The sequence below is a fragment of the Ruegeria sp. L12 genome (assembly GCF_056531745.1).
The window spans coordinates 334,099-449,441 of record NZ_JBQFMH010000003.1; the positions used below are offsets into that span (position 1 = coordinate 334,099).

A 115,343-nucleotide genomic window follows, 5' to 3' on the forward strand; every position below is an offset into this window, starting at 1 on the left:
CTGCGTCAGGATCACTTTACCGCCGCCATCAACCGTTTCCGCGTCGTGGTCGAAGATTTCCAGACCACCTCGCATACCGCAGAAGCGCTCTATCGTCTGATCGAAGCGTATCTGGCGCTGGGTCTGGTGGATGAGGCACAGTCCGCGGGTGCGATTCTGGGTTACAACTACCAATCCTCGGAATGGTACGAGGCGGGCTATGCGCTGCTGACTTCGCGCGGGCTTGATCTGAAGAGCCGTGGCAACAACTGGCTCAGCACGATCTATCGCCAGACCGTCAAGGGTGAGTGGTTGTAACGGCCATGGCTGAAGGCTTGGGACGCTAAAGACCCGATGCTGCGCGCCCTCGATATCCGCGACATGCTGATCATCGACCGGCTGGACCTGACCTTCCAGCCGGGCCTGAACGCGTTGACCGGCGAAACCGGGGCGGGCAAATCCATCCTGCTGGATTCGCTGGGCTTTGTGCTGGGCTGGCGCGGTCGGGCCGAACTGGTCCGTCAGGGTGCCGCGCAGGGCGAGGTTGTCGCCGAATTCGAACTGCCCGACGGCCACCCCGCCCATGACATATTGGCCGAGGCCGGTCTGCCCGGCGGCGAGGAGTTGATCCTGCGCCGCGTCAACACGGCTGAGGGGCGCAAGACCGCCTGGGTCAACGACCGGCGGTGTTCCGGCGAGGTGCTGCGGGCCTTGTCGGAAACCCTGATCGAGCTGCATGGCCAACATGATGACCGGGGTCTGCTGAACCCGCGCGGACATCGGGCGATGCTGGACGCCTATGCCGGGGCAGGCGATCATCTGGCTGCCGTGCGTGCTGCATGGGGGCAGATGTCCCGTGTCCGCAAGGCGCTGGCCGAAACCGAAGCCACGCTTGAGGCGATGCGCGCGGAAGAGGAGTTCCTGCGCCATGCCGTCGCCGAACTGGATCAGCTTGATCCGCAACCGGGCGAGGATGCCGATCTCGACGCCCGCCGCCGCATGATGCAGGGGGCCGAGCGCATCCGCGATGACGTGGCCCGCGCCTTTGCCCTGCTGGGCGGTGACGGGGCCGAGGGCGCGATGGCCGATGCGGTCCGCTGGCTCGAAGGCGTGTCGGACCATGCGGGCGGCCAATTGGAAGATCCCATCGCCGCGCTTGGCCGTGCTCTGATCGAACTGGGTGAGGCGCAGGACGGCGTGAATACCTGCCTGCAAGCGCTCGATTTCAACCCGACAGAGCTGGAACAGACCGAAGAGCGCCTGTTTGCCATCCGCGCGCTGGCCCGCAAACATGATGTGGCCCCGGACGATCTGGGCACCTTTGCCGACACGCTGCGCGACCGGCTGAATCGGCTGGATGCAGGTGACGCCGACCTCAGCGACAAGCGCGCCGCTGTCGCCGAGGCGCAGGCCGACTATGACGCCGCTGCCGCCACGCTCAGCGATGCGCGCCACAAGGCGGCCAAGGCGCTGGATAGCGCAGTAATGGCTGAACTCGCGCCGCTGAAAATGGAACGCGCCGTGTTCCGAACCGAGATCACCACGTCCGATCCCGGCCCCGAAGGCACCGATGCCGTCGCCTTCACCGTTGCCACCAACCCCGGCGCGCCGTCTGGCCCGCTGAACAAGATCGCCTCGGGCGGCGAGCTCAGCCGCTTTCTGCTGGCCCTCAAGGTCTGCCTGACCGGCGACGACAGCGCCCGCACCATGATCTTTGACGAGATCGACCGTGGCGTCGGCGGTGCCACGGCGGATGCGGTGGGCCGCCGTCTGGCGGCGCTGGCGCAGGGCGGGCAGGTGCTGGTTGTCACCCACTCGCCGCAGGTGGCTGCCCGCGCGGCGCATCACTGGCGGGTGCAGAAACAGGTCACGGGCGATCAGACCCTGTCCACAGTGATCCCGCTGGCCGCCCCCGACCGCGTTGATGAAATCGCCCGAATGGTGGCGGGCGACACCATCACGGACGAGGCCCGCGCCGCTGCCCGTGCCCTGTTGGATGCATAACGCGCATTCTGTCAGCATCTTGTCGTGAACCGACTTTTCTCAGGCGCAAGCGTGGCTTACTAAGGGTCAGCGACCACCTCAACGAGGGCCAATGACCCAGTCCACCCGCACCGTGCTGCGCAATCAGCTCAATCAGGCCCTCTCGGCACTTCGGGACGCCTGGCGGGTGATGCTTCATCGTGGCCCCAGCCAGATCCAGTTCTGGTTCATCGCTCTGATCATCGGTATCGCTGCGGGATTCATGGCGCTGGGGTTCCGCATGGCCATCGCGGCCTTGCAGGCCTATCTCTACAGCACCGATGACATCCTCTATCTTCACAGCCACGCCGAGAAACTGCACTGGCTGTGGATTTTCCTGACGCCCGTGTTTGGCGGGCTGGTCGTCGGGGTTATCCTGACCAGATTCACCGATGATGGTCGCGTGCGTTCGGTCGCGGACGTGATCGAAGGCTCTGCCCTCACCGATGGCCGGGTCGAGAAAAAGGCCGGGGTCGCCTCGTTCCTGGCCTCGCTGATCACGCTTAGTTCCGGCGGCTCGACGGGGCGCGAGGGGCCGGTCGTGCATATGGCCGGGGTCATCGCGACATGGGTCAGCGACCGCATCCATGCCGACGGCATCACCGGGCGCGACCTGCTGGGTTGCGCCGTGGCCGCTGCCGTCTCGGCCAGTTTCAACGCCCCCATCGCCGGGGCCCTGTTCGCGCTCGAGGTGGTGCTGCGCCACTTCGCCGTACACGCCTTTGCGCCCATCGTCATCGCCTCGGTCGCGGGGACCGTGATCAACCGGCTGGCCTATGGCGACGTGACCGAGTTCACGCTGGACACCCCCGGCTCGCTGCAATTCTACGTGGAACTGCCCGCCTTCCTGATCCTCGGTCTGGTCTGCGGGCTGGTGTCGCTGCTGCTGATGCGCTCGATCTTCTTTGCCGAGGATATCGGCACCCATATCCAGAACCGCCTGTCGCTGCCGGGCTGGCTGCGTCCCGGCGTATCCGGCGCCATGCTCGGCCTGCTCGCAGTCTGGTTCCCGCATATCATCGGCGTTGGGTATGAGACCACGATCCGCGCCCTGACCGGAGACCTTGTGCTGACGACAGCGATCCTGTTTGCGGTGATGAAAACCATCGCGCTTGCGATCACCATGGGCGGGCGCATGGGCGGCGGTGTGTTCTCGCCCTCGCTGATGATCGGGGCGCTGACCGGGCTGGCCTTTGGTCTCATTGCCACCGGGTTGCTGCCGGATGTGTCGGGGACCCATACGCTCTATGCCTTTGCCGGGATGGGCGCGGTGGCGGCGGCGGTGCTGGGCGCGCCGATCTCGACCACGCTGATCGTGTTCGAACTGACCGGAGACTGGCAGATCGGCCTCGCCGTGATGGTCTCGGTCTCGATGTCCACCGCACTGGCCTCGCGCCTTGTGGACCGGTCCTTTTTCCTGACCCAACTGGAACGCCGCAACGTGCATCTGGCCGCTGGGCCGCAGGCCTACCTGCTGGCGATGCTGCGCGCCGGGACGGTGATGCGCCCGCTGGGTGACGCGCGTTCGATCACCAAGGACGAGGCGCAGGCGCTGATCGAACAGGGCCTCTGCGTCAAGGCCAGCGCCACGCTTGAGGCCGCGATGCCCTATTTCGACCGCGACGACATCCCCTGTATTCCGGTGGTGATCATCGACAAGGATGGCTGCGAAAATCCGGTTGGCGCCCTCTATCACATTGACGCGCTGAAAGCGTACAACCGAGCGCTGGCCGCCACAGCGGCCGAGGAACATTCCTGATCAGCGCCCGTAAACGCTGGCCGCGTCGCCCAGATAATTATCCCAGGCGAACCAGTACGAGATATGTCCGGCCACCCGAGGCAATTCTGCGCCATCCGGGGCGACCAGCGCCTCTTCGGTGACGCGCCACCTGTTGCCTGCCTCATCCAGCAATCCGCCATCTGTGGTCGCGCGGAACTGGTGCGATCCGCGCTCATAGGCGCGCACGCTGCGCTTGTTCGGGTCGCCCATCAGCATCAGCGCCCGCCCGCCAATGGCATCGTTGATCACCGGCTTGCCCTTGAATGCCTCCAGCGGCCACGCCCGCGCCGCCCCGAACTGGCGCACGGCGAACACGTAATCCTTCTGCCGGTGTTGCCTTTGATCCACCAGCGCCGGGAACATCAGATCGGGTGAGGCGAAATATTCGCGATACACAACGCCCGAGCCATAATTCCGCCGATGCCCGGTGCTGAGCGACAGCACCTGAGTATCCGGATGTGACGCCTTCCAACTGTCCCAACGGGTGATCACCACCGGACGCTGCTTCAACTCGATCCCGCTGTTCACCAGCGGCCCGACCACCGGCTTGCCCGTGTACTGGTTCCACAGCGAATGCGTCTCACGGTCGAACATCAGCTTGTTCGAGCGATACAGGAACCCGGATGACCCAAAGACAAACGGCTTCCGCCGCCCTTCGACCTGTGTTTCGAACAAAATCCCCGACCCGCAGAGCGTGCAATAGGCCAAAGCGACCGGGACCCCTCCGATCACCTCGTTGAACATCTCGTGCCAGCCCATGATCCGCAACGGATAGGCGCGCACATCGCCATTGATCGAGACGCCAAAGACCAGATCGTCGTCTTTCAGATAATCCGCTCGCGCTGCCGGGATCAGCTTGGGATTGTCCAGCGACGGGATGCCATCCTTGAACACACCGCCCCAGGTGATTTCCTCCAACCGGATCTTCATCCTGTCGCGCCGCAGATATTCAGGTCGCAGGAACAGATCGAAATTCTGATCGATCCCCAGCAGCACCTCGCGCTTGAACGGCGCAAGCGAGGGGTGCGGCACGATCTGAGCGTTATTTTCCTGCCACAACATCCACCCGAACCAATCGGTGCCCAGCGTCTCGCCGGTCAGCGCCTCCATCACCTCGGCGATGTCAGGCTCGCGCCGCTGCCCATAGCGCATCGCGGTCAGCAGGGCAGGCACCACATCCGGGTTGCCGCGCTGTTTCAGAAACGCCATTCCGGCCTCGAACTCGGTCCGCCCACCATAGAGCGTGGATCGAAGCGCCTCATACACCGGGTCGTCCTGCGCCCAAAGTACACCGGGCGCGGCAACTCCGGCTCCCAGCAAAGCGGTGAAACTGCGGCGCGTGATCGACATGGCAACCTCCGGGTTGGGTCCATCCCCAATCTGCCCGAAATCGCGCTCACACACACGAAACACCCGCGTGAACGGGGTGAAACATCAAAATGGGGGATTGCCCGGCGTCAGGCCTTGTCTTTGACCTCATCCGCAGCAGGTTCGGCCTCTTCCGCTTCTTTCAGCGTCAATGGCGGGTCCTGTGGCGCTTCCGAGATCGGGGCAGGGGCGGCAGGCGGGGTGGTCAGCACCTCATCGGGGCCGGGCACCGGGCGCGGCGTGGCGGTGCCGTCCTCTTCTGCCACCTCCGGCGCTTCATCTGCAGCAATCGCCCTGCGAAACACCAGCACATTGCGCCAGTTGGTGGTCGATCCGGTCAGCCCCGAACGCTCTTCGCTGGGCAGCAGTTCGGCACGCTGGTATTCCCAGCCATCCTGCCCCATCTGGTTCAGCAATTGCTCAATCGACGTGGCAAACCGGCCCTCGGGCGTCTTCACGCCCTTCGCCTTGGTGCCTTTTTGCGGAGCGGGGACAACTTTGTATTCGTAGCGCTGCATCAACTGGTCCTGTTTGCCTGACTTGGGCAAATTAACATTTTGACCGGCGGGCGAAAGCCAAGATCACACCCGGTTGAAATTTATGGGCGAATTTCGGCTCGCACCGTGGTTTTAACCCCGCACCGCCTTGCCGACCAGTGACAGGCACAGCTCGGTCGCTACGGCCATGTCCTGCACCGAGATCCACTCCAGCGGGCCATGAATACATTGCATGCCAGTAAAAATGTTCGGAGTGGGCGTGCCAAATTCGGTCAGGCGCGAGCCATCGGTGCCGCCCCGGATCGGCACCGAGACCGGCTCGATCCCCTGTTCGCGGCAGGCCTCGCGCGCCAGATCGACCGGGGTCATGTCTTTTTCCAGCCAATAGCGCATGTTGCGATACTGGTGAGAGATATCGCAGGTGATGGTCGCACGCGGTTCGGTCGCCTGCACGGCGGCACAGACCTGCCGCACGATCTCGCGCTGCGCCTCCAGCGCGTCCATCTCGAAATCGCGCAGGATCAGCTTGATCTCCATCTCGGACGAGCCGCCATTCATATCGGTGACATGGATGAACCCCTGACGCCCGTCTGTCACCTCAGGTGTCATCGTCGCCTGCGGCAGGGTCTGCACGATCTTCGCCGCCAGATGTGCCGCATTCACCATCTTGTCCTTGGCCAGACCGGGATGGATCGAAACGCCGGTGATTTTGATCACCGCGCGGTCAGCTGAAAAGCTTTCGTATTCGATTTCCCCCAGCTCCTGCCCGTCCAGCGTATAGGCAAAATCCGCATCCAGATCCTTGGGCAGTTGTTCGGTAACACCGCGCCCGATCTCTTCATCCGGCGTAAAGGCGATGCGAATCGGCCCGTGGGGGACATCCTTGTTCTCCAGCAGGTGGCGGGCCAGCGTCATCAGGATCGACACACCCGCCTTGTCATCCGCGCCTAGAAGGGTGGTGCCCGAGGCGGTGATCAGATCATGCCCGATTTTCTCGGCCAGATAGGGGTGTTCTTCCGGCGACAGCACCAGATCGGGATCATCGGGAAACGTAATCTCGCCGCCATTATACCCTTTGATCACCCGCGGCTTGACCCCGGTCGCGTTGAACTGAGGTGCGGTGTCCACATGTGCCAGAAACCCGATGGTCGGCCCCTCGGCGGTGCCGGGGATCGTCGCCATCACCACACTGTCGCCGGTCATCTTCACATCCTGCGCGCCGATCTCGGTCAGCTCCTGCTGCAGCAGGTTCAGCATGTCGAACTGAATGTCGGTGCTGGGGGTCGAGGGCGAGGTCTCATCGCTCTGACTGTCGATGGCGGCATAGCGCACCAGCCGGGTTTCCAGTTCCTGATCGAAACGATTTTTCATGACTGCGCACCTCTCTGACTTAGCGAGATGAGAATGCGCAATCGGACAGGGAGTCAAGCCGATGGTCAGCCCCTTTTCAGGGGCCTGAAATTAACTTTTCGTTATGTACAAGTCGGACAAACCCCTGTCAGGGGTCTGTACAACTCGAAAGATTTACGAACCCAGCTTCTTGCTGACCAATTCGTTAACGGCCTTCGGATTGGCCTTGCCGCCGGTCGCCTTCATCACCTGACCGACGAACCATCCGGCCAGTTTCGGGTTCACCTTGGCCTTCTCAACCTGTGCCGGATTGGCGGCGATGATCTCATCCAAGGCGGCCTCGATCGCGCTGGTATCGGTCACCTGTTTCATGCCGCGATCTTCGACGATCTGCGCCGGATCACCGCCTTCGGTATAGACGATTTCGAACAGGTCCTTGGCGATCTTGCCCGAGATCGCGTCCGATGAAATCAGGTCGATGATGCCACCCAATTGCGCCGGAGAAACCGGAGACTCGGTGATGTCGTGATCTTCCTTTTTCAGGCGGCCAAACAGCTCGTTGATCACCCAGTTCGCGGCCAGCTTGCCGCTGCGGCCTTTGGCGACCTCTTCGAAATAAGCCGCCGATTCCACCTCGGCAGTCAGCACCGAAGCGTCATAGTCGGTCAGGCCGAACTCACTGATAAAACGTGCCTTTTTGCCGTCCGGCAGTTCCGGCAGCTTAGCCGCGATGTCATCCACCCACGCTTGCTCGATCTCCAAAGGCAGCAGGTCGGGGTCGGGGAAATAGCGATAGTCATGCGCTTCTTCCTTCGACCGCATCGAACGTGTCTCGCCCTTGTCCGGGTCATACAGGCGCGTTTCCTGCTCGACCTCGCCGCCACCTTCGACGATGGCGATCTGACGGCGGGCCTCGACCTCAATCGCCTGCTGGATGAAGCGCATCGAGTTCATGTTCTTGATCTCGCAGCGCGTGCCCAGATGCGAAAAGTCCTGTGTTTCCTGATACTTATCATACGCACCCGGCAAACAGATCGAAACGTTCACGTCTGCCCGCAGGTTACCGTTTTGCATGTTGCCGTCGCAGGTGCCCAGATAACGCATGATCTGGCGCAGCTTGGCGATATAGGCCGCAGCCTCTTCCGGCCCGCGAATATCGGGGCGGCTGACGATCTCCATCAGGCAGACACCGGTCCGGTTCAGGTCGACAAAGGACATATGCGGGTCCATGTCATGGATCGATTTGCCGGCGTCCTGCTCCATGTGGATACGCTCGATCCGAACCATGCGCGCGGTGCCGTCGCCCATCTCGACCAGAACCTCGCCTTCACCCACAATGGGCTGATAAAGCTGGGAAATCTGGTAGCCTTGCGGCAGGTCAGGGTAGAAATAATTCTTGCGGTCAAAGGCCGATTTCAGGTTGATATCCGCCTTCAGGCCCAGCCCGGTGCGCACCGCCTGCTCAACGCAATACTCGTTGATCACCGGCAGCATCCCCGGCATCGCCGCGTCCACAAAGGCCACGTTCGAGTTCGGTTCAGCCCCGAATTGGGTCGACGCACCCGAGAACAGTTTTGCATTGGATGAGACCTGAGCGTGCACCTCCATCCCGATCACCAGTTCCCAATCGTGCTTGGCCCCGGCAATGGTTTTGGGTTTGGGCATTTCGTATGTCAGGTCGAGCATGGCGCGCCTCATTTCCGCAGAAGTCTAAGCCTGCGTATTAGGCCCGGCGCGCCAAAGGAGCAAGGGGTTAGTTCCCCGAGACTTGCAGCCCGGATGGGGTGAACGTCACACGCTGGCCGCTGCGCAACTCGTCCCGCAGCAGATTGGCGATGGCCTTCAGCGCATCGCGGCGGCCACGGGCGGCAAACCGCTCGGCCGAGTTGATGCGCAGGCTGTTGTTGAACCCGTTCGCAGCATGCGCCCAGATTAGCGGGTGCAGCTCGGTCAGATGATCGCGGATCAGCCAGTTCGCAGCGGCGCAAATCTGATTGCGCGCAACATCCGCGCGTGGGTTCTGACCCATTCGGTTCTGCAGCGTGACCGAGCAATAGGCCGCCAACAGGTTAATCGTCTGCTGATCCGGACGACGTGCAACGATATCGCGCAGGCCTTCCAGAAAATACTCGACATCCACCCGCGCGCACGCTTCGTCATCCAATGCAATGGCGTCGAACTGCACCCAGGTATAGCCCCCTGCTCCCCAGATGCTTTGCGTGCGCGCGGCGTTGCGCAGTGCCTGAACTTCAAGCTGCTGATAGCTGCCGAACCAACGTGGCAGCAGGTGACTGCCCATGGCGCGCATATGGCGATGGTTCTGTGGGTCCAGAGTGATGAGCGCCTCGTATTTGTCCGTCACGCGGGTGCGCGGATCGATATGACCCGCCAGCAAGGCGCAATCCGCAGCCGCAATGGCCGGGCTGTCCGGCAGCGCGGTGCGGCATCCCGGCAGCAGAGCAGCGGCGCGGTCGAAATGCGCGGCGCAGCGAGACTGATGCAGTTGCGGCAAGGCCTCGGGATGTGCGTTTCCGCGCCAGGCCCAGGCCAGATCTATATGAGCAAGTGCCACGATCAGCGCGATCATCGGATCGTCAGGGTGGTTCTGAATTTCGCCTTCCAGCTCGGATACCCCACCCAGCAGATCATAGTCCGACAGTGCCTTGCCGTCCGACAGTGCATGTTCCGCCGCCAACACGACGTCTGAACGGGCACCAAAGGCCAACAGTTCGGTGATTGGCTGTCCACAGGGCGTAGTTTTGCGCGCGGCATCCGCAGCGCACATTTCCTGCGACAGCTCGGCCCACATATCCTGCCGCGCAAAATAGCGACCGCGCTCGATCACCTGATGTTCAAGCGCGTCGTTTGCGTCTGGTTCCGCGATGGGAATGTTCAGCTGCCCCGACGCGACAAGCCATGCGGTGGCATCGGCGACCGACGCAGGCAGAGGCGTAGGAGTGGGATTGGAAGAGCCAAAAATACGGGCGGAAACTGCCCTTGCAAACCAAAACATGGCGAAACTCGAACTTGAACAAACGTTTAACTTCCTCAGTTTTGCGAATAATTAAGTGCAAATCAAGGAAACATAACCTTGGGATAGGAATTCAGGGATCAATGTGGCCCAGAACCCCCGGATCGTTTCAAAATACTCTAAAATGATGTCGTTCGACGATATATCCTGCCTGCTGCAGGACCTCTTCGAGCTCTTTGTGCGAGGGCAGTGATTCATCCGGCAGTCGCAGGCGTTTGTCGGATTTCAGCACCGCCGATACGCGCACCGAGAAATCCCAGCGAGTGTCAAAGCGGAATCGGGTGACCTCGGCCAGCTTCAGTTTGCCTTTTCGCTGGCCGGTGTACCAGCGCAGTGTGTCGTCGCTCAGCTCCATGCCAGCGCTGGTGTCTTTGACGACATCCCACAGCGCGGGCAGGGTGGTCAGGGCCAGAAGGGCCATCAGCCACCAGACCGCGTCAAACAGGATCATCAGCGCGATCAGCGCCGCGTAGATGCCGATCAGGATCAGCACCGTGCGCGGGTTGCGGTTTTGCCGGGTGAACGTGAACGCGGTCATGCGCCGAGGATGCGTGAGACCATTTCGGTCGTGTCCCGCGACAGGCCCGGCGTCTCGGCAATGCGGCTCAGCTGCGCGCGCATCAGGGCCTGACGGTCGGAGTCATAACGCTTCCATGTCTGGAAGGCACTGCACATCCGGGCGGTGGTCTGTGGGTTCACCGGGTCAAGCCGGATCAGCCAGTCGGCCAGCAGCGCATAGCCCGCGCCGTCCGCCTGATGGAAACCCGCATGATTGCCCGCCAAAGACCCCATCAGCGCGCGGAAACGGTTGGGGTTTTTCCAATTGAAATCAGCGTGCTCGGTCAGTCGACGCGCGGTCTCCACTGTCTTTTCGGGACCGGTCATCGAGACCTGCAGCGCGAACCATTTATCCATCACCAACCGGTCATGCTGCCACTGATCATAGAAACCCGCCAACTCCGCTTCGCCCTTGCCCGCGCGCAGCAGGCAGGACAGGGCGGTCAGTTGCAAGGTCATGTTGTCAGCACGCGCATAGTCTTCGGCGGCCTTGACGCCCCCATCCAGACGCGAGGTCAGGGCCAGCGCCGCACCACCCAGAGCCCGTTTGCCGGATTGCTCGGCGTCCGGTTGGTAGGGCGCATCGACCAGCGTTTCACTGTGCAGGCGGGGCAAGAGGTCCTGAACATGCTGCGCCGTGGCTTGACGCAGGGTTTCAACCGCGCTCCAGATCGCCATCGGGTCGGGGGTGATGCCCTTGTCATGCAGCGCGGCGGCCAGTTCCGATTGCGTCGGCAGGCCCAGCATCAGCGCCCGATAGGCCGGGTCCAGCGCATGATCCCGCAGCACCGCCAGCAAACCGTCAAGGTAATCGGCATCCGGTGTCGCTTCGTCGGTGATCATGCGCAGCAGGGTGTCCTCGGCCAGCGACCGCCCGGCCTGCCAACGGTTGAACGGGTCGCTGTCATGAGCCAGCAGGAAGGCCCGTTCGGTATTGCTGATCTCGTGTTCAAGGATCACCGGGGCCGAGAAATCCCGCAGGATCGAAGGCACGGGCTTGGCGGCGAGGCCGGTAAAGGCAAAGCTCTGCTCGGCTTCGGTCAGTTCCAGCACTTCGGTCGCGCGCACTTCATCTCCATTTGGACCAAGCAGCCCGACGGCGACGGGAATGACCTGAGGCTGCTTGTCATCCTGTCCCGGCGTTGGCTCGGTCCGTTGGTTGAGTGTCAGGGTGTAGGTGCCATCAGCCCAATCCTCAGCGACCGAGACGCGCGGGGTGCCCGACTGACTGTACCAGCGTTTGAACTGGCTCAGATCGCGGGCTGTGGTGTCTTCGAACACTTTCAGCCAGTCCTCAATCGTGCAGGCCTGCCCATCATGCCGGTCGAAATAGAGCACCAGCGCCTTGCTGTAAGCCTCATCCCCGACCAGACGTTTCAGCATGCCGATCACCTCGGCCCCTTTCTCGTAGACGGTCGAAGTGTAGAAGTTGTTGATTTCCTGAAAGCTTTCCGGTCGAACTGGGTGCGACAAGGGCCCGTTATCCTCGGGGAATTGCCGCGCGCGCAGGTCGATGGCGTCGTGGATGCGTTTGACCGGGGCCGAGCGCATGTCGGATGTGAACTGCGCATCGCGGAACACGGTCAGACCCTCTTTCAGGCACAGCTGGAACCAGTCGCGGCAGGTGATGCGGTTTCCGGTCCAGTTGTGGAAATACTCATGCGCGATGATCGCCTCGATCCGTTCGAAATTCATATCGGTCGAGGTCTCGGGACTGGCCAGAACGGCGGAGGAGTTGAAGATGTTCAGCCCCTTATTCTCCATCGCGCCCATGTTGAAGTCATCGACGGCGACGATGTTGAACACGTCCAGATCGTATTCGCGGCCATAGACATCCTCGTCCCATTTCATCGACTTCTTCAGCGCCTCCATGCCAAAGGCGCATTTGCCTTCGTCGCCGGGGCGGACCCAAAGGTTCAGTTCGACGTCACGGCCCGACTTGGTGGTGAATTGACCGGGATGCGCGATCAGATCGCCCGCGACCAGCGCGAACAGATAGGCGGGCTTGGGCCAGGGATCGACCCATTCGGCCCAACCGTCGCCCTTGCCCGACGGATTGCCGTTGGACAGCAGCACCGGAAGGTCGCCGTTGATGCGCACGGTGAAGGTGGACATCACATCGGGGCGGTCGGGGTAGTAGGTGATTTTGCGAAAACCCTCTGCCTCACACTGGGTGCAATACATGCCGTTCGACATATAAAGCCCCTCAAGCGCGGTGTTATTGCCGGGATCGATCTCGACCTCAGCCTCCCATATGAACGGCGCGTCGGGGACTGATGCGGTGAGGCCTTCGGGGGTCACATCGGGTGTGATCTCGGCACCGTCAATCGCGGCGCGGATCAGCTTAAGCTCTTCCCCATGCAAGAAGAACGCCCTGTCCGTGGCTTCAGGGTTGGGACGGAACGCGATGCGAGAGGTGACGCGTGTCGTATGCGGGGCCAGATCGAAAGTCAGATGCACACTGTCCGCCAGATAGCCGAACGGGGTGTAGTCCTTCAGGTAGATCGTGGTGGGGGCGGCATCGCGCATTTTGGGCCTCATCGACTGGGATTCAGGCGCGACGTTAGGGTCTTCATCGCCCGGCTGCAACCGGCTGGCAATCTTCATTCCATGCTTTGGGATCGCAGCGCCAGCACCCGATTACCTTCAAGGTCGAAGCTAGAAGTTGCCTATCGGAAACGAACGCCCTAATTGGGGAGTGCATACAACGGCACACATTGGCAGGGGATTCGGAAAATGAGCAGCAGAGAGATCCGCAGCGGACTGCAGATCGACCCGATATTGGTGGACTTCATCGAACAGAAGGCACTGCCGGGCACGCAGGTGTCGGCGGATCACTTCTGGTCGGGTCTGGAGCGTCTGGTGGAAGAGTTGGGGCCGAAAAACCGCGCGCTGCTGGAAAAACGTGCCGATCTTCAAGGCCGGATCGACGGCTGGCACGCGGCGCGGCGGGGTTTGCCCATCGATTCAGGCGAGTATCAGTCCTTCCTGCGTGAGATCGGGTATCTGGTCGAAGAGGGCGATGATTTCGAGATCGAGACCGCCAATGTCGACCCCGAAATCGCGCTGACCCCCGGCCCGCAATTGGTTGTGCCGATCACTAATGCACGCTTTGCGCTGAACGCGGCGAATGCGCGTTGGGGCAGCTTGTATGATGCGCTTTACGGCACCGATGCGATGGGTGATCTGCCTGATGCCGGTGGCTATGACGCGGCGCGCGGTGCGCGGGTGATCGCCTGGGCCAAAGCGTTTCTGGATGATGCTGCCCCGCTGGCGAATAGCTCCTGGGCGGATGTGTCCGAGCTGCATGTTGAGGGCGGTGCGATGGTGCCTGCCCTGGCAGATGCGGGGCAGTTCGCGGGTTTCAGCGGCGCGGCTGAGCGCCCCGATTTCGTGCTGTTGAAGAATAACGGCTTGCATATCCAGATCATGATCGACCCTGCCAGCACCATCGGTGCAACTGACCCGGCGGGCATCGCCGATGTCCGTCTGGAATCGGCGCTGTCCACGATCATGGATTGTGAGGATTCCGTTGCCTGTGTGGATGCCGCTGACAAGGTCGGAGCTTACAGCAACTGGCTGGGTCTGATGCAGGGTAACCTGACAGAAGAGGTCACCAAGGGCGGCAAAACCTTCACCCGCAAGCTTGCGAGGGATATCGAATACACGTCTGCCGAGGGCGATTCCGCCACGCTGAAGGGCCGTTCGCTGATGCTGATCCGCAATGTGGGTCACCTGATGACCAACCCCGCCGTTCTGGATGCCGAAGGGCGTGAGATCGGCGAGGGGCTGATGGATGCGCTCTTCACCACTCTGATCGCCATGCATGATCTGCAGCGCGATGGCGGCAACTCGGTCGAAGGGTCGGTCTATGTGGTCAAGCCCAAGATGCACGGGCCGGAAGAGGTCGCCTTTGCTGTCGAGATTTTTGATATGGTCGAAGATATCCTCGGCTTGCCGCGCAACACCGTGAAACTGGGCATCATGGATGAAGAGCGCCGCACTTCGGCCAACCTGCGCGAATGTATCCGCGCCGCGAAATCGCGGGTGGCCTTCATCAACACCGGGTTTCTGGATCGCACTGGGGATGAAATCCATACCTCGATGGAGGCCGGTCCGATGCTGCCGAAGGGCGATATCAAGGATACTCCGTGGATCGCGTCTTACGAGGATCGAAACGTCAATATCGGTCTGGCCTGCGGGCTGAAGGGCAAGGCGCAGATCGGCAAGGGCATGTGGGCGATGCCCGACCGCATGGGTGACATGCTGGCCGCGAAGATCGGCCATCCGCAATCCGGCGCGACCTGCGCCTGGGTCCCGTCACCCACCGCCGCCACTCTGCACGCCACGCATTATCACAAGGTCGACGTGTTGGCGCGTCAGGATGAACTAGCCGCTGGTGGTGCGCGCGGAATGTTGGACGACCTGCTGACCGTGCCGCTGCTGGGAGGCCGCAACCTGAGCGCCGAGGAAATCACCCGCGAGATCGAAAACAACGCGCAGGGTATTCTGGGTTATGCGGTGCGCTGGATCGATCAGGGCGTTGGCTGTTCAAAAGTGCCGGACATCAACGATATCGGCCTGATGGAGGACCGCGCAACCTGCCGGATCTCGTCTCAGGCGCTGGCCAACTGGCTGCATCATGATCTGATCAGTCAGCAACAGGTGATGGCGGCGCTGCAAAAGATGGCCGCTGTTGTGGATCGTCAGAACGAAGGTGATCCTGCCTATAAGTCGATGGCACCGGGCTTTGATGGGGTTGCGTTTCAGGCTGCCTGCGATCTGGTGTTCCGGGGACGGGTGCAGCCCTCGGGCTATACCGAACCGGTTCTGCATGCGCGGCGTCTGGAACTGAAGGCCAGCCGCGGTTAAGAGGTTGCGCAGTGACGGGGCCGCTCGGCCCTGTCGCAGCTTCTGAACAAAGGACACACTGATGCTGGTTACGCTGCGCAAAGCCCGGACAATCATTCGACGCACTCTGGAAAAGGGACGCGAGATGGAGCTCAAACCCCTCTCGGTTGTGGTTCTGGATGCGGGCGGCCACGTCATCGCGTTCGAGCGTGAGGATGGCGCAGCACCCGGACGTTTCGCCATCGCGCATGGCAAGGCCTATGGTGCGGTGATGCTGGGTATGGCAGGTACTGCGCAGATGGCGCGGGCCGAGGGGCAGGCCTATTTCATGGCGGCTGTAAACGGGGTTTATGGTGGGCAGGTCATCCCGGTGCCCGGCGGAGTGTTGCTGCGCGACCGCAAAGGCGCGGTGATCGGTGCGGTTGGCGTGACGGGCGATACTTCGGACAATGATGCGCAGGCGGCGCTGGCCGGTATCGAAGCGGCGGGATTGACCGGCGAGATTTGATCGGTTGCCGTTTTGTGCATGGTTGAACACGCGCTTGCGCTGACATGCAGGCCCTGTGCGGTTGCGCGGGGCCGAACCTGCCGATAGGTTTTCCCGAAGACCACTGAAACAAAGGAAAACTCATGGCGCGTCCGGTCGTCGGTATTATCGGCAATTCCTATCTGATGAATGATCAGTATCCGACCCATGCGGGTGGGACGATGAATTCGGATGCCGTGTCCAACGTGTCAAATTGCCTTCCGCTGCTGATCCCCGCCGATCCGCGCTATGTCAGGGTCGAGGAACTGCTTGAGGTCTGCGACGGGTTCCTGTTGACCGGGGGCCGCCCCAACGTCCACCCAGAGGAATATGGCGAGCCCGCGACCGATGCGCATGGCGAATTCGACCGCGCGCGAGATGCGATCACGCTGCCTCTGGTCCGGGCCTGTGCCGAACGCGGCCAGCCGTTCTTTGGGATTTGCAGGGGGTTTCAGGAGGTCAACGTGGCCATGGGTGGCACGCTGTATCCCGAAATCCGCGACCTGCCGGGGCGTCTGAACCACCGGATGCCGCCCGACGGCACGCTTGAGGAAAAGTTCGCCCTGCGTCATGTGGTGACGCTGACCGAAGGCGGTGTGTTCCATCGGCTGCTGGGGGCGGCTGAGGTGATGACCAACACGTTGCACGGGCAGGGGATCAAGTCGCTGGGCGAGAATGTGGTGATCGACGGCCACGCCCCCGATGGCACACCCGAGGCGATCTATGTAAAGGATGCGCCCGGATTTACCTTGTCGGTGCAATGGCACCCGGAATGGGACGCGGCCAACGATCCTGTATCGCGGCCCCTGTTCGAAGAGTTCGGTCGCGCCGTTCACGGCTGGGCCGCAGGCAAAGACGCTGCGCGGTTGCAGCGCACTGCCTGACAGACCCGATCTGATGAGGGCTTAGACCAGCAGATCGAACTGCTTGTTCAACGGCAGGCTGCGCGCCCGTTCCCCCGTCAGATCAAACAATGCGTTGCCCAAGGCGGGCATGGAGGGCGGCGTTCCGGGTTCGCCCACCCCGCCCAGATGCTTGTTGGTTTCCAGCACGCGGACCTCGGTCACCGGGGTCGTGTGCATTCGCAGCGCGTCATAGTCGGGGAAATTGTATTGCTCGACCTCGCCGTCCGAGAAAGTGATCTCGCCATGGGCTGCGGCCGAAAGGCCATAGATCATGCCTCCGATCATCTGTGCCTCGACTGTGGCCGGGTCCAGCGCCAGACCGACATCGCAGGCGATCCAGGCCTTGCTGATACGGATGGTGCCGTCTTCGTCGACCACCTCGATCACCTGCGCGACCGGGGTGCCGAAGCTGTAGGTCAGCGCCACGCCACGCCCAACGCCGTCGGGGGTCTTGCCGGTCCAGCCGGACATCGCTTTGACGGCTTCCAGACACCCGGCAGAGGGTGCGTGTTCTGATTGGGCCAGTTCCAGCCGGAACGCCAGCGGGTCGCGGCCAGCAGCATGGGCCATCTCATCCATGAAGGTTTCATGGAAGAAGCCGTTATGGCTGTTGCCGACTGAACGCCAAAAGCCCACCGGGACAGACAGATCGGCGATGTGTCCGCTCATGCGATAGTTCGGCACGGCATAGGATTGGTTGAAGAAACCTTCGACCAGCACCTTGTCGGGTCCACCGCCGGGAAAGCCGGTGTAGCGTTCGACCGCCTGCTGCGTCGGCGATTGCGAGGCGACCTTGCCGTCGATCAGAACGGCCCTGCCGTCCTTCACCGCGCCGCGCATCCGGGCCATCGCGCCGGGGCGATAATAATCGTGGCGCATGTCCTCTTCGCGGCTCCATGTGGTCTGGATTGGCGTGCCGGGCATGGCCATGGCCACCTTCGTTGCGATCTCACCGAAATCCAGCTCACCCCTGCGACCAAAGCCGCCACCAAGATAGGTCGTGTGAATCTCCACCGCTTCGGTCTCCAGACCCGCGGTATTGGCCGCGCGCATCTGGATCAGGGTCGGGGCCTGATTGCCGCACCACAGGTCCAGCTTACTGCCGGTGTAAAGCGCGGTGGCGTTCATCGGCTCCATGGTGGCATGGGCCAGATAGGGCACGGCGTAGTCAGCCGTGATCTCGGTTGCACCATCGGGCAGGGTATCGACATCGCCGTCATCGCGCATGGTCGAGTTCGGTGCTTCATCGAATGCCTTGGCGATCTGGTCGAACAAGGCGTCGGTCTCGGGCGGGTATGGGGCCTCGCCCCAGTCCACATCGATGGCTTCGACCGCTTGCATGGCGAGCCAAGTGTTGTTGGCGATCACCGCGACGCCGGTGCCCAGATCGACGATCCTTTCGACGCCGGGCATGGTTTCAGCCGCGCTGGCGTCAAATCCGTTCATCGCGCCGCCCAGCTTGGGGTTCATGCGAACCGAGGCGAATTTCAGGCCCTCGGGACGCACATCGATGCCGAAGGTTGCCGTGCCGGTGGACTTGCCCGGAACATCGACGCGGGGCATGGACTTGCCGATCAAACGCCACTCGGACGGGTCGCGCAGCGCGACCTCAGGCGGCTCGATCTGACCTGCGGCCTCGGCCAGTTCGGTATAGGGCAGGCGGGTTCCATCGGGGGCAATCACTGCGCCCTTCTCGGTCTTGAGCTGGTCGCGATCTACGCCCAGCTGATCCGCTGCCGCCTGTTTCAACGTCTCGCGCGCGGTGGCGCCGGCCATCCGCATCCGCTCGAACCCGTCTTTCATCGAGGTCGAGCCGCCGGTGACCTGCAGGCTGAGCGTTCGGCCCAGAACGCCCAAAGCCTCACCCAGATTGTGCTGGAAGTCCGAGATGTCATAGCCCTTGTTCGGCAGGCCCTCACCCACCAGCGCATGGTTGTAATAGGCCGCCGCAGCCGGTCCATGCAGAACGCGGATATCGCCTAGTTCGACGTCCAGTTCCTCGGCGATCAACGCGGCCCATGTGGTCATTACGCCCTGACCCATCTCGGCGCGGGGGGCGAACAAGGTGACGCCCTGCTGATCGATCAGAACAAAGGGGCTGAGCGCAGTTTCACCGTCTCGCGGTTTCAGCGGATTGGCGACGGGGCGGGTGACGTAATAGGCACCAAAGGCCACACCGCCCACAATGGCGGCCGAGCCGATCAGGAAGGTGCGGCGCAGGATTTTTCCGATGCTGGCCATGGATCAGGCCTCCTTCAGCTTGGATGCGGCGTCGTGGATGGCGGCGCGGATGCGGGGATAAGTGCCGCAGCGGCAGAGGTTGCCCTGCATCGCCGCGTCAATGTCGGCATCGGTGGGCGTGGGGTTTTCTGCCAGAAGGGCCGCAGCCTGCATGATCTGACCGGACTGGCAATAGCCGCATTGCGCCACCTGATGATCAACCCACGCCTGCTGGATCGTAGCCATGGCGTCGGGCGTGCCCAGGCCTTCGATCGTGGTCACATCACCCCAGACGTCCGACAGCGCGACTTGGCAGGACCGCACCGCCTCGCCATCGATATGCACGGTGCAGGACCCGCAGGCGGCGACCCCGCAGCCGAATTTGGTGCCGGTCAGGCCGATCTCATCACGCAGAACCCAAAGCAGGGGGACATCATCGGGAAGGTCAACCTGATGGGTGTTGCCGTTGATCTTCAGAGTGGTCGCCATGGCGCACCTCATTTGGCTGTGGCTGGTTTCTGACATAATTATCGAAAAGTGTCAGGGTGTCAATTGACAAAATCGGAAGAAAATGTCAGAGCGGATTTATGAAAGACGAACTGAACGATCCCAAGCAGCAAGCAATCCTGGCTTCGGCGCTGGAAGCCTTTGCAACTTACGGGTTTCGCAAGACATCAATGGATGACATCGCCAAGGGCGCGGGCATGTCACGTCCGGCGGTGTATCTGCATTACAAAAACAAAGAGGCGATCGTTCGCAGCCTGACGCAGGCGCATTACGCCGAGAAGATCGAAAACGTGGCGCAAGCCCTGTCCGATGACGGCAGCGTTTCTGAACGGCTGGCGCGCGCGATTGATTGGCAGACCAAGGGGCTGTCCGAGATTCTCACCTCACCCCATGGCAAGGAAATGCTGGATACCAGCAAGTCGACTGCTTCGGATATTCTGGCCGAAGGCGAGGCCGCGCTGACCGCGCTCTATGCTGACTGGTTGCGGGGCGAGGACCGCGCCGGGCGTGTCCGCCTGCCCAACGGGCCGCAGGAGACGGCCGAGACCATCAACGCAACCCTGATGGGCGTCAAACTGACCGCCAGCAGCGCCGATGAATTCGAGCGGCGCATTTCGCAACTGGCCGAATTGCTGGGCGCTGCGCTTGAGGTCAGGTGACGCGCTGACGGATCTTGTATTCCGGTTTGTCCCAGAGATTGTTGGCGATGATATCAGCCAGAATGTCGACCGCCTGTTCCACATCGGTTTCATCGACATAAAGCGGCGTGAAGCCGAACCGCATCACGTCCGGCGCGCGAAAATCTCCGATCACACCACGCGCGATCAGGGCTTGCATGACGGCATAGCCTTCCGCGAACCGGAACGAGACCTGACTGCCGCGCCGCTGCGGATCGCGGGGGCTGGCGAGCGTCAGGCCGGGGCAGGTGGCCTCGACCCGGGCGATGAACAGCTCGGTCAGTTCGATGGACTTGGCGCGGACATCCGCCATGTCGGCCATGTCCCAGATATCCATCGCCGCTGACAGCGCCGACATTTGAAGCACCGGAGGGGTTCCGACCCGCATCCGCTCGATCCCCGCACCGGGACGGTAATCCAGATCAAAGGCAAACGGGGCCTCATGCCCCAGCCACCCCGACAGCGCCGGGCGCACCTTACCTGACAGGCGCGGGGCGACATAGATGAAGGCGGGTGCACCGGGGCCGCCATTGAGATACTTATACGTGCAACCCACCGCGAAATCGGCGTTGCATCCGGCCAGGTCGACAGGGATGGCACCGGCGGAATGAGCAAGATCCCAAACCGTGACCACTCCGTTCGCATGGGCCAGTTCGGTCAGTGCCTTCATGTCGTGCATGCGGCCTGTGCGATAATCGACCTCGGTCAGCATCAGTACCGCGATCTCTTCGGTGATCTGTGCAGCGACATCTTCGGGGTCGACCACGCGCAGTTCATAGTCGGGCCCAAGCGACCGCAGCAGGCCGTCCGCCATGTATAGATCGGAGGGGAAATTGCCGTTGTCAGACAGAACCACCTTGCGGTTCGGGTTCAGTTCCAGCGCCGAAGCGACCGCCTGATAGACCTTGATCGACAGGGTGTCGCCCACCACGACGCTGCCGGGTTCGGCCCCGATCAGGCGTCCGATCCTGTCGCCCAGGCCCGTGGGCAGGCCCATCCACCCGGCCTTGTTCCAGCCGGTGATCAGCATCTGCCCCCATTCGTCCTGCATAATGCCCGCCACGCGGTCGCTGGCCGATTTCGGCAGCGGACCCAGAGAGTTGCCGTCCAGATATAAAACGCCGTCGGGCAGGTGGAACATGGATTTGGTTTTGGAGAAATCAGTCATGGCAGGGCTATGCCTTTCGGAAACGGTCAGGTTGTAACCGGCCTATCTGATCCGGTCTGGCCTGTCTATTGTTGCAGACTGCGATGCGCCTTGTGGCGATGCGACACCCTGCGCTTTTGCCAATGCTGTCAGAAAACGGTAGGACAGCGATCAGAAGCGACATGTGCCACTGTGTGTCGCCGCGTTAGGGGATGGCCATGCGCCTGATCGACATACCGCCCGTCTGGCTTGTGGGCTTCGCCGTGCTCGCCTGGGTGCAGGCACGCGTATTGCCTTTGGGCCTGTCACTGGATGGTGCGGTGACCGATCTGCTCAGCGGTATTCTGATCGGCGGCGGTATCATTCTGGCCATCATGGCGGTGCTTGAGTTTCGCCGCCACAAGACGACGGTTTTTCCACATGAAATGCCGACGTCCATGGTGCAAACCGGGATCTACAAGCGCAGCCGCAACCCGATTTATCTGGGCGACGTTCTGATCCTGGCCGGGCTGATCCTGCGCTTTGATGCGGTGCTGTCGCTGGTGCTGATTCCGATCTTCGTCTGGCTGTTGGAACGACGCTTTATCATCCCGGAAGAAGATCGCCTGCGCCGCACATTTCGCGCCGATTTCGCCCGATACGAACGCAAAACCCGAAGGTGGATCTGAGGGTGTGTGCCTTAGGACACAACGTTATAATTGCTGCGCTTGCGAAACAATCTTGCGCAAGATAAGTGTCTGCTTGTCAAACAATGCCGGACACCCGCCTGGCTTGAACCAAAAATTAGGGGGAACCGACTGGTGAAGATAGGAACGCCAAAGGAAATATTTAGTGGCGAGAACCGGGTCGCGATGACGCCGGACTCGGCGGCTCAGTTGCAGAAGCTGGGATATGAGTGTCTGATCGAGAAGGGCGCGGGTGCTGCTGCGGGCTTTTCGGACGCCGCGTATGAGGCGGCGGGTGTCGAGGTCGTCAAGACCGCGGCGGCGCTGTGGAAGGCGGCTGATGTCATTGCCAAGGTACGCCAGCCGAACGAGACCGAGCTGAAGCGGCTGACCAAGGACAAGACCTTGATTTCGTTCTTCAATCCCGCCGGGAATGAAGAGGGGATGGAGCTGGCCAAGTCCAAGGGCGCGACCGTTATCGCCATGGAAATGGTGCCCCGTATCAGCCGCGCACAGAAGATGGACGCGCTGTCGTCCATGGCCAATATCGCCGGGTATCGCGCGGTGATCGAGGCGGGCAACAACTTTGGCCGCTTCTTCACCGGTCAGGTGACGGCGGCCGGTAAGGTGCCGCCCGCGAAGGTGCTGATCGTTGGTGCCGGTGTGGCCGGTCTGGCGGCCATCGGCACCTCGACCTCGCTGGGCGCGATCACCTATGCGTTCGACGTGCGCCCCGAAGTGGCGGAGCAAGTCGAATCTATGGGAGCCGAGTTCGTTTATCTGGACTTTGAAGAAGAACAGCAGGACGGCGCGGCCGCCGGCGGGTACGCCTCGGTTCAGTCGGAAGAGTTCCGCGAAGCACAGCTGGCCAAGTTCCGCGAATTGGCGCCGGATATGGACATCGTCATCACCACAGCCCTGATCCCCAACCGCCCGGCGCCCAAGCTGTGGCTGGAGGATATGGTCAAGGCGATGAAGCCGGGCTCGGTCATTGTTGACCTTGCGGCGGAACGCGGCGGCAACGTCGAAGGCACCGTGCCGGATGAGAAGGTGGTGACCGACAATGGCGTGACCATCATCGGCTATACCGACTTCCCCAGCCGCATGGCGGCGCAGTCCTCGTCGCTCTATGCCACCAACATCCGCCACATGATGACTGACCTGACGCCCGAAAAGGACGGCAAGGTCAATCACGACATGGAAGATGACGTGATCCGTGGTTCGACAGTGACCCATGAGGGCGAGATCACCTTCCCGCCGCCGCCGCCCAAGGTGCAGGCGATTGCGGCGCAGAAAAAGCCTGAGGTCAAGGAACTGACCCCGGAAGAGAAGAAGGCGCAGGAGATTGCTGCCTTCAAAGCGCAGACCAAACAGCAGTTTACCCTGCTGGGTGTGGGTGGCGCGCTGATGCTGTTGGTGGGGCTGGTTGCTCCGGCCAGCTTCATGCAGCATTTCATCGTCTTTGTGCTGGCGATCTTCGTGGGCTTCCAGGTGATCTGGAACGTCTCGCACAGCCTGCACACACCGCTGATGGCGATCACTAATGCGATCTCGTCGATCATTATCGTCGGGGCCTTGATGCAGATCGGATCGGGATCGTTCCTGGTCATCCTGCTGGCGGCGCTGTCTGTCTTCATGGCCGGGATCAACATCTTCGGCGGTTTCCTTGTCACCCGGCGCATGCTCGCCATGTTCCAGAAATCTTAAGGGAGGCCGGGTAGATGGATTTTGGCTTCACCACTGCCGCCTACGTCGTTGCGGCTGTCCTTTTCATCCTTTCCCTTGGCGGTTTGTCGAACCAGGAAAGCGCCAAGCGCGCGGTCTGGTATGGCATCGTCGGTATGGCGCTGGCGGTTTTTGCCACGCTGGTTGGTCCGGGGTCCGGCCTGTGGCTGCTGTCACTGCTGCTGATCGCGGGCGGCGGTCTGATCGGTCAATATGTGGCACAGCGCGTGCAGATGACCGAGATGCCGCAGCTTGTGGCCGCAATGCACTCGCTGGTCGGTCTGGCGGCTGTGTTCGTGGGCTTCAACGCGCATTTCGAGATCGGCAACGTGGCGCAGGTCATGGCCATCGCCGACAGCGCGAAAGAGGCGGACCTGTCCGATCTGGGCGCGTTCGCCAAGCTGATTGCCAAGAAAACATCCGCGGAACTGGCGATCCTGCATGTGGAACTGTTCCTGGGCATCTTCATCGGTGCGATCACCTTTACCGGTTCGGTCGTGGCCTATGGCAAGCTGGCTGGTAAGGTGACCTCGGCGGCGACCAAACTGCCCGGCGGCCACGCACTGAACGCAGCTGCTGCGGGCCTCTCGCTGATCTGCCTGATCTGGTACACTTCGACCGGTGGTCTGTTCCCGCTGTTCCTGATGACGCTGGCAGCGCTGTTCATCGGCTATCACCTGATCATGGGCATCGGCGGCGCCGATATGCCGGTGGTGGTGTCGATGCTGAACTCGTACTCGGGTTGGGCCGCGGCGGCCATTGGCTTCTCGCTGGGCAACGACCTGCTGATCGTTGTTGGCGCGTTGGTCGGCTCGTCCGGTGCAATCCTGTCCTACATCATGTGTAAGGCAATGAACCGACATTTTGTGAGCGTGATCCTGGGCGGCTTTGGCGGCCCGCAGGGAGAGCAGATGGCGGTTGAGGGCGAACAGATCGCCATCGAAGCAGATGGTGTGGCTGCGGCTCTGAACGACGCCGATAGCGTGATCATTATCCCGGGCTACGGTATGGCGGTGGCGCAGGCGCAGCAATCGGTGTCCGAACTGGTGCGCAAGCTGCGTGCAAAGGGAAAGAACGTCCGCTTTGCCATCCACCCCGTGGCGGGTCGTCTGCCGGGCCATATGAACGTTCTTCTGGCCGAAGCGAAGGTGCCGTATGACATCGTTCTGGAAATGGACGAGATCAACGAGGACTTCCCCGAGACGGACGTGGCGATCGTGATCGGCTCGAACGACATCGTGAACCCTGCGGCGCAGGAAGACCCCAACAGCCCCATCGCCGGCATGCCGGTTCTGGAATGCTGGAAGGCGAAACAGGTGTTCGTGTCGAAACGCGGTCAGGGCACCGGCTATTCGGGCATCGAAAACCCGCTGTTCTTCAAGGAGAACACCCGCATGTTCTATGGCGACGCCAAGGCCTCGCTGGACAAGCTGCTGCCGATGATCGACTGAGCAGGGTTATTTGATCCAATTGCAAAGGGCGCCTGCGGGCGCCCTTTTCTTTTTCCTTATGCAGGGGGCTCTGCCCCCAAATCCCCAGAGTATTTTCGGCCGATGAAGGCCGCAGGATGTGGTAAGTTGGCGCATAACTCAGGAGGGTGGCGATGCAGAAGGTGAACGGCATAGGCGGCGTGTTCTTTCGGGCCCGCAATCCGCGAGCGCTGAGTGCGTGGTACGAGGAGCATCTTGGGGTCAACTACTACGATCCCGTGCCCTGGAAGCAGCGCGTGGGGTATACGGTGTTCGCGCCATTTGCGCAGGATACGGAGTATTTCGGTCGGCCTGAGCAGCAGTGGATGATCAACTTTCGCGTCGATGATCTGGCGGCCATGATCGCCCAGCTTCAGGCGGCTGGAATACCGGTCGAAACCAATCCGGAATGGGATAGCGAGGTTGGAAAGTTCGCCCGGATTCATGACCCAGAGGGCAATCCCATCGAGCTGTGGGAGCCAAATCAATGAGATAGCGGGATTGCATACCGTGGTATCCATGTAAGTATATGAAATAAAAAGAGAATTGATGTATTTTGCAGGTTCCGTATAGTGCACGGGTCGAAACGGAGCCTCAGATGACCCCCATGGACGACCACCCGCTGCGTTATGCGCTGGCCAACGAACTGCACGCGCGGCCGTTTCCAACGGCGAATACACCTTGTACCGTTGTCTTTCTGGCGATCAAGAAACCCGAGGTGGCGGTTGCGCGGGATCGTGGTGAGGACATTGCGCATCTGATCAATCTTTTGGACCGTCACGGGGCACAGCATCCCCGGCCTGACGCCACGCATTATTCGGGTCAGATCGGGCGTCATTTCCTCAAATGGGAACAGCATACGGAATTCGTGACCTATACGTCGATCACTCCTAACGTGAGCGATCGCCCGTTCAATCCGGCTGACTTCGAGGTTTTCCCCGAAGATTGGCTGATGGCCGGGCCAGGCCTGCGGGTGACTTCGACCATGATCCGTGTTGTTGAACGTCAGGATGATGCGTCAGTCCGTGCGGCTTTGACCGATTGGTTCGAACCCGAGAGTCTCGCTGTTGCGCAGGTGTTGGACAATGCCGCTATTTGCGCCAGTGATTTTCGTATCGATCCGGCCGGGCATATGCGGTTTGCGCTGTTTGTGGAGAAGGGAACCGGCGAACGTCGCACCGGGCGGGTGATTCAGCGTCTATGCGAGATTGAAACCTACAAAGCCATGTCGATGCTGGGTTTTGCCCGCGTCAAGCAACTTGCACCGCGTGTCGGGGAACTGGATGGGCAATTGACGCGATTGATGGGTCAGATGCGGGACGATGCGGCGCATCCCGATGCGTTGTTGCCGGATCTGTTGTCGATCTCGACCGAACTTGAGACCCTGTCGGCCCAGTGCTCATTCCGGTTCGGTGCAACCGGGGCATATGAGGCTCTGGTTAATCAAAGGATCGAAGTGTTGCGGGAAGAGCGGTTCGAGGGTGGCCAGACCTTCGGCGATTTCATGATGCGCCGCTACGATCCTGCCATGCGCACGGTGAAATCGACCGAGCGGCGGCTGCAGACGCTGTCAGATCGTGCGATCCGCGCGGGTGAGTTGCTGCGGACGCGTGTGGATGTCGAGCGCAGTGCGCAGAACCAGGCTTTGCTGGAGAGCATGGATCGCCGCGCTGATCTGGCCCTGCGGCTTCAACATACGGTCGAGGGGCTGTCGGTGGTGGCGATCAGCTATTATGCGGTATCTCTGGCCAGCTATCTGCTGTACCCGTTGACCAAGGCAGGGATCAGCAAGGGAATGCTTACAGCGATGCTGACCTTGCCCGTGGTCGCGTTGGTGTGGTGGTCCATCCGCCGTATCCGCCACCGGCTGGAAACCCATGGTTGACCTGATAGAATCCCCTGTTCATCTGGCTCTAAATATCCCGGAGCGCGAGGCAGCGCCTCGCAAATGAAACAGCCGCCCCGAAGGGCGGCCGCATTTTTTTCAACGCAATCAGCGCCCGCGAATGCGCGGATCCAGCGCATCGCGCAGGCCATCACCCAGGTAGTTCACACTGAGAACCGTCAGCGAGATCGCAAGGCCGGGCCAGAACACGCGTTCGGGGTATTGCTGCAGATAGTCGACGCCATCAAACAGCAGGCGGCCCCAGGTCGGGAAATCCGGCGGGAAGCCAAGGCCGAGGAAGGACAGTGCGCTTTCCGTGATGATCGCCGTTGCAATCCCCAACGTGGCCGACACCATGATCGGCGACAGCACGTTTGGCAGGATATGTCGGGTGATGATCTGCGAATTGCTGGTGCCGATGGATCGCGCGGCCAGAACGAATTCGCGCTCCTTGATGGCCAGCACATCGCCGCGCACGATCCGCGCTGTGGGCATCCACGAGGTGATGCCGATGGCGCAGACGATCAGGATGAAAATCCCGCGCTCCAGCCCGAAGGCTGCGGACAAAGGCTCGCGGAACAACAGCATCATGACCAGCAACAGCGGCAGCAGAGGCAGGGCCAGGAACAGGTCGGTCAGGCGCATCAGCGGCCCGTCAAGCCGCCGGAAGAACCCGGCCAAAACCCCGATGAACGACCCAAGGAACAAGGCCAGCAGCATCGCCGTAATGCCGACCGAGACCGAGGTTTGTCCCCCGGACATCATCCGAGCCAGAATATCCCGCCCCAACTGATCGGTGCCGAACGGATGCGCAAGGCTCGGCCCCTGATTACGGGACCGGATGTCGATCTGGGTTGGATCAATGGTCCAGATGAAAGGCCCGAGATAGACGGCCGCCACGATGAAGATGAACAGGACAGCCCCGATCATAGCACCTTTGTGCGTTTTGAACTGATCCCACACATCGCGCCATTGGCTGCGGGGGGGCGTGGCCAGTTCCTCCATCACGTCCGCCGTTGGCAAGGCGGTCGAGGCCGGCGCCAGCCCTTCGTCAGGGATCAGCGTGTCTGATTTGTCGGTATCAGTCATAGCGAATCCTCGGGTCAAGAATGCCATACAGAACGTCTGCAATCAGGTTGAACAGCACGATCAGCACGGCAAAGATGAAGGTCAGGGTCTGCACCATCGGTAGGTCATTGGCCTGTATGGCCCCGATCAGCAACTGGCCGATGCCGTTCACCTTGAACACCTGCTCGGTGATGATGGCACCGCCGAAGATGGCCGGAATACCCAGCGCAATAACGGTGACAACCGGGATCATCGAGTTGCGCAGGACATGGACCATGACCACGGTGTATTCGCTCAGACCCTTGGCACGGGCGGTGCGGACGTAGTCCTGATTGAGGTTGTCCAGCATCGAGGCGCGCATGAAACGGCTCAACTGCGCGGTGATCTGCAGCGCCAGAACCATGACCGGCATGATCATCTGTTTCAGCTGTACGACAAAGCTGTCCCAGCTGTTGACCACGTGAGTCGTGTCATAGATCGACGGGAACCAGCCCAGTTGCACCGAGAAGATCACGATCACCAGTACGCCCGAAAAGAAGGGCGGGACCGAGAAGCCGACCATCGACACGAAGGTGCCCATCTGGTCGAACCAGGAATACTGGCGGTAGGCCGAATAGATGCCGATGGGCAGGGCGATCAGGATGGCGACCACATAAGCGGTGCCGACAACCCACAGGGTCTGCGGGATACGCTGAACGACGATGTCCATAACGGGTGAGCGGGTCTGCCACGAAATCACACGCAGGTCGCCTTCGGAAAAGGTGGTGCCGAACATGTGGTCGATCAGAACCTGCGGCTCGATCCAGAAGAATTGCACGATCCATTTCCAGAACCGGATATGCATCGGCTGGCCGAGGCCAAGCGCCTCGCGCATCCGTTCGCGCACGTCCGCAGGTACGGTCAGCGGCTGGCTGGCCATCGGATCGCCGGGCGCAAGTTCCAGAAGCAGGAAAATAATGAGGCTGATGAACAGCAGCGTGGGTACGGCCAGCACCAGTCGTCGAATGGTGAAGTTGAGCATTCAAAGGTGCCTTTGCAGATGCGTCATTTTGTTGGAGCGCTCGTGTAATGCCGCGCCCCGATGAGGATCGGGGCGCGGTTTCGCACTTGTGAAGTTTAGGAACCGGTTTTGCGATACCAGTCCGCGACGTTCCACATTTCGCTGTCCCAGACATTCAGGACAACGCCGCCCAAGGTATTGGAATGGGCAGAGATACGGCCGCGATGAACCAGCGGAATCATTGCGCCGCCTTCAACCGCCAAATCGTTCATTTTGCGGCCCAGTTCCGCGCGCTTGTCGAAATTGGCGGTCTCGGCAAGCTGGGCGTGCATCGCATCATACTCTTCGCTGCACCAGCGCGAGATATTCTGTCCCTGCCATTGCGAATCCGGGCGCGGCGCATCCGAGCACAGCAAGTTGGCCAGATACACCTGCGGGTCGGTGCCCGAGAAGGTATTGGCGTACATCTCAACATCGGCATAGAACTTCTGGAAGGTATCGGGCGAGCCCGGATCACCGCCAAAGAAGACCGATGCGTTGATGTTGCGCAGCTCGGATTCGATGCCGATCTGGCTCCACCATTCCTTGATCAGCGCCTGGAAATCCTGACGGACGGCGTTGGTCGAGGTCTGATAGACGATTTTCAGCGGAACGCCGTCTTTTTCGCGGATGCCGTCGCCGTTGGTATCAACGATCCCCGCATCATCCAGCAGCTTTTTCGCGCCTTCGATATCCTGCTTGTCACAGGTCATCGAGGTCGAGTTGAACGCAGCTGGGGCCGGAACCCAGTTACAGGTCACCTTGCCCGCCTGACCATAGCCGACCTCGACCAGCAGCGGACGGTCGATGGCCAGCGACATCGCTTTGTAAACCGCCGGATCGGTCAGGAACGGGTGCGGATGCTGGGCCGTTGACCGCTCGCCTTCCGGCAGGTCGGGCGACGGGTTGGTCTGGTTCAGCATGATACGCTCGACCAGCGGGCCAAAGCCCGCGACCGGGGTGCCTTTGCCGCCTTCCTGCATCTGCGCGATCACTTCGGGCGCAAGTTGCAGGTTCCAGGCATAGTCGAACTCGCCTGTTTCCATCACCGCGCGGCCAGCCGCCGTTGCATCGCCGCCACCTTTGAAGGTCACACTGGCAAATGCGGGCTTGGCAGGATCGCGATAGTTTTCATTCGCCGCCAACGTAATCACGTCGTTTGGCCGGAACTCGGTTACCGTGAACGGGCCGGTGCCGATCGGGTTAAAGTTGGCGTCCGTGCATTCCGGAGCCCGCGCGCCCAGGCATTCTGCAAACTGGGCGGCCTGAAGGATCGGGCTTTCACCGCCGACAAACGGGCCATAGGGGTTGGGGGTTGGGCTTTCGAAGTTTACCACAACCGTCAGATCGTCGGGTGTTTCCACACTGGAGACACCTTCAAATTTCACAAGCTGGGCGCAACCGCCTTCGGGATGCGTGCAGTATTCATGTGTGAACTTGACATCGGCGCTGGTGAACGGGCTGCCGTCTGACCAGACAAGGCCGGATGTAATTTTCCATGTGATCGAGGTCAGATCCTCGGACACGCCGCCGTTTTCAACGGTCGGAACTTCGTCGATCAGCCAGGGCACAAGTTCGCCATCTTCGTTATATCGCGCAAGGGGTTCGATAACCAACGCGGAGGCATCGATATCCTTGGTGCCGCTGGACAGATATGGATTCATGATCGACGGGGCCTGCCAGTAAATGATGCTGACATTGCCGTCCGATCCGCGCTCGGCAAAGGCCATCGGGGCCATCGCCGTGCTTGCGATCGCACCAAGCAAAAGGGTTTTGATTTTCATCATACACTCCATGTTGGACACTTGCGTGTCTCGATTATCTCCGCAATGCCTGCGGATTGGGCGTTGCCGCAATGGGGTGTAAGTCGTTGATAAACAACGATGGTGGATGTCACGCTAACGTGTATTCCGTCTTCTCCCCAAAACGGTTACGCGGCGTATCGAAACAGAGTTTTGAAAAATTGCAAGCCTTGGCTTGTGGTTTTTGACCAATTGGTTTGACTTTTCCCATCTCGCCGCCTTAGCGTTTGGCATCCGTTCAGAATTGCCGCGAAGGGGAGAGCGCGCGTGCTGGATCAGCCAATTGCCCAGATAAAAAAACTGCGTGTCGAGTTTCAGACCAAGGATGGCCCCGTCGTGGGGGTCGAGGATGTTTCGTTCGAGGTCAACCCCGGCGAAACCGTTTGTATCGTTGGCGAATCGGGGTCGGGGAAATCGGTTTCGTCGCTGTCGCTGATGCGGCTGGTCGAATTTGGCGGGGGTGAAATCGCGGGCGGTGAGCTGCTGTTTGATCGCCGCGACGGGGCCGAGATGGACCTGTCCGAGGCCGACCAGGATTTGATGAAACAGATTCGCGGCAATGAGATCGGGATGATCTTTCAGGAGCCGATGACCGCACTGAACCCGGTATTCACGGTTGGCCGTCAATTGACCGAAGGTTTGCGCATCCACAAGGACATGTCCAAGACCCAGGCTGAGGAACGTGCGCTGGAACTGCTGCGACAGGTCCGCATCCCTGAACCAGAGCGTCGTTTGAAACAATATCCGCACGAGCTGTCGGGCGGTATGCGCCAGCGGGTTGTGATCGCCATGGCGATGGCATGCGAGCCTCGCCTGTTGATCGCGGATGAGCCCACGACCGCGCTGGATGTAACCATTCAGGCCGAGATTCTGGCGCTGATGGATCGTCTGAAGCGCGAAACCGGCACGGCGGTGATGTTCATCACTCATGACATGGCGGTGGTTGCGCAGATGGCCGACCGCGTGGTGGTTATGTTCCGCGGCAACAAAGTGGAAGAAGGCACCGTCAAGGAAATTTTCGAAAACCCGCAGCACGATTACACCAAGGCGTTGCTGGCGGCGGTGCCGAAGCTGGGTGAAATGCAGGGTAAGGCTGCGCCTGAACCGATGAAGCTGCTGGGTGCCGAAGGCCAGACCATCGCGCCGATTCCGGGCACCGAAGAGGTGCTGCTGACGGTCAAGAATCTGACCACGCGATTCGCGGTCAAAGGTGGCCTGCTGCGCCGGACGATCTCGAACGTTCATGCGGTCGAGGATGTCTCGTTCACGCTGAACCGAGGACAGACCCTCAGCCTTGTGGGCGAATCGGGGTGTGGCAAATCCTCGGCCGGGCGGTCGATCCTGCGGCTGGTCGAACCGATGCGGGGCGAGGTCAATCTGGATGGCGTCGACATCATGAAGCTGGACCAGAACGGGTTGCGCAAGGCGCGGCTGGACATGCAGATGATTTTTCAGGACCCGTTCGCCTCGCTCAACCCGCAGATGCAGCTGGTCGATCAGGTGGCCGAGCCGATGCGCAACTATGGCGTGGCGACGGGGTCCGAACTGCAGGACCGGGTGGCACAGCTGTTCGACAAGGTGCAACTGCCGCGCAGCTTCATGCGCCGTTTCCCGCATGAGATGTCGGGCGGTCAGCGCCAGCGTATCGCAATTGCCCGCGCTCTAGCGTTGAACCCCAAGCTGATCATCGCGGATGAGGCGGTCTCGGCCCTGGATGTGTCGGTGCAGGCGCAGGTGCTGAACCTGATGATGGAACTGCAATCCGAACTCAGCCTCAGCTATCTGTTCATCAGCCATGACATGGCTGTGGTCGAACGGGTCAGCCACCATGTGGGTGTGATGTATCTGGGCCGTATCGTCGAACTGGGTCCGCGTGCCCGCGTGTTCGAGAACCCGCAGCACCCCTATACTCAAGCGCTGATGAAGGCGGTTCCGATTGCGGACCCGAACAAGCGGAAGTCGGAAAAGGATTTGAATTTCAAACCCATACCGTCGCCAATTCATCCGATTGATTACACGCCTGAACCTTCCGAATACAATGAGGTCGAGCCGGGACATTTTATCCTGACCACCGACAGCGGGTACTGATCCGCATGGCACAGCGCTTGACGCCGCTTGAGATCATGACCAGGCTGATCTCATTCCCGACGGTAAGCCGCGACACCAACCTGCCACTGGTGGATTGGGTCGTAGCGTATCTGCGTGAACATGGGATTGAATCGCACCGCTGGCCCGACCCGGAGCAGCCGCATAAAGCGGCGATTTTCGCGCATGTGGGTCCGTGGGAAGAGGGGGCTGTAGTTCTGTCGGGTCACACGGATGTGGTGCCGGTGGATGGCCAGCCGTGGGATACCGACCCGTTCACGGTGACCGAGAAAGACGGGAAATACTTCGGGCGCGGCACCTGCGACATGAAAGGTTTCGACGCGCTGGCGATCTGGGCGCTGGTCGAGGCGCATCAGGCAGGCGTCAAGCGCCCGCTGCAATTGGCGCTCAGCTTTGATGAAGAGGTCGGTTGCACTGGTGCCCCGCCCATGATCGAGGCTATGAGCAAGATCCTCCCGAAAGGTTCGGCTGTGATTGTGGGTGAACCATCGGTCATGCAGGCCGTCACCGGGCATAAGGGTGGGTTTGGCTATGACACGCATGTGGTGGGGTTCGAAGTCCACAGTTCGATCATGCACACAGGCGTCAGCGCGATCATGGAAGCCGCGCCTCTGATCGACTGGGCCAATAAGCGCAATGCCGAGAGTATGGCGTCGCAACCGTCAGACATCGCAGCCGTTTTTGATCCACCCTGGACCACCTGCCATGTGGGAATGATCGAAGGCGGAACGGCGCATAATATCACTGCCAAAGATTGCCGCTTCATGATGGATTTTCGCACCGTGCCGGATGAAAGCAAGGCCAGCTGGCGCGACGCTTATTTCCATAAGGTCCGCGAAGTTGAAGCGCGCATGCAGTCGATTCACCCTGAGGCGCGGATCGAGATATCCGAGAACTTTTCGATCCCGGGATTGGTGCCCGAAACGGATGGAGAGGCCGAGGCCCTCGTGCGTGCCCTGACCGGCGACAACGCCAGCCATGTGGTAAGCTATGGCACCGAAGCGGGTCAGTTTCAGGAGGCGGGTTATTCTGCGGTGATTTGCGGCCCGGGTGACATCGCGCAGGCTCATCAGCCGAATGAGTTCATCTCGGTCGCGCAGTTCGAAGCGGGCCACGCGTTCATGCAGAGGTTGGTCGAAAAGCTGTCGACCTGACCCGCCAACCATGTGAAGGGAGACCAAAGATGCCGGTGAAGAACAGGCTTGCCGAGACCCATGGCGAGATCACCAAATGGCGCCGCCACCTGCATGCGAACCCAGAGCTGATGTATGATGTTCATCAGACGGCGGCCTTTGTGCAGGACCGGCTGAAGGAATTCGGCGTCGATGAGATCACCCCGGGCATCGGAAAAACAGGCGTGGTTGCGGTGATCAAGGGCCGCACCGATACCAAAGGCCGGGTCATCGGGCTGCGCGCCGACATGGACGCCCTGCCGATTGAGGAGGCGACGGGGCTGGACTATGCCTCGACCGTTTCGGGCAAGATGCATGCCTGCGGGCATGACGGCCATACCTCGATGCTGCTGGGCGCGGCGCAATATCTGGCCGAGACGCGGAATTTCGACGGCACCGTGGTGCTGATTTTTCAACCGGCCGAGGAAGGCGGGGCCGGGGGGCTGGCCATGTGTCAGGACGGGATGATGGACCGCTGGGGCATTCAGGAAGTCTATGGCATGCACAATATGCCCGGCCTTCCGGTAGGAGAGTTCGCGATTCGCCCTGGGGCACTGCTGGCCTCGTCCGATGAATTCGAGATCGTGGTTACCGGCAAGGGCGGCCATGCCGCCGCGCCGCATGAGGCGGTGGACACTACGCTGGTTGCCTCGCATATCGTGGTGGCCTTGCAATCGGTTGTGGCGCGCACGGTCGACCCGATCAAACGTGTGGTGCTGACCGTTGGGACGTTCGTGACCGACAGTGTCGCATCGAATGTGATTGCGCATACGGTTCGATTGCAAGGGACTGTTCGGACGTTGGACCCCGAATACCGAGCGATTGCCGAGGAACGGGTGCGGCGGATCGCCGAAGATACGGCCTCGGCCTTTGATGCGACGGCTGAAATGACGTGGACACCGGGCTATCCGGTGACGGTGAATTCCGAGACCGAAACCACCTATGCCGCCGAAGCGGCAGCGGCGGTGGCGGGCAGGGTCAATGACAGCACCGATCCGATCATGCCGTCGGAAGATTTTGCTTACATGCTTGAAGAACGGCCCGGAGCCTACATCTTTATCGGAAACGGGGACACGGCCATGTGCCATCACCCTGAATACAATTTCGACGATGACGCCATTCCCGCCGGGTGCAGCTGGTTTGCTGAACTGGTCGAACGGCGATTACCCGTCGCATAACAAATAGTGGAGGATCATATGCCAATTCGAAACCGGCTTGCGGAGCTGCATCAGGAAATCACCGATTGGCGTCGGGACATCCATGAGAACCCGGAAATCCTCTATGATACCCACCGCACCAGCGCGCTGGTTGCCGAAAAGCTGAAAGAGTTCGGCTGTGATGAGGTGGTGAGTGGCATCGGGCGCACCGGCGTGGTCGGGGTGATCAAGGGCAAGACCGACACCAAGGGCCGCGCCATCGGCTTGCGCGCGGATATGGACGCGCTGCCGATGCAAGAGCAGACCGGTCTGGACTACGCCTCGAAAACCGAGGGCGCGATGCATGCCTGTGGCCATGACGGGCACACCGCGATGGTTCTGGGTGCCGCAAAGTATCTGGCCGAGACCCGGAATTTCGATGGCACTGCCATCGTGATTTTCCAACCCGCCGAAGAAGGCGGAAATGGTGCCGAAGCCATGTGCAAGGATGGCATGATGGACCGGTTCGGCATTCAGGAAGTCTATGCCATGCACAATGTGCCGGGCGTGCCCACTGGTCAGTTCGCCATCCGCTCGGGGCCGTTGCTGGCAGCTGCGGATGAGTTCGATATCCATCTGGAGGGCCGTGGCGGTCACGCAGCCAAACCGCATGCGACCGTGGACACCACGGTGATGCTGTCTCAGCTGATCGTGGCCCTGCAGACGGTTGTTTCGCGCAATGCCGATCCGATCGAGCAGGGCGTTCTGTCTGTGACCTCGGTCGAGACTTCGTCGAAGGCGTTCAACGTCATTCCGCAATCGGCCCGTGTGCGCGGTACGGTGCGCACCCATTCCAACGCGATGCGCGCAATGATCGAGAAACGTTTGACCGAGATTGCCACGGGTATCGCTGCCACAATGGGGGGCACGGCCACGGTGACTTACAGCAAGGGCGTTCCGGTTACGATAAACGCCGAGGAACAGACGGGTTACGCCGAAGAGGCCGCGATTGCCGTGGGCGGCAGCTGCGGCGAGGCGCCGATGGTGATGGGGGGCGAGGATTTCTCGTTCATGCTGGAAGAACGTCCGGGCGCGTTTATCATTCTGGGCAACGGCGACAGCGCCGGGTTGCACCATCCCGAATACAATTTTAACGACGAGATCATTCCAATCGGATGCTCATGGTTTGCCGAAATGGTCGAGCGCCGGATGCCGGCGGCTTGAATTAGGAGAGAAAAGAGATGCCAGTCAAAAACCGCTTTGCCGAATTGCAGGAAGAAATCACCGCATGGCGACGGGATATTCACGAAAACCCGGAAATCCTGTTCGAAACCCATCGCACCAGCGCTCTGGTCGCGGACAAGCTGAAAGAATTTGGCTGTAACGAGGTTGTCACCGGCATAGGCCGCACCGGTGTTGTGGGCGTGATCAAGGGTAAGTCCGACAGCAAGGGTAAGGTCATCGGCCTGCGCGCGGATATGGACGCGCTGCCGATTCACGAGGCGACGGGGCTGGACTATGCCTCGAAAACCGATGGTGCGATGCATGCCTGTGGGCATGACGGGCATACGGCGATGTTGCTGGGGGCGGCGAAATACCTGTCCGAGACACGGAACTTCGATGGCACCGTTGTCGTGATCTTCCAGCCCGCCGAAGAGGGCGGCGGCGGGGGCCGCGAGATGTGCGAAGACGGCATGATGGACCGCTGGAACATTCAGGAGGTTTACGGAATGCACAACTGGCCCGGCAAGCCGGTTGGCAGTTTCTCGATCCGTCCGGGTTCGTTCTTTGCGGCCACGGATCAGTTCGATATCACTTTCGAAGGGCGCGGCGGGCACGCGGCGAAACCGCATGAGACCGTGGATACAACGGTACTGGCGGCGCAGGCAGTGTTGGCGTTGCAGACCATCGCCTCACGCAATGCGGACCCGATTGATCAGGTAGTTGTGTCCGTGACCTCGTTCGAGACCGCGTCCAAGGCGTTCAACGTGATCCCGCAGACGGTCCAGATCAAGGGCACCGTGCGCACCATGAGCAAGGACATGCGCGATCTGGCCGAAAAGCGGATCAATGAGATTTGCAACGGTATTGCCGCAACCTTTGGGGGCAAAGTGGATGTGACCTATATCCGCGGCTATCCGGTGATGGTGAACACCGACGAGCAGACCGCGTTTGCCGCCGATGTGGCGCGCTCTGTCTCAGGGGATTGTGAAGAGGCGCCTCTGGTCATGGGCGGCGAGGATTTCGCCTTCATGCTGGAAGAGCGTCCGGGGGCCTATATTCTGGTGGGCAATGGCGACACGGCCATGGTGCATCACCCGGAGTATAACTTTAACGACGAAGCCATTCCGGCTGGCTGCAGCTGGTGGGCCGAGATTGTTGAGCAGCGGATGCCTGCGGCTTGATTGTGCAAGTGGGGGCTCTGCCCCCCCCGGGATATTCTTAGCCAGATGAAGAAGGATCCCCTGCGGTCAGGTTGAGCTGGCTGCAGAGCGTTTCGATGACCGTGTTCAGGGCATTGGCCTGCGTGTTGACGCAGGAATTCGCAGCGTTTCTTGCGGTTTGCAGGGCGTCCGGGTCCGAGAGCCATTGGGCGACCGTCATTGACAGCTCGGCTGCGGTGTGGACCTGTGTCGCGCCGCCGGTTTCGATCAGCGGGGCGAAAGTTTCCGCAAAGTTGAAATATCCCGGGCCAGTGATGACAGCGGCACCTGCCTGTGCGGGTTCGAAAGGATTATGGCCTCCGATCTCTTTCAGCGAGCCGCCGAGGAAGACGATCGGGCAGAGCGCATACCAGGTGCCCAACTCGCCGAGCGTATCGGCCATGTAGATCTGTGTCTGAGGCGTGATTGGTTGATCGGCGCTGCGCAGGGCAAGGGTGAGGTCGTTGGCCGTGATTAACTGAGCGATCTCGGTGCGCCTCTCGGGGTGGCGCGGGATCAACAACAGCAGCAGGTCGGGCCAACGGTCGAGCAGGGTCTTATGCGCGGCCAGAACGGTTTCTTCTTCGCCCTGATGGGTGGAGCTGGCGATCCAGACCGGGCGGTTGCCGATCTGATCCCTGATCTGCGACAGGGCTGTGGAATCCACTGGCAGAGGGTCTGACATAGCCTTGAGGTTGGTGCCGGGCTGTACCCGTTCGGGTGGGGCGCCCATGGCGATCAGATTGGTGGCGGTCTTGTCGTTCTGGGTCAGGAACAGATCGAAGTGGCCAAGGATGAACCGGGCGGTCTTGGGCCGTTTTCTCCAACCAGAGACGGATTTCTCAGACAGGCGGGCGTTCAGCAGGGCAATCGGCGCGCCGCGTTTAGCCGTTTCGACGATCAGCCGAGGCCAGATTTCGCTTTCGACGAATATGGCTGCGTCGGGTTGCCAGTGGTCCAGAAACCGGCGCACCGGACCTGCGCTGTCAAGCGGGGGGTATTGGTGGCGCGTTCGCGGAGGCATGCGTTTGGCGATCAGTTCGGCGGATGTGGGTGTGCCCGAGGTGATGAGGAATTCAGTGCCGGGCAGACGTTCGGCCAACCGATTGATCAGGCTGAGGACAGACAGGCTTTCGCCGACGCTGGCTGCGTGAAACCAGATCAGGGGTCCATTCGGGCGGATCAGGCTGGCATGGCCTAAACGTTCTTGCTGGCGGGGCTCGGGGACGTTGGCGGCCTGCAATTTGGCACGCACTTTGCGCCAGATCAGCGGCCCGATAAGCGAGGTGAGACCGCAGTACAGTTTGTACAGCAGTGTTGGCTTTCCGAGGCGTCCGGACAAGTTAGCCGCCTGTATGGCTCATGTGGCGGCTCATCTGGCCGTCGACGGCCTGCCGGGAATAGTCGAAATCATGCCCCTTGGGCTTGAGATTGATCGCCGCGCGGATCGCATCTTCCAGCGGTTTTTCGGTATCGGGATGGTCGCGCAAGGGCGCGCGCAGATCTGCCATATCTTCTTGCCCGAGGCACATATAAAGCTCACCGGTGCAGGTCAGGCGCACGCGGTTGCAGCTTTCGCAGAAATTATGGGACAGGGGGGTGATGAAGCCGATTTTCTGGCCTGTTTCTTCCAGCCGCACATAGCGTGCCGGGCCGCCGGTGCGTTCGGCCAGATCGGTGACCGCATAGTGGTTTTCGTATTCCTTGCGCACGTCCTTCAGCGACCAGTATTGATCCAGACGATCCTCGTTGCCGATATCGCCCATGGGCATGACCTCGATCCAGGTCAGGTCCATGTCGCGTTCGGCGCACCATTCGGTGATGTGGGGTAGTTCCGGTTCGTTGAAACCCTTCAGCGCCACGGCGTTGATTTTGATCCGCAGCCCGGCCCTTTGCGCCGCGTCGATGCCGTTCAGCACCTGTTTCAGGCGGCCCCATCGGGTGACTTTCGCGAATTTGTCGTCGTCCAGCGTGTCCAGCGAGACATTCACCCGGCGCACGCCCGCCGCATACAGATCATCGGCAAAACGGTGCAGCTGCGATCCATTGGTGGTCAGTGTCAGCTCTTTCAGCGCGCCGCTGTCCAGATGACGCGTCATGCTGTTGAAGAATGACATGATGTTTCGGCGCACCAGAGGCTCCCCCCCGGTGATACGCAGCTTTTCGACGCCCATGTTCACGAAGGTTGTGCACATGCGGTCCAGCTCTTCCAGGGTCAGAAGGTCCTTTTTGGGAAGGAACTTCATATCCTCGGACATGCAATAGACGCAGCGGAAATCGCAGCGGTCCGTGACGGATACACGCAGATAAGTGATGGCGCGGGCAAATGGGTCGATAAGCGGAGCTGTCATGCAGGTATAGGTAAAGCGCAGGCCGCCCACCGGCAAGGGCGAACTGTGTTTTTGGCTGGCGCAGATGGGCGCAGCGCTCTAGGTATTTCAGTATGAGATATGTATTGTTTCTGGTTTGCTCTCTGGTCGCTGGTTGCGATGCGGTCCGGTCTACGACGGATCGTGTTTTCGGGGCCGCGCAAGCAGAGCCTGAGGTCGCACCTGCCGTTGCCGAACCCGTTGAAGAGGTCGCAACACCGGTGGTTGGCGCTGTTGGTTGGATCGGGGCCAAAAGAACGATTGCGGGTTTGGGTGATCCCAACACGCCGGGGCGTTGGCTGCAAACACCGCTGGTCGAGACCGAGATCAACGGGCGCATCGTGGTGCCTCGGACCGGGGCGCAGGCCTATGTGGCGCTTGTCCCTGCACCCGGACCAGAGGGTGGCGGCAGCCGTTTGTCGCTTGAGGCGATGCGGGCCCTGCTGATCCCGTTCGATGAGTTGGTCGAACTGGACGTTTATTCAGACTGAAGGTATTTTCCGGCCTCTTTGCGGGCGAAGGGTTTCATCGCCGCACCGTGTTGGGCAAGGAAATCAACCACGCGATCGGGATCGTGTTTGGAAAGCTCGCGCAGCCACCAAGCGACGGCCTTCTGGATGAACCAGTCCCTGTCAGGGACATATCCCGCGGCCCAGCCGAGCACGCGGTCCCGGCACGCCAGTTCTTCGGGCTTCGGATGGTTCTGTTTGGTCCAGGGCAGGGTGGAAACCAGCGCAGCGCGCCGAGACCACATGTGATCGGACCGGGTCCAGAGCTCAACCTGATCCAGTCGTGAGGGATCAGCCATCAGCCGTTTCTGTATCGCCATGCAGGCGTGATCCGCGATGGCCCAGGCATCGAAATCGGGCAGCCAGCTTTGCAGCAGGTCCCAGACGGCATCGTCAGGGCGTATCCGCGCCTGCGTCAGCAGTTTTGCGGCGGCCACGCGGGCTTCGTGTATGTTGGTCTGCCAGAGGGCCGAGGCCAGATCGACCCGTGCAGGCACATCCAGTTCTCGCCGCCAATCTTTGGTCAGATCATTCAGGATCGGGTTTGCGACACCCAGATAAAGGCGATCGACCTTATGATAGGCCGCCACCTGTTCGGCCCGTGCCGGATCGGCGTGGGCCTTGATCTGATCCAGATGGGTATTCAGCAGAGCATCGCTCATTCGACGGTTACGGATTTTGCCAGATTGCGCGGCTGGTCCACATCCGTCCCCTTGGCGACGGCCGTGTGATAGGCCAGCAGTTGCGCAGGGACCGAATAGAGGATCGGCGTGAGGCTGGGGTGAACATGCGGCATACGGATCGTGCTCCAGGCTTCGTCCCCGGCCTCGGCAATGCCGTCATCGTCAGAGACAAGGATGACCTTGCCTTTGCGCGCCATCACTTCTTGCATGTTCGATACGGTCTTATCGAACACCGTGTCGCGCGGGGCCATAACCACCACCGGCATGTGCTTGTCGATCAGGGCGATGGGGCCGTGCTTCAGCTCACCCGAAGCATAACCTTCGGCGTGGATATAGCTGATTTCCTTCAGTTTCAGCGCGCCTTCCATGGCCAGCGGATACATCAGGCCGCGACCCAGAAACAGAACGTCGCGCGCCTCGGATAGGCGCTGGGCCGACTTGCGGATGGCGCGGCCTTGGTCCAGTGCGGTGTTCAGGACCGACGGTAACCCGCGCAGCGCGGCGGCGTGATCCGCCAGTTCTTCGACGCTCAGCGTGCCCCGGTCCGCCGCAGCCTTGAGCGCCAGCATCAGCAGCACGCTGAGCTGACAGGTGAAGGCTTTGGTCGATGCCACTCCGATCTCGACCCCGGCATGGATCGGCAGGGCGATATCGCTTTCCCGCGCGATCGAGCTTTCGGGAACGTTAACGACCGAAGCAATCTTGTCCGCCTTGCCCTCGCAATAGCGCAGTGCCGCGAGCGTATCAGCGGTTTCGCCCGATTGGCTGACAAACAGCGCCAGCGTCCTGTCGGTGATCGGAGGTTCGCGATAGCGGAACTCGCTGGCAATATCGACCTCGACAGGCATTTTGGCCAGTTGCTCGAACCAGTATTTGGCGGTCAGGCAGGCGTAGAAGGCGGTGCCACAGGCGACCATGGTCAGCCGGTCAAGCTTGGTGAAGTCCAGATCTTCGGGCAGAACGATCTGATCGCTGCCGGTGGGCAGGTACGAGCGAATGGCTTCAGCCACCACCACAGGCTGCTCGGCGATTTCCTTGGCCATGTAATGCTTGTGCCCGGCCTTGTCCGTACGGGACTGATCCAGCTTGATCCGGCGCATCTCGCGATTGGCTATCTCACCAGCCTCATTGCGGATCTCAAGCGAGGTGCGGGTCAGAACCGCCCGGTCGCCTTCTTCCAGATAGGTGATCCGATCGGTCAGTGGCGCCAGCGCGATGGCGTCCGAGCCCACATACATCTCACCATCGCCATGACCGATGGCCAGGGGCGACCCCTTTCGTGCGGCGATGATCAGGTCGTCCTGCCCATGGAACAGGAAGGCGAGCGCAAAGGCGCCCTCAAGCCGATCAATGGTCTTATAGGCTGCGTCGACCGGTGCCAGACCTTGCGACATATAAAGCTCGGTCATCAGGGCAACGGTTTCCGTATCGGTTTCGGTCTCGAATCCGATGCCGTGATCGGCCAGTTCAGCGCGCAGTTCGCGATAGTTCTCGACGATGCCATTGTGCACCACGGCGACCGGCCCGGCCTTGTGGGGGTGGGCGTTGCTGACCGACGGCGCGCCATGGGTGGCCCAGCGGGTGTGGCCGATGCCGGACTTGCCGGGCAGCGGATCGTGCACCAACAGGTCGCTGAGGTTGACCAGCTTGCCGACCGCCCTGCGGCGGCCAAGAACACCGGCATTGACCGTCGCGATCCCGGCGCTGTCATAGCCGCGATATTCCAGCCGTTTCAGCGCCTCGACCAGAATGGGCGCGGCCTCGTGGCTGCCCAGAACACCAATAATTCCACACATAACTCAGGCTCCCTTGTCGCGGCGCGCCTTTTTCGCCTTCAACATTTCAAACAATTTTCGCGCATAGCCGGGCTTGTTGTCCTGCTTGGCGCGCGCCACGGCCAGAGCATCCGGTTCAACATCCTTGGTCACCACGGTCCCGGTTGCGGTCATCGCGCCATCGCCCACAGATACCGGAGCGACCAGCATCGTGTTGGACCCGATGAACACGTTCTCGCCAATCGTGGTCTTGTGTTTCATCACGCCGTCATAGTTGCAGGTGATGGTACCGGCGCCGATATTCGTGGCGGCCCCGACAGAGGCATCACCGATATAGCTGAGGTGGTTGACCTTCGCGCCCTCGGCAATCTCGGCATTCTTGATTTCGACGAAATTGCCGATGCGGGTGTTTTCTGCCAGCTCGGTTCCCGGGCGCAGACGCGCATAGGGGCCAACGGTGGCGCCCCGGCTGACATGGCAGCCTTCCAGATGCGAAAAGGCACGGATTGTGGCGCCGCTTTCGACGGTCACACCCGGTCCGAATACCACGTTCGGCTCGATGACCGTATCGCGCCCGATGATGGTATCTGCGGCCAGATAGACCGTCTCGGGCGCCATCAGGGTGACCCCAAGTTCCAGCAGTTCGTTCCGCACCCGTGCCTGAAAAATCGCATCCGCCGCCGCAAGATCGGCCCGCGAGTTCACGCCCAGCGTCTGCGCCTCATCACAAGCGACGGCAGTGACGCGCAGGCCGCGGGTGCGGGCGATCTCGACCACATCGGTCAGATAGTATTCGCCCGAGGCGTTGTCGTTGCCGACCGCATCGATAAGCGAGAACAACGTTTGCGCATTGCACGCCATAAGACCGGAGTTACAGAAGGTTATGGCGCGTTCCTGATCCGACGCATCCTTGAATTCGACGATCCGCTCCAGTGCTTCTCCGTTCATCACCAGACGGCCATAGCGTGCGGGATCGGTAGCCTTGAAGCCGAGGATGACCAGATCGTTCTCAGCCCGTGCTGCGATCATACGTTCCAGCGTGTCGGGCTGCAGGAACGGTGTGTCGCCGAACAGCACGACTGCATCACCCTCGAACCCGGTCAGCGCATCGCGGGCCTGGGCGACGGCGTGTGCAGTTCCGAGCTGCTCTTCCTGTACAACGATCCGGGTTGCTTCGTCTTCGGCCTGCGCAACTTTCGAGACGGCCTCGGCCCCGTGGCCCGCGACGATCACGGTGTGGGCAGGGGACAGGGCAGATCCGGCGCGCATGGCGTGAACCAGCATCGGCACCTGCGCGATAGGGTGCAGCACTTTGGGCAGGTCAGAGTTCATTCTTGTGCCTTTCCCGGCAGCAAGAATGACAAGGGCGGTGGTCATGAAATCGTTTTCTCTTTGTGTTTTGTTGCGCCCCGTTTTATCCGCTGAGGTCAAAGGCGCAAGCGGTTGAGCCATCAAACAAGATTGCCGTTTGCAACATGGGACGGCGGAAAACCGCTGAGGCAGGAGGCGACATGCGTACAGTGATCTTCGATCTGGACGGGACTTTGGCGGATACGTCCGGCGATCTGCTGGCGGCGGCCAACCATTGTTTCCGGCAGATGGGGCATGGAGATGTGTTGGTTCACGATCAGGATGCCGGGGTCGCCTTGCGCGGTGGGCGGATGATGCTGACCCACGGTCTGAAACGCGTGGGCGCCTATGCCGAGGACACGGTTCTGGCCTATTATCCGGTTCTGCTGGAGGCTTACGCCGAAGCGATTGATACGCATACCCGGTTCTATCCCGGTGCGCTGGATGCGGTGGAGCGCCTTGCGCAAGATGGCTATGGGGTAGGCATCTGCACCAATAAGCCCGAGGGGTTGGCAAATTTGTTGCTGACCCGATTGGGCGTGCGTGACAAATTCGCTTCGTTGGTAGGCGCGGACACATTGCCCGTGCGCAAACCTGACCCGGAACCGCTGCGTGAGGCGGCGCGGCGTGCAGGGGGGCATCCGGATCATTGCGTTCTGATCGGTGATTCCGATACCGACCGGAATACCGCGCGGGCTGCCGGTGTACCTTCGGTTCTGGTCACATTCGGGCCCTCGGGTGACGATATGGCCGCGCTGGAGCCCGAGGCGTTGCTGCATCACTTTGACGATTTGCCGAAAATGGTCTCGGATTTGATCGGAGCGGCGGCCTGATCTCTTGACCCTTGCCCGTTCCGGCCCCAGAACGAATCCATGACCGAGACATTCACTGGCAGTTTCACCCAACAGGAACCCATTCCCGAAGAGGCGATCGAGGCCGCATTGGCCGTGATGCGCCACGGGCGCCTGCATCGCTATAACGTCGCACCCGACGAGCTTGGCGAGACCGCTTTGCTGGAGCAGGAATTTGCCGCTCAGATGGGGGCGAAATTCTGCCTGGCGGTGTCGTCGGGGGGGTATGCGCTGGCGACTGCGCTGCGGGCGGTCGGGGTCGGGCCGGGCGATCCGGTTCTGACCAACGCGTTCACGCTGGCTCCGGTCCCCGGGGCGATTGCTTCGGTCGGGGCGAAGCCGGTCTTTGTTGGCGTGACCGAGGCGCTGACCATCGATCTGAATGATCTTCAAGCCAAACTGGGGCAGGCAAAGGTCCTGATGCTCAGCCATATGCGCGGGCATCTGTGTGACATGGATCGACTGATGCAGATGTGCGACGCGGCGGGTGTGATCGTGATCGAGGATTGCGCGCATACGATGGGCGCGGCCTGGCGGGGGCAGCTTTCGGGGCGTCAGGGGGCTGTGGGGTGTTACTCATGTCAGACCTATAAGCATGTGAATTCCGGTGAGGGTGGGCTGCTGGTCACGGATGACCCGGAACTGGCGGCGAAGGCGACTATGCTATCCGGGTCGTATATGCTGTATGAACGCCATCTTGCAGCGCCGGAACCGCAGGTGTTCGAGCAGATCAAATACACTACGCCCAATGTTTCGGGTCGTATGGACAACCTGCGCGCGGCAATCCTGAGACCACAATTGCGGGATCTGGACCGGCAGGTCGCGCGCTGGAACGAACGCTATGACGAGATCGAGCGCGGATTGCGAGAAACGCCGGGTCTGACGGTGGTAGAGCGTCCGGCTGAGGAAACCTATGTCGGGTCTTCGATCCAGTTTCTGTTGTTGGATTGGACGCCGGAGCGTATTGCCGAGGTGATCCGCCGCTGCGCCGCGCGCGGGGTCGAGTTGAAGTGGTTTGGTGGGGCAGAGCCTTCGGGTTTCACCTCGCGCTATGACAGCTGGCGCTATGCGGACAGTGTGCCGATGCCAGAAAGTGACCGGATTCTGGCCGGGATCATGGATATGCGCGTTCCGCTGACGTTTTCGCTGGAGGATTGCCGCCTGATCGCGCGGATCATCCGAGCCGAGGTGAGCGCGGTCCATCAGTCGTAACCCAGCGGAGTGCGCTTTCAGCGTACGCTCGATTCTTTGGAAAACGCCGCCCCATGCAGGGCGGCGTTTTGCGTTGCCCACACGCATCGTTGACCGGAGGCGGAATCGCTGCTATCTGCTTATTGAACACTTGTTCATTAACGCGGTTGGAGGAGCCCTGCATGTTTATGGCCACAATGCAATTTGATCTGGGCGAGGACGTGAACGCCCTGCGTGAAATGGTGCATCGCTGGGCACAGGAGCGCGTGAAGCCGATGGCGGCGGAGGTCGACAAGTCCAACGCCTTCCCAAACGAGCTGTGGAAAGAGATGGGAGAGCTTGGCCTGCTGGGTGTCACCGTGCCTGAAGAGTATGGCGGTGCGGGGATGTCCTATCTGGCGCACACCATCGCCGTGGAAGAGGTGGCGCGGGCCTCGGCCTCGGTATCGCTGTCTTATGGGGCGCATTCGAATCTGTGTGTGAACCAGATCAAGCTGAACGGCACGGATGAGCAGAAGCAGAAGTATTTGCCGCGGCTGATCTCGGGCGATCATGTGGGGGCGCTGGCCATGTCCGAGCCCTCGGCCGGTTCGGATGTGGTGTCGATGAAGCTGCGCGCTGAAAAGCGCAATGATCATTACCGGCTGAACGGGAACAAATACTGGATCACCAACGGGCCAGACGCGGATACTCTGGTCGTTTACGCCAAGACCGACCCGGAGGCGGGGTCGAAGGGCATCACCGCCTTTCTGATCGAGAAAGAGATGAAGGGTTTTTCCACATCGCCCCATTTCGACAAGCTTGGGATGCGGGGATCGAACACGGCCGAACTGATCTTTGAAGATGTCGAAGTGCCGTTTGAAAACGTGCTGGGCGAAGAGGGGCGGGGTGTCGCCGTTCTGATGTCAGGGCTGGATTATGAGCGGGTGGTTCTGGCCGGGATCGGCACCGGCATCATGGCCGCCTGTCTGGACGAGGTCATGCCCTATCTGGCCGAGCGCAAGCAGTTCGGCAAACCCATCGGGTCGTTCCAACTGATGCAGGGCAAGATCGCGGACATGTACACCGCGATGAACTCGGCCCGGGCTTATGTCTATGAGGTTGCCAAGGCGTGTGACCGGGGGGATGTGACGCGGCAGGATGCGGCGGCGTGTTGTCTTTATGCGTCCGAGCAGGCGATGGTGCAGGCGCATCAGGCTGTGCAGGCGCTGGGCGGGGCCGGGTTCCTGTCGGATTCTCCGGTCAGCCGCATCTTCCGCGATGCCAAGTTGATGGAGATCGGTGCGGGCACCAGTGAAATTCGCCGGATGCTGATCGGTCGGGAAATGATGAACGAAATGCTGTGAAGGAAAACGCCCCGCGATTCAACGAACTGCGGGGCATCTTTCAAAGGATCAGAACTGATGCACGTAGGACAGGCCAACCAGGAACGGATCGACTTCGGCGGTGCCGATTTTGGTGCCGTTCACCGAGACATCCGCGTCGATATCGAACCAGCGCACGTTCAGACGCACGGCCCCTTTTTCGGTAATCTGATAGTCAAGCCCCGCTTGCAGCGAAACACCGAAGGAATCGTCGACTTTCAGGCCGTCGATCGGAGAATCTTCGTCGAAGAAGATGGTATAGTTCAGACCCGCGCCAACATAGGGTTTCCAGGCGCTGTTGGTGGGGAAGTGATAGTTCAGCGACAAGGTCGGCGGCAGTTGCTTGACGCTGCCCGCGTCAAAGCTGCCAGCGAGGGTAATATCGTGCTTGAACGGTGTCGAGGCCAGCAATTCGATACCCAGATTGTCGCGCACGAAATACTCGGCGGTGAAGATCGGGCGGGTGCTCGAGCCGATACTGGCGCTCGCGCCATCCAGCGTGCCGTTGTCGGATTTAGGATCGACATAGCCAACACCGATGCCAAGCGTCCAATCGCCCTGCGTTTGAGCAACGGCCGGCGCTGCAAGTGCAACAAGGGCGGTAGACAGGGTCAAAGCGGCGAGTTTTCTGGTCATATTCATGCCTTTGGTTCTGTTAATGCCACAGTTTTGAACCGGGAAGAATTCAAGGACTCTGATCTGTATCAAATCTCGGGCCTGTCAATTGGTTCAGGTGGTGATGCAAAGCCCCGTAAAACAAGGGAAAACCAGCGTGCTTTCCACTGAGTGCATACCGGGTTTGCGCCCAGATGGCGGCTGGGACATCCCTGACAGGCTGAACATGGCGCGGCAGTGTCTGGCGCAGCTCAGCGACCGCGTGGCGCTCATCGATCTGACTGGCCAGCGCGCTGAACCTGTCACCTTTGGTGCGCTTGCGGGGCAGGTGGACAGTATTGCGCGGGCGCTGCTGGGACAGATCCGACCAGGGGATCGGGTAGGGGTATTGCTCAGCCAGTCGCCGTGGTGTGCGGCAGCCCATCTGGCGATCTGGAAGATCGGTGCGATTTCGGTGCCGTTGTTCAAACTGTTCAAACGGGATGCTTTGGCCTCTCGCATCGGCGATGCGGGCGCGCGAATTGTTCTGACGGATGCCGAGGGCGCAGCGTTGGTCGGCGAGCTTGCCCGACCTTTGCTGGCAGATCAGATCGGACAGGAGGGCGACCCGGTGCCCTTCGCGGATACTGGTCCCGAGGATCCTGCGGTACTGATCTATACCTCGGGCACCACCGGCAGCCCCAAGGGCGCGTTGCACGGGCATCGGGTGTTGACTGGCCATCTGCCCGGCGTGTCGATCAGCCACAATCATCTGCGCGACGGTGACTGCCTGTGGACGCCTGCGGATTGGGCCTGGATCGGCGGGCTGTTCGATGTGCTGATGCCGGGGCTGGCGCTGGGCATACCCGTTGTCGCGGCGCGGCTGGACAAGTTTTCGCCCGAGGCCTGCGCTGATGTGATCACGCGCGGCGGTGTGCGCAACGTATTCTTCCCGCCGACGGCATTGCGGATGCTCAAGGCGGCGGATCAGGCGATCCCCGGCCTGCGCTCGGTTGCATCGGGTGGTGAGCCGCTGGGGGCCGAGATGCTGGCTTGGGGGCGGCAGGCGTTTGGCCTGACAATCAACGAGTTCTACGGCCAGACAGAATGCAACATGGTTGTGTCCTCCTGCGCTCAGGACTTTCCCGTGCAACCCGGCTGTATCGGCAAACCGGTGCCGGGGCATGAGATGGCAGTGATCGATGAGGATGGTCAGTTGTCTGACGACGAGGGCGATGTGGCCATCCGGCGCGGCTCGGCCTCGATGCTGCTGGAATACTGGAACAATCCGCAAGCGACCGCTGAGAAGTTCCGGGGCGATTGGCTGATCACCGGAGACCGCGGCGTGTGGGAGGGCAACTATCTGCGCTTCGTTGGCCGCGATGATGATGTGATCACATCGGCTGGCTATCGCATTGGACCCGCCGAGATCGAGGATTGCCTGCTGACCCACCCGGCGGTGGCGACAGTGGGCGTGGTCGGCAAACCTGACCCGCTTAGGACAGAGATCGTGAAGGCCTATGTGGTTTTGAAACCGGAAGTCGAAGCGTCGGAGCAGGAATTGCAGGATTGGGTCAAGGACCGTCTGGCGCAGTACTCCTATCCGCGTGAGGTGGCGTTTTTGGAGGAACTGCCGATGACGGTGACGGGGAAGGTGATCCGGAAGGAATTGAAGGCGCGGGCGGCGGGGGAGTTGAACAAGTGATATTCGAATTGAGAAGCTTCTTAATTTTGGCGACTACGCTGGGTGCAGTTAGCTTGGCAACACAAGCCGAGACAGCTGCCCCCGAAAGGTTTGATACAGTCGCATTTTTGCGAGCCTGCACTGATCTTGTTCCAAATGTCGACTATGCGCTTCCTATGGATGTGGAATGTGTCGGCCAAAGCCACAGGATGTGCACGTTGGCGGACCCAAGTGCTGAGGTCGAAAGATGCGTTTTGGTGGTGTCAAAGTGGATGCGCGACAAAACGATTTCGGAGTGGTCTCAAATCCCAGAAACAAACCGTCTTGGTTACGAAGATCCTCCTGCGGCGCAGGACGTAATAAGAGATGCAAAGATAATATTCGACAATGAAATATTAGCACAATTTGCACCAGCGATAGCTGATTGTGACGATATTCAGATCGAAGGTGTCTCCGAGCAGGATGCTTGTGGCTATGCGGACGCATTGGCTGGCTGGCTCACGCTGAGAATTCTCCAACGCGCGACTGAACGCGAAGAAGAAAAACAGGTGCTTTAGACATGAAACTCACATCCAAAGCCATGCCCACCTCTGAGGGCTTCAAGGCAAACCGCGCGGCTCATCTCGACGCGCTGTCCCAAATCTCTGCCGCCGCTGAAGCCGCCCGCATGGGCGGAGGTGAGAAATCCCGCGCGCGGCATGAATCGCGGGGCAAGATGCTGCCGCGTCGTCGGGTGGCGAACCTGCTCGACCCGGGGTCTCCGTTCCTTGAAATCGGCGCGACGGCGGCGCATGGGATGTATGGCGATGCAGCACCCTGTGCCGGGGTGATCGCGGGCATTGGCCGGGTTCAGGGGCGCGAGGTTATGGTGGTGTGCAACGATGCCACCGTGAAGGGTGGTACTTACTATCCGATGACGGTCAAGAAACACCTGCGCGCGCAGGAAATTGCCGAGGAAAACCATCTGCCCTGCATCTATCTGGTCGACAGCGGCGGCGCCAACCTGCCCAATCAGGATGAGGTCTTCCCTGACCGCGACCACTTTGGCCGCATCTTCTATAACCAAGCGCGGATGAGCGCGAAGGGGATCGCTCAGATTGCCGTGGTGATGGGGTCCTGTACGGCGGGTGGGGCCTATGTGCCCGCGATGTCGGATGTGACCATTATCGTGCGCGATCAGGGGACAATCTTTCTGGCCGGGCCGCCTCTGGTCAAGGCCGCGACCGGAGAGGTGGTGAGTGCCGAGGATCTGGGCGGCGGTGACGTGCACACGCGCCTGTCCGGTGTGGCGGATTATCTGGCCGAGGATGATGCCCACGCGCTGGCGCTGGCGCGACGGGCTGTGGGGTCGTTAGGCGGTGCCTGGCTGAAGCCCGGCCTACGGTTCGAGGCATCGGAAGAACCCGCTTATGATCCCGAGGAAATTCTGGGCGTTGTCCCGGCCGACCTGCGCACGCCGTATGACATCCGTGAGGTGATTGCGCGGCTGGTCGATGGCTCGCGCTTCGATGAATTTAAACCCCGGTTCGGCGAGACGCTGGTGACCGGTTTTGCCCATGTCAAAGGGTGTCCGGTGGGCATCATCGCCAATAATGGGGTGCTGTTTTCCGAGGCGGCGCAGAAGGGCGCGCATTACGTGGAACTGTGTTCGCAGCGCAAAACGCCGCTGGTGTTCCTGCAGAACATCACCGGGTTCATGGTTGGCCGCAAATACGAAAACGAAGGTATCGCGCGGCACGGGGCCAAGATGGTGACGGCGGTCGCGACGACTTCGGTGCCCAAGATTACCATGTTGGTGGGCGGGTCCTTCGGGGCCGGGAACTATGGCATGGCGGGGCGCGCCTATCAGCCTCGGTTCCTGTGGACATGGCCGAATTCGCGCATTTCGGTGATGGGGGGCGAGCAGGCTGCGGGCGTGCTGGCCACCGTCAAGCGCGACGGGATTGAACGGCAGGGCGGTACATGGTCGGCCGAGGAAGAGGCCGAATTCAAACGTCCAACGCTGGAGATGTTCGAGGAGCAGTCGCACCCGCTCTATGCCTCGGCACGGTTGTGGGATGACGGCATCATCGATCCGCGCAAAAGCCGCGATGTGTTGGCCCTGTCGCTGAGTGCTGCGCTGAATGCCCCGATTGAGGAGACACGCTTCGGCGTGTTCAGGATGTAAGATGAGCGGACTGGAACAACTGAAAACCCGCTATCCGGGCGCGCAAACTTTCAAGTTCGGCGACAATGCTGTGCTGAGCGCCGAGCTGTTGGATTTGGTACGCGCAGGGAAGAAAACTGCAACTTGCGGAGCATTGCGCGACTATCCGGAAGGTAGCGCTGATACGCCGGTCGTTGGGCGGCGGGATATTGCACTGGATTGGGATGATCGCCCGGCCTTGGTGATTGAAACTGTCGAGGTCTCTACCCGCCGCTATTGCGATGTGACCGAGGATTTTGCGTTGGCCGAAGGCGAGAATGAGACACTCGAAGGATGGCGCGAGGATCACCGCCGGTATTTCGAGCGAAATGGCGGATTCGATCCCGAGATGGAGTTGCTCTGCGAACGGTTTCACCTTGTCGAAGATCTGGCGGTTGAGGGGTAAGCTATGTTCAACAAAATCCTGATTGCCAACCGGGGCGAGATTGCCTGTCGGGTCATGGAAACCGCTCAGAAAATGGGTGTCTCTTGCGTCGCGGTTTATTCCGATGCGGATAAGTCGGCAAAGCATGTGCAGATGGCGGATGAAGCTGTTCATATCGGTGGTGCGGCCCCGGCTGAGAGCTATCTCAAGGGCGATGTGATCATTCAGGCCGCGCTGAGTATGGGCGCGCAGGCGATCCATCCCGGCTATGGCTTTCTGTCCGAGAATCCGGATTTTGTGGATGCGGTTGAGGCTGCGGGGCTGACCTTTATTGGCCCTTCGGCGGATGCGATCCGCAAGATGGGCCTGAAGGACGCCGCCAAGGTGTTGATGGAGCAGGCGGGGGTTCCCGTAGTGCCCGGCTATCATGGGGACAATCAGGACCCGGAACATCTGTCGGGCGCGGCCGATACCATCGGCTACCCTGTTCTGATCAAGGCCGTTGCGGGCGGTGGCGGTAAGGGGATGCGGCTGGTCGAGAAACCCGAAGACTTCTCGGCCGCATTGGACAGTGCGCGCGGTGAGGCGAAGACTGCCTTTGGCAACGACGCGGTGCTGGTTGAGAAGTTTGTCGCCAAGCCCCGCCATATCGAGGTGCAGGTGTTCGGCGATGGCACCCATGCGGTGCATCTGTTCGAACGCGATTGCTCGCTCCAGCGGCGGCATCAGAAAGTGATCGAAGAGGCTCCGGCCCCCGGCATGACCGCTGAAATGCGCGAAGCGATGGGGCAGGCGGGCGTGCGCGCGGCTGAGGCCATCGGGTATAAAGGCGCGGGGACGGTTGAGTTCATCGTCGATGCCTCGGACGGGCTGCGACCGGATCGGTTCTGGTTCATGGAGATGAACACGCGCCTGCAGGTCGAACACCCGGTGACTGAGGCAATCACCGGTGTCGATCTGGTGGAATGGCAGCTGCGGGTGGCGGCGGGCGAAAGCCTGCCGAAACAGCAGGATGATTTGTCGATCAACGGGCATTCCTTCGAAGCGCGGCTTTATGCCGAGGACGTACCCAAGGGCTTTTTGCCCGCGACGGGTACTCTGACCCATCTGCATTTCCCGCAGGAATGTCGCGCCGATAGTGGTGTGCGGGCCGGGGATACCATCAGCCCGTGGTATGATCCGATGATTGCCAAGGTCGTGGTGCATGGCCCGACACGCGCGGTCGCTTTGGAAAGCCTGCACCGCGTCTTGCGCCGCACCGAGGTTGCCGGGACGGTGACCAACCTTGCATTCCTTGGCGCCTTGACGCGTCACAGCGGGTTTGCGTCGGGCGATGTGGATACCGGGCTGATCGGGCGCGACCTTGAGGATTTGGTACAGTCGGCTGACACTGGTCATGCGTCAGCGGTGGCTGCGGCGATGACCGCGCTGGGTCTGGCAGACGCAAATTCTGAAACAGGCTTTACCCTCTGGGCTCCGTTACATCGCGCGGTGCAGTTGCTGCGGAACGGAGAGACTGTTGATCTGGATGTACAGGTCGAAGGCCCGGATCGGCAGGTTTGGGAGGTTGACGGTACGCAACTCGTCGCACAGCACCTCGGTAGTTGGACCATCGATGAAAAGCCCATGCCCAACGTTGTCATCGCAGGACCTCAGGTCACCGTGTTCGACGATTACGGGCAGGTGTTCGAGGTCGTGGACCCTCTGGACCGCGATGCCAGTGCGGCGGGCGACACCAACGTGATCGAGGCGCCGATGCCCGGTTTGGTCAAGGCCGTCTTTGCCTCGGCTGGGCAGGAGGTGGAGGAAGGCGACCGTCTGGCCATTCTGGAAGCTATGAAGATGGAACACTCGCTGCTGGCCGCGCGCGATGGCGTGGTGGCCGAGGTGTTGGCCGAAGCAGGCGCTCAGGTCGAGGCCGGGGCGGCGCTGGTTCGGCTGGCCGAGGATTGATCTGTTCGGACAGTGAATTGCGTGGCACAGTCATCCGTATTTGAAACAAGAAGAAACCGGGAAGGGATGCGCTGATGAAAGAACGGGTCGAGATATTCGAGGTCGGGCCGCGCGATGGGTTGCAGAACGAACAACGCGAGATTCCGGTGGCCGAGAAAGTGGCGCTGGTCGATTGCCTCAGCCGGGCCGGGTTCAATCGGATCGAGGTTGCCAGCTTTGTCTCTCCCAAATGGGTGCCGCAAATGGCGGGCAGCGGTGATGTTCTGGCCGGGATCACGCGGGCCGACGGCGTGCGTTACGCAGCGCTGACGCCGAATATGCGCGGGTATGAGGACGCCTTGGCGGCAAAGGCGGATGAGATTGCGGTGTTTGCGTCGGCATCCGAGGGGTTCTCGAAGGCGAATATCAATGCGACGATTGCTGAATCCATCGAACGGTTTGTGCCCATTCTCGAAGCGGCGCGGCATATCGATCTGCCGGTCCGGGGCTATGTCTCCTGCGTGACGGATTGCCCTTATGACGGCCCAACCCCGCCCGAAAAAGTGGCCGAGGTGGCGGATGCCCTGTTTGCCCACGGCTGCTATGAGATTTCGCTGGGGGATACGATTGGGCAGGGGACCCCGGACAAGATCGCCCATATGCTGTTGGCGGTGCGTGAACGGGTGCCGGTTACCCGGCTTGCGGGGCATTTCCACGATACCAACGGGCGGGCGATTGACAATATCGATGCCTCGCTGGCGCTGGGTGTGCGGGTATTCGATGCCGCCGTGGGGGGGCTGGGCGGTTGCCCTTATGCGCAGGGCGCTGCGGGTAATGTCGCGACCGAAGCCGTAGCCGCACATCTGGAGCGGTTGGGATATGAGACCGGTCTGGATGCGTCTGTTTTGGAACAGGCGGCAGACATGGCGCGGGCAATGCGGGCGGAATAGGAAATGTTCGAGACCATTACACTGAATACAGACGCGCGTGGCGTCGCAACACTCACGCTGGATCGTCCTGAAAAGCACAACGCGCTGTCGGCGCAGATGATTGCCGAACTGACGCAGGCCGCCGGGCAACTGGCCAATGATGAGGCGGTGCGGGTGGTGGTTCTGGCCGCTTCGGGCAAAAGTTTCTGCGCCGGTGGCGATCTGAGCTGGATGCAGGCGCAGATGGCGGCCGACCCCGAGACGCGCTTTGTCGAAGCGCGCAAGCTGGCCGAGATGCTGAATGCACTGAACACCCTGCCCAAGCCCTTGATCGGAGCATTACAGGGCAATGCGTTTGGCGGCGGTGTCGGTATGGCATCGGTCTGCGATGTGGCGATCGGGGTAGAGAGCCTGAAGATGGGCCTGACCGAAACCCGTCTGGGTCTGATCCCGGCCACCATCGGCCCCTATGTCATCGCCCGCATGGGTGAGGCGCGGGCACGACGGGTCTTTATGTCGGCTCGCCTGTTTGATGCGGCGGAAGCGGTCGAGCTGGGTCTGCTGGCCCGGACAGTGCCCGCCGACGCTCTGGCGGATGCGGTTGAGGCCGAGGTGCTGCCCTATCTCTCCTGCGCGCCCGGAGCTGTCGCCTCGGCCAAGGAACTGATCCGGTCGCTGGGGCCATCTATTGACGATGCCGTGATCGACCAGACCATTCGCGGGCTGGTCGCGCGTTGGGAAACCGATGAGGCGCGCGAGGGAATCGCCGCGTTCTTCGACAAGCGAAAACCTATATGGAATAAACAGGTTTAGCCCGATTGCCGCGACTCTCGGCTGGGATGCAACGTCAGCGCCGCTTGTTGGGAAAGCAAGCGCAATAATAGCTCTCTGCGCGTCTGTGTTCGGTTGACCCTCTGACCCCGCACGGATAGAGAATGTCCAGTCAACACGCCAATTGACCGTGCGTCCCTTTGGGGTTTGCGCAGGAAAGGAGCTATACGTGGAAGACCTGCTGCGGGAGTACCTCCCGATTCTGGTGTTTCTGGCCGTTGCCGTAGGCCTTGGAATCGTCTTGATTCTTGCCGCTGTTGTATTGGCCGTCCGCAATCCCGACCCGGAAAAAGTCAGCGCATATGAATGTGGCTTCAACGCCTTCGATGACGCGCGGATGAAATTCGATGTCCGATTCTATCTGGTCTCGATTCTCTTCATCATCTTCGATCTGGAAATCGCCTTCCTGTTTCCCTGGGCCGTGGGCTTCAAAGACATCAGCGATGTCGGGTTCTGGTCCATGATGGTGTTCCTGGCGGTGCTGACCATCGGCTTTGCCTATGAATGGAAGAAGGGGGCCCTGGAATGGGAGTGATGACGGGTGCAAACACCGCCGGCGTCGACAAGGAAGTCGCCACCCAGGCCCTGAATGCCGAGCTGCAGGACAAGGGATTCTTGCTGACATCGACCGAAGACATCATCAACTGGGCCCGCACCGGTTCACTACACTGGATGACATTCGGTCTCGCCTGCTGCGCGGTTGAGATGATGCACACCTCGATGCCGCGCTATGATGCGGAAAGGTTCGGTATCGCGCCGCGTGCCTCCCCGCGTCAGTCGGATGTGATGATCGTGGCCGGTACGTTGACCAACAAAATGGCCCCCGCACTGCGCAAGGTCTACGACCAGATGCCCGAGCCGCGTTACGTGATCTCGATGGGCTCCTGCGCGAATGGCGGCGGCTACTATCACTATTCCTATTCCGTCGTACGCGGCTGTGACCGCGTTGTGCCGGTGGATATTTACGTGCCCGGCTGCCCTCCGACCGCCGAGGCATTGCTGTACGGTCTGATGCAACTGCAACGCAAAATCCGCCGTACCGGCACGATTGTACGCTGAGGAGAGTGGGGATGAGCGAAGCACTCAAGGAACTCGGCGCGCAGCTGGAACTAAAACGGGCCGATTGCGTTCTGTCTTGGGACGTGACCCATGGCGAGCTGAATGTCGATGTGGCGCCTTCGAATCTGGTAGAATTCGTCGAGTTTCTGCGGAACGATCAGAACTGCAAGTTTTCGACCCTCGTGGACATCACCGGCGTCGACTACCCCGAACGGGCCAAGCGGTTCGACGTGGTCTATCACTTCCTGTCGATGTACCAGAACCAGCGTATCCGCCTGCGGGTTTCGATCCGCGAGGAGGACATGGTGCCCTCGATCGTGGACGTCCACCCCTCGGCCAACTGGTTCGAGCGTGAGGTGTTCGACATGTTCGGCATCCTGTTCTCGGGCCATCCGGACCTGCGGCGCATCCTGACCGACTATGGGTTCCGGGGTTATCCGCTGCGCAAGGATTTCCCGACCACCGGTTACACAGAGGTCCGCTATGACGAGGCGCAAAAGCGCGTGGTCTACGAACCGGTCAGTCTGGTGCAGGAATACCGTCAGTTCGATTTCATGTCCCCGTGGGAAGGTGCCAACTACATTCTTCCGGGGGATGAGAAACAGGAGTCGTAAGTCATGGAGTTCCTGATCTGGATTGCCGTCACGGTCGCCACGATCATTCCGATGCTGAAACTGCTACCGCATTTCGGGATCGAGAAATATTGGGTTGTCGCCTGCGTCATCCCCATTGGAACGCTGGTCCTGATCTGGATCATGGCCATGAAACTGCAAGAGATGGAGCGCCGCTGATGGGGCTGGGGGAACTGATCGCGCTGGGTGCGCTGGGTGTTCTGCTGGCCGGGGCCGCTGCCAAGGCGGCTGAGGCGGAAAAGGTCCGGGTTCGGGCCGAAGCGAAGAAGAAACGAGGGCGTTGATGGACGGCTCAAGATATGATGACGGCAGCACGGACGCGCTGAGCGGAGAACAGAAGATCCGCAACTTCAACATCAACTTCGGCCCGCAACACCCTGCGGCGCACGGGGTACTGCGTCTGGTGCTCGAACTGGACGGCGAGATCGTCGAGCGTTGCGACCCGCATATCGGCCTGCTGCACCGTGGCACCGAAAAGCTGATGGAAAGCCGGACGTATCTGCAGAATCTGCCGTATTTCGACCGTCTTGACTACGTGGCGCCGATGAACCAGGAACATGCCTGGTGTCTGGCCATCGAAAAACTGACCGGTGTTGAAGTACCGCGTCGTGGCTCTTTGATCCGGGTTCTCTATTCTGAGATTGGGCGCATTCTGAACCACCTGCTGAACGTGACCACTCAAGCCATGGATGTGGGTGCTCTGACTCCGCCGCTGTGGGGGTTTGAAGAGCGTGAAAAGCTTATGGTGTTCTATGAGCGTGCCTGTGGTGCCCGCCTGCACGCCGCCTATTTCCGCCCCGGTGGCGTGCATCAGGACCTGCCGCCGGAACTGCTGGACGATATCGAGGCTTGGAGCCACGAGTTTCCCGCCGTTCTCGATGACATTGACGGTCTGCTGACCGAAAACCGCATCTTCAAACAGCGCAACGCCGATATTGGCGTCGTGACCGAGGATGACATTCAAAAATACGGCTTCTCGGGCGTGATGGTGCGCGGCTCGGGTCTGGCCTGGGACCTGCGTCGTGCGCAGCCCTATGAATGCTATGACGAGTTCGAGTTTCAGATCCCCGTCGGCAAGAACGGCGACTGCTATGACCGCTATCTGGTGCGCATGGAAGAGATGCGCCAGTCGCTGCTGATCATCCGTCAGGCCATCGCCAAAATCCGCGAGTGCCCCGGTGACGTTCTGGCCCGTGGCAAGATCACCCCGCCGAAACGCTCGGACATGAAGACCTCGATGGAAAGCCTGATCCATCACTTCAAACTCTATACCGAAGGCTTCCACGTCCCCGCAGGTGAGGTCTATGCCGCCGTCGAGGCCCCCAAGGGCGAGTTCGGCGTCTATCTGGTCGCCGACGGCACCAACAAACCCTATCGCGCCAAACTGCGCGCGCCCGGGTTCCTGCACCTGCAAGCCATGGACCACGTCGCCGGAGGGCATCAACTGGCCGACGTCGCCGCCATCATCGGCACCATGGACGTCGTATTTGGAGAGATTGACCGCTAATGCTCCGCCGTCTGCATCCCGAACAACCCGAAAGCTTTGCCTTCACCGCTGCCAACCAGCAATGGGCCGAAGCGCAAATCACCAAATATCCCGAAGGTCGTCAGGCCAGTGCGGTGATCCCTCTGCTCTGGCGCGCGCAGGAGCAGGAGGGCTGGTTGAGCCGTCCGGCGATCGAGTCTGTCGCCGACATGCTGGGCATGGCCTATATTCGCGTGCTCGAAGTGGCCTCGTTCTACTTCATGTTCCAACTGCAACCGGTTGGGTCTGTAGCACATATTCAGGTGTGCGGCACGACCTCCTGCATGATCTGCGGGGCCGAGGATCTGATTGCGGTCTGCAAGGACAAGATCGCTGCGAAACCGCATGAACTCTCTGCCGATGGCAAGCTGAGCTGGGAAGAGGTCGAATGTCTCGGGTCCTGCACCAATGCTCCGATGGCGCAGATCGGCAAGGATTATTACGAAGACCTGACGGCTGAGAGCTTTGGCCGGATCATCGATGATCTGACGGCGGGCAATGTGCCGGTGCCGGGCCCGCAAAACGGGCGCTATGGGGCGGAACCGCTGAAAGGGCTGACCAGCCTGACCGAACATGACAGCGGTCGGACGCAGTACAATGCCAGCGTGCAACTGGCGACCGATCTGGGCGACACCGTCAAGCGCATTGACGGATCAGAGGTGCCGATCCTGACGCCGTGGCTGGACAAGGATGGCAAACAGGCGGGCGCTGCGGCGGCTGCGAAACCTCCGAAAGCGCCCGAAGCGCCGAAACCGGCGGCGAAACAAGCTGCTGAGGCGAAGGCCAAGGCCAAGGAAACCAAACCGGAAACTGCCGAGGTCAAGGAAGACCAACCTGAGACGCTGACCGGCGCGAGGGATGGCAAGGCAGATGACCTCAAGCTGCTGAAAGGCGTCGGGCCCAAGCTCGAAGAAACACTGAACGAACTGGGCTTCTACCACTACGACCAGATCGCGGCCTGGACGCCCGAACAGGTGGCCTGGGTTGACGCCCGGCTGAAGTTCAAGGGCCGGATCGAACGCGACGGCTGGATCGAACAGGCGGCCAAGCTGGCGGCGGGTGAGGACACCGAGTTTGCTAAACGTGCCAAGGAAGACGGCACTTACGAAGACTAGGACAGATGCCCATCCGGGGCATCGGGATGAGATGGACAAGGACAAGGAACAGGCCATAGCCCGAAAGGGCCGACATATCGGCATCGTCATCGCCGTGACGATGGTGGTTTGGCTTGGCATGACCTTATTTGTCGGCCCCGCGCTGGGGATGCCGGGGCGCTATGCGCTGTTGTTTGATTTTGCCGCTCTGGCAGGATTCATCTATGCGGGCGTGAACATATTTCAACTCTGGCGTATGCGTCAGGACAGCTGAAGGTAACGAATGATGCTGAAGGATCAGGACCGGATCTTTACCAACATCTACGGGATGCACGAGCGTACGTTGCGCGGCGCGCAGGCCCGGGGGCATTGGGACGGCACTGCTGGCCTGATCGAAAAGGGGCGCGACTGGATTATCCAGACGATGAAGGATTCAGGGCTGCGCGGACGTGGCGGTGCGGGTTTCCCGACCGGTCTGAAATGGTCGTTCATGCCCAAGGAAAGCGATGGGCGCCCGTCCTATCTGGTTGTAAACGCAGATGAATCCGAGCCCGGAACTTGCAAAGACCGCGAGATCATGCGTCACGATCCGCATACGCTGATCGAGGGTTGTCTGATCGCCTCTTTCGCGATGAACGCGCATACCTGCTATATCTACCTGCGCGGCGAATATATCCGCGAGCGTGAGGCGTTGCAGGCGGCAATTGACGAAGCCTATGACGCGGGCCTTCTGGGCAAGAACGCCGCCGGATCGGGCTGGGATTTTGATCTGTTCCTGCATCACGGCGCCGGGGCCTATATCTGCGGCGAGGAAACCGCCCTGATTGAAAGCCTTGAGGGCAAAAAGGGTATGCCGCGGATGAAACCTCCGTTCCCGGCAGGGGCGGGGCTGTATGGTTGCCCGACCACGGTGAACAACGTGGAATCCATCGCTGTTGTGCCGACTATCCTGCGCCGGGGTGCAGATTGGTTCGCGGGCTTTGGCCGTCAGAACAACGCCGGCACCAAGCTGTTTGCGATCTCGGGCCATGTGAACAACCCCTGCGTCGTCGAAGAGGCAATGTCGATTTCCTTCGAGGACCTGATCGAAACCCATTGCGGCGGCATTCGCGGCGGTTGGGACAATCTGCTGGCGGTGATCCCCGGTGGCTCGTCCGTGCCATGTGTGCGTGGCGAGAACATGCGCGATGCGATTATGGATTTCGACTATCTGCGCGGCGAATTGGGCTCGGGCCTTGGCACGGCGGCGGTGATCGTGATGGACAAGTCCACCGACATCATCAAGGCGATCTGGCGTCTGTCGAAATTCTACAAGCACGAAAGCTGCGGCCAGTGTACGCCCTGCCGTGAAGGCACCGGCTGGATGATGCGCGTCATGGACCGTCTGGTGCGTGGCGAGGCGGAACTGGAAGAGATCGACATGCTGTTCGACGTGACCAAACAGGTCGAAGGTCACACGATCTGCGCCCTTGGCGATGCGGCCGCCTGGCCGATCCAGGGTCTGATCCGCAACTTCCGTGAAGAGATCGAAGATCGCATCAAGGCCCAGAAAACGGGCCGCATGGGTGCGATGGCGGCGGAGTAAGTCTTATGGAAGCATATGCTGAATATTCTCACGCGATTGCCGCGTTGGTGATCTTTACCCTGATCGTTTTGTTCATGTCGCCGTTCTCGGCCTTGGCCAAGGCGGGCAAGGGGCTGGCACCGGGTGCGACTCCGGATCAGGACTATTCAGACAAGGCTTATCGACTGAACCGTGCTTATCTGAACGGCACCGAAACCCTGCCTGCATTTCTGACCGTGACGGTTGCTGCGATCCTGTTGGGCGCAAGCCCGTTTTGGATCAATCTGCTTGCATCTCTGGCGCTGCTGGCCCGCATTTTGATGTTGGTGATCCACCTGCGCGGACTTGGCAAACCGCATAGCGGACTGCGCTCGGTCGCCTATGTGGCCGGTTGGGTCTGCATGGTTCTGATGGGCCTTTTCGCATTGGTGGCGGCGTTCTGATGATACGCATGACACGATCCCTGACCGGTGCGCTGGCTGCGATGACGCTGCTTGTGGCGTGTGGAGAAGCACCGTCAAGCGCCACGCGCGTTGCCTTTGACGGCCAGTATTTCCGCACCAAGGCCAAAGCCGTCGACAAGAAGCGAATGCCGACTCAATTCACGGTCACCGTGAATGGGGTTTCCGCCTCGTTCGATGGCGCGCGCGAGGCTGGGCGCTTTGAGGGCACCAAATATTGCGTGCAGAATTTCGGATCCTCGCGGATCAAGTGGTCCGTTGGCCCGGACACCGAGCCGCAGAACCTGCGAATCGAGAATGACAAACTGGTCTTTGCAGGAACGTGTCAGCGTCCATGAGCAAGGTTATCGGATATCACGCGCCGGAAGGTCGGGCGATATTGCCTAGCAGGGCGGATGGGGGGCGTCTTGGGGAACCCAAGACGAAAGGAAACCTCATGTCTGTTTTGAAAAAGCTTGCTCTGGCCACTGTGCTGATACTTCCCGTCGCTGCCGAGGCGAAACCGCCCTTGCGCGAAGTCAAAGAGATTGACAACGAACTCTACTACATCGCCATCGCAAATGAGATCTCGGAATACTGCCCCTCGATCAGTGGGCGTCGGTTGAAAGCGATTAGTGTGATGTGGGGACTGCGGTCCAAAGCGAATGAACTGGGATATTCGGACACCGAAATCCGCGCCTATGTGGATTCGGATGCCGAAAAGGACCGGATGCGTGCCAAGGGCGAGGCATACCTGTCCAAAAACGGCGTGTCCTACGAAAATCCCAAATCCTTCTGCACGCTGGGCAAGAAGGAAATCAAAAGAAACAGCGCCATTGGCGTGTATTTGAGGGCGAACTAGACCATGTCTGACCTCCGCAAAGTCAATATCGACGGGCAGGAAATCGAAGTCGATGGTGCGATGACCCTGATCCAGGCCTGTGAAGAGGCCGGGGTCGAGGTGCCGCGCTTCTGCTATCACGAGCGTCTGTCGATTGCCGGGAACTGCCGGATGTGTCTGGTCGAGGTTGTGGGCGGGCCGCCGAAACCCGCCGCCTCGTGCGCGATGCAGGTGCGCGACCTGCGCCCAGGGCCGGAAGGACAGCCGCCCGTGGTCAAGACGAACTCGCCCATGGTCAAGAAGGCCCGCGAAGGGGTGATGGAATTCCTGCTGATCAACCACCCGCTGGATTGCCCGATCTGCGATCAGGGCGGCGAGTGTGACCTTCAGGATCAGGCGATGGCCTATGGTCTGTCCGGCACGCGCTTCAAGGAAGCCAAGCGCGCGGTGGATGATCTGGATCTGGGGCCGTTGGTTGGCACTGCGATGACCCGTTGTATTAGCTGTACGCGCTGTGTGCGGTTTACCACCGAGGTCGCGGGGATCACCCAGATGGGTCAGACCGGGCGGGGGGAAGATGCCGAGATCACCTCGTATTTGAACCAGACACTGGATTCGAACCTGCAAGGCAACATCATCGACCTGTGCCCGGTGGGCGCGCTGACATCGAAGCCTTACGCTTTTACCGCCCGTCCGTGGGAACTGACCAAGACCGAAAGCATCGATGTGATGGATGCTCTGGGCTCAAACATCCGCGTCGATACCAAGGGCCGCGAAGTCATGCGTTTCCTGCCGCGTAACCATGACGGCGTGAACGAGGAATGGATCAGCGACAAGACCCGTTTCGTCTGGGACGGGTTGCGCCGTCAGCGTCTGGACAAGCCCTATGTGCGTGAGAACGGCAAGCTGCGCCCCGCAACGTGGCCCGAGGCGCTGACCAAAGCAGCCGAGGCTCTGAAAGGGGCCGAGAAACCGGCGGGCATCGTCGGCGATCTGGCCCCTGTCGAGGCGGTATTCGCCTTGAAACAGATGATCGAAGGGCAGGGCGGTGTTGTCGAATGCCGCACCGATGGCGCGCGTTTGCCTGCAGGCAACCGCAGTGCCTATGCCGGAACTGCCGCCATCGAGGACATCGACAGTGCCGAGCGTATCTTGCTGATTGGCACCAATCCGCGTGACGAAGCTCCGGTCCTGAACGCCCGCATCCGCAAGGCCTGGGCACATGGGGCCGAAGTGGCTCTGGTCGGGCCTGCGGTGGATCTGACTTATGACTATCACCACATGGGCGGCGACCGCGCGGCGCTGCAACAAGTTGTAGATATGGGCGGCGATGATGAGATCAAGGGCAAACGCTCCTTCGTCATTGTCGGGCAGGGCGCGCTGCAAGATGCCGACGGTGCCGCCGTTCTGGCTGCCGCGCAGGCCATCGCGGCCAATACCGAAAGCGGGCTGCTGATCCTGCACACCGCGGCGTCACGTGTCGGTGCGATGGATGTGGATGCCACCAACGCAGGCGGTATGGAGGCGGTCAGCGCGGCTGACGTGATCTACAACCTCGGCGCGGATGAGGTCGAGATCGGTGAAGGCGCGTTCGTGATTTATCAGGGCAGCCATGGCGACCGGGGCGCACACCGCGCCGACGTGATCCTGCCGGGTGCGGCCTATACCGAGGAGAACGGGTTGTTCGTGAACACCGAAGGCCGCCCACAACTGGCGATGCGCGCCGGGTTCGCGCCGGGTGAGGCCAAGGAAAACTGGGCAATCCTGCGGGCCTTGTCTGCCGAGCTGGGTGCAACGCTGCCCTTCGACTCGCTGGCGCAGCTTCGCACCGCGCTGATCGAGGCGGTTCCGCATCTGGCCCGCATCGACGAGGTGATCCAGAACGAAGTTCAGGCGCTTGATGCAGGCCCGCTGGGCAAAGCAACCTTCCGCAATGCGGTTAAGGATTTCTACCTGACCAACCCGATTGCCCGTGCCTCGCAATTGATGGCCGAGCTGTCGGCGCAGGCGCAGGCCCGCAAATCCGAGAAGATTGCGGCGGAATGAACCGGGCACGTTTCATATCGCAAGCAGGTGCGGGTGCCGGTTGGCACACAGCCGCACCTCAAATGCGTGTGGACCCCACGATTAAGGGTGGCGCTGAAGCGGCAGATGCTGTTTACACCAACGCGCCGACCCAGCCGCAGATTGCGCAGGCATCTGGCCTTTGCATCGCGCGCGGAAAACGGAATACCCACGGTGTGAGGACCAATGGCTGAATTCTTTAACACCCCCGGCGGAATAGCCATCATCATTCTGGCGCAAGTGCTTGCGGTTGTTGCCTTTGTGATGATCTCGCTGTTGTTCCTTGTGTATGGCGACCGCAAAATCTGGGCCGCCGTCCAAATGCGCCGCGGACCCAACGTGGTTGGCGTTTATGGTCTGCTGCAATCGGTGGCGGATGCGCTGAAATATGTGGTGAAAGAAGTGGTGATCCCGGCAGGGGCGGACCGAACCGTTTTCATCCTTGCGCCGCTGACATCCTTCGTGTTGGCGATGATCGCCTGGGCGGTGATCCCGTTCAACGATGGCTGGGTTCTGTCCGATATCAACGTCGCTATCCTTTATGTCTTCGCTGTGTCCTCGCTCGAGGTTTATGGCGTGATTATGGGCGGTTGGGCGTCGAACTCAAAGTACCCGTTCCTTGGCTCGCTGCGCTCGGCGGCGCAGATGATTTCCTATGAGGTCTCGATCGGCCTGATCATCATTGGCGTGATCATCTCGACCGGTTCGATGAACTTTGGCGACATCGTCCGCGCGCAGGATGGTGGGCTGGGCCTGTTCAGCTGGTACTGGCTGCCGCATTTCCCGATGGTCTTCCTGTTCTTCATCTCGGCACTGGCCGAAACCAATCGCCCGCCGTTTGACCTGCCCGAGGCGGAATCGGAACTGGTTGCCGGTTATCAGGTCGAATACTCGGCCACCCCGTTCCTGCTGTTCATGGCAGGTGAGTACATCGCGATCTTCCTGATGTGCGCCCTGACCACGCTGCTGTTCTTCGGCGGCTGGCTGTCACCCATCCCCGGCCTGCCCGATGGCGTGCTGTGGATGGTTGGCAAGATGGCGTTCTTCTTCTTCCTCTTCGCGATGGTCAAGGCGATTACGCCTCGCTACCGCTATGACCAATTGATGCGGCTGGGTTGGAAAGTATTCCTGCCATTCTCGTTGGTCTGGGTGGTCTTTGTGGCCTTCGCGGCGAAATTCGACTGGTTCTGGGGCGCGTTCGCGCGTTGGAGCGTAGGAGGCTGATATGACCCAAATCGACTACACCCGCGCTGCCAAGTATTTCCTGCTGCAGGACTTCTGGGTCGGTATGAAGCTGGGGCTGAAGTATTTCTTCGCCCCCAAGGCTACCGTGAACTATCCGCACGAAAAGGGCCCTCTGTCCCCGCGTTTCCGCGGCGAACACGCCCTGCGTCGTTATCCCAACGGCGAGGAACGCTGCATCGCTTGCAAACTGTGTGAGGCGATCTGTCCTGCGCAAGCCATCACAATCGACGCAGAACCGCGCGAAGACGGCAGCCGCCGCACCACGCGCTATGACATCGACATGACCAAATGCATCTATTGCGGTTTCTGCCAAGAGGCCTGCCCGGTCGATGCCATCGTCGAAGGCCCGAACTTCGAGTTCGCCACCGAAACTCGTGAAGAGCTGTTCTACGACAAGGAAAAACTGCTGGATAACGGCGAACGCTGGGAAGCCGAGATCGCCCGCAATCTGGAAATGGACGCGCCGTACCGATGACCGACAGCCCGACAAACCCGTTCGAGCTGATGATGAAGCAGGCTCAGGACATGGCCAAGGCGATGAACCCGGCGATGGAGAATTTCTCGCCCAAAGGGTTCGAGGCGCTGTGGCCGACCATGCCGAAAGAGGTCATGGAGATGATGTTCGGCAACACCGTCAACAAGGACGGGCTGGATGCCAAGACCCGCCTGCTGCTGACGCTGGCCGGGCTGACCTGTCAGGGCGCTCAGGCGGACTCGGCGGTGCGTCAGACCGTGCGCCACGCGCTTGAGGCGGGTGCCAAGAAACAAGAGATCGTGGAAACGATCGGCCAGATGTCGGTTTTTGCCGGCATCCCGGCCATGACCCGCGCGCTGGATCTGGCGCAAGAGGTCATGGGCGACAACGAGGATGAGGATCAATGACCGTCTTTGCCTTCTACCTGTTTGCCATCAGCGCCATCACCGGTGGGCTGTTCACGGTGATCAGCCGCCAGCCGGTGCACTCGGTGCTGTGGCTGATCCTGTCTTTCCTATCGGCGGCGGGGCTGTTCGTGCTGCTGGGGGCCGAGTTCGTGGCGATGCTGCTGATCATCGTCTACGTAGGCGCGGTCGCGGTGCTGTTCCTGTTCGTGGTGATGATGCTGGACGTGGATTTTGCCGAGCTCAAGGCCGAGATGGCGCGCTATATGCCGCTGGCCCTGTTGATCGGTCTGGTCATCCTGATGCAATTCGTCATGGCCTTTGGGGCTTGGGACAGTGCGCAGGGTGCGGCGGCCAATCTGGCGCAGCCGGTCCCGACAGACCGCCACAACACCGAGGCGCTGGGTGTTATCCTTTATGATCAATACTTCCTTCTGTTCCAACTGGCGGGCCTGATCCTGCTGGTGGCCATGACCGGTGCCATCGTGCTGACGCTGCGCCACCGTCAGGACATCAAGCGTCAGGACATCATCGGCCAGATGATGCGCGACCCGGCCAAAGCGATGGAGCTGAAGGATGTGAAACCGGGGCAGGGGTTGTGACAGACCCGATTTTTTTAAAAAAAATCGGCTCGAAGTCTTTTCAAGACTTCGGTGCCGCGAGAAGGACAGGAACGGCCATATGATCGGACTCGAACATTACCTGACTGTAGCGGCGACGCTGTTCGTCATCGGCATCTTCGGTCTCTTTCTGAACCGCAAGAACGTCATCATCCTGCTGATGAGCATCGAGCTGATGCTGCTGGCGGTGAATATCAACCTCGTGGCGTTTTCCAGCTTTCTCGGCGATCTGGTCGGGCAGGTCTTCACGCTGTTCGTGCTGACCGTTGCGGCGGCTGAGGCGGCGATCGGGCTGGCCATTCTGGTCTGTTTCTTCCGCAACCGTGGCACCATCGCGGTTGAAGACGTCAATATGATGAAGGGGTAAGAGAACATGGAAACCACCATCCTCTTTGCCCCGCTGGTGGGCGCAATCCTCTGCGGCTTCGGCTGGAAGTTCATTGGTGAGAAAGCCGCCATGTGGACCGCCACTGGTCTGCTGTTTCTGGCCTGTCTGCTGTCCTGGATCGTGTTCCTGACATTTGACGGCCACACCCAGCAAATCGAGATCATGCGCTGGATCGAAAGCGGTTCGCTGTCGACAAGCTGGGCCATTCGTCTGGACCGGCTGACCGCGATCATGCTGATCGTGGTGACGACCGTATCGGCGCTGGTTCACCTGTACTCGTTTGGCTACATGGATCACGATCCGCAATGGCGCGAAGGCGAGAGCTATAAGCCGCGTTTCTTTGCCTATCTGTCCTTCTTCACCTTTGCCATGCTGATGCTGGTGACGGCGGACAATCTGGTTCAGATGTTCTTTGGCTGGGAAGGCGTGGGTGTCGCATCCTACCTGCTGATCGGGTTTTATTACCGCAAGCCAAGCGCCAATGCCGCGGCGATGAAAGCGTTCATCGTCAACCGTGTGGGCGATTTCGGCTTTGCGCTGGGAATCTTCGCGCTGTTCTTCCTGACTGACAGCATCAATTTCTCGGATATATTCGCATCGGCTCCGGCACTGGCGGAAGAGAAACTGCACTTCCTGTGGGGCGAGTGGACCGCCATCGAGGTGATCTGTGTCCTGCTGTTCATCGGCGCGATGGGTAAATCGGCGCAGTTGATCCTGCACACCTGGTTGCCGGACGCGATGGAGGGCCCGACGCCGGTGTCCGCGCTGATCCACGCCGCGACCATGGTAACCGCCGGTGTGTTCCTCGTCTGCCGCATGTCGCCGCTGATGGAATTCGCGCCGGGCGCGACCGGGTTCATCACCTTCCTCGGTGCCTCGACCGCGTTCTTCGCGGCCACCGTGGGGCTGGTGCAGACCGATATCAAGCGCGTCATCGCCTATTCGACCTGTTCGCAGCTGGGCTACATGTTCGTGGCGGCTGGCGTCGGCATGTATTCGGCGGCGATGTTCCACCTGCTGACGCACGCGTTCTTCAAGGCGCTGCTGTTCCTTGGGGCCGGTTCGGTCATTCACGCGATGCATCACGAGCAGGAGATGACGGAATACGGCGGGTTGCGGAAGAAGATCCCCTATACCTTCTGGGCGATGATGATCGGGACGCTGGCGATTACCGGTGTGGGTATTCCGCTGACGCAGATCGGGTTCGCCGGGTTCCTGTCGAAAGACGCCATCATCGAAAGCGCCTTTGCCGGAGGCACGGGATACGCGTTCTGGATGCTGGTGATCGCGGCGATGTTCACCTCGTTCTATAGCTGGCGCCTGATCTTCCTGACCTTCTATGGCGAGGAACGTGGCGACAAGCACACTCATGAACATGCGCATGAAAGCCCGATGACCATGCTGGTGCCGCTGGGCGTCTTGTCGCTGGGCGCGGTGTTCGCCGGGATGATCTGGTACGGCAACTTCTTCGGCCACGCAGACAAGGTGGGCAAGTTCTACGGCATTCCGGTGGCCGAGGCCTCGGAAGATGCCGAAGGGCACGATGCCGATACCCATGCCGCGCATGTGGCGGACGGAACCGCCGACGCGCATCACGGTGATGAGGCCAAGGCGGACGAGGCCCACGCGGATGACGGGCATGGCGAGGACGCAGCCCATGGCGGTGACCATCACTATGCCTTTACGGGCAAGCCGGGTGAAGGTGCGCTTTATATCGCACCCGACAACCATGTTCTGGATGATGCGCATGCGGCGCCCAAATGGGTCAAGGTATCGCCCTTCGTCGCGATGCTGCTTGGGTTCCTCGTGGCCTACTGGTTCTATATCGTGAACACCTCGCTGCCCGCACGTCTGGCCGCAAACCAGCGTCCGCTGTACCTGTTCCTGCTGAACAAGTGGTACTTTGACGAGATCTACGATGCGATCTTCGTCAAACCCACCGTGGCGCTTGGCCGGTTCCTGTGGAAACGCGGTGACGGCAACACCATCGACGGCTTCCTGAACGGAGTGGCGATGGGCGTGGTTCCCTTCTTCACCCGCCTCGCAGGCAAGGCGCAGACGGGCTACATCTTTACTTACGCCTTCTGGATGGTTCTGGGTATCGCCGCCCTGATCACCTGGATGTCGATCGGCGGAGGCGCAAACTAATGGACAATATCCTATCTATTGTCACCTTCATCCCCGCCATCGCAGCAGGCATTCTGGCCCTGTTCCTGCATGGCGAGGACGCAGCTGCGCAGCGCAACGCGAAATGGGTCGCGCTGGTTGCAACCACCGTGACCTTTCTGGTCTCGATCGGCATCTATACCGGCTTTGATCCGTCCAACACCGGCTTCCAAATGGTGGAAGAGGGCGAATGGCTGCTAGGTCTGAAATACAAGATGGGCGTGGATGGTATCAGCGTTTTGTTCGTGCTGCTGACCACCTTCATCATGCCGTTGACCATTCTGGCCAGCTGGAACGTGACAGACCGCGTCAAGGAATACATGATCGCCTTCCTGCTGCTGGAAACGCTGATGCTGGGCGTGTTCATGGCGCTGGATCTGGTGCTGTTCTACCTGTTCTTCGAGGCGGGCCTGATCCCGATGTTCCTGATCATCGGCATCTGGGGTGGCAAGGACCGCATCTATGCCAGCTTCAAGTTCTTCCTCTACACCTTCCTCGGCTCAGTGCTGATGCTGGTGGCGATGGTTGCGATGTATGCGGATGCAGGCACCACGGATATCGAGGCGCTGATGAGCCATCAGTTCTCGTCCGAAGGGTTCAGCGTGCTGGGCGTCTATATCGTCGGCGGCATGCAGACGCTGATGTTCATCGCCTTCTTCGCCTCGTTTGCGGTGAAGATGCCGATGTGGCCGGTGCACACCTGGCTGCCGGATGCGCACGTTCAGGCTCCGACTGCAGGCTCGGTCGTTCTGGCGGCGATCCTGCTGAAGATGGGCGGCTATGGCTTCCTGCGGTTCAGCCTGCCGATGTTCCCTGTGGGGTCGGCTGTGATGACCGATGTCGTGCTGTGGATGTCGGCCATCGCTGTTGTCTACACCTCGCTGGTGGCGCTGGTGCAGGAGGATATGAAAAAGCTGATCGCCTATTCCTCGGTCGCACATATGGGCTTTGTCACCATGGGTATCTTTGCGGCGAACCAGCAGGGTATCGATGGCGCGATCTTTCAGATGCTCAGCCACGGGTTCATCTCGGCAGCACTCTTCCTGTGTGTCGGCGTGATCTATGACCGGATGCATACCCGCGATATCGACGCCTATGGCGGTCTGGTGATCCGGATGCCCGCCTATGCGCTGGTATTCATGCTGTTCACCATGGCCAATGTCGGCCTGCCGGGCACCTCAGGGTTCATCGGCGAATTTCTGACCCTGATGGGCGCGTTCCAGGTCAACACCTGGGTGACCGCAGTGGCCGCGACCGGTGTGATCTTCTCGGCCGGTTATGCGCTGTGGCTGTACCGTCGGGTCGTGTTCGGTGATCTGATCAAGGAAAGCCTGAAGGCGATGACCGACATGAGCTCGCGCGAGCGGCTGATCTTTGCGCCACTGATCGTGATGACCATCCTGCTGGGCGTCTACCCGTCGCTGGTGACCGATGTGATCGGGCAATCCACCGCTGCGCTGATTTCGAACTATGATATGGCTCTGGCCGCGGCGGACGCCGCTACCCAGACAGCCGCTTCGCATTAAGGAGGCTTTGGAGACATGATCCAGGCTGATCTGACAATTATCCTGCCGGAAATCGTTCTGGCGATCTATGCGATGGCGGCGCTGATCGGGGCTGTCTATACGTCGAAAGACGGTCTTGCGCCCGTGCTGGTCTGGGCCACTTCCGGCCTGATGGCGGTGTTGGCGATCTGGATTGCGATGAATGGCGACGGCACCAACGTGGCCTTCAACGGCATGTTCGTGGATGACGGCTTTGCCCGCTTTGCCAAGGTGGCGATCCTGCTGTCCGCCGCTGCAGTTCTGGTCATGAGCCAGGATTATATGGCGCGTCGGGGTCTGTTGCGGTTCGAATATCCGTTGCTTGTGGCCTTGGCGGCTGTCGGCATGATGATGATGGTCAGCGCGGGCGATCTGATGTCGCTGTATATGGGGTTGGAGTTGCAATCCCTGTCGCTTTACGTCGTGGCCGCACTGCGTCGCGACAGCGCCAAGTCGACCGAGGCGGGCCTGAAATACTTTGTGCTGGGCGCGCTCAGCTCGGGCCTGCTGCTATACGGTGCGTCGCTGGTCTATGGCTTTACCGGCACCACGTTGTTTTCGGGCATTATCCAGACGGTGCAGCATGACGAATTGTCACTGGGTTTGCTGTTCGGCCTGATTTTCCTGATCTCGGGTCTGGCCTTCAAGGTCTCTGCCGTGCCGTTCCATATGTGGACACCGGATGTCTACGAAGGGTCCCCGACGCCGATCACTGCGTTTTTTGCGACTGCCCCCAAGGTGGCTGCGATGGCGCTGTTCGCGCGCCTGCTGCATGATGCGTTTGGCGGCGTGGTGCAGGACTGGCAACAGGTGATCGTGCTGCTGTCCGTGCTGTCGATGTTGCTGGGCGCGGTTGCGGCTATCGGGCAGCGAGATATCAAGCGGCTGATGGCGTTTTCGTCGATTGCCCATATGGGCTATGCGCTGATCGGTTTGGCCGCCGGGACCGAACTGGGTATCAAGGCGATGCTGATGTATCTGGCGATCTACGTGACCATGAATATCGGCACCTTCGCCTTCATCCTGATGATGGAGCGCGACGGCAAACCGGTCACCGATATCGACGCGCTGCGCCAGTATTCCAAGCGCGATCCGGGCAAGGCGCTGGCGGTTCTGATCCTGATGTTCAGCCTTGCGGGCGTGCCGCCGATGCTGGGCTTCTTTGCCAAGTTCGGCGTCTGGCAGGCGGGTATTGACGCCGACTTGTTCGGGCTGGTCATCGTGTCGGCCATCGCCTCGGTCATCGGTGCGTTCTACTACCTGCGGATCGTGTTCTACATGTATTTCGGTGCCGAGAACGAAGACCCGATCGAAACCCGCTCGACCCCGGTTCTGTGGGCAGCGCTGATGGGGTCAGCGGCGCTGATGCTGATCGGTGTGTTCTACCAGTTCGGCGTGGAAGGTGCAGCGGCGGCTGCGGCGGCGACACTTGTCAACTGATCCTGTCGTGTTTCACTCATCAGAGGCTCGGTCATTTGACCGGGCCTTTTAGACATGAGCGATTGGCCACAGGGATACGGCCTGCATGTGTTGCAGGAGGTCGACAGCACTTTGAACGAGGCTGTGCGGCTTGCGCCGGTTGCGACTGGTCCGGTCTGGATCATGGCGCATCACCAGACGGCTGCGCGCGGACGGCGCGGCCGGGCTTGGGCGAATCCCAAAGGGAACCTCGCGGCTACCCTGCTGATGCGGCCTGATGGAAATCCCGAACAGGCGGCGCTGCGCAGCTTTGTGGCCGCCCTGGCACTGTTTGATGCTTGCGTGGCGGTGACCGGGCGCGCGCAGGGGTTGACGCTGAAATGGCCCAACGATGTCCTGTTGAATGGCGGTAAGCTGGCCGGGATTTTGCTGGAAAGCACCGGTCAGGGCAGGGGGGTTGCGCATCTGTCTATCGGTATCGGCGTCAACCTGACCGAGGCGCCCACAGCGGATAAGGTTGAACCCGGTGCTGTGCGCCCCGTTTCGCTGATGTCCGAAACCGGTGCTCAGGTCACGCCCGAGGACTTTCTGACCGAACTGGCCGCAGCTTACGCGCGGTACGAGACACAGTTCACCACGTATGGTTTTGAGCCGATCCGCACCGCATGGCTGTCGCGGGCAGCCCGGTTGGGCGAGGTCATAACCGCCCGTACCGCAACGTCGGAGACGGTCGGAACCTTTGAAACGGTGGACGCGGGCGGCAACCTTGTCCTAAAAACCGCGAAGGATCGCGTCAGCATACCTGCCGCGGATGTTTTCTTCTGAAGGAGGCGGGAATGCTTCTGGCCATTGATTGCGGCAATACAAACACCGTTTTCTCGATCTGGGATGGCGAGAATTTCCTGTGCACGCTGCGCACCTCGACCCATCATGCGCGGACGGCGGATGCGTATTTCACATGGTACTCGACCTTGGTGAAACACTACGGGATCGAGGCCGACATAACGGATGTGATCATCGCGTCGACCGTACCACGCGTGGTCTTCAACCTTCGGGTATTCGCCGATCGGTTTTTCGGCTGTCGTCCCTTGGTGGTTGGTAAGCCCGACTGCCTGCTGCCGGTCAATCCGCGCGTGGATGAAGGCACCGTCCCCGGCCCGGACCGTCTGGCCAATGCGGCGGCGGCTTTTGACCGCCATGGCGGCAATGTGGTGGTGGTCGATTTTGGCACGGCGACCAATTTCGATGTGGTTGCGGCGGACGGAGCCTATATCGGCGGCATCATCGCCCCGGGGGTGAACCTGAGCCTTGAGGCGTTGCATCAAGGCGCCGCAGCGCTGCCGCATATCGACATTACCAGACCGGAGAAGGTGATCGGCACGAACACGGTTGGCTGTATTCAGTCCGGCGTGTATTGGGGCTATTCCGGCCTGATCGAAGGGCTGATCTCACGCGTGAAGGTCGAATACGGAATGGCGATGAAGGTCGTCGGCACCGGCGGGCTGGCACCTCTGTTCGATCAGGCGGATGTGGGCTTTGACGCAATTGAGGATGATCTGACGATGCACGGGCTGACCGTGATCCATCGCTATAACAAGGAAAATGGCTCGACATGAGCAATGAACGACTGATCTATCTGCCGCTGGGCGGTGCAGGCGAAATCGGTATGAATGCCTATGTCTACGGATACGGCGCGCCGGGGAAAGAACGGCTGATCCTTGTCGATCTGGGCGTGGCGTTTCCGGACATGGATACCTCGCCCGGCGTCGATCTGATCTTTGCCGATATCAGCTGGCTGAAAGAGCGTGCTGACCAGCTTGAAGCTGTCTTTGTCACCCACGCGCACGAGGATCACGTCGGAGCGGTTGCGCATTGCTATGAGGCGTTGGGCGCACCCGTCTATGCTCGTGCTTTCACGGCCAACATCGCGCGGCGCAAGATGGAGGATCAGGGCCATCCGACCGAGGCGGTGCGAACGGCATCAGCCTGGCCGGAACAGATCAAGGCAGGGCCGTTTACGGTTGGTTTTCTCCCCGTATCCCACTCGATCCCCGAAAGCGCGGGGTTGGTGATCGATACGCCTGCGGGCCGTGTCGTGCATACGGGCGACTTCAAGCTGGATGCGAACCCGGTGGTGGGCGAACCCTTTGACCCCGATCTGTGGGCTGAGGTCGCCAAATCGGGTGTCAAAGCGCTGGTCTGCGACAGCACCAATGTCTTTTCGGCCCACGCGGGGCGCTCGGAATCCGAAGTGGGACCCGAGATTACCCGTCTGGTGCAGGATGCAAGCGGTATGGTGATCGCAACGACGTTTGCGTCGAATGTTGCGCGGGTCAAGACGCTGGCAGAGGCCGGGCAAAAGGCCGGGCGCTCGGTCGTGTTGCTGGGCCGGGCGATGCGGCGCATGATCGAGGCCGCGACCGAGACAGGCATTCTGACTGACTTTCCAAAAGTTGTCAGCGCCGAAGAGGCCATTGACCTGCCGCGCCAGAACCTGATGCTGATCGTCACCGGCAGTCAGGGTGAACGCCGTGCCGCCAGCGCACAACTGGCACGCGGCAAGTATCGCGGGCTTGAGGCAAAAGAGGGCGATCTGTTTCTGTTTTCGTCCAAAACCATCCCCGGAAACGAACGCGGCGTGATCCGTATCATGAACCAGCTGAGTGAGAAGGGCGTCGATGTGGTCGATGACAGCTCGGGCCTGTATCACGTTTCGGGTCATGCCAATCGGCCCGATCTGGAACAGGTGCATAAACTGATCGACCCCCAGATGGTGATCCCGATGCATGGCGAGCATCGCCATCTGCGCGAACACGCCAAGCTGGCCGAGGCAGGCGGGCGCACCGGAATATTGGCGGTCAACGGCACCATGCTGGATCTGACTGGCAATGCGCCCAAGGTGACAGATTACGTCGAAACGGGCCGAACCTATCTGGATGGTACCGTGAAGGTGGGTGCTCTGGACGGCGTAGTGCGTGACCGCATTCGCATGGCGCTGAACGGTCATGTCACGATCACGGTCATTCTGGATGAAGAGGATGAACCTCTGGGCGAGCCCTGGTGCGACACCATGGGTCTGCCCGAGATAGGATCGTCCCGCGCGGGGTTGGTTGAGGTGTTGGAAGAGGACCTCAATCAGTTTCTGATGCGCGCGGGGGCCAAGACCCTGCGCGACGATGACAAGCTTGAGGAAGGCCTGCGTCGGATTGCCCGCCAAACTGCGCAGGCCGAGATCGGCAAGAAACCCGAGGTTACCGTGGTGGTCAGCCGGATGCGTTAATCCGCATAAGGCATCGGATAGCCCCGAAGCTGCAGGAACAGGCTGGCCTCTTCGTTGTTCAGAAAGAAGGGCACGGTTTCCGGCGGGTTCGGGTCTGCCGCACGGGCGGCGATTTCGGCCAGAACCACCTCGGTGATGAAGGGCAGATCGTATTCGCGGGCCTGCCGGATTTTCACCCACTGCAGATGGGACAACTCGTCCGAGGCGTGGGTGAAATCATCCAGATCGCCCTGAATGGCATCGGCATCGACCAGAAAGAACCGGGCGTCGAACCGGCGGGGGCGTCCGGGCGGAGTAACCGCGCGAAAGACAAATTGCAGGGCCGAGGCTGCGGGGACAAAGCCCATCGCGGCAAAGCTCTGCCAATCTGCGGGCGCGGTGCTGGGCCAGACGCCCGGTTGGCCAAGGACAAGTCCGGTTTCTTCCCACAATTCACGGATCGCAGCGGCGGCCAGAGCGTTTTGTAAACCCGCCTCGGATTGCTGCGACAGGCGGTCTGCACAAAGATCGGGAAGCGGAGAGGCCAGCGGTATTTCGGCATCCGCCGGGTCGACCGCTCCGCCGGGAAAGACGAACTTGTTGGGCATGAACGCGGCTTTTGCACCGCGCTGCCCCATCAGGATCGAGGGATCGCCCAGCCGGTCACGCAGAACGATGACCGTAGCGGCATTGCGAATGGCGGTCTTGTCCGCGCTCATGCGGTTTTGCCAAACCCATGCATCCGGCGCGCCCACTGATAGGCGACGACCGCCCCTTTCAGACGCGGCAACAAATAAAGCGACAGCGCGACACAGCCGATCGAAAAGCCGATTGCCATGGTCCAGGGATCAGGCCGCCATTCCACGTATGAAATATGCAGCGCCGGTGCCAGAAGATGCCCCACGATCAAGATCGTCAAATAGGCTGGCCCGTCATCCGCACGGTGGTGAAACAGCTCTTGCCCGCAATGCGAACAGGTATCGTTTACATTGAGGTAGCTGTGCAGCAGCTTGCCTTCACCGCAATTCGGGCATTTGCAACGGAACCCCCGGATCAATGCCGGTTTGGTCGGGCGTTCCTCCTCGATCGTCGTGTCGATGGTCTGATCAGTCATGTGACTCTCGCGCGTTTATCCTGGGGCGATATAGGCCGGGCCGTGCCAGGCAGGAAGGGGGGTGCGTCGCTTTGCGGCGGTGAAGCCCAACCTAGCAGGAATCGAGGCCGTTTCAATCAGAGACAAAAAAGTTGAACAAAGCGCGACGGAAACCTGCCAGCGCCGCGTTTGAGTAGATATGAACGGCGGCACAGGGTCGCCTGTATTGGGGAAATACGCTATGAAAAACAAAATTCTGGTTTCCGGTGTTGTCGCAATGGCTCTGGCTGTCACCGCTGGCGCAGTCTTTGCCAAAGGACCACGTATGACGTTCGAAGAACTGGACATCGATGGCGACGGCAAGGTGACGCTGACCGAGATCACCGAGCAACGGACGAAGGAATTCACCTCTGCCGATGCCGATGGTGATGGGCAACTGAGCGTTGAAGAAATGCAGGCGGCTGCCCGGGTCAGGGCGGACGAGCGTGTGAAGAAGATGTTTGAAGAGCTGGACGCAAACACGGACGGGTTTCTGAGCGACGATGAATTGCCGAAACCGCGCCGGGCCTCCAAGATGTTCGAACGTATCGACGCCGATGGTGATGGTGCGATTACTGAGCAGGAATATGCGGATGCAAAGGACCGGATGGGGGGCAAGTACAAGCGGCATCACAAGTCGGGTTTCGACAACAATTGATGCGGGATGGAGGATCTGACCTCTCATTCGGATATGGTGCATGGCGGTTCTTCCGCCGTGCCCGATCCCAGCAACGAGGCGTTGCTGGGGCTGTTTGCTGATGGCGACGCCATGGCGGCCCGGACGTTGACGGACAGGCTGGGGCCGCGCAGCTATTCGGTCGCGCTGCGAATGCTGGGCAACCGGGCCGAGGCCGAAGATGTGACGCAAGAGGCGATGATGCGCCTTTGGAAGATCGCTCCGGATTGGGTGCCGGGGCAGGCGCAGATTTCGACCTGGTTGTACCGGGTGACGCTGAACCTGTGTGTGGATCTGCGACGCAAGAAGCGACCCGACACGTTAGAGAATGCGCCCGAGCCTGAAGACGGCGCCGCCAGCGTGGTCGACAAGATGCAAGAGGCCGCGCGGCGGGATGCACTGCAGGAGGCGTTGGATCAATTGCCGGACAGGCAGCGGCAGGCCGTTGTGCTGCGGCATATCGAAGAACTGCCCAATCCGGAAATTGCCGGGTTCATGGAGATTTCGATTGAAGCGGTAGAGAGTTTGACCGCGCGGGGCAAACGGTCTTTGACGGCGATACTGGCCGGGCGCAAAGAAGAACTGGGGTATGAAAATGGCTGATCTAGACAAAGAGCTGGAAAATCTGTTTGCGCAGGCGCGCATCGGGCGTGATGCGTTTCCTGACGATCTTGCGGTTCGGATCGAAACCGACGCCGAAGCCGTCAGGTTGGAGCGTCTGGCCAAAACCCCACGTCCGAAATGGCGTCTGCGTCTGGGGGCTATTGGGGGCTGGCAGGGTCTGGGCGGGTTGATTGCGGCCAGCGCGGCGGGTGTCTGGATCGGCTTTACCGCCCCGACTTTCCTGCCGGATCCGGCCGAGTATTTTGTGTCGCAAGAAGCGACCTATCTGATTGCCGACCTGAGCTTGGATGACACTTATCTGGAGGATGCGGAATGACCGAGACACCTGCACGTAAACGCAAGTGGATGCCGATCCTTCTCGCGGTCTCGCTGGCTGTGAACCTGCTTGTCGCGGGGGTGGTCTTTGGAACCGCGCTTCGGTTCAAAGGAGATCATCGCGCCAGCGCCCCACCGGGCTTTGGCTCTGCACTTTATCGGGCGCTGCCGAAAGCCGAACGCAACGCATTGCGGGGAGAGCTGTCGTCGGTGCGGGGCGAGGGTTCGCTTCGGCGCAAAGAGGATTTTGGCGCGCTCAGTCAGGCCCTCAGGGCGGTGCCCTTCGATGCGATGACGGTCCAGGTGTTGCTGGAACAGCAGGCCCGGGAAACATCACAGCTGCAAAAGGCGCTTTATATGCAATGGCTGGCGCAGGTCGCAGCGATGAGTGACGATGAACGCGCCAGCTATGCCGATCGGTTGGAAGATGTGGTCAAGCGTGGCCCGCACAAGAACGCCAAGCGTCACTGACCTCTTACGCGGCACTCTTTCGAATCTGCACCTGATTTCGCCCCGCTTTCTTGGCCGCATAGAGCGCTTTGTCCGCTGAGCGGATCAGGCGATTGACCTGATCGCCCTCATAATCTGCGGCAAGGTCCTGAGGAGCGCACAGTTTCAGGCCGACGCTGATGGTGACAGGGATTGCGGTGCGGTGATCGGGTAGTCGAAAGGGCGTATTGCAGATGCTCTCGCAGATGATGTCCGCCTGCTCCAGGGCCTGCTTGGCCGTTACGTCGGGAAGGGCGATCATGAATTCCTCACCCCCGATCCGGGCCACGAAACCGGACGAGCCTTTCGCGGTCTGAAGCCTGCGCGCGGCTTCGGACAGGACCAGATCGCCTGCAGCGTGACCAAAACGGTCGTTTATGGATTTGAAGTGATCCAGATCGGCTAGCATCACCGCAAAACCGCGTCTGCTGTGCAGGGACAGGTGCGCGATCTGGTCCAGCGCGCGCAGGGCGTATCGCCGATTGTGAAGACCGGTCAGGGGATCAATCAGCGACTCGGCAAGCCCTTTGCGCAAGGTGGCGCGCAGCCGGTCATCGCGGGTTTTTCGGGCGATCTGGGTCTCCAGCCTCAGAGAAACCTCGTCGGTGTTGAACCCGTCGAGGCAAACCGCATCTGCGCCGCGATCAAGCGCTTCCGCAGCCAGGTTCGGATCACCGTCCTTCAACACTGCTATCAGCACCGTATGCCGCGTGCCATTGCGTGAGCGCAGGTCGGCCAGCAGTTTCAGGTCCGAGGCGTCAGACCCAAGCTCGACCACGATTGCGTCCGGTGGGTTTGCGCCCAGAACACCCTGCAGGTTGGGCAGGGTATGTGCACTCAGCGGATGTCGACACTGCGCGCTGAGGGCTTTGCGCCACAGCGCCCCGGTGCGGGGGGTCTGCGTCAGTATTGCAATCCGGGCCGCTGGGGTCGGTGCGATCAGCGCGGCTGCCGGTTCGGCAAAACCAATCGACTGCTGGTCGTCTTTGACGCCAAGTTCCTGCCGGTCAGCACGTGCGCGCAGCAAGCTGCGAACGCGGGCCAGCAGCAGAGTATCCTTGAGCGGATAGCCAAGTACATCATCCATCCCATCCGATAGTGCCCGCAGCCGCGCTGTCTTGTCATTCTGCGGTGTGAGGGCGACAATCGGTACGTCCGCCAAAGCCGGATCGGCCAGCATCAGCCGTTTAACATCCGCAGCCGAACCATCTGGCAGGGTCTGTGCCGTCAGCACCAGATCAGGTCGGGCCCGGCGCAGCAGCGCCGCAAGGCCCGCGATTTTCTCACCTTGAACAACGTGATACCAGGCCGCCGTCAACTGCACCTTCAGCATTATGCGATTGGTCGAAACGCCGTCGAGGACGAGTATGGTGCCTTGCACAGACATGGTCGTTCACCGTTAGATTGCATGCGTTGCCAAAGTGTTTATGAGTCTGGTTAATAAACCCTTTCCAAGACACGATCAGAGGCCAGTTAATGCCGATCTCTGCCGAATTCGCCGAAACTCTGGCCCTGAACGCCCTCGGTTGGCTGGTCGGGAATGATGAACTTTTGCCTGTGTTTCTGGGCGCCAGCGGTGCCTCTGCCGATGACTTGCGTGCGCGGGCGGGTGAGTCAGAGTTTCTGACCTCGGTGCTCGATTTTCTTTTGCTTGACGATTCGTGGGTGATCGCCTTTTGTGACGCCAATTCCATCCCCTATGACCAGCCAGGTCAGGCCCACGCAATACTGTCGGGGCGCGCGGAGATGCACTGGACCTAAACTGCAGGAGCCCCCTTGATGCCTATTGACGCCCTATTGTTCGACAAGGACGGCACGCTGTTCGATTTCGCTTCGACTTGGGGTACCTTCGGTCGTGTCGCATTGCAGCGCCTGTCGGATGGGGATGTGCAGCGCGCGTCGGAGATGGGGAAAACCATCGGGTTCAACTTTGCGCAAGAGAGTTATGAAGCCGACAGCATTGTCATCGCGGGTACGGTCGACGAAATCGCCGAGGCGCTGCTGCCTCATCTGCCCGACAGGTCGATGTCCGAAATTGTCGAGATTCTGAACCGGGCTTCGGCAGAGGCGCAGCAGATTCCGTCCGTGCCATTGGCTCCGTTTCTTGAAACGTTGCGGCAAAGCGGGCTGAAGCTTGGGGTTGCCACCAATGACGGCGAGATGCCAGCACTGCAGCACCTGGCTTCGGTCGGCGTTCGGGATCATTTCGATTTCGTTGCCGGATATGACAGCGGCCATGGGTTCAAACCCGGACCGGGGCAGATGCTGGCCTTTGCCAAACATGTCGACATTGACCCTTCGCGTATCGCCATGGTCGGGGACAGCTTGCATGATCTGGAAGCCGGACGCGCGGCAGGAATGGTGACAATCGGCGTTCTGACGGGATTGGCCCCGGCCGAGATGCTGGAGCCTCTGGCCGATGTTGTGCTGCCGGATATCGGGCATATTCCGGGTTGGCTTTCTAACAACTAACAGCTGCGGTGAAAATCGCCACGTCATGTGGCGAAACCGACACCTGTTGTCGCAGACAGAGCGGCCATGACGTGGTCTTCGGGGCTTGCTGATTAAAAGCCTGCCCGGAGGATACCCATGGCCGACAGCAACACTCGCAAACGTCGCGGCGGTGGTCGCGCAGGTGCCGCCGCCCGTCGCGGCAGCGCCGTGATCGATCAGATGCCCTGGAACCCGCCGGTCAATATCGATCAGCCGACGGAACCGCTGAGCCCGGAGGGGGTCGAGGCGATTCATGAGGGCGCGATGCGCATCCTCGAAGAGATCGGGATCGAGTTCTACAACGAAGAAGCCATCGGTATCCTGCGCGAGGCCGGTTGCGCCATAAATGGCGACAACGTCCGCATGGGCCGCGATTTCGTGATGGAGATGGTGCGCAAGGCCCCGAGCAAGTTCACCATCACTCCGCGCAATGTGGATCGCACGATCGAGGTTGGGGGCCGTACCATGCTGTTCGGCAACGTATCCTCGCCCCCGAACTATTGGGATATGGAGATCGGCAAGAAGGTCGCCGGCACACGGCGGATGTGTCAGGACCTGTTGAAGCTGACGCAGTATTTCAACTGCATCCACTTTGCGGGCGGCTATCCGGTCGAGCCGGTGGATATCCATGCCAGCATTCGCCATCTGGACGTGCTGTATGACAAGCTGACGCTGACCGACAAGGCGATGCACGCCTATTCGCTGGGCAAAGAGCGGGTCGAAGACGTGATGGAAATGGTGCGCATCGCTGGTGGTCTGAGCCATGAGGAATTCGAGGCCACGCCGCGGATGTACACCAACATCAACTCGACCTCGCCGCTGAAACACGACCATCCGATGATCGACGGCTGTCTCAGGCTTGCGCGGCGCGGGCAGGCGATTGTGGTGACGCCATTTACGCTGGCCGGGGCGATGGCCCCTGTGACGATGGCTGGCGCGGTGGCGCAGTCTCTGGCCGAGGCGCTGTGTGCGATTGCGCTGTTCCAATATGTCCGGCCGGGTATTCCCTGCGTGATCGGGACGTTCACGTCGAATGTCGATATGAAATCCGGCGCGCCCGCATTTGGGACGCCAGAATATATGCGCTCGACCCAGATGACCGGGCAGATGGCGCGGTTCTACGGATTGCCCATGCGGTCGTCCGGGGTGTGCGCCGCCAATGTGCCGGACGGTCAGGCGATCTGGGAGACATCGAACTCGCTGTGGGCGGCGGTGCAGTCGGGGACCAATATGGTCTATCACGCGGCGGGATGGCTTGAGGGCGGGCTGATCGCCAGCCCCGAGAAATTCATCATGGATTGCGAAATTCTGCAGCAAATTCAGCGCTATATGCAGCCCGAGCTCAACGCGACCGGCCCCGATGAGATCGCGTTGGAAGCGATTCGTGCAGTTGGCAATGACGGGCACTTCTTTGGCATCCAGCACACGCAGGATCGATACTCGACCGCCTTCTACCAGCCATTCCTGAGCGACTGGAAGAATTACGAGGCCTGGGAGGCCGCAGGTGGCATCTGGACCGCCGAGCGTGCGCACCGCATGTTCAAAGAGATCGTGAACACCTTCGAGCCACCTGAAATGGATGTGGCGATCCGCGATGAACTGGCCGATTTCGTTGCCCGCCGAAAGGCGGAAGGGGGGGCGCCGACCGACTTCTGATGCCTTTGGTTTCAGCGTGAGATTACATCGCATTGTCATGATCCGACCTTGGATTTTGGGCTTTTGTTAAGCTTTCTGGGGTCACCTGAACCGGATTTCTGATCCGGGGATTTTCATGCATGGGCTGATCAACAGGGCGATCCAATCTTTTGTGTGCGCTACCTATGGGCGCCAGTGCTGGCTGCAGGCGATGCAGGCCGCAGGGTTGGATTTCGATGAATTCGAGGCGATGCTGATCTACGAAACAGACGTTTCGACCCGCGTGCTGGACGCCCTTTGCGCCGATCTGGAGCGTCCGAAATCCGAATTTCTGGAGGATCTGGGAACTTACCTCGTTTCGCATCCGAACATGGAGGGGCTGCGCCGTCTTCTGCGGTTTGGCGGGGTCACTTATGTAGAATTCCTTCATTCGCTCGATGATTTGTCGGACCGTGTGCGCCTTGCCGTCTCGGACCTGGTGTTGCCCGCGCTGGAGTTGACGGAGCAATCGCCAGCAGAATTCCGTCTGCACTGCTTTCCCGGCTTGCCCGGTTATTCCAGTGTGATGACCGGTGTCCTGCGTGCGATGGCGGATGACTATGGCGCACTGGTGTTTCTCAATCATGATGACCAACAAGGCGGGTCCGAGGTGATCTCGATCACGCTGGTCGAAAGCGCGTTCAGCGAAGGGCGATATTTCGATTTGGGGGCACGGAACGCATGATGTGTACGGATGGTCTGGCGGGTTTGCTGGAAACCCTTTGCCCGATGTTTGTGCTGGTCGATGAGGCCGGGCGGATCACGCGGGTGGGGCCAACACTGCAGAAGCTGCGACCGGATCGCCCGATGGCTGGCGCGTGCTTTCTAAGCGTTTTTGAGCTTTTGCGCCCCAGATCGGTCGCCAACGTCGCCGAACTGATGGCGACACCCGGACGGAAACTGCACCTCAGATTTCGGGATGCGCCGCAGACTGCGCTGAAAGGGCTGATTGCCCCAATGCCGGGCGGCGGCGGCGCTGTTGTCAACCTGTCCTTCGGTATTTCCATTCTGGACGCGGTGCGTGATTACGCCCTGACCAGTGCGGATTTCTCGGGGACCGATCTGGCGATCGAGCTTCTGTATCTGGTTGAGGCAAAATCTGCAGCGATGGAAGCGTCGCGATCCCTGAACCTTCGGCTGCAGGGGGCCATGCTGGCCGCGGAAGAGCAGGCCTATACCGACACGTTGACCGGGTTGAAGAACCGCCGGGCGATGGATCATCTGCTGGGTCATCTGATTTCGATGAAGGCGACATTTGCACTAATGCATCTGGATCTGGATTATTTCAAATCCGTCAACGACCGGTTGGGGCACGCCGCCGGTGATCATGTATTGCAGCAGGCGGCCCAGATCATGCTGGCTGAAACACGTGGCGATGACACTGTGGCGCGTGTGGGTGGGGATGAATTTGTACTGATTTTCAAGGGTATGACGGACTACGATAAACTGAGCCGGATCGCAGAACGTCTGATTTTGCGCCTGTGCGAGCCGATGAAATTTGAAGGGGCGGAATGCCGGATTTCATGTAGCATCGGAACCGCGTTATCGCCCCAATTCGAAGTACCCAAAGCAGTCGATATCCTGCATGCCGCCGATCTTGCGCTTTATGCTGCGAAGCGGGCCGGACGGTCCTGTCATCGGTTCTATTCGGAGCTGTCGGGTGTCCAGCAGTCCAGTTGAGGGCCGCTGCGGCATTCAAAGCTGATCCAGAACTCTGGCAATGTGACGCTGGACCTGTGGCAGCTCTGATATCACCGGCATGACGTGGCCGGTGAAGGCGGCGCGCTGCAACTCCTGCGGGACATCCTCCAGCACATGTCCCCCCGTGCAGGCAAAGAAGGGCAGGCAGATGGCGTGCTCTCCCGTCCCGGCGGTCGCTTCAGAGATTGAGGGGGGCTGTTCGACAAAGCCGGTGCGGATGGACTTGAAAGGAACGTGCTGAGACAACGCCTTGGAAAACTCCTGAGCGACGCGCGCCGGGTTTGGGCTGCGTCCTGATCCATGCGCCGCAAGCACAAGGTCGGTGTTGTCAGCGCCCCATCCTTTGTCCGACAGAACCGCGCCCAGCGAACCGGCCACCAATCGAGGCAGTTCTGGGTCAACGCCCAAAGGGTCGAGAACCCGCACCTGTCGCGACCCGATCCGCTTTGGCAACGCGCTGGTCACGAACCAACCGCGAGCCATGAAGAGTGGATAAACCGCCGTACCCTCTGGCAGTTCGTCCAGGCAGGTTTCCAACGCCTGAGGCGCTGCCAAAGTGGCTGAGTGAACCTTGGTCCGGTCGCACATGGCACCAACCTGCGCGGCTAGGGCCGCCAATGCGGCCTCGGCTGGGGCAGGGTCTGAGGGTTGGCCGTGGGCGACGATGACGGCGTTTGGCATATGCGGGCTCCGGTTTGGTCCTGCGATAGGTGTCGTGACGGCGGATAAAGTCAATGGGTTGATTAGTTCAGAAGCGTCAACCAGAACCAGACCGAAAGAATTGACGTCGCCGTCCCGATCAGAATCGACGAGGCGGCGACCCGTTTGGCCCGCCCGTAGATATTGGCGAAGATATAGGCGTTGAACCCCGGCGCCATCGCAGCGGTCAGCACGCCCGAGCGGAACAGGTCCTGCGGCAGTGAAAGGGATGTTCCGAACAGCCAGAACAGGCTGGGATGCAGCACCAGCGAGATTGCACAGACAAACATGATCGCGCGCAGATCGCCTTCGGGGCGGTACATCACCAATACCCCTCCCAGCGCGAACAGGGCTCCGGGCAATGCGGCACGAGTGATCAGGTTCAGCGCATCATCGACCACCGTTGGGATGCCGACGCCCGAGAGGTTGACGATGAACCCCAAGGTAATGCCAAGGATCAAGGCGTTCTTGAACATGGTAGTGAACACGGATCTGATCATCCGCATGCCGCCATGGCCCCGATTGCGAAAGACCTCCATCACCGTGATCCCAACGCAGTAGCAGAATGGCGAGTGAAAGGCGATGATCGCAAAGTTGCCGGTCAGGTTTTCGGAGCCATAGGCGCGCTCGGTGATGGGCAGGCCCAGCAGGACCGAGTTTGAAAACAGACAGCAGAAGCCGATGGCGATGCAATCCTCCCATTCTCGGTGAAAGATCAGGCGCGCACCCAGCATGCCGATCGTGAAGCACAAGGCGGCAGCAGTGTAGAAACTGCCCAGAAGCCGGGGGTCGAAACTGGCGCTGAGATCCAGATTGGCAATCGCAAGAAACAACAGGCAGGGGATCGCAAAGCCCTGCGTAAATTTCATCAGACCGTCAATATGGGCTTCTCGGAAATACCCCAGCCAGGTTGATAGATATCCGGCCCCGATGACCAGAAAGACGGGTAGGATGACATCAATCAGGCTTTGAAACATGGCGATGCCATCGCGCTGGTGGTGGGTACGGGCAGCGGCCCGGTCATCAAAGCGATTGCCGGATCACCATCCCGTCATATGCGGGCGTGATGTGGTCCGGGGTTTCGGCCTCGACCGTGGCATAATCCATATCGATATGCATGTTGGTCAGGATGGCGCGTTTCGGAGTCAGGCGCTCGATCCAGCCCAGCGTCTTTTCCAGGTGCGCATGGGTTGGATGGGGCGAGCGGCGCAAGGCGTCAATGATCAGGCAGTCGAGCCCTTTCAGAGTATTCCAGGCGTCGTCATAAATCTCTGCAACATCAGGAAGATAGGCGATGTTCCCGATCTTGAACCCCAGCGCGTCAATTGATCCGTGGTTTACCAGAAACGGCTGCAAAGCGATCGCTCCGCCCGGGCCGTCGATCTCGAACGGTCCGTCGATGGTGAGCAGATCGAGGATCGGCGGGTAAGGGGAGCCCTTGGGCTGTACGAAGGCATAGCCAAACCGGCTGAGCAGGTCGTGCTGCGTGTCGCCATCGGCCCAGACCGGAACGCGGGCCTTCATGTTGAATGCAATCATTCGCAGGTCGTCCAGACCGTTCGTGTGGTCTGCGTGCGAATGGGTATAGACGACCGCATCCAGACGGCCGGTCCCGCTGCTCAGCAACTGGCTGCGCATATCCGGAGACGTGTCGATCAGGACCGTGGTGGTCCCATCCGGCCCGTCACGCTCGACCAGCATGGAACACCGGCGGCGCACATTTCTGGGATTGTCCGGATCACAATCGCCCCAGACACCGCCCAGCCGGGGGACGCCTCCGGATGATCCGCAGCCCAGAATTGTGCAGCGCAATTCACTCATGCGGCGGCCTTGTACGTGGCGGCCTTGGTGAACAGCCGGTCGAAATTCGCCTGCGATTGGGCGGCGAAGTCACTGAAATCCATCCCGAACACTTCGGCCCCTTTGCGGGCAGTGTGGGCGGTATAGGCGGGCTCGTTGCGCTTGCCGCGATAGGGCGGCGGCGCCAGATAGGGCGCGTCGGTTTCTACCAGAATGCGGTCGACCGGGGCGCTGGCGAAGATATCGCGCAATTCCTGACTTTTGGGGAAAGCAGCGATGCCGGACATGGACAGGTAAAAGCCCAAATCAAGCGCTGCGCGAGCCAGCTCCGCCGAGGATGAGAAGCAGTGCATCACGCAAGAATAGGGCGCGTTGCGGTATTCTTCGGCCAGAATGCGCGCCATGTCGTCATCCGCAGCACGGGCATGGATGATCAGCGGCAGCCCGGTTTGTTGCGCGGCCTCGATATGGATGCGCAGCGATTGTTTCTGCACCTCTGCCGAGTCCGCAGTGTAGTGATAGTCCAGCCCGCTTTCACCGATACCGACGAATTTCGGATGACGGGAAAGTGCGACCAGTTCGTCAACCGTGGCCATCGGCTCGTCCGCCGCGCTCATCGGGTGGGTGCCGGCGGCATAGAAGACCGGGGCGTGGGCCTCGGCGATGGCGCGCACGCCGGGTTCGTTGCGCAGGCGGGTGCAAATGGTGACCATCCGCGTTACACCAGCCTCGGCGGCACGGGCGACGATTTCGTCCAGCTGGCCGTCGAAGTCCGGGAAATCCAGATGGCAATGGCTGTCGGTAATTTCAGGGGTGGGGCTCATCAGCGGTGACCGGCGGTTTCCTGTATCTTGAACACCGTATCTAGAACAAGCGAGGCAGGGTCAAGGTTCACCGCCTGCCCATGCCGCGCGCGTGAAGTAATCAGGGCGGCGGCCTCGGCCCATTGGCGGGCCTTGTGTGGTGAACCGGACAGGCGGGCCAGCGTTTCGGCCTCGTTCGGGGCGGCTTCGGGCTGTGGGGCGGCGCCGGTTGCACCGGTCAGTGCCAGCCGGGACAGGGCGATGTCGATCAGGGACAGAAGCAGGTCGAACCGCTCAGCAGCACCGCGCTGGGCTGCGGTTTCTGCCAACCTCAGGGCGCGCTGCCGGTCAAGCCGGGGCAGGGTGCCCAGAATAGCGATCAATTCGGCATAAAGCTCCAGCCCGCCCAGATTTATCAGACGCACCGCGTCGCCCACCGAACCCGCCGCCAGAGCCGCCAGATGATCCGTCTGCGCGGGCAGTTCCGCTTCGGTTTGCGCCAGCGCGGCCTGCATATCCGCGACCCCCAGAGGCGACAGGCGCAGGGTCCGGCAGCGGGACCGGATCGTTGGTAACAAGCGTGAGGGTTGATGCGAAATCAGCAGCAGTGTGGTACGTGCCGGGGGTTCTTCGAGCATTTTCAGCAGCGCGTTGGCGGCGCTGGTATTCATCTCATCCGCCGAATCCACGATGACGACCCGCCGGCCGCCATCGGCTGAGGACAACCCGAAGAAACGGCCCAGTTTGCGAACATCGTCAACGACGATCTCGTTACGCAGACGTCCCTGATCGTTCACGGATCGGGTGATGGCAGCCAGTCCCGGCTCGGCCCCCGCCAGAATGCGATGCGCGACGGGATGATCGGAGTCAATGTCCAACGTGTCCGGCGGTGGCGGCGCCCCGAACAGACCGCCGTCCTCCGTCGGGGGTGTGGCCAGCAGAAACCGCGCGATACGCCAGGCAAGCGACGCTTTGCCGACACCGCGCGGGCCGGTCAGCAGCCAGCCGTGATGCAGGCGATCCGAGTTATAGGCGGTCAGAAAGGCCTGTTCGGCGGCGTCCTGACCGAACAGCCGCAGGGTTTCCCGAGGATGGGGGGCGCCGGGGGCCTGATCCGGGGTTGGGGTGTCGTCGCTCATGTCTCGTCTATCGCAGGGTTGCTTTGACGAGTTCTGTCACATCCTGCGCGACGCTGTCCATGTCCCGGTTGCCATCGACGATCCGGAAACGATCTGAAAACTCCTGTGCCAGCGCCAGAAACCCGGCGCGCATTTTCTGTTGCAGATCAACGCCAAAATCCTCGAACCGTTCTTCCGCACCCTGACGCCCTTTGGCACGCGATAGGCCCGTATCAGGATCCATGTCGATCAGCAGCGTCAGGTCCGGTTCGCGCCCGATCATCAAGCTATGCAACTGGTCTACCATTCCGCGCAGATCGCCGCGCGACAGGCCTTGATACATGCGGGTGCTGTCGGCGAAACGATCGCAGATCACCACTTTGCCCGCAGCCAAAGCCGGTTCGATTGTGCGTTCAAGATGATCACGGCGGGCGGCGGTGAACAGCAGGATTTCAGTCTCGGCCGACCAGCGGTCCGGGTCACCCTGCAGAACCAGGCTGCGGATTTCCTCGGCCCCGGCCGAGCCGCCGGGCTCACGCGTCAAGACGACCTCGCGGCCTTCGCGGCGCAGGTGATCGGCCAGCAGGCGTGCCTGCGTGGACTTACCCGATCCGTCAATGCCTTCAAAGGTCAGGAACATCCCGCGCGGCGTCACATTTGCTCCAGCGGGATATTGACGACGTCTTTCAGAACGATGCCGCCAACGGTCATCATTCGTACAACGAACCCGCCCTGCGCGACGTCTCTGTCAGCCACCAGCGGGCGGCGGATTTCCGGCAGACCTTCGGGCTGGATCACCAGTTCGGCCAGTTGCTGACCCTTCGATACCGGCGCGTTGATCGGGCCGTCATAGACCACCTCGGCTTTGATGTCCTTGTCCCCCAGAACCGGGAACAGCAGGGTCAGGTCCTCTTCGGGCACCAGCCCCACAGACTTTTCCGCGCCCATCCAGAGCTTGGCCTGCGCTACCGGTTCGTCCGCCTTGGCAACTGTCCTCTCGACAAAATTTCGAAACGACCAGTTAACCACGGCCTCAGCCTCCTCTGCCCGCCTGCCGATGCTATCGAGTCCTGAAAGCACAAAGACAACCCGGCGGTCGCCCTGTTTGGCCGAGCCGACAAGACCATAACCGGCCTCTTGCGTGTGACCGGTTTTCAGCCCGTCTGCTCCAATCCCCAGATTCAGCAATGGGTTGCGGTTGCGCGAGTTCGAAGGCGCGCGGCCATCAAACTCGAACACTTCCTCGGCGAACAGGGGGTAGTATTCCGGGAAATCGGTGATCAGGCGATTTGCCAGAACCGCCAGATCATGCACGGACATCATATGCCCGGCAGCAGGCCAGCCGTTGGAATTGGCGAAGTTCGAGTTGTTCATGCCCATCTGCTGAGCGCGTTGGGTCATGAAGCGGGCGAATCCGGCCTCGGTCCCGTCGGGGCTGAGGGCTTCGGCGATCACCACGCAGGCGTCATTGCCCGACAGCACAATGATCCCGCGCAACAGATCTTCGACCCGCACGCGATCCTGCGTGTTCAGGAACATGGTCGAGCCGCCGTAGCTCATGGCGTGTTCCGAGACGGGCAGGGTTTCGTCCAGCGTCAGACGCCCATCGCGCAGGGCCTCGAACGCGACATAGAGCGTCATGAGTTTCGACATCGACGCTGGGGGCAGGGGCTGGTCTGCGTCTTTCGACAACAATACCGTGCCGGTTTTCTGGTCCATGACATAAGCTGCGCGTGCGGTGGTGTCGAAGGCGAACGCAGGCAGGGCCAGCACAGTCAGCCCAAGGGCCAGGCATGTGGATTTTAAGGCAGACAGCATCTTAGGTCTCCTGTTTTCAGTTCTTGGCCGCGAAGGCGTCGGTGAAGCCAAGGTCTTTGACATCATTCAGCAGTGCGCGGCGTTCGGCCCGGGTCGAGGCCGGACCGACCAGCACCCGCCAGACCGACTTGTCGTCGCTTTTCAGCTCGGCCACATCGGCGGACATGCCGTTGCGGCGGATCTTTTCGGCAGCGCTTTTGGCATTCGCTTCCACGCTGAACGTCCCGGCCTGGACAAAGGGTTTGGCCAGACCGCCCGTTGTTTCGGGACTTGCGGCGGCGGCTGCAGCGGCTGTGGTAGGCTCGCTGGCATCGATCGCTGCGGCGGCTCCGGCGATCGGGTTCAGCGGCGTTTCGGTGATGGCGTTGGGGTCTTTCTTTTGCCACCACTTGCGCTTGGCAGGCTTCTCTGCCGGCGGAGTGATCTCCGGATCGGACAGAGCGGCTGTCTGGCTGCCGGCCAGCGCGGCCTCGGTGCCGGTTTCGGCCAGAGGTGCGGTCGCTGCCTCAGCAGCCTGGGCACCAGCCTCTTCGGGGGTTTTCTTCTGCCACCATTTCCGTTTCGCGGGGGCTTCGCCGGTCGCAGCTTCGACGCTTGCCTCAGCGACGTCTGTAGCCGCGTCAGTGACTTCGGCGCTGGCTTCTGCGGCTTCATCCCCGGATGAAGCGACCGCTGCGCCAGCAGCCGCACCGGCAACTGCAGCAGCGCCGGCGGCGTTGGTCTCATCCGCAGGCTTCTTCTGCCACCATTTCCGCTTGGCGGGTTTTTCAGCGGCATCAGCCTGTGCCGTATCCGTGGCTGCCGCGTCTGCCTCTGGCGCATCTGCGTCCACCGGTTCTTCGGCAATCGGAGGCGGAGTAGGTTCGACCGCCTCGCGTCGCAACGCGACCACTTCGATCCGGGTCGGCGCACCGGCCAGCATGCCCAATTGCGATGCGGCGGACGATGATACCTGCAGCGCAGGTCCGGGCAGATTCCGCTCGCGACGGAACAGCGCTCCGGTGACGGTTTTGTTGTTCGAAGTGTTCTTGATCAACACCCGTTCGGGTTGCGAGACGTCAGGATGCGCCACCCAGATACCACCCAGCGACGGGCGCCCGTCCCAAAGCCCGGCCTCGGTTACCTGAAACACCTCGGGGGCTTCGACATCACGTTGATTTGATGCGTCTGCAGAGGGGAACAGTTCAAACCGGTTGGTATTGTCTGCGTTTTCGCGTTCGGCTTCTTCAGCCGGTGGGTCCTGCAATCCGAACCCTTCTTCGCAGCCTGTCAGGGCCACCATACTCACGGCCAGAAACGCCAGCCGTTGCGGCCCAAAGCGTGTGCCAGTCGCTCGCTTCATTGTCTCATCCCTTGCCTGACCAGGCCTTTTCGGCCGTGCCCCTACCGCGTGCGCGCTGGTTCTTGTTGCCAGTCTCGTGCGGTCTCATGCGCGGATCATAACGCGGGTGTCTGGCCATGGAAAGAGCGCTGCTTTCGCTTCGGCAATAATTCCCGCTTTATGTCTTGCCTCTGTGCGCAACTGGGCTTAGACCCGGCCTCACGCGGGGAGGTGGCAGAGTGGTCGAATGCGGCGGTCTTGAAAACCGTTGAACGTGAGAGCGTTCCCAGGGTTCGAATCCCTGTCTCCCCGCCACTCACCCGCTCGCGAAGTGCTTACGATGGATTTGCACAGCTTCTGCCCGGTTTCCCATGTAATATCAGACAACTGTCCGATATCTTACCTGCGGCGTTCAAAGCGGCGGGCGGCGACGTGGCGGCTTTGACGGATCAGGGCGGCAAGATCGCCGTGATTTAACTGCGCCTCGGCCACCGGATCGCGGGTGGAACTGACGATCGCTACCAGCAATTCGTCATCCCGCCTTGTCGGACTGGTGACGGCATGGGTCAGGTCAGCCGCGAATTCGACCGCGCGGGGAACACGGGCTTCGACCGGGGCGGTCAGATGCCGCCGCCCTACGCCGGATTCGGCCAGTTCCCAACCCGATGGCGGGTTGGTGGACGATCCGTTCAGCAGGGCGACCACCGCCTGTCGCCATGCCGCGTCGATGGGGATTGTGGTCAGGTCGGTTGGTGCATTCGCCAGACGTATCAGGGTCACTGAAACCTGATTGCCCGCCAGCACATTGGTGTCGCGGTGATGCACCATCACATAGGTCGGAAACGTTCCAGGCCTTCTGCGGATACGAACGAGACGGCTATTCTCGACCCGATCATAAAGTTGTGCCTCGTTGGGAAGGTTACCCGCACCCCAGGGCACGGCTGCCGGCGATCCGTGCACATAGACGTCCGGACTCATATCCAGCGTGAAGGTCCGGGGCGGGGTCGAGGTGCTCAGAGGGTCAACTGGCGCAGCCGCGAGAGGGACCTGCCGGGTGTCCAGATTGGTAGCCCGCAGATAGGTATTGCCGACCGAGGAGGGACTGTCCGAGATGTTCAGCTCCCATATCCCGCGGCTTTCGAGCGCGGCACGCAGCAGCCGCAGATTGCCTTCGCGGAATATTGCAAGATCCTGTACCACGGCCTGTGGCAGGCCGTTCAGTTCGCCGCTCCAGGTCCAGCTTGGGGTGCTGCCGGAAAAGCTGAGAACGCCGCGCCATACCCCGGTGCCGCCGCCGACAAAGACGATATTCGGATCGTCGGGATGCACGATGACCGCATATTGCGGCGCTTTGGTGCCGGACGTTCCAGTCACAGGGTCCAACCCCTGATTGCGCAGGCCGGTGGGGTGCCAGGTCTCCTCGCCATCGAACCACCACAGCGTATCCATCCGGTCCGCCTGACCAACCTCGCCAGCATCGGTCATTTTCGATTTCGAGGTGGTCGTCACATAGAAAGACCCGTGACTGCCCAGCGATTGATCATGGGGGAAGATATCGGTCCATAGGCCGATATAAGGCAGCTTCTCTGACGGTCCGGCCGGAACATCCTCATTCTTGCGGATGCGGTTCTTCATCTTCTTTTCGGTGAACCTGTGACGGGTCCATTCGTCCTCGCCCGCGTCATAGGAATACTGAAAGATGTTCCTGGTGGTCAGAACCAGCAGGCGGGCACCGTCAAAATCATTGGTCAGATCACCGCGGCGCGCCCAGCGGAGGGTGACGGCGACCTCATCGCCGCCGAACTTGTCCTGATTGTCGCGTTCTGATCCGGGGGTGCGGGCATCCTCACCTTTAGGCAGTGTGACCCAGACGTTATCCGCGTTCGCGGGGTTCCAGTCGGGTGAAAACCACACCCGATTTGTACCGATCGCGACGCGAGTTTCGTCGCCTTCGCCCGCAATCGTGGCGATCCCGCTATAAAATAGCGCAGCATCGCTTTCCTTGGTTTCACTTTCGGGCGGACTTGTGCCTGTGGGGACCGTGGTTCGAAACACAGGCCGGGTGAATCTCCCACGGTTCTCGCGCCAATGGGCTTCGATGTACTGACCCAGATAGTAGGCCGGATTGGTGCTGTGATAGGCCACCCCTCCGCCATCGCCCTTACGCCACAGCCGCCAGATCGAGCTGCCAATTCGCTCGATCCGGCCATTGTCCTGCGTTCCCGCAATCAACGCGCCGGGCTCTTGCGGGTGGCAGGCCAGAAATCCGGGTTCCGAGACCGCAAGTCCATAATTCAGCGATTCCATGCCTGAACCGCGATCAGCGAAGACACCGCCATCGCATCCGATCCAGACATCGACACCATCGGTCCGGATGACGTGGACATCGGCATGTGCCTTGTTGCCGATATAAGTCGGGTCGGTATCGGCGGACAGCGCCTTGGTGCTGTCAAAATCGGCGCTGTAATCGTCGGCGGCATGGGTGCCGCTGATGGTCAGCTTGTGCATGTTTGCGTTGGAAGTGGTCCCGCCTGTGACACTGATCGTTGAGCCTGCGACAAAAACAATATTCTCATTCGTCGGATCGACCGCGATCGAGTTGTTATAGTCCGATGAGTTCCCGTCCACTTTCAGCGTGTCACCATCCATCTTTGGTTTGCCGAACAGGCCCGGTGGAACATTATCGACCACCCGCGCAGGGCCGGTGCCTTCGATCCGCCACAGACGCGCCCGGTTATGCGCCCCGGTGCCCAGCACATAGACCACATCCTGATTTGAAGGTGCGATGGCAAGGCTGAGCCGCACCGCGCGCTGCACGCCGTCCAACTCGATTTTGGTGTAGTCGCTGTCTGGCCCGCCCTCGGTGACATAGACCGCAGTCTTTCCGGTTTCATGATGCGTGAGCGCGGCATAGATGCGTTTGGGTGTCGAGTTCGACCACACGACGTCCGACACATGCGGCCAGCTGTTCGGGTTGAAATCAAATGGCGCCCGCTCGATCCGGTCCCAGGGCGCATCGGGAACGAACGGACCGTCCCGGAAATACAGACCCGAGGAGGCTGCTGCGATCATGGTGTTCGGATCAGACGGATCAAGCGACAGGGGCGTTCCCGGGTCGTGGGTCAGGCGGTAGATCCCGGCGCCGCGCATGGCGGTTCCTTCTCGTATCCAGGGTATCGTTCCGGTGATGGACATCGCGTTGGACAGCGCGCCGTCAAGGCGCAGTATGCCGACGCCGCCGTAATCACTGTTATGTGTGCGACCTGTTGTGGCAGTTAACTCGCCGGTTGCAGCGTAGATGACGTCTTCGTCTGCGGTTGCCCCGAATTCCACATCCAGCGCGCCGATGGTCAGCGACTGCACGCGGCCACTGGTCCCAGATGTGGCGCTTGGGTTTACGCCCCAACTTCCCAGCGGGCCCCAGCTTTGACCTGCATCCAGTGTCACCCAGACGCCGCCATTGGCCGAGCCCGCATAGGCGCGGCTGCCACTGGGCGAGACCTTCAGATCGCGGATACGCCCGGCCACAATCGGGTTGCCGGTGGCCTGACCGTTCAGCATCCCGGTCGGTCCCAGCGGAATCCAGCGGTTTGCGTCTGTCAACGCGCCCAGAGCTTCCAGAGCGCGCAGATAGTCTTCGCGATGGCCGAAGAGTTCGTCAAACAGCCCTTCAGGCGCGTGGATGTCGTTGAAGGCGTTGAAGTCCAGACGCCGGGCGGCGAAATCTACGCCCGAGCGCCCACGGCCCGGCCATGCATAGCGCATCAGGTCTCCTCCTCTTGGCTGCCGGGGATCGGTGCGGTGGCGATGCGCACATAGCCCTCCTCAATCGCAGCGGGGACATCCGGCAGCAGTGCCGCCTGCGTTGCGGCCAGAATGGGATCGTCTTTCCACGAAAACGGCGTGTCGCGGCGGGTCCAGATCTGATCCTCTCCGAAACTGGCGATCTTGGGCAGACGCACCTTGTCGGGGTCGATTAGAACCGGCCCGATCCGGGCGGACGGAGCCATGCGCCCAAGCCCCGGATCAACCCAGTCGCGCGCGAGCTGCAGCGACTTTCTGGGCAGAATGCCCGAAGTCAGATGCACCTTGCCCGCCGGATGCATCAGGATTGTCAGGCGTATGACCTCGCCCAGATGAATGGGAAACTCATCCTCGCCGACAAGATAGGGGTGATCTATCGGATCGGGTTCGGGGATACGTGCCGCGCCGAGAGCCGCGAATTGCCCTTTGCGGCGTCCGCTTTCAAGCGCGCGGGTTTTGACAATCTTGTCGACAACATGGAAGCGCCGATAGTCGTCATTGATGAAGTAACCATAAACCCCGTCGTCGTCGCGCGTGAATTCACCAAGCCTTGCCCGAAACGCGCGATCTGCCAGATCGTCATAGACCGCCTTGCGGGCCTCTGCCGCACCAGGCGCTGAAAGGTCCAGCAGATCGAGGTCGTCAAAAATCTGCATCCGGATCGTTGCCCGGACCATTGCCATGGGCCGCCCGACGAGGCCCGCGATATGAGGTGTACCAAGCGAGGCGAACGTGTCGATGGACCAGAGCGTGGTATCGACGGCCCGCAGAAACGCGGACAACGCGGTTTCGCGTTTGTCACCCAGAGCGGTGCCGCCACGGCTGCGGGCGTCGGCCTCGATCATTGCGGCTGCGAAACGTCCCAGCGGTTCGGCAGCTGGGGTAAGATCATACAGCGGCCCCGCATCCGCCGGACCCTCGCGACCCGGAGCGATCTCCCATACGACGCCGCCTCCGATGGGCTCGTGCTGAAGCTGGCCCAATGGCGTGCCAGCGGCATCGAAGACTTCAAGCGCCTCATCGATAAGGTCAGGCAAAAGGAAGCCCGCGACCGGGTTGATCATAAGGTCGGGGCGTTCCTGATCGATCGTAGCCTCGCGGGGCAGTGCCGCGCCATCGGCCGGATCGGCCAGCCGGAAGGCAATGCGCGACGGACGGGTCAGTCGCGGTGGCAGTTCCAGCGCCGGACCGGGCGCAACAAGGGCTGCGGGATGCACGATCTGGCCGGGGTCGATATCCAGAATCCGCCCAAAGGCATCGACCAGCCGTGCCGCGGTGATCCGAACCCGCCCCGAAAACAGCAGTTGCGGCACATCAATCGGCGCAATCTTGGTTCCGGTCTCTTCCAACTGTCCGTCGGGCGCATCTGGCAGACCCAGCAGTGCCTCGTGAATGCCGCTGAGCGTGGCCGAGATCACATCCGCATTGATCAGATGTTTATAGACCGCCCGAACTTCTTTTTCGCCGTCTTCGTCCAGTTGACCTTCGTCATCCGCATCGCGCAATTCCTCGGCGGTCATCCAATTCGTCACCGTCGCCGTCAGGCTTTCCGATGCGCCGTTATTGATCGGGCTGCGGCCCGAAATGGTTCGGCTGGCATCCCCCGGGGGCGGCGTCGCGTCATAGTCCACCTGATCGAGCACCCAACCGGTCAACCTGTCGCTCAGATCAAGCTGAACTTCCCATTCCAGCCAGATCGGCGACCAGGGCTGCGCCCAGACCGTAACGCCAATGGGTGCGGCGTCCACGCCATCCAGCAGCGAATGCCGACGCAATTGATCGCCCAAGGCGGCCTCGATCGGGCCGGGCGTTGCAACCTCTCCAGCCTCGCTGCGCGCGGTGAAACCCGGAACCGTTCCGTCATATACCCCGTCCCGCGAAAACCGCAGCGCAACCTCGCCTTTCAGGCGGGCGGCCAGAACGCTTCGCGGGAACGGGCTGGTCGGGGCGGCCTGTTCCGCAAGCCAGGGTGTGGTGAACGGATCGGTGATCACTGCATTCTGAGCCAGCCGGACAACCTCGTCCGGGATCGCGCCATGCGGGAAGGGGCCCAGATGCTGGCGCCCGGAAATGCCGCCCGGAACAACAATCGGAATCTGGCTTGGCCAGCGGCAGGTCAGCGTTCCATCGGGCGAGGCTACGCCGTCCTCTTGATGGCGGCGCGAGCGTTTGGCGTCGCGGATCGCAACTACCGGCTCCAACGCCCGGAAATAGCGCGGTCCGGGGCGACGGACGTTGCGGACCTTGGGTTCGGCGCGCGGGCGGCCTTCGCGTTCGAAGTGATTTGACGCAAATCCAAGGTTCTCGGGCACAATGCCAACAACGCCTGGCTTGGTGGCAGACCATGTGAGTTCGGTTGCAAATGTGCGCTCGGTTTCCTCGCGCGCAGTGCTGCCTGCCCGGTTGCGGGCGGTACGGCCCGCGATCAGGTTCTCTGGCCCGCCGCGGTCAATGATTTTTTCAACCGAATAGTCGCGCCCGCGCTCGGCCTCGAAACGTGCGGCGTGTTCACGTTCTTCAATCTCGATCGCGCCGTTGCGTTCCCCGAGTTTTGCGACCTGATCATTGGCCAGTGCTGCGATCAATCGCTCGGTCTCGGCCCGGGCTTCGAGATCGCCGCCCTCCATCACCGATGCAATCAATGCGGCGATACTGTCTTCGACCTGAGGCCCAAGCGCGGTGCGCGGGCGTTGTGGATCGGGGCGCTGATCCGCCGGAACCGGGCCCGTGACGGGTACGCCGTGGACGACCCCGTGCAACAATGTCGCATAGATATGTTTGGGCTCAACGGCCACAAATCGCCCGCCTTCCGGCAGGAACACCTGAGCACCCTGCACGCCGGACAGCGCTGTTGAGTTTGTCAGTGACCCCGACGGCACCAGTGAGAACCGGCTGGCGTTTTCAAGGCCAAGCTCGGCAATGGCGGCCTGATAGACCGTGACCTGATCCGAGGCCGCCGTCTGACCGCTGGTGTCACTGTTGACCCGCCAGCCCAGATCTTCGGTCACATTTGCAAAGCCCGACGCGGTGCGCGCGGCGTCCAGCGGGTCTTCGGCCGGGCGGCTCCACCATCCGGCGACCAGATATGTGGCCGCATTGCCAAAGACGCCATTCGGTGCCGCGTCCTGGATATCGTCCAAAGGATCGTGGAAGGCAAAGCGGTTGAAGGTGGCATCATAGCTTGCGGTCCAGGCCAGACTGCCGCCGGCGCCTGCATTCAAATCCTGCCCCTTCAGCGTTTTTCCGGTTGGCGCGGCACCGTCGGGCGTTTCTTCCTTCCAGTCTTCCAGCGGGATCACGCGGGTCGTGTCTGCTTCGATCACCCAACCCCGGACGTCCATCCGTTCCTCACCCTCGGGCGCCAGAAGCCGAAGCACCAGCCAGCGGTTCGGCAAGGCGGACAGCCCCAGCCCGTCACCGTCGACATCCTGCATTTGCCCGTTCATCACCGCATCCGGCATTGCCCAATGCAGATGAATGCCGGAAGGGCGGGGCGCGCCTGGGTCAAGAGGGGCAGGGGTTTGCTCTGGTGGGTCGCCATCAGGGGTCGAGACCGCACCCGGCAGGCGCACGAAAGCTTCGGTCGAGCCTTCGCGGACATACAGCGCCTGAACGTCAATCGGAACGATCAAGCGCGGTTTGCGGATTATCTTGGGATCCCATGTCGCGAAATCACTGACCCCCAGCCCGGTCCGCGTGATCACCGACCAACGGGGTGAGGCGATGGCAAGGTTCAACTGATCGGGGTTAAGTTCAATCGGCATCGAACACCCTTTCAAAATCGGCGGCCATCGTGGTGACGGTCTTCGAAATCGTTGGCCGGAAGACGGCGGCGATATCGAAATCCACTGTTATCTGAGGGTCTCCGAATACCTGTCGGTAGGGAAAGCGGATCATCTGCAGCGCAAACTCTGCGCCATCCAATTCGGTCCCCATGCCGAGGCTGGCATCTTCCAGAAAGGCCCGGCCCGTATTGGCCAGATCCAGCACACCGGGGCTGCCGGGTCGAAATCGAACGGGCAGGCGTTTGGCGTCGGCCACGGTTTCAACTTCCAAACCGTTGTTGCCCACATAATTCGCCGTCTGCACGTTGCGCGCCGGGATCGAAGCCGAATAAGTATTCGCCGCCGTTTCCGTAAGCGTAACTCCGAATTGCAGGCCGCGCTTGGGTTCTTCGATGTGCACCACCTCGGGCAATCCGTCGAACAGCGCCAGCATGACTGCAGGCGCCAGCCGTTCGAGGCGCAAGAGCTTCAGTCGGTCGGGGTGGGACTCGGGCAGGATTTCCTGATCATTGCCGTCCGGCTCGCGCGCATAGGCCCGGACATGCAGGCCCGGCCATCCCGACACCGCCCGGGACCGCAGCAGAAATCCGGTCATCAACCCGGCGGGGCCAGCCTGCCTCTGTTCACCGCCGGGCAGGCGCACAAGCCGTTCCTCGCTGTCGATCTCGTCTTCGATTGCGCCATACAGACGGTCAAGCTGCGCCCTGTCGCCGGTATTGACCGTGCCGATGGACAACGCCCCTTGCGTCAACGCATCTGTCCACCCCCGATCCACATAGAAAAATCGAATTGATTCAATGGGTAAAAGCGCGCTATCGGCGACAATGTTCGAAAAGGGCACGCCTTCCAACAGCCGCAGCCGTGCCAGAAACTGCCGCACTTCCCGAGGCGTGATTTTCTCGTCATCGGTAAAATCATCGACATCCGTTCCGACCAAAACGCCTTCGATGGCGGCGACGGCCTGGTTCAAAACGGTCTCTGCGGTCAGCGTTGCCTTGACCATCACTCCACCTCTTTCCTGCGTGTTTCCGTTGCGCGCCGGATCGCAGTTTCCAGCGCGTCCTCGGCAGGTAGCGCAACCACCACCCGCGGGCGCGGGGCCAAATCGGGCCCACCGCCACCCTGCGCCAGAACACCGCGCAGCGCTTCATCCAGTCCGGCGTCCAGCACCTGCAGAACGGTGGGATCGACTGTGTCGGACGGTGCCGCACGGGCCACCGCGACCTGATCCAGCAGACCGGGATCGCGCAGCCGTTGCGCCTGCGCCAGAACCTGACGTTCAATGCCAAGACCATTGGCCAGATCGGTAAGGGGATTGGTCGCCAGATGTTCAATCGGACGACCCGGATCGGCAATCGGGCGGGCATCGCCAAAGTTTGCGGCCAGATCGGCGGCGGCCACGTTCAGATACCGCTTGCCGATTTCACGCGCGACGCCCTGGTTCAGTTTCAGATCAAGAGTTCCTGCGAACTGCCCGATCTGGCTGAGCTTGCCGTTCAGAAGACGCGCCCGTTCTGCGCCGAACTGTTCGCGCCGCCAACGCATCAGCGCGGCAACAAACGAGGGTTGTGACAGCGCCAGCAATCGCCCGATTTCAAACGCGATGGCCAGCGACAGGTCTTCGCGACCGTCCGGTATGGTCAGGCGCAATTGGTCCGATACATGCGCCAGAACCGGAAGGTCCGCTTCCTGATGTCGCCGGCGCGTGGCGAAAGGTACGAACGGACCGCGAAACCAGGCACGGCGATCTTCGCCTTCGCGGGTTTTGTGGGCCAATCCCACATGTCCGGTCCCTGTCACCTCGGGCGGGACACGCGGCTTGTCCGCCGGGGGTGGACCATCGCCAGCCTCGGGGGGCAGGCAGACAGGCCGGGGCGGTTTGGCATCGGGGCCCGGCAATGTGCCCAGCAGTCCCACATCGAGTTCCTGCATGATCGTATCCAGCGAGCCTGCGCCGTTGCAGGTAAAACTCCAATGCGCCAAGACCGGGAAACGATAGGTCTTTTCCTGCAACACGGCCTCGAAAGGTATGCGGAAGCCTGCTTTCATTGCGTCGCGTACGACAAAGGCCGCGTCGTCGGAATGGGCGGTTATCGCGGCGTCGGATATCCGTGCTGTCGTGGTTTCAGCTGACCACTCACCAGCCCGCGCCGAAGTCGTCGCTGTCGCACGGGTCGGATCAGCAGAGCGTGCGCGCGCCGTTCCATTGGTGACGGCGCGACCGTTGGGGCCAACGGGCGGCAAATCTCCGTCAAGCAGCCCCGGCGCGACCGTCATCTCGACCTCGGCCCCCATGAAACGCAGATCGGGGTCTGCGGGCAGGTCCTGCGCGATCAGCGCGGCGTCAAAGACAAACTCGGTCGCCAGAAACGTATTGATCGGCGGAGTGGGGGCGGGCAGGGCGTCAAGCTGGCCTTCGAGGTTCAAAAGGCACGCCATATACCGCACCGGTTTGCAGGCAACCCTGTCGAATTGCGGCAAGCGATTGGCCAGCACCACCGCCATGAAACCATCGTCGTCGCCCAGAGCGTTTTCCGTGTCCGCAAGGCTGACCTCGCGCACATGGGCTAGAAGCCTGAGGTCCTCGACTGTGGGAAAGACCTTGCGCACGACTGTTGCCGGTACCGCCAGATACAGACCTTTCAGCACATCCGATGGCCCGTTCATCGGCACGCCGGGGGTGACGCATTCGGCAATTGGCGTTTCGACCGAAATCTCGCCCTCACCTTCGGCAATAACAACAAGCGCCAGCCAGGGCGTGTTGCGATCTGCGGCTTCATCGGGGGCATGGGGAACATCGGGGTCGCCGGGGCGCAGTGGTCGGCGTTCCCACGGCATGGTCCGCCGCTTGATGACGATCTGCGGCAGGCGGCTTTCATACGCGCCTTCGGAATTGGCGGGTGGGAAGGTTGACAGAATCTGGTCAGGCGGCAGTTTGAACCGGGGCGAGGTGATCCGGACCCGGCTTGTTTGCGTTTCGACATTCAGGTTGGATGTATCGGGTGAATCCAGTTCATGCCGGGCCACCAGATCATAATCTCCGGCTTCAAGCGGTGGAACGAAACCGTCATAGAGTACAAATTTCCCAACCGCGACCATATCAGCAGTCCTTCTTCTTTTTAGGCTTCTTTGGTTTCGTCCATGAAATCTTCACCGGCTTTCCGCCCGTCGCCTGCGGTCGATCCAGCAGATCTTCGAGGCTGCGGGTCTCCAGTAGTGCGGCAAACCGATCAGCGTCTCCGCTTGCCAGCATCACTCCGGCAAGCCGCCCCGGCGCCTTGGATTCGACAGCGACGCTGACCGGCCCGCCATCGTCTGTCGCAGCAATCTGCAGGATCAGCGCCGTGCGTGCCCCCATGTTGACAACGACAGGTGCCGCACCCGTTTCCTTGGCGCCGGTCAGAGCCAGAGCAAAATCGCGGGCGGCGTCGGGGTCGACCGGGCCTTCCAGCAGCAGAACCAACAATGGCTGGAAGGCGTCAAAGCGAGTGGTGATCCGGCCTTGACGCGTTAGCTTGGCGGCCTTGATCCAACCCATTCCAGCCGCTTCGTTGCGGCGACCGATGCGCGCCCCGGCTGCGTGGACTGAACCGCCTGCAAACAGGGCTCGGCTCCAACCCACGAAGGCCAGTTCGCGTTCCGCCATCCAGCCCGTGACGCCGACCTTGGTGCCGCCATTCCCCAACGCTTCGACGATGATCCGAGAGGTTCGGCCCGGCAGGTTCACCCGTCCGCGTATCGGGGCATCGGTTTCCAGAACAGCGCCACCCAGCCCAATCGCCGTCACCCGCGCCGCTCCGCCCGAGGTGGCGATAGTTCCCGCTCCAAGTCGCGGGTCGGAACGACGCGCGGCAGGCATGTCGAACACCGCGATCTCGCCCGGGGTAAGCTGTGCGGTTTCCACCGTCGCCGCCCGTGCAGGCCCGGTTGCCACCTTTTCAAACGCCGCCAGCCGCGATGCCGCAGCGCCATCCTGCCCGAGCCCCCGGACGAAACTGGTATTTCCGCGCGCTGAATGTGTCACCGGAGCATGTGTTCCCGCGATCACGGTTCGTTGTCCGCGCGCGGCGGTGTCGATGCGTGTCAGGTGCGCCGGGATATTCGGCGACACCCGCGCCGTCATCGCAGCCATGCTTGGCGCGGCGACCCGTGGAATATCGGCGGCGCCCCTGACCGAGGTCATTCGCGCGGTGGCCTCGGCGCGAATTTCGGGGCTTAGTATGGCAACAGCACGCGGTGGTTTGACCGTGCGGTTCAGGGTTTTGGCAGGCGCTTCCCTCTGTACGCGCCCTCGCGTTACGGGTTCCGGCACCACGAGCCGTTCACCCAGCGAGCCGATGCGACCCGGTGCCACCCGGGCATTGGCACGACCGGCCAAAGCCGCCTTGCCCATGCCATTCTGTGCCAGAATGTTCTGTTCCAACTCGAATACGCGGTCGGACTCAAGATCGATTGGCACGGTCGCCACCAGACCGCCAATATCAGCCAGGAAGCCCGGACGAACTGTCGCCTCGGTGACAAACGGAAGCGGTTTGCGCGGCCCGGCTTCGACCTGATTGAAGGCGATCTCGGGCGGTAACCTTCCTATGCGCAAGGGTTTTACCGTCATGTGCGCGCCTTCAAGCGCGTCCAGCACCTCGCCTTTGGGCATGGACTTGTTGTCCATTTCCTGCGGCGGCCCCCATACGGCGACCGGGAACTTGCCGGTGTACCGGCCCAGAACGGTGATGCCGCTCTCATTGATCCGCTCTTGCCCTGTGTTCACGCGGATCAGGGACAGCGACAGTTCGGCCCCATCCAGCGAGGCATTGAGGGGCGGCAGGCCAAGCGGCAGCGTCTCAAAGTTTTGGGGGCTTGCATTTCCAACCACCAGCCGGTCGGCCGGAAGGGTGGTCGTTACCGTCATCTCAAATTCGCTAAGAACTTCAAAGGGATGGTCGGCGGACCCGTCTGCGGTTCCCTTCTCCTCACCCGGCGGAAGGGCACCGTTGCCTGCGATGGCTGAAAGCGCCCGCGCCGTACCCGGCTGCGCCTCTTCCAGGTATTTGACGACAAAATCGGTCCAGTTGATGTAATTCGGAGATGATTGCTCCTTGGCACCGAATTTTACCTTCAGCTTAACGGGGCCAACCTTGAAACGCGCCTCGCCGCGGAATTCCGGCCCTTCTACGTAGATGCTGGCACCCAGGCTGATCTTGATGGTAATCTTGCCGATCCAGACATCAATGGTGACACCGGCGGAAATCCTGGCATAGGCCTCGGCCTCATAGCGGAAGGGATCGAAATAAATGATGACATCACAGCCATAGGCGACATAAGCCCAGGCGGGCCCCAGTTCAGCCGACGCTTCCAGACCGCCACCCGCCATGATCGCCTCGGAGGTCAGCGCAAAGTAATTGCCGCCCTTGATGACGATGTTGCTGGTCGGCTGCCAGTGGAAGCCAAGGCGCGGCACAACCGGATAACCATCTCGGTGGAATTTGGGGTGATAACCACCGAAGGTCAGGACAAACTCGCCCTTTTTCGGGCCACCGAACCAGGAGACATAGGCAAAACCACCGGTCAGGCGCACGCTTTCATGAAGCAGCCAGGAATTGTCTGTCAGTTGCGCCTGAATCCAGATGACGCCTTCTTCGGTCGAGAACCGCGCAACCAGCGCGATTTCGATCGAGACCAGCCGGAACTGCGGACGCGGCAGCGCCATCCGCGCAAGGCCAAAAATATTCAGCTCGAACCCGTTGCCGAACTCGACGGCTACAACCGCCACACCGTCTACAATCATGAAGCTTGTAAAACTGATCCCCGCAGCGAACCAGAAGGTGCCTTTCCGAGGCGGGAAAGTGGCGCGGACGCTGTCCATTTCGGCCATCGGGTCTGACGGCGCCGAGGCGCTTGGATCAAGCGCCCGGATCATGACGAACTCATCGAATTTCGAAAGATCGTCGGGAACAATGATCTCACGGTTTATGCCAAAACCACCACCAATGCCGGTCAGGAAAAAGGCAGGTGGTCCGCCGATGGGGCCAACAACGGCTCCGTAGGCAAAGAAGGCGGTATAGCGCCCTTCATCGCTTTCCTGAATGGAAGCGTAGCCGCCGTAGATTGACAGGCCATAGGCCGCGAACCGCGCCAGCAGCATGCCGACATATTCGACATTTTCAGGTACGCCGGGATCCGAGTATTTTCTGAGGCCCCCCGCAAGCTGCACGCCCGAAAGATCGGCGCTGACCGCCAGCCCGGCCAGATCGATATTCCAACTGCCGGGATCATAAATCGGCCCGGCATCAAGCGAATAGGTCAATTGCAGGTCATCCACAGCGGCGGTCAGCCCGGCGATAGATATATTGCCGTCGAACAACAGCGAGATTTTCTCAAGCTCTTCCCCGGTCTGGGTGACACCCAGCCCGACCTGATCGACGTAAAGCGGGCCGAAACCTTTCTTGATCGACAACCACCACGGACCGTCGCCTTCGCCAGCCGACAGCCGGACCAACACCGGGTCTGATCCGTGTTTCTGGATGGCCAGTGCCGGGCTGAACATCGGTGCCAGCGCCTGCCCGCTGTCCGAGCTTTCGTCCATGATCCCCTGCGCCACAGGGTTGCCACCGGTCCCGCCGGATACACCTACCGCAAGGTCCGAAAGCTGAACCTGAACGCCGCCCGCTGAAGGGCCGTTGCCGATACGGCCAAACAGATGCAGCGCGATTGAGCCGAGCGAGAGTCCGAAATCCACCAGCGGCCCGCCGTCTTTGCCGATCCTCACCCCCAACCCGTTGGCGGCAATTGACGGCGCAAAACCAAGGCTTGGGCTGGTTTCGACCAGTCCGATGACGATGCCCGCAGGCGGGGTGTCCTTGATCCAGCGATTGTCATTCTCGATTGAGACAACCACGTCGCCAGAGGTCAGCGGCAGTCGCGAGGTGAGGCCGACATTGACGCCAATCGCATTGCCATCGCGCGCCAATCCGACCGTCAGGATGCTGTCGATTGTCACCGACGGGCCCGCATCGGCAAAGTTCTCGATCAACCGGATCATCCGGGCAACAAAATTGTCCCGGATTTCGGCCGGGTCCTGACCCGGCGTCGGGATAAGCTGGAACAGCGCCAGGTCAAGCTGGCTGGTATCGCCATCCAGAAGGACAACCCCTTCAAGAACATCTTCGACATCGCTGTTGCCCGTGCCCGGGATCGGTGTTTGCAGAAGGTCCTGCACGGGCTGGGTTTGGCGCAGGAAGTCGATCACCAACCCTAACGTCAGGGTCAGCAGTCCCGAGGCAACGTGGGCAGGTTCCGAAAGCGGCCCCGTGCCGTCATCGAACACGACCTCGACGCCTATCGGATCAAGCAGCGTGCGCAGCGTCACCACCTGCACGCCGTCCGCCGCAATCGCAAGACCGAGGCCGACAGATGGAACGCCAATACTGTTTCCGACTTCGAAAGAAACAACAGGGAAGAGGTTCGCGCCTCCGGCGTCGATTACGGCGGGTCCGATGCTGCCGGACAGTTCATCAAGCCCGTCGACGTCGAAGGCCATTGTTGTAGTCACGGCCTCGACAAACGGCAGGCCTGTATCCGTGTACTCAATGGCAAATCTGAATGGCCCGGTCTCAAGCGACAGCGTGACGGGTCCTGCGGTGATGTCCAGTCCGGTCGCGCTGGATGCGGCGGATACACCCGCGGGCAAGGCCGGGTTCAATGCAGAAGCCAGCGCATTCAGCGCGCCTGCAGCCATCGCGGGCCAGCGCGCGGCAAGTTCGGCCTCCGGGTCGTTCGCCCACGCAGATAGTCTTGCGCCGGTGAAGGCCAAGGGTGCCCCTTCGCGCAGCACCAGTGCATCGCCAACCGCTGCCGTCACATTCCCTGCCGTGCCACCCGCGTCGACCAGAGCGTTCAGAGCCAGAGGCAGCGCGGTTTCCACTGCCGTGCTGACCAGCGAGGCCAGCCCAGGCGTGTTCGGATAAAGCGGAAGATCGGTGCCGCTGGCATTCCTCAGAAACAGGCTGACATCGGGGTTCACTTCCAGATGCACCGCGCTGCGCCCGGATATCGCGCTGGGCAATCCGGCAAAGACTGCAATGCTGGGTGCCACAGGTCCGGTTCCACTGATGAGCAGGCCGACCCGTCCTCCGAACGCCAGTTGTTCGGGGGCCCCGCCAATGGCATTGCCATCCAGCGCCAGCCCCAGATCAAGCGTTCCGCCCGCGCCTGCCACTTCAATGGCGACGCCATTGGCGACATCCCAACGCCCGGGCGCGCCCGGTAGGCCAAGGAATGGTCGGAGCGCATCAAAGGCCGCCACCACGCGGCCAGCGTCGTAGCCACCCGCCAACCCGAACACCGCCTCGCTCTTGAGCCACGCCACCGGATCGCGGAGAAGTCCGATCGGGGCGAGCATGGCCCGGTCACCCTCCGGGTCGGGCGCCGCCAATAGGCCCAGAAGATCAAGCACGCCGTCGATGACAGCCTTCGCGCCGTCATCCTCGTCACGCATGTACTCAATGCCGAATTTGACCGCGCTGGCGATGGCCAGCGGCGCGCCTTCACGCGCGATGTCCGCACCGTCCGCGTTCGGCCAGATTGGCAGGTTCAGAGGTGATGCGCCGGGTGGTGTCCAATCCAGCCGGATTTCCAGCGGAACCAGTGAAGCCGTCAGCGCGCCGGATGCGACCGATCCAATGCTCAGGTTCGCTGTGACGTCTCCGGTGCTGGCAGCACTCGCGGAAAGGCTCCATTCCGGTAGCCCGAGTGCCGGGCTGGCCCCGGCCAGAGAGAAGCTGAGGGAACGTGACGCAATGTCGATGGTCAACCCGGGAATCTCAGCGAAAACCACGTCGATGGCATCCTGAAGGTCCAGAACCCGTGTGGCGCTTTGAAGTGCATCGCGCATCTGCGCGTCGGGCTCGTGCAGCATGCGGTCCAGCGCCGTTGCAACCAGCCCGTCAAGGTCATCAATCACGCCGGCAGCGCGCAGCAGATCGCCAAGCGCGCCCATCTCGGGGCTGGGATCGGCCAGAATCTCGGTGATCACGGATGACAGCAGGACCCGCACTTCGGGCAGTGCGGTTGTAACGATGCCCTCGGCGGCGGCGGCTCCGGCTTCGCGCAGAACCCAGACATCCCGGGCCAGACCGAAGATGCTTGCATCATGCAACCGGATTTCGGCCTCGACCGGGCCGGATGCGCCCAGCGGCACGGCGATATCGACCGCGATCCAGCGCAGCTCTTGCGCAGCGCCCACGCCTGATCCCGGTCCGCCCAGCAGCCAGCCTCCGTCGCGGCGGATTTCCAGGTGCAGTCGAATGCTGGGTTCTTCGGTCAACGAGGGCAGGGGATCGAGCGCAATGGCGCCCAGTTCTACGGCCACATGCCCGGATACGGTCAACCCACCGCTGCCGGGTTCGATTGGCAGCAACAGACCCAGCCCTGCGCCGGTAACCTCGGCCTCGGCTTCGAATGCGGCTTGTGTTCCCGCCCGCTCACTGAGCCCGGCCGCCGCCGCCGCCGTAAGCCCGGCCTCTATCGCCTCACGGTCAAAAACACCGTAAGCGCAATGCATCGCCAAACCTGCGCCCGCTGCGCCGGGCAGATTGCTGGGGGGACTCAATTCGGCGGACGGATCGGCAAATCGCGAAAGTCCGGCCAGTGCGCTCAGGGCGGCCCGGGCAAAGCCAAGCGCATCGTCGTCGGGCACGGCTGGATCTTCGGCGGGTAGCAGTCCGAGAAAGGTTCTCAGCGCGTTGGCGCCGGGGTTGAGGTCGAATATCGAAAATGCCACCGGGGTCAGCGGCATGCCCAGCGTCAACAGTTGGTTGATCGATCCTGTGCCGACGCCTTCAGCCGCCAGCCACGCCGCATGAGCGCTTGCCGCGTCCGCGACGACCGCCACATCGCCCCCGGCGGTCGAAAACGCCTGAAAAACCCGCTGAAGCCGTGCGGACTGCCCGGCGCTGCCATCCGGGTCGCCGGACAAAAGCGCCACGTCAGCGCGCGGACCCAGCGCGATAAACCACTCGCCAGGTGCGGCAGTTGGTGCTTCGAACGTCTCGGGTGCGCGGCCTGCCGGGCGCAGATCGATGCGCCGCGCGTCCGGGGCTGAATCGAACGGGAACGCGTCGGCTTCGGGTGCAACGGCGACATGAAGGATGGTGCCGGGCAGCGCTCCGAAAAGCTCATCAAGATCCAGGGCGTCGCGCAGGCTTGACCCGGTAGCGTTTGGTATCTCGTGCCGCGTCGCCCCTGTCGGCAATGTCTCAGGCGGCGCGATCAGGCCATCGGTGCCGATCAGACGCGCCTGCAATGCGTCGATCCCCGCCGAAAGCGTATCAATTTGCGCGCGCGCCTCTCTCAATCCTTCGCGCGCGCCCAGCTCGACCAGGATATCTGACGCGAGCGTCGCGGAATCCAGTGGCGCTTCGCCGGGTCGCCAGAGGCGCAGCGCCTCGGACATGACCAGCCCATCGCCGGGGGCGGCGCGTCCTGGCATCTTCCACAAGGCCATGGCCGGACCGCCCAGTTCCGGCGCCAGACTCAGCCGGTACGGGTTGTCCGGCGCACCCAGCCCCGCCAGCACCCCGAAACGGTCGCGATTACCGGAAAGCACCCGTGCAAGGGGTTCCAGAACGCGGCGCAGCGAACCACTCTGGTCGCTGATCAGCCGTCCAAGCCATGCACGCATCGCCACGTTGGGATCGGCGATCAGGTCCGACAGGGGCAGGCGGTTGATGGCCGTATTCTCGGCTAAGACGGTCGCGCGGCGCCAGCCAATGGCGGTCAGGATGTCCACCACCCATGGCGCGGCAACCGCGTTGCCCAGATGCCCGATCAGCTCTTCGAGGGCGTCCCACTGTGCCGGAAGCAGTGCGTCGAAGCCCTGATCCAGATCGGGAGTGGCAATCGGTATCTCGATCTGATTGACCACAAGCGCCGGGTTGGGTGCGGCGAAGCGTGCCGTTAATCCGTCGGTCGCGCTCCAACCAAATCGGGCGCTGACGCGGTCGGCGGCAATGGCCAATGGGTCATCGCCCAGAGCCGTGCGGCGCGTGCCGCGGCCGCGGGCGTCGATGTTCAGGGACACTTCGGCGGCAAAGGCCGCGTCAACGGCAGAAAGGTCTGCGCGCAGGATCAGGATATCAACGCTGGTATCCAGGACGGTACAGCGCTCGCCCAGTTCGGATTGGGTGGCGGTGAACCCGACAGCGATTTCAATGACGCCCGGATCTGGCTGCCGCACCAGCAAGCCAACCGGTCCTGCAACGCCAATTCGCCACGGGTCTGCAACTGTTCCGGAACCGGTCACCGGGTCGCCAGCCTGCGATGCTTCGGCCAGAAGCCCGCGCAAAGCCCCGAGTACGTCAGGAACATCTGCGGTGTGGCTGTTCAGCACGGTCAGCCAGTGCGCCCGAACCGCTGCCAGCGGATCGGCCAGGAAGGCTGACAGATCGAGGGTCGGTAATCCGGGTGCCCCTGCGGGTGGCGAAATACCCAGCAGCACCGAAATAGCGTCGCCCGGAGGCCCGAGTTGCCCCAGAAGATCCGCAATCACATCTCCGATCAGCGTCGTGCCAACCTCGGCGATGGCATCGGGGGTCGAAAGGTCCAGAACCTCATATGAATTGCCCGAGATCACCACCTGATCGAGCGCCAGAACCGCAATCGGCTTGCGCGACGGACCCAAGGCGATGCCGGCCCTCAGGGCCTCGATTCCGGGATCACCGGCGAGGATCGGCGCGCCCGCGCTTCCCAGCCGCAATTGCGCGGACAGGGCGGGAACTGCGACTGAGTCTCCGGTGCCGAGGTCGAGCTTCAACAAATCCGCCACTACTTCGACCCGGGTCGATCCCTGTGAAATTCCGAAGGATATAGATGGCGTCACGATGGGCCGACCGGTCGGCCCGGTGACGGCAGCAATCTCCAGATCGACGCTGATCCCGCCGCCAAGATCGATGGACAGCGTATCGCCGGACAGGCTTGCCGCGCCACCAATCAGGTCCGAGGCCGCGCTCATCCATGCCGTCTTTGCTGCGGCGCTGCCCATCAGGGCGGCAAACCAATCGGCAAGGACAGCCGGGCCTTGATTGACAAGGCCCTCGATGGGCAAGGGCGGTACGGACCCGGCAAGGCCCAGAAGTTCGGCAAGCGCGGTAATCTCCGGGGTCGCTCCGCCATCCGCCATCGCCTGGATGATGCCCAGGATCAGTTCCAGCGCAGCCTCGTCGAGCGCATCGAGGTCAGAGACGGAAAGCGCAAAATCACGAGGCGCCGCGAAGCCCGGCAGGAACAGACCGCCAAGCGTCAGCGCCACCGCGGGGTCGCCATCACCGGCCGCCGTGGGGGCCGTGAAGGCCAGACCAATCGCCCTGAGACCAGCCTGTCCGCTGGGCGGGTCGGGATCGACGACGATTTCACTTGCCAGGATCAGCTTGCCGCCCGGATGGCCAATCAACACCGGATCGGGCACAGAGTGCCCGTCTTTTGCGGCCCGGAACAGAGGCACAAAGAACGATGTGGCCGTATCGGGGTTGGTTGTCTTCAAGCGGACGCCGAGACCGATGTGCACCTCGGATTCCGGTTCATCATCGATTACGAAGAAGAACGTCGCGACGCCGTCGTCGCTGGCCACGACCGGCAGCCATTGATGGCCTTCGGCGTCGATTTCGGTTTCGCCTTCAAGCAGACGATCCAGCACTGCCAATAGCGCATCGCGCTGTGTGTCGTTGGCCAGCATTCTGCGCAGGTAGCTGACAGGGTCAGCCAGCCAGTCGTCATTCAGCGCGCCGTTTTCCCCTGCCAGTCCAAGCGCTTTCAGGACGTCTTCAAGATCTCCGAAATCGGCGGCGTCAAGGCTCATCGGGCTCTCCGATCAAATCCGTGCCGCGCCATGGTGCCGATGGTCAGACCTTCGGCCTGCGCGGCCAGGTTGAACGCGATCAGCCCTTGTCGGTCGGCGTCCTGACCGGCGCGATTTGCCAGCGCTTCCGCCAAGGTCAGAACAGCACCCCATGCGAACGCGGTCAGGGCATCGGCCCAAAGTTCGACAATTGCCTCGGGCCCAATCGGGCGCATCGGTGCGGTGGCCATCAGCCCGGCCGGGCGTTTTTCGGTTCCAACAGCGAAGGGCACCGTGATCACCGTATCATCGGTCTGATCTGTCCTTACGGGGATTGTGACCAGTACCCGGCCAGCTTCAGTTTTCAGCTCCACGCGGCTGACAAAGACCAGCATTTCGCTGTCGCCGAGCACCCAAACCGTTTGATCGTCGCCCGCAAGCTTGACCGCCGCGCCACGAAAAAGCGTTACTGCCGTTTTCGGTGCAAGGTCGATCCTGGGTCCGACTCCACCCGCCTGAACCGGTTCTTCGGGGACCAGATGGGGACAGAGTTTCCTGAGCTGCCGGAACAGTCGTTCGCAGATTTCATCGATGCCTTTTCCCGGATTGGGATCAAGCACCCGGTCAATCGCATCGCGCATCGCGCCGTTGTTGATCAGACGTTCAATCTCGGACGGTTCGGGATCGGGGCGGGGCGCAAATGTAGGACGCTTTCGCGGGCGCGTGGCACCGCGGGCTTTCTGACGAGGATATCGGGGCTTTTTGCCCATGAACGCTCCCCCAGCTGACCGGCATATGCAGCAAGCATCAGTTTGGTTGCGTCAATTGGTGCGTCGTGTCAGTCGCCGTTGTTTGCCCGCATCAGGCGATCAGAGACAAAGCCCAGAGCCGCCCACAAAACAACGAAGCCCAGAAGCTCCAGGCTGAAACTGCCCCATTTGAAAAAAATTTGCGCGATTGTAAGCGCAATCAGAAATGGAACAAAT

The 115,343-nt window shown here is 61.1% G+C and carries 97 protein-coding genes and 1 tRNA gene (1 of these 98 running past the window's edge); 62 read left to right on the forward strand and 36 right to left on the reverse strand.

What is annotated here, in order from left to right:
* The 3 genes from ACR0K9_RS07110 to ACR0K9_RS07120 all read left to right on the forward strand — a co-directional run.
* Positions 1-297, forward strand: partial view of an outer membrane protein assembly factor BamD gene (locus ACR0K9_RS07110; RefSeq protein WP_480821857.1) — the 3' end only. Its footprint begins 564 nt before the window's first position; only the last 297 of its 861 coding nucleotides appear in the window; its start codon lies off the left edge, out of view; the stop codon is at positions 295-297.
* A 36-nt stretch (positions 298-333) separates the two neighbouring features.
* Positions 334-1,983, forward strand: a complete 1,650-nt coding sequence (gene recN, locus ACR0K9_RS07115) for a DNA repair protein RecN (RefSeq protein ID WP_480821859.1) — start codon at positions 334-336, stop codon at positions 1,981-1,983.
* A gap of 91 nt (positions 1,984-2,074) precedes the next feature.
* Positions 2,075-3,760 (forward strand): chloride channel protein, encoded by a 1,686-nt coding sequence (locus ACR0K9_RS07120; RefSeq protein ID WP_480821861.1) that lies wholly within the window; start codon positions 2,075-2,077, stop codon positions 3,758-3,760.
* Here ACR0K9_RS07120 and ACR0K9_RS07125 read toward each other — a convergent pair whose 3' ends face one another.
* From ACR0K9_RS07125 to pepN, 7 genes are all read right to left on the reverse strand, one after another.
* On the reverse strand, positions 3,761-5,131 hold the full coding sequence (locus ACR0K9_RS07125; protein WP_480821863.1) for a DUF3179 domain-containing protein: 1,371 nt from the start codon (positions 5,129-5,131) through the stop codon (positions 3,761-3,763).
* Between the two features lie 107 nt (positions 5,132-5,238).
* Complete coding sequence (locus tag ACR0K9_RS07130; RefSeq protein WP_480821865.1) at positions 5,239-5,667, reverse strand: DUF4177 domain-containing protein; 429 nt, start codon at positions 5,665-5,667, stop codon at positions 5,239-5,241.
* Between the two features lie 111 nt (positions 5,668-5,778).
* On the reverse strand, positions 5,779-7,017 hold the full coding sequence (gene pepT / locus ACR0K9_RS07135; RefSeq protein ID WP_480821867.1) for a peptidase T: 1,239 nt from the start codon (positions 7,015-7,017) through the stop codon (positions 5,779-5,781).
* 153 nt (positions 7,018-7,170) lie between these two features.
* Complete coding sequence (gene gatB / locus ACR0K9_RS07140) at positions 7,171-8,682, reverse strand: Asp-tRNA(Asn)/Glu-tRNA(Gln) amidotransferase subunit GatB (protein ID WP_480821869.1); 1,512 nt, start codon at positions 8,680-8,682, stop codon at positions 7,171-7,173.
* Positions 8,683-8,749: 67 nt separating this feature from the next.
* Positions 8,750-10,009 carry a hypothetical protein gene (locus tag ACR0K9_RS07145; RefSeq protein ID WP_480821871.1) on the reverse strand — a complete coding sequence of 420 codons (1,260 nt, stop codon included), beginning with the start codon at positions 10,007-10,009 and terminating at the stop codon, positions 8,750-8,752.
* A gap of 127 nt (positions 10,010-10,136) precedes the next feature.
* Entirely contained in the window at positions 10,137-10,565 is a 429-nt protein-coding gene (locus ACR0K9_RS07150) for a hypothetical protein (RefSeq protein WP_480821873.1), read from the reverse strand.
* Positions 10,562-13,114, reverse strand: coding sequence for an aminopeptidase N (pepN, locus tag ACR0K9_RS07155; protein WP_480821875.1), 2,553 nt, complete (start codon positions 13,112-13,114; stop codon positions 10,562-10,564). The genes ACR0K9_RS07150 and pepN overlap by 4 nt, the downstream gene beginning before the upstream one ends.
* A 207-nt stretch (positions 13,115-13,321) precedes the next feature.
* Here pepN and ACR0K9_RS07160 point away from each other — a divergent pair, with 207 nt between their 5' ends.
* The 3 genes from ACR0K9_RS07160 (at position 13,322) to ACR0K9_RS07170 (ending at position 16,846) form a co-directional block, all read left to right on the forward strand.
* Entirely contained in the window at positions 13,322-15,457 is a 2,136-nt protein-coding gene (locus ACR0K9_RS07160) for a malate synthase G (protein WP_480821877.1), read from the forward strand.
* Between the two features lie 61 nt (positions 15,458-15,518).
* Positions 15,519-15,944 (forward strand): GlcG/HbpS family heme-binding protein, encoded by a 426-nt coding sequence (locus ACR0K9_RS07165; protein ID WP_480821879.1) that lies wholly within the window; start codon positions 15,519-15,521, stop codon positions 15,942-15,944.
* A gap of 122 nt (positions 15,945-16,066) precedes the next feature.
* Positions 16,067-16,846, forward strand: a complete 780-nt coding sequence (locus ACR0K9_RS07170) for a gamma-glutamyl-gamma-aminobutyrate hydrolase family protein (RefSeq protein WP_480821881.1) — start codon at positions 16,067-16,069, stop codon at positions 16,844-16,846.
* 21 nt (positions 16,847-16,867) lie between these two features.
* Here ACR0K9_RS07170 and ACR0K9_RS07175 read toward each other — a convergent pair whose 3' ends face one another.
* Both ACR0K9_RS07175 and ACR0K9_RS07180 read right to left on the reverse strand, forming a co-directional pair.
* On the reverse strand, positions 16,868-19,108 hold the full coding sequence (locus ACR0K9_RS07175) for a xanthine dehydrogenase family protein molybdopterin-binding subunit (RefSeq protein ID WP_480821883.1): 2,241 nt from the start codon (positions 19,106-19,108) through the stop codon (positions 16,868-16,870).
* A gap of 3 nt (positions 19,109-19,111) precedes the next feature.
* On the reverse strand, positions 19,112-19,576 hold the full coding sequence (locus ACR0K9_RS07180; protein ID WP_480821885.1) for a (2Fe-2S)-binding protein: 465 nt from the start codon (positions 19,574-19,576) through the stop codon (positions 19,112-19,114).
* 98 nt (positions 19,577-19,674) lie between these two features.
* Between ACR0K9_RS07180 and ACR0K9_RS07185 the strand changes: the two genes are divergently transcribed.
* Positions 19,675-20,253, forward strand: a complete 579-nt coding sequence (locus tag ACR0K9_RS07185) for a TetR/AcrR family transcriptional regulator (RefSeq protein WP_480821887.1) — start codon at positions 19,675-19,677, stop codon at positions 20,251-20,253.
* Here the strand turns inward: ACR0K9_RS07185 and kynU are convergent.
* Positions 20,246-21,439, reverse strand: coding sequence for a kynureninase (kynU, locus tag ACR0K9_RS07190; RefSeq protein ID WP_480821889.1), 1,194 nt, complete (start codon positions 21,437-21,439; stop codon positions 20,246-20,248). The two genes, ACR0K9_RS07185 and kynU, sit on opposite strands and share 8 nt — an antisense overlap.
* Before the next feature lie 197 nt (positions 21,440-21,636).
* On the opposite strand from kynU, the gene ACR0K9_RS07195 reads away from it, so the two are divergent.
* From ACR0K9_RS07195 to ACR0K9_RS07215, 5 genes are all read left to right on the forward strand, one after another.
* On the forward strand, positions 21,637-22,086 hold the full coding sequence (locus ACR0K9_RS07195) for a methyltransferase family protein (RefSeq protein ID WP_480821891.1): 450 nt from the start codon (positions 21,637-21,639) through the stop codon (positions 22,084-22,086).
* A gap of 132 nt (positions 22,087-22,218) precedes the next feature.
* Positions 22,219-23,790, forward strand: a complete 1,572-nt coding sequence (locus tag ACR0K9_RS07200) for a Re/Si-specific NAD(P)(+) transhydrogenase subunit alpha (protein WP_480821893.1) — start codon at positions 22,219-22,221, stop codon at positions 23,788-23,790.
* 14 nt (positions 23,791-23,804) lie between these two features.
* A complete protein-coding gene (locus tag ACR0K9_RS07205; RefSeq protein WP_480529957.1) occupies positions 23,805-25,259 on the forward strand; it encodes an NAD(P)(+) transhydrogenase (Re/Si-specific) subunit beta in 1,455 nt (484 codons plus the stop codon).
* A 152-nt stretch (positions 25,260-25,411) separates the two neighbouring features.
* Complete coding sequence (locus ACR0K9_RS07210) at positions 25,412-25,768, forward strand: VOC family protein (protein WP_480821895.1); 357 nt, start codon at positions 25,412-25,414, stop codon at positions 25,766-25,768.
* A 107-nt stretch (positions 25,769-25,875) separates the two neighbouring features.
* Entirely contained in the window at positions 25,876-27,162 is a 1,287-nt protein-coding gene (locus tag ACR0K9_RS07215) for a DUF3422 family protein (protein WP_480821897.1), read from the forward strand.
* A 108-nt stretch (positions 27,163-27,270) separates the two neighbouring features.
* Here ACR0K9_RS07215 and ACR0K9_RS07220 read toward each other — a convergent pair whose 3' ends face one another.
* From ACR0K9_RS07220 to ACR0K9_RS07230, 3 genes are all read right to left on the reverse strand, one after another.
* Entirely contained in the window at positions 27,271-28,251 is a 981-nt protein-coding gene (locus ACR0K9_RS07220) for an ABC transporter permease (protein ID WP_480529951.1), read from the reverse strand.
* Positions 28,244-29,251 (reverse strand): ABC transporter permease, encoded by a 1,008-nt coding sequence (locus ACR0K9_RS07225; protein ID WP_480821899.1) that lies wholly within the window; start codon positions 29,249-29,251, stop codon positions 28,244-28,246. Before ACR0K9_RS07225 ends, ACR0K9_RS07220 begins: the two co-directional genes overlap by 8 nt.
* 95 nt (positions 29,252-29,346) lie before the next feature.
* The gene (locus ACR0K9_RS07230; RefSeq protein WP_480821901.1) at positions 29,347-31,053 is read right to left on the reverse strand and encodes a peptide ABC transporter substrate-binding protein; all 1,707 of its coding nucleotides are present in this window, start codon (positions 31,051-31,053) and stop codon (positions 29,347-29,349) included.
* A gap of 285 nt (positions 31,054-31,338) precedes the next feature.
* Here ACR0K9_RS07230 and ACR0K9_RS07235 point away from each other — a divergent pair, with 285 nt between their 5' ends.
* Genes ACR0K9_RS07235 through ACR0K9_RS07255 form a run of 5 tightly spaced genes read left to right on the forward strand, consistent with a single transcriptional unit; the run spans position 31,339 to position 37,890 of the window.
* Positions 31,339-33,159: an ABC transporter ATP-binding protein gene (locus ACR0K9_RS07235; RefSeq protein ID WP_480821903.1), complete on the forward strand. Its 1,821-nt coding sequence runs from the start codon at positions 31,339-31,341 to the stop codon at positions 33,157-33,159.
* Between the two features lie 5 nt (positions 33,160-33,164).
* Entirely contained in the window at positions 33,165-34,331 is a 1,167-nt protein-coding gene (argE, locus tag ACR0K9_RS07240; RefSeq protein ID WP_480821905.1) for an acetylornithine deacetylase, read from the forward strand.
* Positions 34,332-34,360: 29 nt separating this feature from the next.
* Complete coding sequence (locus ACR0K9_RS07245; protein WP_480821907.1) at positions 34,361-35,527, forward strand: M20 aminoacylase family protein; 1,167 nt, start codon at positions 34,361-34,363, stop codon at positions 35,525-35,527.
* 18 nt (positions 35,528-35,545) lie between these two features.
* A complete protein-coding gene (locus ACR0K9_RS07250; protein ID WP_480821909.1) occupies positions 35,546-36,709 on the forward strand; it encodes a M20 aminoacylase family protein in 1,164 nt (387 codons plus the stop codon).
* Positions 36,710-36,726: 17 nt separating this feature from the next.
* On the forward strand, positions 36,727-37,890 hold the full coding sequence (locus ACR0K9_RS07255; RefSeq protein ID WP_480821911.1) for a M20 aminoacylase family protein: 1,164 nt from the start codon (positions 36,727-36,729) through the stop codon (positions 37,888-37,890).
* 37 nt (positions 37,891-37,927) lie between these two features.
* Here ACR0K9_RS07255 and ACR0K9_RS07260 read toward each other — a convergent pair whose 3' ends face one another.
* Positions 37,928-39,250: a 3-deoxy-D-manno-octulosonic acid transferase gene (locus tag ACR0K9_RS07260; RefSeq protein ID WP_480821913.1), complete on the reverse strand. Its 1,323-nt coding sequence runs from the start codon at positions 39,248-39,250 to the stop codon at positions 37,928-37,930.
* 1 nt (position 39,251) lies between these two features.
* Positions 39,252-40,259 (reverse strand): GTP 3',8-cyclase MoaA, encoded by a 1,008-nt coding sequence (moaA, locus tag ACR0K9_RS07265; RefSeq protein WP_480821915.1) that lies wholly within the window; start codon positions 40,257-40,259, stop codon positions 39,252-39,254.
* Between the two features lie 92 nt (positions 40,260-40,351).
* Here moaA and ACR0K9_RS07270 point away from each other — a divergent pair, with 92 nt between their 5' ends.
* Entirely contained in the window at positions 40,352-40,768 is a 417-nt protein-coding gene (locus ACR0K9_RS07270; RefSeq protein ID WP_480821917.1) for a hypothetical protein, read from the forward strand.
* Here ACR0K9_RS07270 and ACR0K9_RS07275 read toward each other — a convergent pair.
* From ACR0K9_RS07275 to glmU, 3 genes are read right to left on the reverse strand one after another with little or no spacing between them, the layout of a single operon-like run.
* On the reverse strand, positions 40,756-41,448 hold the full coding sequence (locus tag ACR0K9_RS07275) for a DNA alkylation repair protein (protein WP_480821919.1): 693 nt from the start codon (positions 41,446-41,448) through the stop codon (positions 40,756-40,758). The genes ACR0K9_RS07270 and ACR0K9_RS07275 overlap by 13 nt on opposite strands.
* Positions 41,445-43,265, reverse strand: coding sequence for a glutamine--fructose-6-phosphate transaminase (isomerizing) (glmS, locus tag ACR0K9_RS07280; RefSeq protein WP_480821921.1), 1,821 nt, complete (start codon positions 43,263-43,265; stop codon positions 41,445-41,447). The genes ACR0K9_RS07275 and glmS overlap by 4 nt, the downstream gene beginning before the upstream one ends.
* 3 nt (positions 43,266-43,268) lie before the next feature.
* A complete protein-coding gene (gene glmU, locus ACR0K9_RS07285) occupies positions 43,269-44,621 on the reverse strand; it encodes a bifunctional UDP-N-acetylglucosamine diphosphorylase/glucosamine-1-phosphate N-acetyltransferase GlmU (RefSeq protein WP_480821923.1) in 1,353 nt (450 codons plus the stop codon).
* A gap of 134 nt (positions 44,622-44,755) precedes the next feature.
* Between glmU and ACR0K9_RS07290 the strand changes: the two genes are divergently transcribed.
* From ACR0K9_RS07290 to ACR0K9_RS07300, 3 genes are all read left to right on the forward strand, one after another.
* On the forward strand, positions 44,756-45,427 hold the full coding sequence (locus ACR0K9_RS07290; protein ID WP_480821925.1) for an HAD-IA family hydrolase: 672 nt from the start codon (positions 44,756-44,758) through the stop codon (positions 45,425-45,427).
* A gap of 39 nt (positions 45,428-45,466) precedes the next feature.
* The gene (locus ACR0K9_RS07295; protein ID WP_480821927.1) at positions 45,467-46,657 is read left to right on the forward strand and encodes a DegT/DnrJ/EryC1/StrS family aminotransferase; all 1,191 of its coding nucleotides are present in this window, start codon (positions 45,467-45,469) and stop codon (positions 46,655-46,657) included.
* Between the two features lie 161 nt (positions 46,658-46,818).
* Positions 46,819-47,982, forward strand: a complete 1,164-nt coding sequence (locus tag ACR0K9_RS07300) for an isovaleryl-CoA dehydrogenase (protein WP_480529919.1) — start codon at positions 46,819-46,821, stop codon at positions 47,980-47,982.
* A gap of 48 nt (positions 47,983-48,030) precedes the next feature.
* Here the strand turns inward: ACR0K9_RS07300 and ACR0K9_RS07305 are convergent, their stop codons facing one another.
* Positions 48,031-48,636, reverse strand: coding sequence for an OmpW/AlkL family protein (locus ACR0K9_RS07305; protein WP_480821929.1), 606 nt, complete (start codon positions 48,634-48,636; stop codon positions 48,031-48,033).
* 136 nt (positions 48,637-48,772) lie between these two features.
* Here ACR0K9_RS07305 and ACR0K9_RS07310 point away from each other — a divergent pair, with 136 nt between their 5' ends.
* The 31 genes from ACR0K9_RS07310 to ACR0K9_RS07460 all read left to right on the forward strand — a co-directional run bounded on the left by ACR0K9_RS07310 (position 48,773) and on the right by ACR0K9_RS07460 (position 77,300).
* Positions 48,773-50,299, forward strand: coding sequence for an AMP-binding protein (locus ACR0K9_RS07310; RefSeq protein WP_480821931.1), 1,527 nt, complete (start codon positions 48,773-48,775; stop codon positions 50,297-50,299).
* Positions 50,296-50,835, forward strand: a complete 540-nt coding sequence (locus tag ACR0K9_RS07315; protein ID WP_480821933.1) for a hypothetical protein — start codon at positions 50,296-50,298, stop codon at positions 50,833-50,835. Before ACR0K9_RS07310 ends, ACR0K9_RS07315 begins: the two co-directional genes overlap by 4 nt.
* 2 nt (positions 50,836-50,837) lie before the next feature.
* Positions 50,838-52,445, forward strand: coding sequence for a carboxyl transferase domain-containing protein (locus ACR0K9_RS07320; RefSeq protein ID WP_480821935.1), 1,608 nt, complete (start codon positions 50,838-50,840; stop codon positions 52,443-52,445).
* Position 52,446: 1 nt separating this feature from the next.
* Positions 52,447-52,869: an ASCH domain-containing protein gene (locus tag ACR0K9_RS07325; RefSeq protein ID WP_480821937.1), complete on the forward strand. Its 423-nt coding sequence runs from the start codon at positions 52,447-52,449 to the stop codon at positions 52,867-52,869.
* Between the two features lie 3 nt (positions 52,870-52,872).
* On the forward strand, positions 52,873-54,801 hold the full coding sequence (locus ACR0K9_RS07330) for an acetyl/propionyl/methylcrotonyl-CoA carboxylase subunit alpha (protein WP_480821939.1): 1,929 nt from the start codon (positions 52,873-52,875) through the stop codon (positions 54,799-54,801).
* A gap of 74 nt (positions 54,802-54,875) precedes the next feature.
* Positions 54,876-55,730, forward strand: coding sequence for a hydroxymethylglutaryl-CoA lyase (locus ACR0K9_RS07335; protein ID WP_480821941.1), 855 nt, complete (start codon positions 54,876-54,878; stop codon positions 55,728-55,730).
* A 3-nt stretch (positions 55,731-55,733) separates the two neighbouring features.
* Positions 55,734-56,522 (forward strand): crotonase/enoyl-CoA hydratase family protein, encoded by a 789-nt coding sequence (locus tag ACR0K9_RS07340; RefSeq protein WP_480821943.1) that lies wholly within the window; start codon positions 55,734-55,736, stop codon positions 56,520-56,522.
* Positions 56,523-56,709: 187 nt separating this feature from the next.
* Positions 56,710-57,075, forward strand: coding sequence for an NADH-quinone oxidoreductase subunit A (locus ACR0K9_RS07345; protein ID WP_170325678.1), 366 nt, complete (start codon positions 56,710-56,712; stop codon positions 57,073-57,075).
* Positions 57,066-57,599: a NuoB/complex I 20 kDa subunit family protein gene (locus tag ACR0K9_RS07350; RefSeq protein ID WP_010442777.1), complete on the forward strand. Its 534-nt coding sequence runs from the start codon at positions 57,066-57,068 to the stop codon at positions 57,597-57,599. The genes ACR0K9_RS07345 and ACR0K9_RS07350 overlap by 10 nt, the downstream gene beginning before the upstream one ends.
* 11 nt (positions 57,600-57,610) lie before the next feature.
* Positions 57,611-58,213 (forward strand): NADH-quinone oxidoreductase subunit C, encoded by a 603-nt coding sequence (locus tag ACR0K9_RS07355; protein WP_480821945.1) that lies wholly within the window; start codon positions 57,611-57,613, stop codon positions 58,211-58,213.
* A gap of 3 nt (positions 58,214-58,216) precedes the next feature.
* On the forward strand, positions 58,217-58,390 hold the full coding sequence (locus tag ACR0K9_RS07360) for a hypothetical protein (RefSeq protein WP_424833136.1): 174 nt from the start codon (positions 58,217-58,219) through the stop codon (positions 58,388-58,390).
* Entirely contained in the window at positions 58,390-58,515 is a 126-nt protein-coding gene (locus tag ACR0K9_RS07365) for a hypothetical protein (RefSeq protein ID WP_010442774.1), read from the forward strand. The genes ACR0K9_RS07360 and ACR0K9_RS07365 overlap by 1 nt, the downstream gene beginning before the upstream one ends.
* On the forward strand, positions 58,515-59,738 hold the full coding sequence (locus ACR0K9_RS07370) for an NADH-quinone oxidoreductase subunit D (RefSeq protein ID WP_170352614.1): 1,224 nt from the start codon (positions 58,515-58,517) through the stop codon (positions 59,736-59,738). The genes ACR0K9_RS07365 and ACR0K9_RS07370 overlap by 1 nt, the downstream gene beginning before the upstream one ends.
* The gene (gene nuoE / locus ACR0K9_RS07375; RefSeq protein ID WP_480821947.1) at positions 59,738-60,871 is read left to right on the forward strand and encodes an NADH-quinone oxidoreductase subunit NuoE; all 1,134 of its coding nucleotides are present in this window, start codon (positions 59,738-59,740) and stop codon (positions 60,869-60,871) included. The genes ACR0K9_RS07370 and nuoE overlap by 1 nt, the downstream gene beginning before the upstream one ends.
* A 31-nt stretch (positions 60,872-60,902) precedes the next feature.
* Positions 60,903-61,124 (forward strand): DUF5337 domain-containing protein, encoded by a 222-nt coding sequence (locus ACR0K9_RS07380; protein WP_480529893.1) that lies wholly within the window; start codon positions 60,903-60,905, stop codon positions 61,122-61,124.
* 12 nt (positions 61,125-61,136) lie between these two features.
* Complete coding sequence (gene nuoF / locus ACR0K9_RS07385) at positions 61,137-62,435, forward strand: NADH-quinone oxidoreductase subunit NuoF (protein ID WP_480530585.1); 1,299 nt, start codon at positions 61,137-61,139, stop codon at positions 62,433-62,435.
* A 5-nt stretch (positions 62,436-62,440) separates the two neighbouring features.
* On the forward strand, positions 62,441-62,857 hold the full coding sequence (locus ACR0K9_RS07390) for an MAPEG family protein (RefSeq protein ID WP_480821949.1): 417 nt from the start codon (positions 62,441-62,443) through the stop codon (positions 62,855-62,857).
* Between the two features lie 8 nt (positions 62,858-62,865).
* On the forward strand, positions 62,866-63,213 hold the full coding sequence (locus tag ACR0K9_RS07395) for a hypothetical protein (protein WP_480821951.1): 348 nt from the start codon (positions 62,866-62,868) through the stop codon (positions 63,211-63,213).
* 98 nt (positions 63,214-63,311) lie between these two features.
* Positions 63,312-63,716 carry a DUF5333 domain-containing protein gene (locus ACR0K9_RS07400; protein ID WP_480821953.1) on the forward strand — a complete coding sequence of 135 codons (405 nt, stop codon included), beginning with the start codon at positions 63,312-63,314 and terminating at the stop codon, positions 63,714-63,716.
* 3 nt (positions 63,717-63,719) lie between these two features.
* Entirely contained in the window at positions 63,720-65,741 is a 2,022-nt protein-coding gene (gene nuoG, locus ACR0K9_RS07405; protein ID WP_480821955.1) for an NADH-quinone oxidoreductase subunit NuoG, read from the forward strand.
* Positions 65,742-65,945: 204 nt separating this feature from the next.
* On the forward strand, positions 65,946-66,983 hold the full coding sequence (gene nuoH, locus ACR0K9_RS07410; RefSeq protein ID WP_480529883.1) for an NADH-quinone oxidoreductase subunit NuoH: 1,038 nt from the start codon (positions 65,946-65,948) through the stop codon (positions 66,981-66,983).
* Position 66,984: 1 nt separating this feature from the next.
* Complete coding sequence (gene nuoI / locus ACR0K9_RS07415; protein WP_039524264.1) at positions 66,985-67,479, forward strand: NADH-quinone oxidoreductase subunit NuoI; 495 nt, start codon at positions 66,985-66,987, stop codon at positions 67,477-67,479.
* Positions 67,476-67,886 carry a carboxymuconolactone decarboxylase family protein gene (locus ACR0K9_RS07420; RefSeq protein WP_170545589.1) on the forward strand — a complete coding sequence of 137 codons (411 nt, stop codon included), beginning with the start codon at positions 67,476-67,478 and terminating at the stop codon, positions 67,884-67,886. Before nuoI ends, ACR0K9_RS07420 begins: the two co-directional genes overlap by 4 nt.
* Entirely contained in the window at positions 67,883-68,485 is a 603-nt protein-coding gene (locus ACR0K9_RS07425; protein WP_480821957.1) for an NADH-quinone oxidoreductase subunit J, read from the forward strand. The genes ACR0K9_RS07420 and ACR0K9_RS07425 overlap by 4 nt, the downstream gene beginning before the upstream one ends.
* Before the next feature lie 79 nt (positions 68,486-68,564).
* Complete coding sequence (gene nuoK / locus ACR0K9_RS07430) at positions 68,565-68,870, forward strand: NADH-quinone oxidoreductase subunit NuoK (protein WP_005984024.1); 306 nt, start codon at positions 68,565-68,567, stop codon at positions 68,868-68,870.
* 6 nt (positions 68,871-68,876) lie between these two features.
* Complete coding sequence (nuoL, locus tag ACR0K9_RS07435; protein WP_480821959.1) at positions 68,877-71,039, forward strand: NADH-quinone oxidoreductase subunit L; 2,163 nt, start codon at positions 68,877-68,879, stop codon at positions 71,037-71,039.
* Positions 71,039-72,583, forward strand: a complete 1,545-nt coding sequence (locus tag ACR0K9_RS07440) for an NADH-quinone oxidoreductase subunit M (protein WP_480821961.1) — start codon at positions 71,039-71,041, stop codon at positions 72,581-72,583. The genes nuoL and ACR0K9_RS07440 overlap by 1 nt, the downstream gene beginning before the upstream one ends.
* 15 nt (positions 72,584-72,598) lie before the next feature.
* Positions 72,599-74,041, forward strand: a complete 1,443-nt coding sequence (gene nuoN / locus ACR0K9_RS07445; RefSeq protein WP_480821963.1) for an NADH-quinone oxidoreductase subunit NuoN — start codon at positions 72,599-72,601, stop codon at positions 74,039-74,041.
* Between the two features lie 54 nt (positions 74,042-74,095).
* Positions 74,096-74,845: a biotin--[acetyl-CoA-carboxylase] ligase gene (locus ACR0K9_RS07450; RefSeq protein WP_480821965.1), complete on the forward strand. Its 750-nt coding sequence runs from the start codon at positions 74,096-74,098 to the stop codon at positions 74,843-74,845.
* An 11-nt stretch (positions 74,846-74,856) separates the two neighbouring features.
* A complete protein-coding gene (locus ACR0K9_RS07455) occupies positions 74,857-75,636 on the forward strand; it encodes a type III pantothenate kinase (RefSeq protein WP_480821967.1) in 780 nt (259 codons plus the stop codon).
* Positions 75,633-77,300 carry a ribonuclease J gene (locus ACR0K9_RS07460; RefSeq protein WP_480821969.1) on the forward strand — a complete coding sequence of 556 codons (1,668 nt, stop codon included), beginning with the start codon at positions 75,633-75,635 and terminating at the stop codon, positions 77,298-77,300. Before ACR0K9_RS07455 ends, ACR0K9_RS07460 begins: the two co-directional genes overlap by 4 nt.
* On the opposite strand, the gene ACR0K9_RS07465 is transcribed toward ACR0K9_RS07460, so the two are convergent.
* Positions 77,297-77,998: an NUDIX hydrolase gene (locus ACR0K9_RS07465; RefSeq protein ID WP_480529869.1), complete on the reverse strand. Its 702-nt coding sequence runs from the start codon at positions 77,996-77,998 to the stop codon at positions 77,297-77,299. The two genes, ACR0K9_RS07460 and ACR0K9_RS07465, sit on opposite strands and share 4 nt — an antisense overlap.
* Positions 77,995-78,393, reverse strand: a complete 399-nt coding sequence (locus ACR0K9_RS07470) for a DUF983 domain-containing protein (protein WP_480821971.1) — start codon at positions 78,391-78,393, stop codon at positions 77,995-77,997. The genes ACR0K9_RS07465 and ACR0K9_RS07470 overlap by 4 nt, the downstream gene beginning before the upstream one ends.
* Positions 78,394-78,613: 220 nt before the next feature.
* Here ACR0K9_RS07470 and ACR0K9_RS07475 point away from each other — a divergent pair, with 220 nt between their 5' ends.
* From ACR0K9_RS07475 to ACR0K9_RS07490, 4 genes are read left to right on the forward strand one after another with little or no spacing between them, the layout of a single operon-like run.
* Positions 78,614-79,069, forward strand: coding sequence for an EF-hand domain-containing protein (locus ACR0K9_RS07475; RefSeq protein WP_480821973.1), 456 nt, complete (start codon positions 78,614-78,616; stop codon positions 79,067-79,069).
* Positions 79,070-79,075: 6 nt separating this feature from the next.
* On the forward strand, positions 79,076-79,690 hold the full coding sequence (locus ACR0K9_RS07480; protein ID WP_480821975.1) for an RNA polymerase sigma factor: 615 nt from the start codon (positions 79,076-79,078) through the stop codon (positions 79,688-79,690).
* Positions 79,683-80,027 carry a hypothetical protein gene (locus ACR0K9_RS07485; protein WP_480821977.1) on the forward strand — a complete coding sequence of 115 codons (345 nt, stop codon included), beginning with the start codon at positions 79,683-79,685 and terminating at the stop codon, positions 80,025-80,027. The genes ACR0K9_RS07480 and ACR0K9_RS07485 overlap by 8 nt, the downstream gene beginning before the upstream one ends.
* Positions 80,024-80,497, forward strand: a complete 474-nt coding sequence (locus ACR0K9_RS07490) for a periplasmic heavy metal sensor (protein WP_480821979.1) — start codon at positions 80,024-80,026, stop codon at positions 80,495-80,497. Before ACR0K9_RS07485 ends, ACR0K9_RS07490 begins: the two co-directional genes overlap by 4 nt.
* A gap of 4 nt (positions 80,498-80,501) precedes the next feature.
* On the opposite strand, the gene ACR0K9_RS07495 is transcribed toward ACR0K9_RS07490, so the two are convergent.
* Positions 80,502-81,902 (reverse strand): diguanylate cyclase, encoded by a 1,401-nt coding sequence (locus ACR0K9_RS07495; protein WP_480821981.1) that lies wholly within the window; start codon positions 81,900-81,902, stop codon positions 80,502-80,504.
* 89 nt (positions 81,903-81,991) lie between these two features.
* On the opposite strand from ACR0K9_RS07495, the gene ACR0K9_RS07500 reads away from it, so the two are divergent.
* The 5 genes from ACR0K9_RS07500 to ACR0K9_RS07520 all read left to right on the forward strand — a co-directional run bounded on the left by ACR0K9_RS07500 (position 81,992) and on the right by ACR0K9_RS07520 (position 86,362).
* Positions 81,992-82,276 carry a DUF3572 domain-containing protein gene (locus tag ACR0K9_RS07500; protein WP_480821983.1) on the forward strand — a complete coding sequence of 95 codons (285 nt, stop codon included), beginning with the start codon at positions 81,992-81,994 and terminating at the stop codon, positions 82,274-82,276.
* A gap of 18 nt (positions 82,277-82,294) precedes the next feature.
* On the forward strand, positions 82,295-82,987 hold the full coding sequence (locus ACR0K9_RS07505; protein ID WP_480821985.1) for an HAD family hydrolase: 693 nt from the start codon (positions 82,295-82,297) through the stop codon (positions 82,985-82,987).
* A 117-nt stretch (positions 82,988-83,104) separates the two neighbouring features.
* A complete protein-coding gene (locus tag ACR0K9_RS07510) occupies positions 83,105-84,664 on the forward strand; it encodes a trimethylamine methyltransferase family protein (protein WP_480821987.1) in 1,560 nt (519 codons plus the stop codon).
* Between the two features lie 115 nt (positions 84,665-84,779).
* Positions 84,780-85,367: a heme NO-binding domain-containing protein gene (locus ACR0K9_RS07515; protein WP_480529851.1), complete on the forward strand. Its 588-nt coding sequence runs from the start codon at positions 84,780-84,782 to the stop codon at positions 85,365-85,367.
* Entirely contained in the window at positions 85,364-86,362 is a 999-nt protein-coding gene (locus ACR0K9_RS07520; protein ID WP_480821989.1) for a diguanylate cyclase domain-containing protein, read from the forward strand. Before ACR0K9_RS07515 ends, ACR0K9_RS07520 begins: the two co-directional genes overlap by 4 nt.
* 15 nt (positions 86,363-86,377) lie before the next feature.
* On the opposite strand, the gene ACR0K9_RS07525 is transcribed toward ACR0K9_RS07520, so the two are convergent.
* The 8 genes from ACR0K9_RS07525 to ACR0K9_RS07560 form a co-directional block, all read right to left on the reverse strand.
* Positions 86,378-87,064 carry a CbiX/SirB N-terminal domain-containing protein gene (locus ACR0K9_RS07525; RefSeq protein WP_480821991.1) on the reverse strand — a complete coding sequence of 229 codons (687 nt, stop codon included), beginning with the start codon at positions 87,062-87,064 and terminating at the stop codon, positions 86,378-86,380.
* 62 nt (positions 87,065-87,126) lie between these two features.
* Positions 87,127-88,059 carry an AEC family transporter gene (locus ACR0K9_RS07530; protein WP_480821993.1) on the reverse strand — a complete coding sequence of 311 codons (933 nt, stop codon included), beginning with the start codon at positions 88,057-88,059 and terminating at the stop codon, positions 87,127-87,129.
* Between the two features lie 46 nt (positions 88,060-88,105).
* The gene (locus ACR0K9_RS07535; RefSeq protein WP_480821995.1) at positions 88,106-88,903 is read right to left on the reverse strand and encodes an MBL fold metallo-hydrolase; all 798 of its coding nucleotides are present in this window, start codon (positions 88,901-88,903) and stop codon (positions 88,106-88,108) included.
* Entirely contained in the window at positions 88,900-89,706 is an 807-nt protein-coding gene (locus ACR0K9_RS07540) for a TatD family hydrolase (protein ID WP_480821997.1), read from the reverse strand. The genes ACR0K9_RS07535 and ACR0K9_RS07540 overlap by 4 nt, the downstream gene beginning before the upstream one ends.
* Complete coding sequence (locus ACR0K9_RS07545; protein ID WP_480821999.1) at positions 89,706-90,824, reverse strand: DNA polymerase III subunit delta'; 1,119 nt, start codon at positions 90,822-90,824, stop codon at positions 89,706-89,708. Before ACR0K9_RS07545 ends, ACR0K9_RS07540 begins: the two co-directional genes overlap by 1 nt.
* Before the next feature lie 7 nt (positions 90,825-90,831).
* Positions 90,832-91,443, reverse strand: coding sequence for a dTMP kinase (tmk, locus tag ACR0K9_RS07550; RefSeq protein ID WP_480822085.1), 612 nt, complete (start codon positions 91,441-91,443; stop codon positions 90,832-90,834).
* A gap of 11 nt (positions 91,444-91,454) precedes the next feature.
* A complete protein-coding gene (locus tag ACR0K9_RS07555; protein WP_480822001.1) occupies positions 91,455-92,621 on the reverse strand; it encodes a D-alanyl-D-alanine carboxypeptidase family protein in 1,167 nt (388 codons plus the stop codon).
* Between the two features lie 16 nt (positions 92,622-92,637).
* Positions 92,638-93,963 (reverse strand): SPOR domain-containing protein, encoded by a 1,326-nt coding sequence (locus tag ACR0K9_RS07560; protein WP_480822003.1) that lies wholly within the window; start codon positions 93,961-93,963, stop codon positions 92,638-92,640.
* Positions 93,964-94,167: 204 nt separating this feature from the next.
* Here ACR0K9_RS07560 and ACR0K9_RS07565 point away from each other — a divergent pair.
* Positions 94,168-94,257 (forward strand) — tRNA-Ser (locus tag ACR0K9_RS07565).
* Positions 94,258-94,341: 84 nt separating this feature from the next.
* Here ACR0K9_RS07565 and ACR0K9_RS07570 read toward each other — a convergent pair.
* From ACR0K9_RS07570 to ACR0K9_RS07595, 6 genes are read right to left on the reverse strand one after another with little or no spacing between them, the layout of a single operon-like run.
* Positions 94,342-97,707 (reverse strand): hypothetical protein, encoded by a 3,366-nt coding sequence (locus ACR0K9_RS07570; protein ID WP_480822005.1) that lies wholly within the window; start codon positions 97,705-97,707, stop codon positions 94,342-94,344.
* Positions 97,707-101,510, reverse strand: a complete 3,804-nt coding sequence (locus ACR0K9_RS07575; RefSeq protein ID WP_480822007.1) for a hypothetical protein — start codon at positions 101,508-101,510, stop codon at positions 97,707-97,709. The genes ACR0K9_RS07570 and ACR0K9_RS07575 overlap by 1 nt, the downstream gene beginning before the upstream one ends.
* Complete coding sequence (locus tag ACR0K9_RS07580) at positions 101,500-102,534, reverse strand: hypothetical protein (RefSeq protein ID WP_480529830.1); 1,035 nt, start codon at positions 102,532-102,534, stop codon at positions 101,500-101,502. Before ACR0K9_RS07580 ends, ACR0K9_RS07575 begins: the two co-directional genes overlap by 11 nt.
* Positions 102,534-104,630, reverse strand: coding sequence for a hypothetical protein (locus ACR0K9_RS07585; protein ID WP_480822009.1), 2,097 nt, complete (start codon positions 104,628-104,630; stop codon positions 102,534-102,536). Before ACR0K9_RS07585 ends, ACR0K9_RS07580 begins: the two co-directional genes overlap by 1 nt.
* Before the next feature lies 1 nt (position 104,631).
* Positions 104,632-114,378 (reverse strand): DUF6603 domain-containing protein, encoded by a 9,747-nt coding sequence (locus ACR0K9_RS07590; RefSeq protein ID WP_480822011.1) that lies wholly within the window; start codon positions 114,376-114,378, stop codon positions 104,632-104,634.
* Entirely contained in the window at positions 114,375-115,127 is a 753-nt protein-coding gene (locus tag ACR0K9_RS07595; RefSeq protein ID WP_480822013.1) for a hypothetical protein, read from the reverse strand. Before ACR0K9_RS07595 ends, ACR0K9_RS07590 begins: the two co-directional genes overlap by 4 nt.
* Positions 115,128-115,343: the final 216 nt, after the last annotated feature.

What these genes read in the sequence shown, in the direction of transcription:
- ACR0K9_RS07210 (WP_480821895.1), top strand. Translation starts at nt 25,412, where the DNA reads ATGCAGAAGGTGAACGGCATAGGCGGCGTGTTCTTTCGGGCCCGCAAT.
- ACR0K9_RS07145 (WP_480821871.1), bottom strand. Translation starts at nt 10,009, where the DNA reads ATGTTTTGGTTTGCAAGGGCAGTTTCCGCCCGTATTTTTGGCTCTTCC.
- ACR0K9_RS07500 (WP_480821983.1), top strand. Translation starts at nt 81,992, where the DNA reads ATGCCGATCTCTGCCGAATTCGCCGAAACTCTGGCCCTGAACGCCCTC.
- ACR0K9_RS07400 (WP_480821953.1), top strand. Translation starts at nt 63,312, where the DNA reads ATGTCTGTTTTGAAAAAGCTTGCTCTGGCCACTGTGCTGATACTTCCC.
- ACR0K9_RS07185 (WP_480821887.1), top strand. Translation starts at nt 19,675, where the DNA reads ATGAAAGACGAACTGAACGATCCCAAGCAGCAAGCAATCCTGGCTTCG.
- ACR0K9_RS07460 (WP_480821969.1), top strand. Translation starts at nt 75,633, where the DNA reads ATGAGCAATGAACGACTGATCTATCTGCCGCTGGGCGGTGCAGGCGAA.
- gatB (WP_480821869.1), bottom strand. Translation starts at nt 8,682, where the DNA reads ATGCTCGACCTGACATACGAAATGCCCAAACCCAAAACCATTGCCGGG.
- ACR0K9_RS07450 (WP_480821965.1), top strand. Translation starts at nt 74,096, where the DNA reads ATGAGCGATTGGCCACAGGGATACGGCCTGCATGTGTTGCAGGAGGTC.
- ACR0K9_RS07540 (WP_480821997.1), bottom strand. Translation starts at nt 89,706, where the DNA reads ATGAGCCCCACCCCTGAAATTACCGACAGCCATTGCCATCTGGATTTC.
- ACR0K9_RS07175 (WP_480821883.1), bottom strand. Translation starts at nt 19,108, where the DNA reads ATGGCCAGCATCGGAAAAATCCTGCGCCGCACCTTCCTGATCGGCTCG.
- ACR0K9_RS07510 (WP_480821987.1), top strand. Translation starts at nt 83,105, where the DNA reads ATGGCCGACAGCAACACTCGCAAACGTCGCGGCGGTGGTCGCGCAGGT.
- ACR0K9_RS07585 (WP_480822009.1), bottom strand. Translation starts at nt 104,630, where the DNA reads ATGGTCGCGGTTGGGAAATTTGTACTCTATGACGGTTTCGTTCCACCG.
- ACR0K9_RS07160 (WP_480821877.1), top strand. Translation starts at nt 13,322, where the DNA reads ATGAGCAGCAGAGAGATCCGCAGCGGACTGCAGATCGACCCGATATTG.
- ACR0K9_RS07420 (WP_170545589.1), top strand. Translation starts at nt 67,476, where the DNA reads ATGACCGACAGCCCGACAAACCCGTTCGAGCTGATGATGAAGCAGGCT.
- ACR0K9_RS07525 (WP_480821991.1), bottom strand. Translation starts at nt 87,064, where the DNA reads ATGCCAAACGCCGTCATCGTCGCCCACGGCCAACCCTCAGACCCTGCC.
- ACR0K9_RS07440 (WP_480821961.1), top strand. Translation starts at nt 71,039, where the DNA reads ATGGACAATATCCTATCTATTGTCACCTTCATCCCCGCCATCGCAGCA.
- ACR0K9_RS07125 (WP_480821863.1), bottom strand. Translation starts at nt 5,131, where the DNA reads ATGTCGATCACGCGCCGCAGTTTCACCGCTTTGCTGGGAGCCGGAGTT.
- ACR0K9_RS07335 (WP_480821941.1), top strand. Translation starts at nt 54,876, where the DNA reads ATGAAAGAACGGGTCGAGATATTCGAGGTCGGGCCGCGCGATGGGTTG.
- ACR0K9_RS07340 (WP_480821943.1), top strand. Translation starts at nt 55,734, where the DNA reads ATGTTCGAGACCATTACACTGAATACAGACGCGCGTGGCGTCGCAACA.
- ACR0K9_RS07390 (WP_480821949.1), top strand. Translation starts at nt 62,441, where the DNA reads ATGGAAGCATATGCTGAATATTCTCACGCGATTGCCGCGTTGGTGATC.
- ACR0K9_RS07180 (WP_480821885.1), bottom strand. Translation starts at nt 19,576, where the DNA reads ATGGCGACCACTCTGAAGATCAACGGCAACACCCATCAGGTTGACCTT.
- ACR0K9_RS07325 (WP_480821937.1), top strand. Translation starts at nt 52,447, where the DNA reads ATGAGCGGACTGGAACAACTGAAAACCCGCTATCCGGGCGCGCAAACT.
- ACR0K9_RS07230 (WP_480821901.1), bottom strand. Translation starts at nt 31,053, where the DNA reads ATGAAAATCAAAACCCTTTTGCTTGGTGCGATCGCAAGCACGGCGATG.
- ACR0K9_RS07360 (WP_424833136.1), top strand. Translation starts at nt 58,217, where the DNA reads ATGGAGTTCCTGATCTGGATTGCCGTCACGGTCGCCACGATCATTCCG.
- ACR0K9_RS07290 (WP_480821925.1), top strand. Translation starts at nt 44,756, where the DNA reads ATGCGTACAGTGATCTTCGATCTGGACGGGACTTTGGCGGATACGTCC.
- glmS (WP_480821921.1), bottom strand. Translation starts at nt 43,265, where the DNA reads ATGTGTGGAATTATTGGTGTTCTGGGCAGCCACGAGGCCGCGCCCATT.
- ACR0K9_RS07215 (WP_480821897.1), top strand. Translation starts at nt 25,876, where the DNA reads ATGACCCCCATGGACGACCACCCGCTGCGTTATGCGCTGGCCAACGAA.
- ACR0K9_RS07295 (WP_480821927.1), top strand. Translation starts at nt 45,467, where the DNA reads ATGACCGAGACATTCACTGGCAGTTTCACCCAACAGGAACCCATTCCC.
- ACR0K9_RS07395 (WP_480821951.1), top strand. Translation starts at nt 62,866, where the DNA reads ATGACACGATCCCTGACCGGTGCGCTGGCTGCGATGACGCTGCTTGTG.
- pepT (WP_480821867.1), bottom strand. Translation starts at nt 7,017, where the DNA reads ATGAAAAATCGTTTCGATCAGGAACTGGAAACCCGGCTGGTGCGCTAT.
- ACR0K9_RS07220 (WP_480529951.1), bottom strand. Translation starts at nt 28,251, where the DNA reads ATGACTGATACCGACAAATCAGACACGCTGATCCCTGACGAAGGGCTG.
- moaA (WP_480821915.1), bottom strand. Translation starts at nt 40,259, where the DNA reads ATGACAGCTCCGCTTATCGACCCATTTGCCCGCGCCATCACTTATCTG.
- ACR0K9_RS07120 (WP_480821861.1), top strand. Translation starts at nt 2,075, where the DNA reads ATGACCCAGTCCACCCGCACCGTGCTGCGCAATCAGCTCAATCAGGCC.
- ACR0K9_RS07225 (WP_480821899.1), bottom strand. Translation starts at nt 29,251, where the DNA reads ATGCTCAACTTCACCATTCGACGACTGGTGCTGGCCGTACCCACGCTG.
- recN (WP_480821859.1), top strand. Translation starts at nt 334, where the DNA reads ATGCTGCGCGCCCTCGATATCCGCGACATGCTGATCATCGACCGGCTG.
- kynU (WP_480821889.1), bottom strand. Translation starts at nt 21,439, where the DNA reads ATGACTGATTTCTCCAAAACCAAATCCATGTTCCACCTGCCCGACGGC.
- pepN (WP_480821875.1), bottom strand. Translation starts at nt 13,114, where the DNA reads ATGCGCGATGCCGCCCCCACCACGATCTACCTGAAGGACTACACCCCG.
- ACR0K9_RS07205 (WP_480529957.1), top strand. Translation starts at nt 23,805, where the DNA reads ATGGATTTTGGCTTCACCACTGCCGCCTACGTCGTTGCGGCTGTCCTT.
- ACR0K9_RS07250 (WP_480821909.1), top strand. Translation starts at nt 35,546, where the DNA reads ATGCCAATTCGAAACCGGCTTGCGGAGCTGCATCAGGAAATCACCGAT.
- ACR0K9_RS07355 (WP_480821945.1), top strand. Translation starts at nt 57,611, where the DNA reads ATGAGCGAAGCACTCAAGGAACTCGGCGCGCAGCTGGAACTAAAACGG.
- ACR0K9_RS07330 (WP_480821939.1), top strand. Translation starts at nt 52,873, where the DNA reads ATGTTCAACAAAATCCTGATTGCCAACCGGGGCGAGATTGCCTGTCGG.
- ACR0K9_RS07300 (WP_480529919.1), top strand. Translation starts at nt 46,819, where the DNA reads ATGTTTATGGCCACAATGCAATTTGATCTGGGCGAGGACGTGAACGCC.
- ACR0K9_RS07475 (WP_480821973.1), top strand. Translation starts at nt 78,614, where the DNA reads ATGAAAAACAAAATTCTGGTTTCCGGTGTTGTCGCAATGGCTCTGGCT.
- nuoK (WP_005984024.1), top strand. Translation starts at nt 68,565, where the DNA reads ATGATCGGACTCGAACATTACCTGACTGTAGCGGCGACGCTGTTCGTC.
- nuoE (WP_480821947.1), top strand. Translation starts at nt 59,738, where the DNA reads ATGCTCCGCCGTCTGCATCCCGAACAACCCGAAAGCTTTGCCTTCACC.
- ACR0K9_RS07370 (WP_170352614.1), top strand. Translation starts at nt 58,515, where the DNA reads ATGGACGGCTCAAGATATGATGACGGCAGCACGGACGCGCTGAGCGGA.
- ACR0K9_RS07245 (WP_480821907.1), top strand. Translation starts at nt 34,361, where the DNA reads ATGCCGGTGAAGAACAGGCTTGCCGAGACCCATGGCGAGATCACCAAA.
- ACR0K9_RS07380 (WP_480529893.1), top strand. Translation starts at nt 60,903, where the DNA reads ATGGACAAGGACAAGGAACAGGCCATAGCCCGAAAGGGCCGACATATC.
- ACR0K9_RS07470 (WP_480821971.1), bottom strand. Translation starts at nt 78,393, where the DNA reads ATGACTGATCAGACCATCGACACGACGATCGAGGAGGAACGCCCGACC.
- ACR0K9_RS07350 (WP_010442777.1), top strand. Translation starts at nt 57,066, where the DNA reads ATGGGAGTGATGACGGGTGCAAACACCGCCGGCGTCGACAAGGAAGTC.
- nuoI (WP_039524264.1), top strand. Translation starts at nt 66,985, where the DNA reads ATGACCCAAATCGACTACACCCGCGCTGCCAAGTATTTCCTGCTGCAG.
- ACR0K9_RS07270 (WP_480821917.1), top strand. Translation starts at nt 40,352, where the DNA reads ATGAGATATGTATTGTTTCTGGTTTGCTCTCTGGTCGCTGGTTGCGAT.
- ACR0K9_RS07165 (WP_480821879.1), top strand. Translation starts at nt 15,519, where the DNA reads ATGCTGGTTACGCTGCGCAAAGCCCGGACAATCATTCGACGCACTCTG.
- ACR0K9_RS07570 (WP_480822005.1), bottom strand. Translation starts at nt 97,707, where the DNA reads ATGCGCTATGCATGGCCGGGCCGTGGGCGCTCGGGCGTAGATTTCGCC.
- ACR0K9_RS07495 (WP_480821981.1), bottom strand. Translation starts at nt 81,902, where the DNA reads ATGTCTGTGCAAGGCACCATACTCGTCCTCGACGGCGTTTCGACCAAT.
- ACR0K9_RS07465 (WP_480529869.1), bottom strand. Translation starts at nt 77,998, where the DNA reads ATGAGCGCGGACAAGACCGCCATTCGCAATGCCGCTACGGTCATCGTT.
- ACR0K9_RS07555 (WP_480822001.1), bottom strand. Translation starts at nt 92,621, where the DNA reads ATGCTGTCTGCCTTAAAATCCACATGCCTGGCCCTTGGGCTGACTGTG.
- nuoN (WP_480821963.1), top strand. Translation starts at nt 72,599, where the DNA reads ATGATCCAGGCTGATCTGACAATTATCCTGCCGGAAATCGTTCTGGCG.
- ACR0K9_RS07170 (WP_480821881.1), top strand. Translation starts at nt 16,067, where the DNA reads ATGGCGCGTCCGGTCGTCGGTATTATCGGCAATTCCTATCTGATGAAT.
- ACR0K9_RS07560 (WP_480822003.1), bottom strand. Translation starts at nt 93,963, where the DNA reads ATGAAGCGAGCGACTGGCACACGCTTTGGGCCGCAACGGCTGGCGTTT.
- ACR0K9_RS07455 (WP_480821967.1), top strand. Translation starts at nt 74,857, where the DNA reads ATGCTTCTGGCCATTGATTGCGGCAATACAAACACCGTTTTCTCGATC.
- glmU (WP_480821923.1), bottom strand. Translation starts at nt 44,621, where the DNA reads ATGACCACCGCCCTTGTCATTCTTGCTGCCGGGAAAGGCACAAGAATG.
- ACR0K9_RS07580 (WP_480529830.1), bottom strand. Translation starts at nt 102,534, where the DNA reads ATGGTCAAGGCAACGCTGACCGCAGAGACCGTTTTGAACCAGGCCGTC.
- ACR0K9_RS07365 (WP_010442774.1), top strand. Translation starts at nt 58,390, where the DNA reads ATGGGGCTGGGGGAACTGATCGCGCTGGGTGCGCTGGGTGTTCTGCTG.
- nuoF (WP_480530585.1), top strand. Translation starts at nt 61,137, where the DNA reads ATGCTGAAGGATCAGGACCGGATCTTTACCAACATCTACGGGATGCAC.
- ACR0K9_RS07480 (WP_480821975.1), top strand. Translation starts at nt 79,076, where the DNA reads ATGGAGGATCTGACCTCTCATTCGGATATGGTGCATGGCGGTTCTTCC.
- ACR0K9_RS07425 (WP_480821957.1), top strand. Translation starts at nt 67,883, where the DNA reads ATGACCGTCTTTGCCTTCTACCTGTTTGCCATCAGCGCCATCACCGGT.
- nuoH (WP_480529883.1), top strand. Translation starts at nt 65,946, where the DNA reads ATGGCTGAATTCTTTAACACCCCCGGCGGAATAGCCATCATCATTCTG.
- ACR0K9_RS07595 (WP_480822013.1), bottom strand. Translation starts at nt 115,127, where the DNA reads ATGGGCAAAAAGCCCCGATATCCTCGTCAGAAAGCCCGCGGTGCCACG.
- nuoG (WP_480821955.1), top strand. Translation starts at nt 63,720, where the DNA reads ATGTCTGACCTCCGCAAAGTCAATATCGACGGGCAGGAAATCGAAGTC.
- ACR0K9_RS07515 (WP_480529851.1), top strand. Translation starts at nt 84,780, where the DNA reads ATGCATGGGCTGATCAACAGGGCGATCCAATCTTTTGTGTGCGCTACC.
- ACR0K9_RS07535 (WP_480821995.1), bottom strand. Translation starts at nt 88,903, where the DNA reads ATGAGTGAATTGCGCTGCACAATTCTGGGCTGCGGATCATCCGGAGGC.
- ACR0K9_RS07520 (WP_480821989.1), top strand. Translation starts at nt 85,364, where the DNA reads ATGATGTGTACGGATGGTCTGGCGGGTTTGCTGGAAACCCTTTGCCCG.
- ACR0K9_RS07575 (WP_480822007.1), bottom strand. Translation starts at nt 101,510, where the DNA reads ATGCCGATTGAACTTAACCCCGATCAGTTGAACCTTGCCATCGCCTCA.
- ACR0K9_RS07150 (WP_480821873.1), bottom strand. Translation starts at nt 10,565, where the DNA reads ATGACCGCGTTCACGTTCACCCGGCAAAACCGCAACCCGCGCACGGTG.
- ACR0K9_RS07255 (WP_480821911.1), top strand. Translation starts at nt 36,727, where the DNA reads ATGCCAGTCAAAAACCGCTTTGCCGAATTGCAGGAAGAAATCACCGCA.
- ACR0K9_RS07485 (WP_480821977.1), top strand. Translation starts at nt 79,683, where the DNA reads ATGGCTGATCTAGACAAAGAGCTGGAAAATCTGTTTGCGCAGGCGCGC.
- tmk (WP_480822085.1), bottom strand. Translation starts at nt 91,443, where the DNA reads ATGTTCCTGACCTTTGAAGGCATTGACGGATCGGGTAAGTCCACGCAG.
- ACR0K9_RS07195 (WP_480821891.1), top strand. Translation starts at nt 21,637, where the DNA reads ATGCGCCTGATCGACATACCGCCCGTCTGGCTTGTGGGCTTCGCCGTG.
- ACR0K9_RS07505 (WP_480821985.1), top strand. Translation starts at nt 82,295, where the DNA reads ATGCCTATTGACGCCCTATTGTTCGACAAGGACGGCACGCTGTTCGAT.
- argE (WP_480821905.1), top strand. Translation starts at nt 33,165, where the DNA reads ATGGCACAGCGCTTGACGCCGCTTGAGATCATGACCAGGCTGATCTCA.
- ACR0K9_RS07275 (WP_480821919.1), bottom strand. Translation starts at nt 41,448, where the DNA reads ATGAGCGATGCTCTGCTGAATACCCATCTGGATCAGATCAAGGCCCAC.
- ACR0K9_RS07490 (WP_480821979.1), top strand. Translation starts at nt 80,024, where the DNA reads ATGACCGAGACACCTGCACGTAAACGCAAGTGGATGCCGATCCTTCTC.
- ACR0K9_RS07320 (WP_480821935.1), top strand. Translation starts at nt 50,838, where the DNA reads ATGAAACTCACATCCAAAGCCATGCCCACCTCTGAGGGCTTCAAGGCA.
- ACR0K9_RS07530 (WP_480821993.1), bottom strand. Translation starts at nt 88,059, where the DNA reads ATGTTTCAAAGCCTGATTGATGTCATCCTACCCGTCTTTCTGGTCATC.
- ACR0K9_RS07545 (WP_480821999.1), bottom strand. Translation starts at nt 90,824, where the DNA reads ATGAGCGACGACACCCCAACCCCGGATCAGGCCCCCGGCGCCCCCCAT.
- nuoL (WP_480821959.1), top strand. Translation starts at nt 68,877, where the DNA reads ATGGAAACCACCATCCTCTTTGCCCCGCTGGTGGGCGCAATCCTCTGC.
- ACR0K9_RS07590 (WP_480822011.1), bottom strand. Translation starts at nt 114,378, where the DNA reads ATGAGCCTTGACGCCGCCGATTTCGGAGATCTTGAAGACGTCCTGAAA.
- ACR0K9_RS07305 (WP_480821929.1), bottom strand. Translation starts at nt 48,636, where the DNA reads ATGACCAGAAAACTCGCCGCTTTGACCCTGTCTACCGCCCTTGTTGCA.
- ACR0K9_RS07130 (WP_480821865.1), bottom strand. Translation starts at nt 5,667, where the DNA reads ATGCAGCGCTACGAATACAAAGTTGTCCCCGCTCCGCAAAAAGGCACC.